General features: G+C 73.1%; 95 protein-coding genes, 6 tRNA genes and 7 pseudogenes (2 of these 108 cut by a window edge). 40 read left to right on the plus strand and 68 right to left on the minus strand.

What is annotated here, in order from left to right:
* Positions 1–137: the 5' end (the start) of a phosphatidylinositol mannoside acyltransferase gene (locus tag BS73_RS08655; protein ID WP_200886776.1), read on the minus strand. Its footprint begins 784 nt before the window's first position; 137 of the gene's 921 nt are visible here — the first part of the coding sequence; the start codon lies at positions 135–137; its stop codon lies beyond the left edge, outside the window.
* A gap of 323 nt (positions 138–460) precedes the next feature.
* Positions 461–1228: a phosphatidylinositol phosphate synthase gene (pgsA, locus tag BS73_RS08660; protein WP_084703908.1), complete on the minus strand. Its 768-nt coding sequence runs from the start codon at positions 1226–1228 to the stop codon at positions 461–463.
* 270 nt (positions 1229–1498) lie between these two features.
* Between pgsA and BS73_RS08665 the strand changes: the two genes are divergently transcribed.
* Both BS73_RS08665 and BS73_RS08670 read left to right on the plus strand, forming a co-directional pair.
* Positions 1499–3718 carry an elongation factor G-like protein EF-G2 gene (locus BS73_RS08665; RefSeq protein ID WP_037570857.1) on the plus strand — a complete coding sequence of 740 codons (2220 nt, stop codon included), beginning with the start codon at positions 1499–1501 and terminating at the stop codon, positions 3716–3718.
* Between the two features lie 223 nt (positions 3719–3941).
* Positions 3942–5603, plus strand: coding sequence for a hypothetical protein (locus BS73_RS08670; RefSeq protein WP_037570860.1), 1662 nt, complete (start codon positions 3942–3944; stop codon positions 5601–5603).
* 48 nt (positions 5604–5651) lie between these two features.
* Here the strand turns inward: BS73_RS08670 and BS73_RS08675 are convergent, their stop codons facing one another.
* The 9 genes from BS73_RS08675 to BS73_RS08715 all read right to left on the minus strand — a co-directional run bounded on the left by BS73_RS08675 (position 5652) and on the right by BS73_RS08715 (position 15134).
* Positions 5652–6824 carry a thiolase family protein gene (locus BS73_RS08675; RefSeq protein WP_037570864.1) on the minus strand — a complete coding sequence of 391 codons (1173 nt, stop codon included), beginning with the start codon at positions 6822–6824 and terminating at the stop codon, positions 5652–5654.
* 90 nt (positions 6825–6914) lie between these two features.
* Positions 6915–7682, minus strand: coding sequence for a crotonase/enoyl-CoA hydratase family protein (locus BS73_RS08680; protein WP_037570866.1), 768 nt, complete (start codon positions 7680–7682; stop codon positions 6915–6917).
* Positions 7683–7722: 40 nt separating this feature from the next.
* On the minus strand, positions 7723–8490 hold the full coding sequence (locus tag BS73_RS08685) for a 3-hydroxyacyl-CoA dehydrogenase (RefSeq protein ID WP_037570868.1): 768 nt from the start codon (positions 8488–8490) through the stop codon (positions 7723–7725).
* A gap of 36 nt (positions 8491–8526) precedes the next feature.
* Positions 8527–9693: an acyl-CoA dehydrogenase family protein gene (locus BS73_RS08690; protein WP_037570870.1), complete on the minus strand. Its 1167-nt coding sequence runs from the start codon at positions 9691–9693 to the stop codon at positions 8527–8529.
* 123 nt (positions 9694–9816) lie between these two features.
* On the minus strand, positions 9817–10404 hold the full coding sequence (locus BS73_RS08695; RefSeq protein ID WP_037570872.1) for a TetR/AcrR family transcriptional regulator: 588 nt from the start codon (positions 10402–10404) through the stop codon (positions 9817–9819).
* Positions 10405–10455: 51 nt separating this feature from the next.
* A complete protein-coding gene (locus BS73_RS08700; protein WP_037570874.1) occupies positions 10456–11019 on the minus strand; it encodes an HIT family protein in 564 nt (187 codons plus the stop codon).
* Between the two features lie 65 nt (positions 11020–11084).
* Complete coding sequence (gene thrS / locus BS73_RS08705) at positions 11085–13061, minus strand: threonine--tRNA ligase (RefSeq protein ID WP_037570877.1); 1977 nt, start codon at positions 13059–13061, stop codon at positions 11085–11087.
* A gap of 280 nt (positions 13062–13341) precedes the next feature.
* A complete protein-coding gene (locus BS73_RS08710; protein WP_051939713.1) occupies positions 13342–14538 on the minus strand; it encodes a hypothetical protein in 1197 nt (398 codons plus the stop codon).
* A 41-nt stretch (positions 14539–14579) separates the two neighbouring features.
* On the minus strand, positions 14580–15134 hold the full coding sequence (locus BS73_RS08715; protein ID WP_037570879.1) for a DUF4365 domain-containing protein: 555 nt from the start codon (positions 15132–15134) through the stop codon (positions 14580–14582).
* Between the two features lie 157 nt (positions 15135–15291).
* Between BS73_RS08715 and BS73_RS08720 the strand changes: the two genes are divergently transcribed.
* Positions 15292–16056: an exonuclease domain-containing protein gene (locus BS73_RS08720; RefSeq protein WP_051939714.1), complete on the plus strand. Its 765-nt coding sequence runs from the start codon at positions 15292–15294 to the stop codon at positions 16054–16056.
* A gap of 70 nt (positions 16057–16126) precedes the next feature.
* Here the strand turns inward: BS73_RS08720 and BS73_RS08725 are convergent.
* Both BS73_RS08725 and BS73_RS08730 read right to left on the minus strand, forming a co-directional pair.
* Positions 16127–16198 (minus strand) — tRNA-Val (locus BS73_RS08725).
* Between the two features lie 174 nt (positions 16199–16372).
* Entirely contained in the window at positions 16373–16786 is a 414-nt protein-coding gene (locus tag BS73_RS08730) for an SsgA family sporulation/cell division regulator (RefSeq protein WP_030459107.1), read from the minus strand.
* 331 nt (positions 16787–17117) lie between these two features.
* On the opposite strand from BS73_RS08730, the gene BS73_RS08735 reads away from it, so the two are divergent.
* Positions 17118–17189: transfer RNA gene (locus BS73_RS08735), tRNA-Val, on the plus strand.
* Positions 17190–17308: 119 nt separating this feature from the next.
* Positions 17309–17875, plus strand: coding sequence for a CGNR zinc finger domain-containing protein (locus tag BS73_RS08740; RefSeq protein WP_037570884.1), 567 nt, complete (start codon positions 17309–17311; stop codon positions 17873–17875).
* Positions 17876–17905: 30 nt separating this feature from the next.
* Here the strand turns inward: BS73_RS08740 and BS73_RS08745 are convergent, their stop codons facing one another.
* Positions 17906–18394: a hypothetical protein gene (locus BS73_RS08745; RefSeq protein WP_037570886.1), complete on the minus strand. Its 489-nt coding sequence runs from the start codon at positions 18392–18394 to the stop codon at positions 17906–17908.
* Between the two features lie 98 nt (positions 18395–18492).
* Here BS73_RS08745 and BS73_RS08750 point away from each other — a divergent pair, with 98 nt between their 5' ends.
* Positions 18493–18996, plus strand: coding sequence for a DsbA family protein (locus tag BS73_RS08750; protein ID WP_037570889.1), 504 nt, complete (start codon positions 18493–18495; stop codon positions 18994–18996).
* A 50-nt stretch (positions 18997–19046) separates the two neighbouring features.
* On the opposite strand, the gene BS73_RS08755 is transcribed toward BS73_RS08750, so the two are convergent.
* Genes BS73_RS08755 through BS73_RS08765 form a run of 3 tightly spaced genes read right to left on the minus strand, consistent with a single transcriptional unit; the run spans position 19047 to position 21833 of the window.
* The gene (locus BS73_RS08755; RefSeq protein ID WP_037570891.1) at positions 19047–19898 is read right to left on the minus strand and encodes a GNAT family N-acetyltransferase; all 852 of its coding nucleotides are present in this window, start codon (positions 19896–19898) and stop codon (positions 19047–19049) included.
* A 40-nt stretch (positions 19899–19938) separates the two neighbouring features.
* A complete protein-coding gene (locus BS73_RS08760) occupies positions 19939–20763 on the minus strand; it encodes an aminotransferase class IV (protein WP_037570893.1) in 825 nt (274 codons plus the stop codon).
* Positions 20764–20789: 26 nt separating this feature from the next.
* Positions 20790–21833 carry a chorismate-binding protein gene (locus BS73_RS08765; protein ID WP_037570895.1) on the minus strand — a complete coding sequence of 348 codons (1044 nt, stop codon included), beginning with the start codon at positions 21831–21833 and terminating at the stop codon, positions 20790–20792.
* Positions 21834–22002: 169 nt separating this feature from the next.
* On the opposite strand from BS73_RS08765, the gene BS73_RS08770 reads away from it, so the two are divergent.
* The 3 genes from BS73_RS08770 (at position 22003) to BS73_RS08780 (ending at position 22256) form a co-directional block, all read left to right on the plus strand.
* Positions 22003–22075: transfer RNA gene (locus BS73_RS08770), tRNA-Gly, on the plus strand.
* 1 nt (position 22076) lies between these two features.
* A tRNA-Cys gene (locus tag BS73_RS08775) sits at positions 22077–22147 on the plus strand.
* A 34-nt stretch (positions 22148–22181) separates the two neighbouring features.
* Positions 22182–22256, plus strand: a tRNA-Val gene (locus BS73_RS08780).
* Positions 22257–22335: 79 nt separating this feature from the next.
* On the opposite strand, the pseudogene BS73_RS08785 reads toward BS73_RS08780, so the two are convergent.
* Positions 22336–22640: pseudogene (locus BS73_RS08785) on the minus strand (tyrosine-type recombinase/integrase); the annotation flags it as partial.
* Positions 22641–22702: 62 nt separating this feature from the next.
* Between BS73_RS08785 and BS73_RS40915 the strand changes: the two are divergent.
* Together BS73_RS40915 and BS73_RS08795 are read left to right on the plus strand one after the other, a co-directional pair.
* A complete protein-coding gene (locus BS73_RS40915) occupies positions 22703–22897 on the plus strand; it encodes a VOC family protein (protein WP_051939717.1) in 195 nt (64 codons plus the stop codon).
* Between the two features lie 817 nt (positions 22898–23714).
* Positions 23715–23789 (plus strand) — tRNA-Val (locus BS73_RS08795).
* Positions 23790–24108: 319 nt separating this feature from the next.
* On the opposite strand, the gene BS73_RS38680 is transcribed toward BS73_RS08795, so the two are convergent.
* On the minus strand, positions 24109–24378 hold the full coding sequence (locus BS73_RS38680; RefSeq protein WP_051939718.1) for a hypothetical protein: 270 nt from the start codon (positions 24376–24378) through the stop codon (positions 24109–24111).
* Between the two features lie 364 nt (positions 24379–24742).
* Between BS73_RS38680 and BS73_RS39335 the strand changes: the two are divergent.
* The 4 genes and pseudogenes from BS73_RS39335 to BS73_RS08820 form a co-directional block, all read left to right on the plus strand.
* Positions 24743–25741 (plus strand): annotated as a pseudogene (locus tag BS73_RS39335) (serine/threonine-protein kinase); the annotation flags it as partial.
* 1625 nt (positions 25742–27366) lie between these two features.
* Entirely contained in the window at positions 27367–28446 is a 1080-nt protein-coding gene (locus BS73_RS08810) for a ScbA/BarX family gamma-butyrolactone biosynthesis protein (RefSeq protein ID WP_063836942.1), read from the plus strand.
* 5 nt (positions 28447–28451) lie between these two features.
* Positions 28452–29096 carry an HAD family hydrolase gene (locus BS73_RS08815; RefSeq protein ID WP_051941365.1) on the plus strand — a complete coding sequence of 215 codons (645 nt, stop codon included), beginning with the start codon at positions 28452–28454 and terminating at the stop codon, positions 29094–29096.
* Between the two features lie 50 nt (positions 29097–29146).
* The gene (locus tag BS73_RS08820) at positions 29147–30361 is read left to right on the plus strand and encodes a cytochrome P450 (protein ID WP_037570898.1); all 1215 of its coding nucleotides are present in this window, start codon (positions 29147–29149) and stop codon (positions 30359–30361) included.
* Positions 30362–30428: 67 nt separating this feature from the next.
* Here the strand turns inward: BS73_RS08820 and BS73_RS08825 are convergent, their stop codons facing one another.
* Together BS73_RS08825 and BS73_RS08830 are read right to left on the minus strand one after the other, a co-directional pair.
* Complete coding sequence (locus tag BS73_RS08825) at positions 30429–31925, minus strand: FAD-dependent monooxygenase (RefSeq protein ID WP_037570900.1); 1497 nt, start codon at positions 31923–31925, stop codon at positions 30429–30431.
* A 72-nt stretch (positions 31926–31997) separates the two neighbouring features.
* The gene (locus BS73_RS08830; RefSeq protein WP_051939719.1) at positions 31998–33602 is read right to left on the minus strand and encodes an MFS transporter; all 1605 of its coding nucleotides are present in this window, start codon (positions 33600–33602) and stop codon (positions 31998–32000) included.
* Between the two features lie 131 nt (positions 33603–33733).
* Between BS73_RS08830 and BS73_RS08835 the strand changes: the two genes are divergently transcribed.
* Entirely contained in the window at positions 33734–34057 is a 324-nt protein-coding gene (locus BS73_RS08835; protein ID WP_037570901.1) for an ArsR/SmtB family transcription factor, read from the plus strand.
* A gap of 285 nt (positions 34058–34342) precedes the next feature.
* On the opposite strand, the gene BS73_RS08840 is transcribed toward BS73_RS08835, so the two are convergent.
* The 3 genes and pseudogenes from BS73_RS08840 to cobT all read right to left on the minus strand — a co-directional run.
* Positions 34343–35197: a TrmH family RNA methyltransferase gene (locus tag BS73_RS08840; RefSeq protein ID WP_037570902.1), complete on the minus strand. Its 855-nt coding sequence runs from the start codon at positions 35195–35197 to the stop codon at positions 34343–34345.
* 10 nt (positions 35198–35207) lie between these two features.
* Positions 35208–36425 (minus strand): uroporphyrinogen-III C-methyltransferase, encoded by a 1218-nt coding sequence (gene cobA, locus BS73_RS08845; RefSeq protein ID WP_037570903.1) that lies wholly within the window; start codon positions 36423–36425, stop codon positions 35208–35210.
* 65 nt (positions 36426–36490) lie between these two features.
* A pseudogene (gene cobT / locus BS73_RS38685) lies at positions 36491–38215 on the minus strand (nicotinate-nucleotide--dimethylbenzimidazole phosphoribosyltransferase); the annotation flags it as partial.
* Here cobT and BS73_RS41095 point away from each other — a divergent pair.
* Complete coding sequence (locus BS73_RS41095) at positions 38198–39178, plus strand: hypothetical protein (RefSeq protein ID WP_063836944.1); 981 nt, start codon at positions 38198–38200, stop codon at positions 39176–39178. The pseudogene cobT and the gene BS73_RS41095 sit on opposite strands and share 18 nt — an antisense overlap.
* Before the next feature lie 507 nt (positions 39179–39685).
* Here the strand turns inward: BS73_RS41095 and BS73_RS39340 are convergent.
* From BS73_RS39340 to BS73_RS08880, 8 genes and pseudogenes are all read right to left on the minus strand, one after another.
* Complete coding sequence (locus tag BS73_RS39340) at positions 39686–40489, minus strand: hypothetical protein (RefSeq protein WP_051939720.1); 804 nt, start codon at positions 40487–40489, stop codon at positions 39686–39688.
* 306 nt (positions 40490–40795) lie between these two features.
* Positions 40796–42031, minus strand: coding sequence for a precorrin-6y C5,15-methyltransferase (decarboxylating) subunit CbiE (gene cbiE / locus BS73_RS08855; protein ID WP_051939721.1), 1236 nt, complete (start codon positions 42029–42031; stop codon positions 40796–40798).
* A 171-nt stretch (positions 42032–42202) separates the two neighbouring features.
* Positions 42203–42853 (minus strand): GNAT family N-acetyltransferase, encoded by a 651-nt coding sequence (locus BS73_RS08860; RefSeq protein WP_051939722.1) that lies wholly within the window; start codon positions 42851–42853, stop codon positions 42203–42205.
* 189 nt (positions 42854–43042) lie between these two features.
* Positions 43043–43867: a MetQ/NlpA family ABC transporter substrate-binding protein gene (locus tag BS73_RS39345; protein WP_037578792.1), complete on the minus strand. Its 825-nt coding sequence runs from the start codon at positions 43865–43867 to the stop codon at positions 43043–43045.
* Between the two features lie 105 nt (positions 43868–43972).
* Positions 43973–44626 (minus strand): annotated as a pseudogene (locus BS73_RS39350) (methionine ABC transporter permease); the annotation flags it as partial.
* Positions 44623–45693 carry a methionine ABC transporter ATP-binding protein gene (locus BS73_RS08870; RefSeq protein ID WP_037570904.1) on the minus strand — a complete coding sequence of 357 codons (1071 nt, stop codon included), beginning with the start codon at positions 45691–45693 and terminating at the stop codon, positions 44623–44625. The gene BS73_RS08870 and the pseudogene BS73_RS39350, both read right to left, overlap by 4 nt.
* Positions 45694–46171: 478 nt before the next feature.
* Positions 46172–46843 carry an HAD-IA family hydrolase gene (locus BS73_RS08875; RefSeq protein ID WP_037578794.1) on the minus strand — a complete coding sequence of 224 codons (672 nt, stop codon included), beginning with the start codon at positions 46841–46843 and terminating at the stop codon, positions 46172–46174.
* A 59-nt stretch (positions 46844–46902) separates the two neighbouring features.
* Positions 46903–47433 carry a GNAT family N-acetyltransferase gene (locus tag BS73_RS08880; protein ID WP_037570906.1) on the minus strand — a complete coding sequence of 177 codons (531 nt, stop codon included), beginning with the start codon at positions 47431–47433 and terminating at the stop codon, positions 46903–46905.
* A gap of 307 nt (positions 47434–47740) precedes the next feature.
* On the opposite strand from BS73_RS08880, the gene BS73_RS08885 reads away from it, so the two are divergent.
* Positions 47741–48484 (plus strand): lysophospholipid acyltransferase family protein, encoded by a 744-nt coding sequence (locus tag BS73_RS08885; protein ID WP_200886667.1) that lies wholly within the window; start codon positions 47741–47743, stop codon positions 48482–48484.
* 201 nt (positions 48485–48685) lie between these two features.
* Here the strand turns inward: BS73_RS08885 and argH are convergent, their stop codons facing one another.
* From argH to BS73_RS08910, 5 genes are all read right to left on the minus strand, one after another.
* Entirely contained in the window at positions 48686–50122 is a 1437-nt protein-coding gene (argH, locus tag BS73_RS08890) for an argininosuccinate lyase (RefSeq protein WP_037570909.1), read from the minus strand.
* Between the two features lie 97 nt (positions 50123–50219).
* Positions 50220–50957, minus strand: coding sequence for a respiratory nitrate reductase subunit gamma (narI, locus tag BS73_RS08895; protein ID WP_037570911.1), 738 nt, complete (start codon positions 50955–50957; stop codon positions 50220–50222).
* A complete protein-coding gene (gene narJ, locus BS73_RS34520; protein ID WP_051939723.1) occupies positions 50954–51775 on the minus strand; it encodes a nitrate reductase molybdenum cofactor assembly chaperone in 822 nt (273 codons plus the stop codon). The genes narI and narJ overlap by 4 nt, the downstream gene beginning before the upstream one ends.
* Entirely contained in the window at positions 51772–53532 is a 1761-nt protein-coding gene (gene narH, locus BS73_RS08905; RefSeq protein ID WP_084703911.1) for a nitrate reductase subunit beta, read from the minus strand. The genes narJ and narH overlap by 4 nt, the downstream gene beginning before the upstream one ends.
* 13 nt (positions 53533–53545) lie before the next feature.
* Complete coding sequence (locus BS73_RS08910) at positions 53546–57229, minus strand: nitrate reductase subunit alpha (RefSeq protein WP_037570912.1); 3684 nt, start codon at positions 57227–57229, stop codon at positions 53546–53548.
* A gap of 488 nt (positions 57230–57717) precedes the next feature.
* Between BS73_RS08910 and BS73_RS08915 the strand changes: the two genes are divergently transcribed.
* Positions 57718–58938, plus strand: coding sequence for an MFS transporter (locus BS73_RS08915; protein WP_037578800.1), 1221 nt, complete (start codon positions 57718–57720; stop codon positions 58936–58938).
* Positions 58939–59034: 96 nt separating this feature from the next.
* Here the strand turns inward: BS73_RS08915 and BS73_RS08920 are convergent, their stop codons facing one another.
* The 6 genes from BS73_RS08920 to BS73_RS08945 form a co-directional block, all read right to left on the minus strand.
* Complete coding sequence (locus BS73_RS08920; RefSeq protein WP_037570914.1) at positions 59035–59562, minus strand: arginine repressor; 528 nt, start codon at positions 59560–59562, stop codon at positions 59035–59037.
* 62 nt (positions 59563–59624) lie between these two features.
* Entirely contained in the window at positions 59625–60812 is a 1188-nt protein-coding gene (locus BS73_RS08925; RefSeq protein WP_037570915.1) for an acetylornithine transaminase, read from the minus strand.
* A 4-nt stretch (positions 60813–60816) separates the two neighbouring features.
* Positions 60817–61755 (minus strand): acetylglutamate kinase, encoded by a 939-nt coding sequence (argB, locus tag BS73_RS08930; protein ID WP_037570917.1) that lies wholly within the window; start codon positions 61753–61755, stop codon positions 60817–60819.
* 47 nt (positions 61756–61802) lie between these two features.
* Entirely contained in the window at positions 61803–63017 is a 1215-nt protein-coding gene (gene argJ, locus BS73_RS08935; RefSeq protein WP_084703913.1) for a bifunctional glutamate N-acetyltransferase/amino-acid acetyltransferase ArgJ, read from the minus strand.
* Positions 63014–64042 carry an N-acetyl-gamma-glutamyl-phosphate reductase gene (argC, locus tag BS73_RS08940; protein ID WP_037570918.1) on the minus strand — a complete coding sequence of 343 codons (1029 nt, stop codon included), beginning with the start codon at positions 64040–64042 and terminating at the stop codon, positions 63014–63016. The genes argJ and argC overlap by 4 nt, the downstream gene beginning before the upstream one ends.
* 118 nt (positions 64043–64160) lie before the next feature.
* On the minus strand, positions 64161–64757 hold the full coding sequence (locus BS73_RS08945; RefSeq protein ID WP_037570921.1) for a TetR/AcrR family transcriptional regulator: 597 nt from the start codon (positions 64755–64757) through the stop codon (positions 64161–64163).
* Between the two features lie 112 nt (positions 64758–64869).
* On the opposite strand from BS73_RS08945, the gene BS73_RS08950 reads away from it, so the two are divergent.
* Together BS73_RS08950 and BS73_RS08955 are read left to right on the plus strand one after the other, a co-directional pair.
* Entirely contained in the window at positions 64870–65676 is an 807-nt protein-coding gene (locus BS73_RS08950) for an SDR family oxidoreductase (RefSeq protein ID WP_037570924.1), read from the plus strand.
* Between the two features lie 74 nt (positions 65677–65750).
* Entirely contained in the window at positions 65751–66422 is a 672-nt protein-coding gene (locus BS73_RS08955; protein ID WP_037578804.1) for a maltokinase N-terminal cap-like domain-containing protein, read from the plus strand.
* Positions 66423–66452: 30 nt separating this feature from the next.
* Here BS73_RS08955 and BS73_RS08960 read toward each other — a convergent pair whose 3' ends face one another.
* Positions 66453–67043, minus strand: a complete 591-nt coding sequence (locus BS73_RS08960; RefSeq protein WP_037570925.1) for a CGNR zinc finger domain-containing protein — start codon at positions 67041–67043, stop codon at positions 66453–66455.
* A 77-nt stretch (positions 67044–67120) separates the two neighbouring features.
* On the opposite strand from BS73_RS08960, the gene BS73_RS08965 reads away from it, so the two are divergent.
* Positions 67121–68362, plus strand: a complete 1242-nt coding sequence (locus BS73_RS08965; protein WP_235215355.1) for an MFS transporter — start codon at positions 67121–67123, stop codon at positions 68360–68362.
* Between the two features lie 120 nt (positions 68363–68482).
* Here the strand turns inward: BS73_RS08965 and BS73_RS08970 are convergent, their stop codons facing one another.
* The gene (locus tag BS73_RS08970; protein WP_084703914.1) at positions 68483–69748 is read right to left on the minus strand and encodes a peptidoglycan recognition protein family protein; all 1266 of its coding nucleotides are present in this window, start codon (positions 69746–69748) and stop codon (positions 68483–68485) included.
* Between the two features lie 168 nt (positions 69749–69916).
* Between BS73_RS08970 and BS73_RS08975 the strand changes: the two genes are divergently transcribed.
* Both BS73_RS08975 and BS73_RS08980 read left to right on the plus strand, forming a co-directional pair.
* Entirely contained in the window at positions 69917–70777 is an 861-nt protein-coding gene (locus BS73_RS08975; protein WP_037578807.1) for a 3-hydroxybutyryl-CoA dehydrogenase, read from the plus strand.
* Between the two features lie 190 nt (positions 70778–70967).
* Complete coding sequence (locus BS73_RS08980; RefSeq protein WP_037570930.1) at positions 70968–71495, plus strand: hypothetical protein; 528 nt, start codon at positions 70968–70970, stop codon at positions 71493–71495.
* A gap of 42 nt (positions 71496–71537) precedes the next feature.
* On the opposite strand, the gene BS73_RS08985 is transcribed toward BS73_RS08980, so the two are convergent.
* Complete coding sequence (locus tag BS73_RS08985; protein WP_037570933.1) at positions 71538–72257, minus strand: DUF5336 domain-containing protein; 720 nt, start codon at positions 72255–72257, stop codon at positions 71538–71540.
* A gap of 580 nt (positions 72258–72837) precedes the next feature.
* On the opposite strand from BS73_RS08985, the gene BS73_RS08990 reads away from it, so the two are divergent.
* On the plus strand, positions 72838–73569 hold the full coding sequence (locus tag BS73_RS08990; RefSeq protein ID WP_037570934.1) for a hypothetical protein: 732 nt from the start codon (positions 72838–72840) through the stop codon (positions 73567–73569).
* Positions 73570–73599: 30 nt separating this feature from the next.
* Positions 73600–73866, plus strand: coding sequence for a hypothetical protein (locus BS73_RS37170; RefSeq protein WP_037570935.1), 267 nt, complete (start codon positions 73600–73602; stop codon positions 73864–73866).
* A gap of 133 nt (positions 73867–73999) precedes the next feature.
* Here BS73_RS37170 and BS73_RS09000 read toward each other — a convergent pair whose 3' ends face one another.
* Positions 74000–74203, minus strand: coding sequence for a DUF1918 domain-containing protein (locus BS73_RS09000; RefSeq protein ID WP_037570937.1), 204 nt, complete (start codon positions 74201–74203; stop codon positions 74000–74002).
* A gap of 138 nt (positions 74204–74341) precedes the next feature.
* Between BS73_RS09000 and BS73_RS09005 the strand changes: the two genes are divergently transcribed.
* Entirely contained in the window at positions 74342–75811 is a 1470-nt protein-coding gene (locus BS73_RS09005) for an MFS transporter (RefSeq protein WP_037570938.1), read from the plus strand.
* Positions 75812–75871: 60 nt separating this feature from the next.
* Here BS73_RS09005 and BS73_RS40920 read toward each other — a convergent pair whose 3' ends face one another.
* From BS73_RS40920 to infC, 9 genes and pseudogenes are all read right to left on the minus strand, one after another.
* Positions 75872–76171, minus strand: a complete 300-nt coding sequence (locus BS73_RS40920) for a hypothetical protein (protein WP_152617554.1) — start codon at positions 76169–76171, stop codon at positions 75872–75874.
* 124 nt (positions 76172–76295) lie between these two features.
* Positions 76296–77533: pseudogene (locus tag BS73_RS09015) on the minus strand (glycoside hydrolase family 10 protein).
* Positions 77534–77629: 96 nt separating this feature from the next.
* The gene (gene pheT, locus BS73_RS09020) at positions 77630–80155 is read right to left on the minus strand and encodes a phenylalanine--tRNA ligase subunit beta (protein ID WP_037570941.1); all 2526 of its coding nucleotides are present in this window, start codon (positions 80153–80155) and stop codon (positions 77630–77632) included.
* Entirely contained in the window at positions 80155–81264 is a 1110-nt protein-coding gene (pheS, locus tag BS73_RS09025) for a phenylalanine--tRNA ligase subunit alpha (protein WP_037570944.1), read from the minus strand. Before pheS ends, pheT begins: the two co-directional genes overlap by 1 nt.
* Positions 81265–81428: 164 nt before the next feature.
* Positions 81429–82514, minus strand: coding sequence for a sensor histidine kinase (locus tag BS73_RS09030; protein WP_051939725.1), 1086 nt, complete (start codon positions 82512–82514; stop codon positions 81429–81431).
* 45 nt (positions 82515–82559) lie between these two features.
* Complete coding sequence (locus BS73_RS09035; RefSeq protein WP_200886668.1) at positions 82560–83402, minus strand: TrmH family RNA methyltransferase; 843 nt, start codon at positions 83400–83402, stop codon at positions 82560–82562.
* A 249-nt stretch (positions 83403–83651) separates the two neighbouring features.
* Positions 83652–84035, minus strand: coding sequence for a 50S ribosomal protein L20 (gene rplT, locus BS73_RS09040; RefSeq protein WP_037570949.1), 384 nt, complete (start codon positions 84033–84035; stop codon positions 83652–83654).
* A 104-nt stretch (positions 84036–84139) separates the two neighbouring features.
* Positions 84140–84334, minus strand: a complete 195-nt coding sequence (gene rpmI, locus BS73_RS09045; protein WP_037570951.1) for a 50S ribosomal protein L35 — start codon at positions 84332–84334, stop codon at positions 84140–84142.
* A 128-nt stretch (positions 84335–84462) separates the two neighbouring features.
* Entirely contained in the window at positions 84463–85125 is a 663-nt protein-coding gene (gene infC / locus BS73_RS09050) for a translation initiation factor IF-3 (protein WP_084703916.1), read from the minus strand.
* Between the two features lie 385 nt (positions 85126–85510).
* Between infC and BS73_RS09055 the strand changes: the two genes are divergently transcribed.
* Positions 85511–85870 (plus strand): DUF1844 domain-containing protein, encoded by a 360-nt coding sequence (locus BS73_RS09055; protein WP_037570955.1) that lies wholly within the window; start codon positions 85511–85513, stop codon positions 85868–85870.
* 214 nt (positions 85871–86084) lie between these two features.
* Here BS73_RS09055 and BS73_RS09060 read toward each other — a convergent pair whose 3' ends face one another.
* On the minus strand, positions 86085–86867 hold the full coding sequence (locus tag BS73_RS09060) for an SseB family protein (RefSeq protein WP_037570956.1): 783 nt from the start codon (positions 86865–86867) through the stop codon (positions 86085–86087).
* 143 nt (positions 86868–87010) lie between these two features.
* Between BS73_RS09060 and BS73_RS09065 the strand changes: the two genes are divergently transcribed.
* The 3 genes from BS73_RS09065 (at position 87011) to BS73_RS09075 (ending at position 91434) form a co-directional block, all read left to right on the plus strand.
* Positions 87011–87712 carry a serine hydrolase gene (locus BS73_RS09065; RefSeq protein WP_051939726.1) on the plus strand — a complete coding sequence of 234 codons (702 nt, stop codon included), beginning with the start codon at positions 87011–87013 and terminating at the stop codon, positions 87710–87712.
* A 76-nt stretch (positions 87713–87788) separates the two neighbouring features.
* Entirely contained in the window at positions 87789–88991 is a 1203-nt protein-coding gene (locus BS73_RS09070; RefSeq protein ID WP_037578813.1) for an amino acid deaminase/aldolase, read from the plus strand.
* Between the two features lie 430 nt (positions 88992–89421).
* Positions 89422–91434 carry a VWA domain-containing protein gene (locus BS73_RS09075; protein ID WP_152617555.1) on the plus strand — a complete coding sequence of 671 codons (2013 nt, stop codon included), beginning with the start codon at positions 89422–89424 and terminating at the stop codon, positions 91432–91434.
* A gap of 146 nt (positions 91435–91580) precedes the next feature.
* Here the strand turns inward: BS73_RS09075 and BS73_RS09080 are convergent, their stop codons facing one another.
* The 5 genes from BS73_RS09080 to BS73_RS09100 form a co-directional block, all read right to left on the minus strand.
* Positions 91581–93152 carry an acyl-CoA synthetase gene (locus BS73_RS09080; RefSeq protein WP_037570958.1) on the minus strand — a complete coding sequence of 524 codons (1572 nt, stop codon included), beginning with the start codon at positions 93150–93152 and terminating at the stop codon, positions 91581–91583.
* A 103-nt stretch (positions 93153–93255) separates the two neighbouring features.
* Positions 93256–94746, minus strand: a complete 1491-nt coding sequence (locus BS73_RS35980; protein ID WP_084703919.1) for a DUF2510 domain-containing protein — start codon at positions 94744–94746, stop codon at positions 93256–93258.
* 63 nt (positions 94747–94809) lie between these two features.
* Entirely contained in the window at positions 94810–95634 is an 825-nt protein-coding gene (locus tag BS73_RS09090; RefSeq protein WP_037570960.1) for a 3-oxoacyl-ACP reductase, read from the minus strand.
* Between the two features lie 8 nt (positions 95635–95642).
* Positions 95643–97013 (minus strand): aldehyde dehydrogenase family protein, encoded by a 1371-nt coding sequence (locus tag BS73_RS09095; RefSeq protein WP_037570962.1) that lies wholly within the window; start codon positions 97011–97013, stop codon positions 95643–95645.
* 6 nt (positions 97014–97019) lie between these two features.
* Positions 97020–98402 carry a glutamine synthetase family protein gene (locus BS73_RS09100; RefSeq protein ID WP_037570973.1) on the minus strand — a complete coding sequence of 461 codons (1383 nt, stop codon included), beginning with the start codon at positions 98400–98402 and terminating at the stop codon, positions 97020–97022.
* 107 nt (positions 98403–98509) lie between these two features.
* Between BS73_RS09100 and BS73_RS09105 the strand changes: the two genes are divergently transcribed.
* Complete coding sequence (locus BS73_RS09105) at positions 98510–99289, plus strand: FadR/GntR family transcriptional regulator (protein WP_037570975.1); 780 nt, start codon at positions 98510–98512, stop codon at positions 99287–99289.
* Positions 99286–100098: a gamma-glutamyl-gamma-aminobutyrate hydrolase family protein gene (locus tag BS73_RS09110; RefSeq protein ID WP_322987248.1), complete on the plus strand. Its 813-nt coding sequence runs from the start codon at positions 99286–99288 to the stop codon at positions 100096–100098. Before BS73_RS09105 ends, BS73_RS09110 begins: the two co-directional genes overlap by 4 nt.
* Positions 100099–100263: 165 nt before the next feature.
* Here the strand turns inward: BS73_RS09110 and BS73_RS09115 are convergent, their stop codons facing one another.
* Positions 100264–102897, minus strand: coding sequence for an ABC transporter permease/substrate binding protein (locus tag BS73_RS09115; protein ID WP_037570977.1), 2634 nt, complete (start codon positions 102895–102897; stop codon positions 100264–100266).
* Entirely contained in the window at positions 102897–104027 is a 1131-nt protein-coding gene (locus BS73_RS09120; RefSeq protein ID WP_235215356.1) for a quaternary amine ABC transporter ATP-binding protein, read from the minus strand. Before BS73_RS09120 ends, BS73_RS09115 begins: the two co-directional genes overlap by 1 nt.
* Positions 104028–104429: 402 nt before the next feature.
* Here BS73_RS09120 and BS73_RS09125 point away from each other — a divergent pair, with 402 nt between their 5' ends.
* The 4 genes and pseudogenes from BS73_RS09125 (at position 104430) to BS73_RS37180 (ending at position 107887) form a co-directional block, all read left to right on the plus strand.
* On the plus strand, positions 104430–105371 hold the full coding sequence (locus tag BS73_RS09125; RefSeq protein ID WP_037578823.1) for a 5'-3' exonuclease: 942 nt from the start codon (positions 104430–104432) through the stop codon (positions 105369–105371).
* A gap of 198 nt (positions 105372–105569) precedes the next feature.
* Positions 105570–106670, plus strand: a pseudogene (locus tag BS73_RS41100) (IS630 family transposase).
* 142 nt (positions 106671–106812) lie between these two features.
* On the plus strand, positions 106813–107268 hold the full coding sequence (locus BS73_RS37175; protein ID WP_152617556.1) for a hypothetical protein: 456 nt from the start codon (positions 106813–106815) through the stop codon (positions 107266–107268).
* The gene (locus BS73_RS37180; protein ID WP_152617557.1) at positions 107246–107887 is read left to right on the plus strand and encodes a hypothetical protein; all 642 of its coding nucleotides are present in this window, start codon (positions 107246–107248) and stop codon (positions 107885–107887) included. The genes BS73_RS37175 and BS73_RS37180 overlap by 23 nt, the downstream gene beginning before the upstream one ends.
* A 799-nt stretch (positions 107888–108686) precedes the next feature.
* Here BS73_RS37180 and BS73_RS09140 read toward each other — a convergent pair.
* Both BS73_RS09140 and BS73_RS35985 read right to left on the minus strand, forming a co-directional pair.
* Positions 108687–108962 (minus strand): hypothetical protein, encoded by a 276-nt coding sequence (locus BS73_RS09140; protein ID WP_037570980.1) that lies wholly within the window; start codon positions 108960–108962, stop codon positions 108687–108689.
* A gap of 93 nt (positions 108963–109055) precedes the next feature.
* A complete protein-coding gene (locus tag BS73_RS35985) occupies positions 109056–109223 on the minus strand; it encodes an AAA family ATPase (protein WP_235215358.1) in 168 nt (55 codons plus the stop codon).
* 213 nt (positions 109224–109436) lie between these two features.
* Between BS73_RS35985 and BS73_RS09145 the strand changes: the two are divergent.
* From BS73_RS09145 to BS73_RS35990, 3 genes and pseudogenes are all read left to right on the plus strand, one after another.
* Positions 109437–110639, plus strand: a pseudogene (locus tag BS73_RS09145) (IS256 family transposase).
* Between the two features lie 143 nt (positions 110640–110782).
* Entirely contained in the window at positions 110783–111151 is a 369-nt protein-coding gene (locus BS73_RS09150; protein ID WP_037570982.1) for an effector-associated constant component EACC1, read from the plus strand.
* Positions 111148–112287 carry a caspase family protein gene (locus BS73_RS35990; RefSeq protein ID WP_084703922.1) on the plus strand — a complete coding sequence of 380 codons (1140 nt, stop codon included), beginning with the start codon at positions 111148–111150 and terminating at the stop codon, positions 112285–112287. The genes BS73_RS09150 and BS73_RS35990 overlap by 4 nt, the downstream gene beginning before the upstream one ends.
* Before the next feature lie 415 nt (positions 112288–112702).
* Here the strand turns inward: BS73_RS35990 and BS73_RS09160 are convergent, their stop codons facing one another.
* Together BS73_RS09160 and BS73_RS09165 are read right to left on the minus strand one after the other, a co-directional pair.
* Positions 112703–113095, minus strand: coding sequence for a type II toxin-antitoxin system VapC family toxin (locus BS73_RS09160; protein WP_037570988.1), 393 nt, complete (start codon positions 113093–113095; stop codon positions 112703–112705).
* Positions 113092–113357 carry the 3' portion of a hypothetical protein gene (locus tag BS73_RS09165; RefSeq protein WP_084703923.1) on the minus strand. The gene runs 7 nt beyond the window's last position, so only the last 266 of its 273 coding nucleotides appear in the window; its start codon lies beyond the right edge, outside the window — the gene reads right to left on this strand; its stop codon occupies positions 113092–113094. Before BS73_RS09165 ends, BS73_RS09160 begins: the two co-directional genes overlap by 4 nt.

The following is a 113357-nucleotide window of genomic DNA, read 5'->3' on the forward strand; positions in this document are numbered from 1 at the left end:
GGGCCGCGGCGGCGGGCGGCGTAGTCGCCGAGCCCGGCGAAGAGCCGCCGCGCGACCGGCTCGGGCAGCCGCTTCACCAGACCCCAACCGGCGGCGTACGCCAGGTAGTTGGCCTCGTCCGCAAGCCGGCTGGGCAGCGACGGCCGCTCCCCGCCCGCTCCGTCCGCGGCGCCCGCCCGGGCCCGGCCGGCGGCGGCCGCTTGCGGGCCGGCCTTGGCGGGCTCGGCGGGCTCGGCGGGCTCGGCCGAGGGAGTGCCGGCGGCGGCGGACTCGCCGACGGATCCGGCGGACGCCGGCCGCTCGGCCGGAGCCGCCTCGGCCGGTGCCCCCTCTGCGGCCGGCCCCTCGGTGGGAGACCCCTCAGCGGCCGCGGATTCCACCGGCGCCGGGCCGGCGGGCGCCGGGTCCGCGGACGCCGGGGCGGGTGAGGTGTCTTCGGGGTCTTCTGACCGGTCGGGCGTCATGCCCTGGCCCCCTTCTGGTGATCGGGCTGGTCGGCGTTCGGCTGCTGGGCGGCGGCGTCCTGGCCGGCGGCGGAGCCGCTCGCGGGCGGGGTGCCGGGAGCGGAGCCGGCCGCCACCGCCGCGCGCTCCGCCGCGTCCGCCTCAGCCGCCTCGCGACGGACGGTGAGCATCCGCTGGAGGACGGTGACGAGGCTGCCGACGGAGATCAGCCAGAGGCCGATCGGGAGGGCCCAGCCGAGGACCGGGACGCCGAAGTCGCGGTGGAGACCGGTGAATCCGATCGCGAAGAGGCCGATCACCAGCCGCTCGGCGCGCTCCACCACCCCGTTGACGTCGCACTTCAGGCCGACGCTCTCGGCCCGGGCCTTGGTGTAGGAGACGACCTGGCCGCTGGCCAGGCAGAAGATCGCCAGCGCGGCGTAGAGGTCGTCGTTCCCCTTGCCCGCGTACCACATGGCGATCCCGCCGAAGATCACCGCGTCCCCGACCCGGTCCAGCGTGGAGTCCAGAAAGGCCCCGAACTTGCTGGTGCGCCCGGACTGCCGGGCCATGTTCCCGTCGACCAGGTCGGAGAAGATGAACAGGGTGATGATGATCGTTCCCCAGAAGAACGAGCCCCGGGGATAGAAGCACAGCGCCCCCACCACCACGCCCGCCGTGCCGACCAGGGTGACTGCGTCCGGGCTGACGCCGAGCCGCAGCAGGAACGCCGCGAACGGGTTGAGCACCTTGGTGAAGAAAGCACGCGCGTATTTGTTGAGCATGGCCTTTCGGACCGCTCCGATCTCATCGCCGATGGGACGGCTCATGGTACTTGCGCGGGTGCTCACTACGGCGCGAGGGCGCACCGGGGGGCGTGCGGCGTGCCGGACAGCGGAATCCGTCCGCCCGCGGAGCTGACAGTTCTATGGACCTCGGGCGACGGCGGTGGAAAGCTCGCTGGTACCGCGGGTTTCGCGAGGGTCCTGCCCCACCCCGGCGGTCTCCCGTGGCGATCGGTCCATGCCTGCACGCGACGCGGTGAGGAGTCAATCATGGCCGACAGAGGAACCGCCCCCGCGCGAGCCGCCGGAGGCGCACCGGCGGCCGACCGGCCGTCCCGGATCCGGAACGTCGCGCTGGTCGGCCACAGCGGAGCCGGAAAGACCACCCTGGTGGAATCGCTCGCCCTGGCCACCGGTGCCCTCACCAGGGCCGGCCGGGTGCAGGACGGCACGACGGTCTCCGACCACGACGAGATCGAGCACCGGCAGCAGCGCTCGGTGCAGCTCTCCCTGGTCCCGGTCGAGCACGCCGGGATCAAGGTCAACCTCCTGGACACCCCCGGCTACGGGGATTTCACCGGAGAGCTCCGGGCCGGGCTGCGGGCCGCCGACGCCGCCCTCTTCGTCCTCTCCGCCACCGACTCCGCCGCCGGCATCGACGGGCCGACCCGGCTGCTGTGGGAGGAATGCGCGGCGGTCGGGATGCCCAGGGCCGTGGTGGTGACCAAACTGGACGGCCCGCAGGCCGACTTCGAGGCCATGGTCGAGCACATCCGGGAGGCGCTCGGCGGCGACGACCCGGAATCGGTGCTCCCGCTCTACCTCCCGCTCCGCTCCCCCGGCGCGCCCCCGCACGGCCTGGTCGGCCTGCTCGGCGGGCGGGCGTACGACTACAGCGGCGGCACCCGCACCGAGTCGGACCCCGACCCGGGTCTGGACGGCCGGATCGAGGAGGCCCGCAACCGGCTGATCGAGGGGATCATCGCGGAGAGCGAGGACGAGTCCCTGATGGACCGCTACCTCGCCGGCGAGGACCTGGACACCAAGACCCTGATCGACGACCTGGAGCAGGCGGTCGCCCGCGGGTCCTTCCACCCGGTGCTGTTCGCCCTGCCACCCGCCGAGGGCGCCAGGCAGGGGCTCGGCACCGCGGAGCTGCTCGAGGTCGTCACCTCGGCCTTCCCCTCCCCCGCCGAGCACCCGATGCCCGAACTCTCCAGCTGCGACGGCAGGTCGAGGCCCACCGCCGAGGTGGTCTGCGACCCGGGCGGGCCGCTGGTCGCCGAGGTGGTGAAGACCAGCGGCGACCCGTACGTGGGCCGCCTCAGCCTGGTCCGGGTGTTCTCCGGGACGCTCCGCCAGGACGCCCAGGTGCACGTCTCGGGGCACGGCCTGGCCGACCGCGGGCACGAGGACCACGACGTGGACGAGCGGATCGGCGCCCTCTCCTCCCCGTTCGGCAAGACGCTGCGGTCCGTCGAGTCCGGGGTGGCCGGGGACATCGTCTGCGTGGCCAAGCTGGCCCGGGCCGAGACCGGGGACACCCTCTCCGACCCGGACCGGCCGCTGCTGATGGCCGCCTGGGAGATGCCCGAGCCGCTGCTGCCGATCGCCGTCGAGGCGCACTCCAAGGCCGACGAGGACAAGCTCTCCCAGGGGCTGGGCCGGCTGGTCGCCGAGGACCCGACGCTGCGCCTGGAGCAGAACCAGGAGACCCGCCAGCTGGTCCTCTGGTGCCTGGGCGAGGCGCACGCCGACGTGCTGCTGGAGCGGCTGCGCACCCGCTACGGGGTGCAGGTGGACCCGGTGCCGTACCGGGTGCCGCTGCGGGAGACCTTCGCCGGGGCGGCGGCCGCCCGGGGCCGGCACGTCAAGCAGTCCGGCGGGCACGGCCAGTACGCCATCTGCGACATCGAGGTGGAGCCGCTGCCGGGCGGCGGCGGCTTCGAGTTCGTCGACCGGGTGGTCGGCGGAGCGGTGCCGCGGCAGTTCATCCCCTCGGTGGAGAAGGGCGTACGGGCCCAGCTGGAGAAGGGCGTCCGGGCCGGCTACCCGGTGGTCGACGTCCGGGTGACCCTGGTCGACGGCAAGGCGCACTCGGTGGACTCCTCGGACGCCGCCTTCCAGACCGCGGGCGCGCTCGCCCTGCGGGAGGCCGCGGCCAAGGCCGAGATCAGCCTGCTGGAGCCGGTCGCCGAGGTCCGGGTGCTGATGCCGGACGACTACGTGGGTGCGGTGATGAGCGACCTGTCCTCGCGCCGCGGCCGGGTGCTCGGCACCGAGCCGGTCGGCGACGGACTGCGCGGCGGCGGCGGCGGCCGCACCCTGGTCCGCGCCGAGGTGCCGGAGGTGGAGATCGTCCGGTACGCGGTCGACCTGCGCTCGTTGACCCACGGGACCGGCCGGTTCTCCCGCGCCTACGCCCGGCACGAGCCGATGCCGCCCGCCGTGGCGGCCCGGCTCACCGCCGAGGACGCGCAGGAGAAGTGACCCGGCGGCGCCCGTCCGGCCCCCCGGCAGGAGCGGGGCCGGGCGGGCGCCGGGCGGTCGGGAACGCGCCCCGGCGCATCGGCGTACCGGCGAATCTCCGCCGATCACGCCGTTTGATCGCCAACGGTAGGGTGGGCGTGGGATCGTGACAGCGACTCAGATTCGGGGTAACCCGATTCTGGGAACTGCGGGGATGCTCGGCGTCGGGGCGGGAGGGACGAGCGTGACGACAGGGTTCGACTTCAGCCCGGGGGCGCAGGTACCGCGCACCGACGTCCCGTCGCAGCTCGGCGTGACCAACGCGCTGGCCACCGGCGCGTACCGGGACGGTCCGGCGGACGACCTCACCGCGCTCCGCCCGGACGTGGAGCAGAAGCACCGCCCGCGGCGGGGGATCTTCGCCCCCAACTTCGGGGAGGCGTTCAGCCGGGCCGTGCTGGCCCGCACCCTCGGCAGCGGCCGGGCCCCGCTGGTGCCGTCCTTCGGCACCGACCCCCGGATAGTCGTCGAGCACTGCCTGGAGGCCGAGCAGCTGAGACGGGACCGGGACCGGAGGCTCACCGCGGTCACCGCGGTCGCCGGCCTGCTGTTCCTGCCCGGCACGCTGCTCTGGCTGCTCGCCTTCCAGCTGCGGGCGCTGGTCAGCCGCGGAGAGCGCGGCGCGGCCCGGGAGAACTTCTACGGCGGCCTGGCCTTCCTGATCATCGCGGTACTCGCCGCCTATCTCGCCTACAGCCCGCCGGCGAGCGGCTTCTGGGGGTTCTACCTGCGAATCGTCCTCCTGGTGCCGATAGCCGGCTGGTACTGGGCCAGGCGGATCTGCATCCGTTCCACGGACGAGCTCCGCGCCCGCTGGTCGGCCCTGCTGGAGGGCGGCGGCGCGGTGGTCGGACCCACCGTCCCCTCGGCGGTGCCGCGCGGGCCGGAGGACACCAAGCGCGAGCAGCTGCGCACCCAGCTCGCGGGGCTCCTCTCCGAGCAGGAGACCAACGTCCTCCACTACGCCGGGCGCAAGGGCGTGCTGGGCCTGGGGGCGCGCTGGGGCGTCTGGCAGCTGGCCGAGGAGCTGCGGCCGGCCGAGGGGCAGAGCGAGTTCCATCCGTTCCGGGCCTGGGACGTGGTGCGGCGGATCGAGGACCGGCTCAAGACCCTCAACCGGGGCGCGGTCACCGACGCCGGGATCCCCCACCCGCTCACCCACCACTGGGTGGTGCTGCCGGTGGACGAGGGCGCCGACTCGATCGGCCGGCCGGCCGGGCCGGAGATGGACGGGCCGCGGATGCGGCCGTTCAACATCGAGCAGACCTGCAACGCGCAGCGCTTCGGACTCGGTCCGCGGCACTATCTGAGTGTCCAGTTCGTGCTCTGGGAAGGGCAGTTGGTGGTCACCCTGATGATCACCGTGACGCTGCTCCACAACACCCTGCGGCTGGAGGTCACCGGGCACGCGCTCGGGCCGGTGGACAAGCAGTTCATGGGCAAGCCGAAGCCGCGCACCGAGACCGTCGCCAAGACCGGCAAGTTCTGGGAGCAGCGCACCCGGCAGCTGCCGCTGCTCACCAACGACGAGGTGGTGCGGCTGACCGTGCGGGCGCCGTTCACCTGGAGCCCGGGGCTGCTGGACTGGCTGGGCGGCCGGGTCACCCTGCCGGAGCCGTTCGGGCTGCGCTATGCGTGGGTGTCCCGGCCGTGGACCCACCGCTTCATGGCGGACGACGCGATCCGGGTGGCCACACCGGTGCTGCGGGCCGTCCACTCCGCCGCCATCGAGTACCTCGCCGAGCAGGGCGTGGACCTGACCCGCTTCGACGCGCGCTCGCTGATGCTGAGCAACGAGGTCCAGAGCGCGAAGCCGGGCCGGGCGGACGTCTACGACGCCGACTAGGCCACGACCCCTGGAGTCGGCGCGCGACTCCAGGGGTCACGCCGGGAGCTACAACAGTTCCAGCACCGTGGCGTTGGCCATGCCGCCGCCCTCGCACATGGACTGCAGGCCGAACTGGATGTCGTTGGCCTTCATGTGGTGGATGAGGGTGGTCATCAGCCGCGCACCGGACGCGCCCAGCGGGTGGCCCAGCGCCATCGCGCCGCCGTTGGGGTTGAGCTTCTCGTAGTCCGCGCCGAGTTCGCGCTGCCAGCCCAGCGACACCGGCGCGAAGGCCTCGTTGACCTCGTAGGCGCCGAAGTCGCCGATGCCCAGGCCGGAACGCTGGAGCAGCTTGCGGGTGGCCGGGATCGGGCCCTTCAGCATGGTGATCGGGTCGGCCCCGACCACCGTCCCGGTGTGGAAGCGGGCGATCGGCGTCCAGCCGTTGGCCCGCGCCACCTCGCCGGTGGTGATCAGCAGCGCCGCCGCACCGTCCGAGATCTGCGAGGAGTTGCCGGCCGAGATCACGCCGTCCTCCTTGAACGGCGTCTTCAGCGCGGCCAGCTTCTCCAGGCTGCCGCCCGGCCGAATGCCCTCGTCGGTGTCGACGACCCGGCTCCCGCCGTCCTCGGTCGGCACGGTGACCGGCGCGATCTGCGACTTGAACCGGCCCTCCGCCACCGCCCGCGCCGCCCGCGCGTGCGAGTCCAGCGCGTGCTGGTCGAGGTCGGCCCGGGTGAAGCCGAACTCCTCGGCGATCATCTCGGCGCCGATCCCCTGGTTGAAGCGGAAGTGGTCGTACCGCTCCCCCACCAGCGGGCCGAACGGCTTGCCCTGCGAGCTGTCACCGCGGGTGGAGCCCATCGGCACCCGGGACATCATCTCCACTCCGCCGGCCACCGCGATGTCGTACTGGCCGGCGATCACCCCGGCCGCGACCTGGTGGACGGCCTGCTGGGAGGAGCCGCACTGCCGGTCGATGGTCAGCCCCGGGACGTGCTCCGGCCAGCCGGCCGCCAGCACCGCGTACCGGCCGACGCAGCCGGCCTGCTCGCCGACCTGGGAGACGCAGCCCCAGACCACGTCGTCCACCGTGCCCGGGTCCAGCCCGTTCCGCTCGGCCAGGGCCTTGAGGATGTGCGCGGACAGGTCCACCGGGTGCACCCCGGACAGCGCGCCGCCCGGCTTGCCTCGGCCGACCGGGGTGCGGACGGCGTCCACGATCACCGCGTCACGCATGGCTGATCTCCTCCTGATTGACGGTCGATGGTTCGGCGGCGAGTTCGCGCAGCCGGGTCTCGGGCACCCTGCCCCCGCGGAGCCCGGCGCTCATCGCCCCTGCCAGCGCGGGGCGCGCTTCTCGGCGAAGGCGCGGGCGCCCTCCCTGGCGTCCTCGCTCTCCTGGTTGATGGCGACGGCCAGCGGCTTCTGCCGCTCCCAGGCCTCCTCCTCGGTCCAGTACTGCGACCGGGACATCAGCTCCTTGGAGGCCCGGACGGCCAGCGGGCCGTTGGCGGCGATCGCCGCCGCCAGCCGCTTGGCCTCGGCGAGCGCCCCGCCCGGCTCGGTGAGCCGGTTGACCAGACCGTAGTGGTGGGCCCGCGGGGCCTCCAGGAACTCGCCGGTCAGGGCCAGTTCGAGGGCCACCTGGTACGGCAGCCGCCGCTGCAGCCGGAGCAGCCCGCCGCCGGCGGCGAGCAGCCCGCGCTTCACCTCGGGGATGCCGAACTTCGCGTTCTCGGCGGCCACCACCAGGTCGCAGGCGAGCACCGCCTCGCAGCCGCCGGCCAGGGCGTACCCCTCGACGGCCGCGATCAGCGGCTTCTTCGGCGGGGCCTGGACCAGGCCGAGGAAGCCCCGCCCGGAGACCACCGGGCGCTCCCCGGCCAGAAAGGCCTTGAGGTCCATCCCGGAGCAGAACGTCCCCTCGGCCCCGGTGAGAACGCCCACGACCAGGTCGTCGCGCTTGTCCAGCTCCTCCATCGCGGCGGCCACGCCCTCGGACATCTCCAGGTTGGCCGCGTTGCGGGCCCGCGGCCGGTTGAGGGTGACGACGGCGACGCCGTCGGCGTACTCGGTCAGAACTGCGTCGGTCACTGTCTCTCTTCCTTCTTGGCGCTGCTCGGGAGGGCCCGGCCTACTTCGGGGCCATCCGGATGGCGCCGTCGAGGCGGATCACCTCTCCGTTGAGCATCCCGTTCTCGACGATGTGCGCGGCCAGCGCGGCGAACTCGGCGGGGTCGCCCAGCCGGCTCGGATGCGGGACCTGCCTGCCGAGCGAGGCCCGGACCTCCTCGGGGGCCTTGCCGAGCAGCGGGGTGTCGAAGGTGCCGGGGGCGATGGTGACCACCCGGACCGCCCGGCCGGCCAGATCGCGGGCGATCGGCAGGGTCATCCCGACGATGCCGCCCTTGGAGGCGGAGTACGCGCACTGGCCGATCTGGCCGTCGAAGGCGGCCACCGAGGCGGTGTTGACCACGACCCCGCGGTCCCCGTCCACCGGCTCGTTCTCCACCATCCGCGCGGCCGCCAGCCGGATCACGTTGAAGGTGCCGATCAGGTTGACCGTGACCACCTTGGCGAACCGGTCCAGCGGGTACGGCCCCTGCCTGCCGACCGTACGGGCCGGTCCGCTGCCGATGCCGGCGCAGTTGACGGTGATCCGCAGCGGGGCGCCCTCGGCCGCCAGGTCGACCGCGCGCTGGACGTCCTCCTCGCTGGTGACGTCGCCGGGCGCGAAGACCGCGCGCTCGCCCAGTTCCTTCGCCACCTGGGCGCCCTCCGAGGAGGGCAGGTCGAGCAGCACGACCCGGGCCGCGCCACCGGCCAGCAGCCTCCTGGCGGTGGCCAGGCCGAGCCCGGAGGCCCCGCCGGTGATCAGCGCGGAGGCGCCTTCGATACGCATGGAGAAACCTTTCGGAGTGGAGGGAACGGGCGGTGCTCAGCGGCCGGCGAGGCCGAGGGACTTGGCGATGATGGTCTTCATCACCTCGTTGGTGCCGCCGAAGATCCGGGAGACCCGGGTGTCGGCGTAGAGGCGGGCGATCGGGTACTCGCGCATGTAGCCGTAGCCGCCGTGCAGCTGGAGGCACCTGTCGATGACCCGGCCCGCGGTCTCCGTGCAGAACAGCTTCGCCCGGGCGGCGTCCGCGACCCCCAGCTCGCCCTGGTCGTGGAGTTCCAGCGCCCGGTCCGCCATCAGCCGGGCGGCGGTCGCCTCGGTGTCGCACTCGGCCAGCACGAACTTGGTGTTCTGGAAACCGGCCACCGGTCTGCCGAAGACCAGCCGCTGGTTGACGTAGTCGGTGGCGAAGCGGACGGCGGACTCGGCCGCGGCGGCGCCGCCCAGCGCGATGGACAGCCGCTCCTGCGGGAGGTTGTGGGTGAGGTAGGAGAAGCCCCTGCCCTCCTCGCCGAGGAGGTTCTCGGCCGGCACCCGGACGTCGGTGAAGGAGAGCTCGGCGGTGTCGTTGGCGAACAGCCCGATCTTCTCCAGCTTGCGGCCGACCGCGTAGCCCTCGCTCCTGGTGTCCACGACCAGGAGGGAGAGCCCGGCCCGCCGGTCCTCGGGGGTGGCCGGCGAGGTCCGGCAGACCACCAGCGCCAGATCGGCCAGCACGCCGCCGGTGATGAAGGTCTTCGCCCCGTTGAGGGTGTAGTAGGAGCCGTCCGCCGAGCGCTCCGCCCGGGTCTGGATGTTGGCGAGGTCGGAGCCGGTACCGGGCTCGGTCATCGCGATGCAGGTCATCAGCTCGCCGGAGGCCATCCCTGGCAGCCAGCGGGCCTTCTGCCCGGCGTCGGCGAACCTCAGGATGTACGGCAGGTTGACGGTGGAGTGCACCGACCAGGTACCGAAGGTGACGGCCGCCCGGCTGGTCTCCTCGATGGTGACGGCCGCGTAGCTGAACGAGGGCTCGCCGCCCCCGCCGTACTCCTCGGGGATCTGGAGTCCCAGCACGCCGAGCTCGCCCAGGCGCCGGTAGAACTCCTTCGGCGGATGTCCCAGCTGCTCCCACTCGGGGTAGACCGGTACGACCTCCTTCGCGATGAACTCGCGCAGCATGGCCCGGTAGGCCTCGTGTTCCTCGGTGAATATCGCTCGGCGCACGGGCGCGGCACCTCTCATCGGCGGCGATCACTACCACTCGAACGATCGTTAAGCTAACGCGCCGAAGCCCGCCTGTCCATGGTGACGCCGCCGGCCCCGCGCCCGCGGCGACCGCACCGGCCGCTACCGCCGGACCGGCCGCCACTCCACCAGCACCAGCGCCAACTCCACGTACCGGGAGGCCAGTTCGTCCACGGAGAGCTCTCCCTCCACGCGGTACCACTGGGCGATGGCATTGCACATCGCGATCACACTCCGGCGCGCGTCGTCCGGATACGGCGTACGGAAGACGCCCTGCGCCACCCCGTCCTCGATGATCTCCTGGAAGAGCGCGGTGCCGTCGTGCTGCCGCTTGCGGGCCGCCTCCCGGCGCTCCTCGGAGAGGTGCCGCCACTCCGCGATCAGCAGCTGGCTCTCCACCCGGCGCTCGGCCCGGTACCGGACGGTGGCCGCGACCATGGCGGACAGCCGCTCCCCCGGCTCCTCCCCGGCCTCGGCCAGGGCGCTGCGGCAGGCCGCGAAGAAGGCGTCCGAGCTCTCCTCGACCAGGGCGGCCAGCAGCTCGTCCTTGCCGGAGTAGTAGTGGTACATCGCGGACAGGCTCATCCCCGCCCGACGCGCGATGTCCCGCACGGACGTGCCGGTGAAGCCGCGCTCGGCGAACTCGGTGCGGGCGGCGTCGAGCAGGGCCTGGTGGCCGGTGGGTCGCATGGAGAACAGCTTAACGATCGTTCGGCCGCTTGGCCGGGCTACCTGACCGGACTAGTCCTCGGGCCAGGCCTCGGCCAGCGTCTTCCGGGTGTCCGCGAGGAGCTGCGGCAGCACCTTGGTGCGGCCCACCACCGGCATGAAGTTGGTGTCCCCGCCCCACCGCGGCACCACGTGCTGGTGGAGGTGGGCGGCGATGCCGGCACCGGCCACCGCTCCCTGGTTCATCCCGATATTGAAGCCGTGCGCCCCGGAGGCGGCCCGCAGCGCGGTCATCGCCTGCTTGGTCAGCTCGGCGACCTCCGCGGTCTCCACCGCGGTCAGCTCGGTGTAGTCGGCGACGTGCCGGTAGGGCACCGCCATCACATGGCCGCTGTTGTACGGGTACAGGTTGAGGACCACGAAGGCGTGCTCGCCGCGGCGGACGATCAGGCCGTCCTCGTCGCTCATCGAGGGGATGGTGCAGAACGGGCAGCCGTCCCCGGCCGCCGGCCCGGTGGGCTTGTTCTCGCCCTTGATGTAGGCCATGCGGTGAGGGGTCCACAGACGCCCGAAACCGTCCGGCTCTCCCGCGCCTTCCTGCAGCACCGACTCCTCGTTGGTCATGCTGATCAGCATAAGCGCAAGGGACGGGCCCCGTGGGCCCGCCCCTTGTTCAGGTTTCCGAACGACCTGACGGAGCGTCAGACCTGCGCACGCCGGGCGACCGCGTCGGCGATCTCGGCCAGCGCGTCCTCCTGCGCGACACCGTTCTTCTGCGAGCCGTCGCGGTAGCGGAAGGAGACGGTGCCGGCGCTCATGTCCTCGTCACCGACGATGACCATGAACGGCACCTTCTGCTTCTGCTGGGTGCGGATCTTCTTCTGCATCCGGTCCGAGGACGCGTCCACCTCGACCCGCAGCCCGCGCTCGCGCGCCTTCGCCGCGAACTCCTCCAGGTACGGGACGTGGGCGTCGCCGATCGGGATGCCGACCGCCTGCACCGGGGCCAGCCACGGCGGCATCGCGCCCGCGTAGTGCTCGATCAGCACGCCGAAGAAGCGCTCGATCGAGCCGAAGAGCGCCCGGTGGATCATCACCGGCTGCTGCCGCGAGCCGTCCGCCGCGGTGTACTCCAGGCCGAACCGGGCCGGCTGGTTGAAGTCCACCTGGATGGTCGACATCTGCCAGGACCGGCCGATCGCGTCCCTCGCCTGGACGGAGATCTTCGGGCCGTAGAAGGCCGCCCCGCCCGGGTCCGGCACCAGCGGCAGGCCCTGCTTCTCGGCCGCCTGGCGGAGCGCCTCGGTGGCCTCCTCCCAGGCCTCGTCCGAGCCGATGAACTTGTCCGACTCCGGGTCCCGGGTGGACAGCTCCAGCTCGAAGTCGTTCAGGCCGTAGTCCCGCAGCAGGTCCAGCACGAAGGTCAGCAGCGCGTCCAGCTCGTCCGGCATCTGCTCCTTGGTGCAGTAGATGTGCGAGTCGTCCTGGGTGAACCCGCGGGAGCGGGTCAGGCCGTGCACCACCCCGGACTTCTCGTACCGGTACACCGTGCCGAACTCGAAGAGCCGCAGCGGCAGTTCACGGTACGAACGGCCCCGGGCCTTGAAGATCAGGTTGTGCATCGGGCAGTTCATCGCCTTCAGGCGGTAGTTCTGCCCGTCGACCTCGATCGGCGGATAGTTCCCCTCCGCGTAGTGCGGGAGGTGCCCGGAGATCTCGAAGAGGTGCTCCTTGGTGATGTGCGGGGTGTTGACGAACTCGTACCCGCCCTCTTCGTGCCGCTTGCGGGAGTACTGCTCCATCTCCTTGCGGATGATCCCGCCCTTGGGGTGGAAGACCGCCAGGCCGGGGCCGAGCTCCTCCGGGAAGGAGAACAGGTCAAGCTCCGCGCCGAGCTTGCGGTGGTCGCGCTTCTCCGCCTCGGCGAGGAAGTCCAGGTACCCCTTGAGCTCGTCCTTGGTCGGCCAGGCGGTGCCGTAGATCCGCTGCAGCTGCGGGTTCTTCTCGCTGCCCCGCCAGTACGCGGCAGCCGAGCGCATCAGCCGGAAGGCCGGGATCCGGGTGGAAGGCAGGTGCGGACCCCGGCAGAGGTCCTTCCAGCACAGCTCGCCGGTCTTCGGGTCCAGGTTGTCGTAGATGGTCAGCTCGCCGGAGCCGACCTCGACGTCCGCGCCGTCGTCCGCGTTGGCGGCCGAGCCCTTGAGCCCGATCAGCTCCAGCTTGTACGGCTCGGCGGCGAGCTCGGCGCGGGCCTCCTCGTCGGTGACGACCCGGCGGGAGAACCGCTGGCCGCGCTTGACGATCTCGGTCATCTTCTTCTCGACGGCCTTGAGGTCCTCCGGGGTGAAGGGCTCGGCGACGTCGAAGTCGTAGTAGAAGCCGTCCTTGATCGGCGGGCCGATGCCGAGCTTGGCCTCCGGGAAGATCTCCTGGACGGCCTGGGCCATCACATGGGCGGTGGAGTGCCGCAGGATGTTGAGGCCGTCCTGGCTGGTGATCTCCACCGGCTCGACGACGTCGCCGTCCTTCGGCTGGTACGCGAGGTCCTTCAGCTCGCCGCCGACGCGGGCGGCGACGACCGACTTCTCCGGGAAGAGGTCGGCGGCCGTAGTGCCCGTGGTCACCACGCGCTCTTCCCGATCGGGTTCGCGACTGATGATCACACGGACGTCCGCCACCGGACTCTCCTGACTACTCGTACTTCCACGCTGGGCAGCGAACTCGCTGCGCGACCGATGGTACCGACCTCGCGGCGTCCCCCGCGCACGCATATCTCCCGCCTCAGCGGTTCCCGCTCCGATGCTGCTGCCGCCGCCCGGCACCCGGGGCCGCCGCCCCGGACCCCGCCGAGCGGCCGCGGGATCGCGCGCAGCGAATTCCGGGGCGCGCGGAACCGCGCGCCCGGCCAGGCAGTCCGCCGCTGCCGAGTGCGGCGCCGTAGCGCGCGGGCGGCGCCGGTCAGTCGGGGTCCGTGGCGGGGGGCGTGCGGCCCCCCGTGAGGGACTTCAGCAGGCGGTCCCGCTCCGCCGCGTCCAGGCGGACGATCGTCAGGTCTCTCGGCTGGCTCAGCCGGCGGAAGCCGCCCTTGCGTTCCAGCCGGCCCGCCAGCCGCACCGGCACGCCGTCGAGATGCGCGCGCACCGCCGCCAGATAGTCGTCCTCCTCCAACTGGACGCGGATCTCGTCGACGTCCACTCCGGCCAGCACCCGCAGCCGCACCGTCCCGGGGCCCCCGGTCGCCGGCCGCTTCAGCCGCACCACCGCGCCGGTGATCAGCACCTCCACCGCCGGCTCGCTGTGTTCGAGCCGCTGCCCGGCCTCCTCCAGCGCCGGCAGGTCCCCCGGCGAGAACTCCAGCCGCAGCGGCCGGTTCCCGAAGCCGCGCGGCACCCCCACCTCGGGTGACCAGGCCAGCGTCACCTCCGCTCCCTCCGCGCCCAGCACCAGCCGCCGCACCGACTCGACCAGCTCGCGGCTGACGCCGACCCGCACCGCGCTGTCGAAGGCGTCCAGCCTCCCGGTCGCCCGCCGGTAGTCCACCGCGTCCCGGACCGCCTCCAGCGCCCGCACCAGCGTGGTCGCGGCCGGCCTCGCCTCCGGCGCCGGGGTGTACGCGGTGAGCAGCCCCGCTCCGGTACCGGGCGCCACCACCAGCACATGCTCCAGGAACTCGCTCGCGTAGTCGTCCAGCCGGGAGCCGAAGTACGCGGCCCGGACCCGCCCGGCCTTGGCCGCCGCGGACAGCATCGCGCAGGCCGCCGAGCGCAGCCCGTCCTCCGCCGGCCAGCTCAGCGCCTCGCCGGTGCCGGGCAGTTCGCGCCTCCAGCGGATCTCGTCGCCCGGCACGGCCAGTGCCGCGAGGATCTGCGGGGCGGACGGATGCCCGGACCTGTGCAGTCCGGCCACCGCCTCCTCGACCAGTTCCACGGCGTCGTCGAAGGCGCGGTGCGCGGGGACCAGCAGGCTGGTGTCGGGCTCCTGGTCGTCCGGCGGGGTCCAGCGGGCGTAGCGGCCGGCGGCGCCGCCGCGGCGCACCCAGCCGTAGCGCGCGAGAAGCGTGCTGAGGACGGCCGGATCGATCCGCCCGGGGTCGGGCAGCGGGAGCCCCTGCCCGCCGAACCTGCCTGGGCCTCGCCGTCCGGGTTCGCTCCGCATGGGCCGTCACACCCTCCCTCGCCACGGACAGGGGCGGCCGCTCACGGTCGGCCCCCGGCCCCCACTCGCGCCATCATCGCGCAGAGCGCGCGGTCGTCGAAGACCTGGTCCGTAGGTATTCGGACATTCGTCCTGCGCTTTCCGGTCACCGGCACGCCGGCCAGGTTGACCCAGTAGCAGGAGTGCCGCAGCACGATCCGGTCCCCGTGGATCTCCACCCACGACCCGGTGTCCCGCGGCACCAGCATCACCACCAGGATCTTGTGGACGGCGACCCGCGGATGGGCCAGCTTGCGCAGCTGATCGTTGTCGATCGTGAACGGGAAGGACGGTCCCGGCGGTTCGGGCGGGGTCTGGTAGGTGCACTTGAGCTGGACCTTGATCGTGGCCTCGTCGTCCGCGCTGTGCAGCCGAGAGGCGTGGCTGATGTGCCAGTCGACGCCGTTGTCCGGGAAGGGCTGGGCGAGGGTGCAGCCGGCGGCGGCCGCGACCGCATGGAGGTATCCCACCTGGTAGGTCTCCATGCAGGTGGTGACCGCGAGCTCGCCCCTGACCGGCCGTCCCGAGGGGACTGGCTCGGGCTGTGTGAGCGCCATGGCTGCCGACTCCCCGCGACTGCGCCGCCCCTCGGGGTCGGGCGGGCCGTCACCTGCTTCATCTCCCGGACTCCCGGGCCCGAAACCGGGATTGGCGACGAAGAGTAGTGGGGTATCACCTCTCCGTGACGACCGGATCGGGCGAAGGAGAACCGGGATGGCCGAGGGGCCCCTGACGACGGAGATCCCCCACCAGTCCGCCGCGTGGTTCGACGGGCCGCTGGCGGCGTTCGACACCGAGACCACCGGCGTGGACGTGGAGCGGGACCGGGTGGTCTCGGCCGCGCTGGTCACCCAGTCCGCGCCGGACGCGCCCACCGCGGCCCGCTGCTGGCTGGTGGACCCGGGCGTCCCGATCCCCGCCCAGGCCACCGCGGTGCACGGGATCACCGACGCCCAGGTCCGCAGCCGCGGCCACGCCCCGGGTCTGGCCCTCCACGATCTCGCCCGGGCGCTGGCCGGCACGGCCCGCACCGGCACCCCGCTGGTGGTGATGAACGCCCCGTACGACCTGACGCTGATGGACCGCGAGCTGCGCAGGCACCGCGGCGTCCCGCTCTCCGCGTACACCGACGACGCGCCCCTGCTGGTGCTCGACCCCCGGGTGCTGGACAAGCATCTGGACCGCTACCGGCGCGGCCGCCGCACCCTCACCGACCTCTGCGCCCACTACGGGGTCAGCCTGGAGGGCGCCCACGACGCGGCGGCCGACGCCACCGCCTCGCTGCTGCTGGTCCGCGAGATAGGACGGCGATTCGCCGGGCGGATAGGCGAGTTGAACGCCGCCGAGCTGCATCTGCGGCAGGCCGTCTGGCATGCGGCGCAGGCTCGCGGGCTGGAGGCCTGGTTCTCCCGCAGCGGCAACCCGGAGCGGGTGGACCCGGCCTGGCCGCTGCGCACGGAGCTGCCCGAGGCGGCCTGAGCCGGCGTCAGCCCCCGCCCCCGGAACGGCGAAGGCCCCCTCCGGTGGACGGAGGGGGTCTTCCGCGGCGTGGGCGATACTGGGATCGAACCAGTGACCTCTTCGGTGTGAACGAAGCGCTCTCCCGCTGAGCTAATCGCCCGGGAACGGGCAAGACAGTACAGCATCCTTGTGACCAGCGGCAATTCGCTTCGCCCGCAGACAGCAACCGCCGCCGTGCGTGCGCACGGCGGCGGTCGAGGCCCCCTGACCCGGTCGTGGCGGTCAGCGGTGGGTAGGGATCGGGTCGTCCCCCCGAGTCGGACGACCCGCCGCGTCAGTTCTCGGCAAGGATGTGCGAGAGCTCGCGGTCCAGGTCGAAGTGACGGTGCTCGGTGCCGGGTGGTACCGCGGCATCAGTCCTCTTGAGGAAGGATTCCAGCGCCCGCGCCGGCGCCTCCAGCAGTGCCTCGCCCTCCGGGGAGCTCAGCGCGATGCAGACGACTCCCTGGCCGTGACTGCGGGACGGCCAGACCCGGACGTCGCCGGTTCCGGTCGGCCGGTGCAGTCCCTCGGCCAGGAGATCGCGGGCGAACACCCACTCGACGGTTTCGTCCGCACCGGTGTGGAAGGTCGCATGCACCGCATAGGGGTCGGCCGTGTCGTAGCGCAGGCCCGCGGGAACGGGCAGGGACGATTCGCTCGACACGATGAGGCGCAGGTGCAGCTCGCAGCTGACCGTGGTGTTCATAAGCGCCAGGGCCTTTCGCTCAGTGTGCGCTCGGGGAATCGCACGTCGGCGAACGGACCATCCCACCGGAGGGCCCGGTGTAAACCCGTCTGTCCGGATAAATCCCCTCCTGGTACCTCTTACGGCTCATCAGTCCCACCCGTCCCGAGCACATCGGCTAGCGACTCACGACCCGTCAGGTTTCGGCCACTCGAAGAGGGCCGAACGGGGTGGCCCGGGGCGCGAAACCCTCGGACGGCGAGGACCGGATGACGGTCGGGGGAACCGGACCCGGCACCGGGAAGGGTGTGCGGAGCACCGCCGGGAATGCGGTAGTGTTCTTTCTGCGCCCGGGCGATTAGCTCAGCGGGAGAGCGCTTCGTTCACACCGAAGAGGTCACTGGTTCGATCCCAGTATCGCCCACAGAACCGCGGGCCCGTTCCGAACCATCCGGACCGGGCCCGCGGGCGTTTTCCGGGGCGCGGCGACGAGTAGAGTCGCTCCCCGTACACGCCACGGACGGCGGGCCAGGGAGCCACCACGTGCTGATCACTCACGACACCCGATGCGCCCTCGGCATGCTCGTGGAGCTGCTGAACACCGCCCCGGACGCGCGGGGCGGGGCGGAGGGCCTGCCGGACCCCCCGGCGCTCCGGGAGTTCGTCGCCCGCCAGGAGATCAGCGAGGTGGGCCCGATACGGGAGTGCGACGTCACGGCGGTGCGCGAACTGCGCGAGCGCTTCCGGGCGATCTTCGCGGCGCCGACCACCCGGGAGGCCGCCGAGCTGCTCAACGCCCTGGTCGCCTCGGCCGGGACGACGCCCCGGCTGACCGATCACGACGGGCACGACTGGCATATGCACTACTTCGCCCCGGGGGCCGGCCTGGCCGAGCACCTGGCGGCGGACGGCGGGATGGCCCTGGGCTTCATCCTCGTGGCGGGCGAGCGGGAGCGGCTGCGGCAGTGCGCGGCGCCCGGCTGCGCGCGGGTCTTCGTCGACCTCTCGCGGAACCGCTCCCGGCGCTACTGCTCCAGCCGGACCTGCGGGAACCGGCTGCATGTGGCCGCCTACCGGGCACGGCGGCGGGAGGCCGCGCGGGTCTCCTGACGGCGGCCGCCGCGCCCTCCCTCCGGCGGCTCAGATGCCGCGGCGCTTGAGGATCTCCTCGATCTCCTTGAACTCGTCGTCGCCCGTGCCGCCGCCGCCCTTCCGCTTCTCCACGGCCTTCGCCGGGGCGGACTTCGGCTGGGCCGCAGAGGTGCCGGCGGTGGCGCCGGGGCGCGACGGCGGGGAGGTCACGGCCCTGCGGCCGTCCTCGCCGCCCCGGTCGCGGCCCCGGCCCCGGCGCAGGCCGGAGGCCAGCAGCACCAGGAGGCCGACCCCGAGGAGGATGACGCCGGCCCACACCCGGGGGTCGAAGACCACGTGCGCCGCCCAGTCGCCGATCGCCGTGCCGATCTTGCGCACCGCGGTGACCAGCCCGGCCAGCCAGACCCCCACCGGGAGGAGGCCGAGACCGAACCAGCGCATCGCCGCACGGGGGCGGCCCCGCCGGCCGGCGACCACGGCCGCCAGCAGGAAGACCACCGTCAGGGCCACACAGATCGTTCCGCTCAACCAGCTCATCGCCACTCGCCTCTCGCACCCCATCGCAGCGCTCGGCCTGGTCGGCCTGGTTCCATGGTGCGCCCGAAGGGTTCCTCTCCAATGGGAGACTTGCCCGCATGAGTGAGAGTTCCGAACCTTCCTCCCCCCGCGTCGAGTGGTGGTGCGAGCTGCAGTGCCCGGACTGCCGCGACTCGCTGGCCGACCTGCGCGCGCTGCGCGCCGAGGGCGTGGAGATCGTCCCGCGGCATTTCCCGCTGTCCAAGCACAAGCACGCCTTCGCGGCGGCGCAGGCCGTCGAGGAGGCCTTCGTCCAGGGGCACGGCTGGGCCTTCGTCGAGGCCGTCCTCGACCGGGTCGGCGAGCTGGACAGGCGGGGCGAGAAGCTGCTGCTGGAGGTGGCGGAGAAGCTCGGGATGGACGCCGAGGAGCTGGACACCGCGCTGATCGACGGGCGGCACATCCTGGTGGTCGACGCCGACCAGGCCGAGGGGCAGGCGATCGGTGTGAAGGGCACGCCGAGCTACGTGGTGGCCGGGAAGGTGCTGGACGGCAGCAAGGACCAGTCGGGGCTGCGGGAGCGGATCGAGGAGCTGCTGGGCTCCCGGGGCCGGAAGGGCTAGCCCGGGCCGGAACGGTCGCAGCGGCGGAGCGGCCGGAGCGGCTAGAGGGGCTAGAGCGGCTTACCCACCGAGATCGCGTAGTCGGCGTAGCCGAGGGTGCGGTAGAGGCCGCGGGCCGCGGCGTTCTCCTCGGCGACGTTGAGCCCCAGATCCCGGCCGCCGGCGGCGAGCACCTCGCGTTCGGCCTGGAGCAGCAGGGCGCGGCCCAGCCCCCGGCCGCGCAGCCCTTCGGCCACCTCGACGTAGGTGATCCAGGCGAGGCGGCGGCCGTCCGGGTGGCGGGTGTGGTCCAGGCGGATCCACAGCTCGCCGCCCGGTTCGCCGTCCACCGTCAGACGGGAGAGGACCGTGCCGGGGGTGTCCGCGCCCCCGGCGAAGTAGGCGGCCATCAGGGTCTCGGAGCGGCGCCGGGCCTCGTCCGCGCCGAGGCCGGAGCGCTGGAGCTCCTCCGCGTAGCGGCGGCTGCGGTCCGCGTACCAGTCGGGGAACTCGGCGGCGCCGATCGGGCGCAGCACGCAGCCCTCGGGCAGCGGGGTGGCTGCGGCTTCGGCTCCGCCGCCGGTCAGATGCTTCGCCATCCGGCGGGCGAGCGGCCAGTAGCCGAGTTCGGCGGCGAGCCGGAGGGCGTCCTCGGCCTCCGCGGGGATCACCGCCTCCGCCCGCCGGCAGCCCCAGGAGCGGAGGATCTCCTCGCCCGCGAGGAGGGCCGTGGTGCCCCGGCCGCGGCGGCGGGCGTCCGCCCGCACCTCCAGCTCCTCGATCCGGCCGGTCCGCTCCCCCGCCGGCAGGGTGAACCGGACCCCGCCCACGGGGGTGCCGTTGACGCAGATCGCGTAGTGCCGGGTGCGGCCGCCGCCGGTCAGCGGCCGCTCCGGTTCGGTGGGGCGCAGGGTGGTGGTCATGGCGCAGGGAGCGTACCGCGCCGGCTGACGGGCGGTCAGGTCAGACCGGGTCGCGGTCGGCGGAGCTGCGCTCGGCGAAGACCTCGACGGCCTTCACCGCCATCGCGCCCGCGGTGCCGGGCAGCCGCCGCTCGTCGAGCCGGTGGACCGGCTGGACGTCGCGCAGCGAGGAGGTCAGGAAGACCTCCTCGGCCTGGCCGAGGACGTCGAAGGGCAGGTCGGCCTCCTCCGCGCCGAGCCACTCCACGACCAGCCCGCGGGTGATGCCGGCCAGGCAGCCGGAGGCCAGCGCGGGGGTGAGCAGCCGGCCGCCGAGGACGACGAAGACGTTGGTGCCGGTGCCCTCGCAGAGCCGGCCCGCGGTGTTGGCGAAGAGCGCCTCGCTGGCGCCCTGCTCGTGGGCGCGGGCCAGGGCGACCACGTTCTCCGCGTAGGAGGTGGTCTTGAGCCCGGCGATGGCGCTGTGCTCGTTGCGGGTCCACGGGACGGTGATCACCGCGGTGCTGTCCGGACGGTGGGCGGCCTCGCCCAGGGCGACCACCAGGGTCGGGGCGGAGTCCCCGCGGTCCGAGCCGAGCGGGGAGAGGCCGCCGGTGTAGGTGATCCTGAGCCGGCCGAGGGGCAGCGGGTTGGCCTCCAGGACGGCCGCACAGGCCTCGCGCACCCGGTCCAGGTCGGGGGCCGGCAGGCCCAGGCCGCGGGCCGAGCGCTCCAGGCGGTGGAGGTGCCTGGTCAGGGCGAAGGGCCGGCCGTCCTCGGCCTTGACCGTCTCGAAGACGCCGTCGCCCACGGTCAGCCCGTGGTCGAGCGCGGAGACGGAGGCGGAGTCCTGTTCCCGCAGCTCACCGTTGATCCAGATCCGCATGGGCCGCTCCCTCTTCATTCGGTCGGTCACTGCGGGGCCGACGCTATCGCGAGCAGTCTGGAGGCCTTCAGCTCGGTCTCCCGCCACTCGCCTTCCGGGTCGGAACCCCAGGTGATGCCGGCTCCGGTGCCGAAGCGGAGCTCGCCGGCCGGCCGGTCGTACCAGAACGTCCGGATGCCGACGGCGAGTTCGGCGATCCCGCGGTCGGCGTCCACCCAGCCGACGGCCCCGCAGTACGGGCCGCGGGGGGCGGTCTCCAGCTCGCGGATGATCCGCAGGGCGCTGGCCTTGGGGGCGCCGGTGACCGAGCCGGGCGGGAAGGCGGCGGCGAGCAGCTCGGGCCAGCCGGCGCCGGGGCTGAGCTCGCCGGCGACCGTGGAGACCAGGTGCACCAGACCCGGGTGCTTCTCGACGACGCAGAGCTCGGGGACGGTGACCGTGCCGGTGCGGCAGACCCGGCCGAGGTCGTTGCGGACCAGGTCGACGATCATCACGTTCTCGGCATGGTCCTTCTCCAGCAGGTCCTGCTCGGTGCGACCGGTGCCCTTGATCGGGCCCGACTCCACCCGGCCGCCGTCCCGGCGGAGGAAGAGCTCGGGGGACGCGGTGGCCACCTCGACCCCGTGCGCGGGGAGGCGGACGGTGCCGGCGTAGGGGGCCGGGTTGCCTCGGGCCAGCAGCCCGGTCAGGGCGTCCACGTCCACCCGGCCGCCGCCGGCGCCCTCGTCCGGGAGCGGCGCGGAGAGCACCCGGCAGAGGTTCGCCTGGTAGACGGTGCCGGCCGCGATGTACTCGCGGATCCGGCGCACGCCCGCGGTGTACGCCCCCTGGTCCAGCGAGCTGCGCCAGGCGTCGCGGGCCGGGCCGCGCCAGGAGCGGCCGTCCGGCGGGGCGGCGCCCGCGGGGTCCTCCCGCACGTCCGCGAAGCGGGCGCAGACCAGGCGGCCCTCGAAGTCGGCGACCACCGCCCACCAGCCCTCGGAGTCCAGAACTGACGGGTCGTCGGTCACCTCGAGGAGGCCGGTGGCGGACCACCGGCCGAACCTCGCGAGGGGGGGTAGTTCTTCCACTGGCTTCGCTCGTTCGCAGGTCGGAAAGGGGAGTGCCGAAGTCTAGGCGCGGCGGCGCCGGGAGGCGCGCGCTGGATACGGAATTTGAGCTGGGCGGGGAATCCGCTAAAGTTCATGTCGTCGCCGGGACACGGACGCCGCAGCAGCGGGGGAAGTGATCCGGAAGCACGCGGACGTGGCTCAGCTGGTAGAGCATCACCTTGCCAAGGTGAGGGTCGCGGGTTCGAATCCCGTCGTCCGCTCGGTGGAGTGGCCGAGAGGCGAGGCAACGGCCTGCAAAGCCGTCTACACGGGTTCAAATCCCGTCTCCACCTCTGAGTCCCCGGACCTGTTCCGGGAACTCGGCCCGCGCGATTAGCTCAGCGGGAGAGCGCTTCCCTGACACGGAAGAGGTCACTGGTTCAATCCCAGTATCGCGCACCAGCTCAGAGGCTCGGTCCGGACATCGGATCGGGCCTCTTGCGTATCCGGGGAGCCACACAGGGAGCCACCGGGTTTCTGATCAACCCTGGCGCCCGTCCCCGCGAAAGATCACGTCCATGGCCTCGGCCCCCTCTGTGATCACCGGCCGGAGCTGCTTCCGGTAGACCCCTCGGTCGTGATCGTGCTGCTGTGGCCGACCACCCGAGCGATCAGCTCCGACGAGATCCCATGATCGGACATCAGAGACACGAAGCTGTGCCGCAGTTCGCGCGGAGTCCACTCCGTGTCCAGTCCAGCAGCCTTCACGATCGAGCGGAAACCCCGGCGGACGTTGGCCGTATCCAACGGACCTGCCCGAGGCGGAAACCTTCGTCCTCGCGCACTGAACCTCGGACATCCGGATCCTGCTCCAGCGCACCGACGATCAGAAGGTGTCCAAGGAGCGGATGCACCTCGACCTTGAGACTGACGATGTGGAAGCCGAAGTCCGGAGGCTCAAAGCGCTCGGAGCTACCCGCAGGGACCATCAGCACGAGCGCGGGTATGACTTCTGGGTCCTGCGCGGCCCGTGGGGTAACGAGTTCTGCGTCCTGCAAACCGAGTTCCCAGACCTTTTGGCGCGGCGTCCCCCCTGGTCATGAGGGCATCCCACCGGCACCCGGCTCTCGGCGCCCCCGCGCTCATGCCTTCGGCCCGCTCGGGGCGCCACCGCCGGTCGCGCGCCCGCTGAGGGTAGGCCCAAGGGGCATGAACGCGAAGCCTCCGGCGGGGATCTCCGGCTCCGGGATGGCGGCATCCGCGCCAGTGACCGTAACCATGGGGTAGGGGCTGGGGGTCCGCCCTCCCGTCTGCCGTCGACCCAGGCGAGGCCGTATCAGCCGTGGCCCTCCCGGTCCAGATCGTTCGGACAGTGGGGCGCTCCATCTGGACCGGGAGGGCTACGCCCGTAACCACTGCGTGTGGGTCGACGGCAGACGGGATGGCAGACGAGCCGACGTGCGGCATCCGCCGAAGGGCAAGCGAGGTGTGTCGAGCCTGCCGCAGCTTCTAGCTACGGATGTGGGAGCGGGAAGCTCACGATCAGTGCTATCGGGCCGAACATACAAACGATGCCTAGAGCCAAGAACAACCAGCCCAGGAGCCTTGGAGTGACGCCCCTTCGACCATGGCACAGCCCGAAGCCGGCGAAGCCAGCCAGCGCGGCACATGGAAGAACAACCAGAAGGAGAACCATCGTGTCCAAGAGTCTGGCCTCTCCCCGTCTCCCCTGCCGTCCGCCGGCACAGTACAGATCTGCCTGCCGAGGGGCGAACCGAGGGGAGCCACCGGGGGAGCCACTCGGGGGGCCACCCAGGGCAAACGCGTGCGGACGACCGTGGACGGTCAGGGTCGACGGAGGCGGATTGGCGCAGGTGGGCGGGGATGCGCTAATGTCTTCCATGTCGCCAGGGGCGACGAGGACGATTAGCTCAGCGGGAGAGCGCTTCCCTGACACGGAAGAGGTCACTGGTTCAATCCCAGTATCGTCCACCAGCAAGGATGTTGACAGGCCGTCACCGCGTCGTGGTGACGGCCTTCGTCGTGTTTCGCTGTGGGGCGGGGAGCGCGAAGCGGGACGGGAGAAGCGGGACGCGCGAGAAGGGCGCCGCGCCCGGAGAGCCCTCACCGACACTCCGGACCCGGCGCCCGGCCCGGCCGGAACGCCCGCGCGCATCGCCCGTCCGCGTGTCCCCTGCGCGCGGCTGGTCCCGGCCGACGCCTTCCGGTCAACCCCTTAACCGGTCGGCGTCCGTCTTTCTTTTTTCCGTGGTTCCCGTGGTCCCACGGGTTCCGGTATTTCCGTTCGTTTCGCTCAGCGGCCGAACATCCGGAGCACCGGCGAGACCTGGGCGAGGAACTCCGCCCAGCCGCCGAAGAGCACCATCAGCAGGGCCGCCACCGGCAGCGCCATGGCCAGCGCCACCAGCGGATGCCTCCGCTGCTCCGCGGGGCCCGGGGAGGGGGGCCGGCGCACCGGGCGCGTCGCCGCCCGGACGGCCTGCCCGACCTGCCCGATCTGCTCCGACCGAGCCGGACGCACCGTCCGCGCCGGCTGACTGACCTGCCCCGACAGCAGTGCCATCGCCCTCGCCCCCTCTCCCCTGCACCCTCTGCGATTCGGCTTACGCGGCGGGCGGTTTACCTCGGGGGACGAGCATGCCGCCCACCGCTGGTCACAACCGTATGCCGGGCCGCTTTCCCGGGCGTCATGCCCGCGTACCGTCTGCGGTGCCTCCGTGAGGATGAGCGGTCGGAGAGGCGGCTACTACCCCAGGTGGACCCCGAGGGGGCGCACCCCTCAGGGTCGCCCCGGAGTACCGGAAGGATGATCACATCGACTGCTTCGCGTTGCGTGCCAGCACACCGGTCCGCCCAGTCCGTAAGCTGTCCCGCGGAACCCGGTGACCCCGGAGGGGTTCTGACGGCACGACAGGACGGAACACGGTATGGCGATGATGCGGCTCCGACGTGAGGATCCGCGCGTCGTCGGCTCGTTCCGCCTCCACCGTCGGCTGGGCAGCGGCGGGATGGGCGTGGTGTATCTGGGCGCCGACCGCCGCGGGCAGAAGGTCGCCCTCAAGCTGATCCGTTCCGAGCTGGCCGAGGACCACGAGTTCCGCACCCGCTTCGCCCGGGAGGTCGCCGCGGCCCGGCGGATCCGGGGCGGCTGCATCGCCCGGCTGGTCGCCGCGGACATCGACGCCGACCGGCCGTGGCTGGCCACCGCGTACGTCCCCGGCCCCTCGCTGTACAAGCGGGTGATGGACGAGGGGCCGCTGCCGTGGACCGACATCGCCGGGATCGGGGCGGCGCTGTCCGACGGGCTGTACCACGTCCACGAGGCCGGGGTGGTGCACCGGGACCTCAAGCCCTCCAACATCCTCCTCTCCCCCAAGGGCCCGCGGATCATCGACTTCGGGATCGCCTGGGCGACCGGCGCGAGCACCCTGACCCATGTCGGTACGGCCGTGGGCTCGCCCGGCTTCCTCGCCCCCGAGCAGGTCCGCGGGGCCGCGGTGACCTCGGCGACGGACGTCTTCGCGCTGGGCTCGACGCTGGCCTACGCGGCGACCGGGGACTCCCCGTTCGGTTCGGGGACCTCCGAGGTGATGCTCTACCGGGTGGTCCACGAGGAGCCCGACCTGCGCGGGGTGCCCGGGCCCCTGGTGCCGGTGATCCGTGCCTGCCTGGCCAAGGAGCCGGTCGAACGGCCCGGGACCCGCGAACTCGCGGACCTGCTGCGCGAGTTGCCGAGGCGGATCGCCCCGGACGCGACGGCTGCGGGGCCGGCGGGCGCGGGCGCGGGCGCCGGGTCAGGCGCGGGTCCGGCCGGTCCGGACAGCGAGGGCCGCGGCGCCGGGCCGGGCGGCCCGGCCGGCTCCGGCTCGCGGACTCCGCACGGCGGGGACGCGCGGCGGGGCGCGGCGGGCCGTACCCCGCGCCCGGCGCGCGGTCCGCGGCCGCCCGGAGCGCCCGGCGCCCCGGGCGCGGGGCCGGGCGTGCCCAGCGGGCCCACCGCGGGGACCGCGGGGCCCGCGCGGATGCCCGGAGCCGCCCCGATGGGCCGTGCGGGCCAGGTCGGCGGGCCGCCGGAGGGATCGCCCGAGGGTTCGCCGAGCCGCGTTCCGGGGACGCCCGCCGGGCGCCGGCCGCGCGTCGCGCCGGGCGGTGCGGCCGGCGGTGCGGCCGGTGGCCTACCGGGTGGTCCGCGCGCCGGGGCGCCGGGGCTCCAGGCGCCGGGATCGCACGGGCCGCACGGGCCGCACGCCTCGCACCCCCCGCAGGCGCCCCGGGTCCCGCGCGGCCCGCGTGAGCTGCGCGCCGGGCAGGGCGGCGGAAGCCACGGTGGTCATGATCAGACCGTTCCCGGCCGGGAGGCCTCCTCCGCCGGCAACGGAACCGGGAAGGGTGCCGGGAGCAGCGCCGGGGGCGGTCACGGCGGTACGACGTCCAAGATCGGCGCCCAGCCGCCGGCCGAGGCGGGCGCGCCGGCGGCGCACGGCGCCTCGGGCCTGCGGGGCGCACCGCTGGCCGAGACCGCGCCGATGTCCCGTCCGGGGACCGGAGGCGCCCGGGCCTCCGGAGCGCAGCAGGGCAGTCGCGGCGGCCGCCCGGAGCGGCCGGGCCGCGGGCCGGCGGGAGGGCGGTCCTCGCGGCCCGCCTCCTCACGGCCCAACTCCTCGCGCCCCAGGCCCACCGGCCGCAACGGCAGGACCGGGAAGCCGGTGTACGTCGGGAAGGCGCGGTCCCGGCGGCTGCTGCGGCAGCGGCTGATCGTCTTCATCACGGTCACCATCGGCGTCGCGCTGGCGATCGCCGCCGCGCAGGGCTGGAGCCACTCCTCCCAGAAGGGCGGTCTGGGCCGGCCGGCCGACTCGACGAGCGGGAGCGCCACCCCCGGGTCGGGCGGCCCGGGCGGCGCCGACCAGGCGGTCCGGGTCGCGGCCAACGACCAGGCGCCGGGCAGCGACTCGGACGCCATCGCGGCGGCGGCCACCGCCGGGGCCGCTCCCGGCCTGTCCTCCGCGGTGACCGGGCCCCAGGTCGACTGGGCGAACCGGGTGTACCGCGACCCGTCGGGCGGCCCCGACATCAGGCTCAAGGCCGGACGGGCCTCGGACGGCCAGCCGACCGTGCTGACCACGGTGCTGGCCGCGCGCTACCGGAACGCCCCGGCGGCGGTGGTCGTGCTGACGCGCACGGCGGGCGGGGTGCCGCAGGACCTGATCGAGCTCTTCCGGTTCGCCGGCGGGCAGCCGGTGCTGGTCGCCTCGCACGCCTCCACCGGGGACGCGGGGGCGGTCGGCAGCTGGCGGATCTCCGGCGGGGCGGTGCTCCGGGAGGAGCGGGCGGGCGGCGCCCGCGGCCCCGTCGTCAGCCAGACCCGCTACGCGGCCCGCGGCGATGGGGAGTTGGACGAATCCTGGCCGGGACGCTGAGCGCAATCCAGCCTTAACGCAAGGTTTGCGATCTTCGTGATGCCGATCACGGCGAACAACTGTGCACTGTAGGTACGGTAGGGATCGAACCTAGTGACCGTATCCGGTTCACCGATTCCTCAGGAGCACCCATGCCCACAACGCTCGCCCCGGCCCTGGCCTACTCCGCCACGGTCCCGCGTGCGCTCGTCCACCGCGCAGCGATCTGCGAGGTGTTCCTCACCGACCACACCCGGGCCGGCGAGGACGAGTACCTGATCGCCGCCCAGCTCCCCCGGGTGCACAGCTTCTACAGCGACCACCTCACCAGTCCGGCCGCCTACGACCCGCTGCTGCTGATCGAGGTGCTGCGGCAGGCGTCCATCCTGGTCGCCCACGCGTACCTGGAGGCCTCCGCCGACAGCAAGTTCATCTTCGTCGACGGCGAGTTCGCGCTGTGCCCGGACGGCGGCGCCGAGGCACTGCGGATCGGCCCGCTGCCCGGCCGGGTGCTGATCCGCGCCCGGCAGGCCTCGGTCAAGCACCGGGAGGGCACTGTCGTCGGCAGCACCCTCGACCTGGAGCTGCTGATCGACGACCGCCCGGCCGCCACCATGCGGACCACCTGCCAGTGGATGCCGCCGGCCGCCTGGGACCGGATGCGGGCCCGCGGCCGGGACGCCCTCGCCCTCCACCCGGCCCGACCGCACCACACCGGCCGGCGGGTGCCGCCGGCCGCGGTCGGCCGGGGCAATCCGCAGAACGTGGTGCTGGCCGAGGCCGGACTCAGCGGGGACGGCGAGGGCGCGGTGCACACCCAGATCGTCGTGGACCAGGCGCACCCCGCCCTCTTCGACCACCCGCTGGACCACCTGCCGGGGGCACTGACCTTCGAGGCGCTGCGGCAGAGCGCGGTCTTCGCCGCGCAGGAGCTCTTCGGGCTCTCCCCGCGCTGCCTGCAGCTCTCCCTGTGCGCCGCGGAGTTCGTCCGCTTCGGCGAGTTCGAGCTGCCCACCGACTGCCGGGTCCGACCGGTCGCGGTGGAGGAGCCCGACACTGTCGGCTTCGAGGTCTCGCTCTTCCAGGAGGAGACCGAGATGGCCCGCTCGCGGGTGCACCTCTCCCGGACCAGCCCGATCGGCGTCCGCTTCACGCCGGTCGCCGCGCCCGCGAGCGTGCCCGCTGCCGAGCCCGAGAGCGCGCCGCAGGCCGCCGGGCAGGTGGGCGCGTGAGCCCGATGCTCTGGTTCGACTTCGGCGGAGTGCTGTCCCCGCCGATGTCCGAGCTCTTCGCCCGCTTCGAGGACCGCACTGGCATCACCCCGGCGCAGCTCGGCGGCGCACTGCACGCCGTCGCCGCCCCGCTGGGCCTCCCCGACCTGGCGCCGATCGAACTCGGGGTGCTCAGCGAGGCGGAGTGGGGGCGCGCCATGGCCCGCGAGCTGGCCGCCCGCCATCCGGGAATCGACCTCTCCAGGGCCCGGTTCGAGTCCTTCGGCGCCCAGTGGTTCGAAGGGGTGACCGTCAACCAGCAGATGGTCGCCACCGCCCGGCACGCCCGGGAGAACGGCTTCCGGATCGGCGTCCTCTCCAACAACGTCCCGGAGTGGGAGCCGTACTGGCACCGGATCATCGAGCCGCTGGGCGAGGTGGACTGCCTGATCGACTCCTGCCGGGTGCGGGTGCGCAAGCCGGACCTGGAGATCTTCCGGATCGCCGAGCGCGAGGCCGGGGTGGCCGCCGAGGACTGCGTGCTCATCGACGACCTGGCGGAGAACTGCTCGGGGGCCCGCGCGGCGGGCTGGCGAGCCGTCCACTTCCGCGGCAACGCCCAGGCCGTACGCGAACTCCAGGGGCTGACCGGGCTCGCGGCGCTGCTGTGAGCGCCGAGGTGAGCCTCTCCACCGACCCCCCTTCGACCATCGGAGCCGATATGACCACGCGAACCCCCGCCCCGCCGGCCTGGATACGGGTGGGCGAACTGCCCGGACTCGACCCCGTGCCCCCCTTCACCCCGCTCGCCGAGCGCAGCCCCGCCGGACTGCCGCAGATCCTGCTGCCCAGCGGCCACACCGCGGTGCACCTCACCCGCTACCGGGACGTCCTGGCGCTGCTGAGCGATCCGGGCAGCGGCCGCGCCGCGACCAATGTGGAGGGCGGTCCGAGCTTCCTGCCCACCACCATGCCGAAGGAGCTGCTGCTCAACCTGGACGCCCCGGACCACGCCCGGATCCGCGGCTTCGTCAGCGCCGACTACAGCGCGGCGGGAGTGGAGCGGCTGCGCCCGGTGCTGGACGAGGTGCTCGGGGAGCGGGTGGCGGCGCTGCGGAGCTCCTCCTCGCCGGACCTCTTCGCCGAGGTGGCCGACCGGGTGCCGATCGCCGTCAACTGCGCCTTCCTGGGCATCCCGGCGGAGGACGTGGCGTACTTCCGGCCGTCGGTGCGGATCGTCCAGATCGCCTCCCACCAGGACGTGCCGGGGCTGGTCGGCCACTTCAGCACGGTCTACCGGTACCTCACCGACCTGGTCACCGGTGCCCGGCCGCGGGTGGCCGGCGGGCTGATCGACCGCTTCGCCGAGGACCGCGACCGGGTCGAACCCCCGCTCTCCGACGCCGAGTTGACCGGCATCCTGTTCGGCTCGCTGCTCGGCGCCGACCAGAACATCGTGTCGGTGCTGACCAAGGCGCTGTATGTGCTGCTGGCCGCGCCCGGGCTCTGGGAGCGGCTGGCGGCCGATCCCGGAATCGCGCCGCGGCTGGCCGAGGAGCTGATCCGGCTGATCCCGCTGGGCGCGATCTCCGCGTTCCCGCGGATCGCCGGGCGGGATCTGGAGACCAGTGAGGGCACGGTGCCGGCGGGCAGCGTGGTCTATCCGGACGCCTTCGCGGCCAACCGCGATCCGGAGGTCTTCCCCGATCCCGAGCTGGTCGACCCGGACCGCCCCAACGTCCGCCGGCATCTGCAGTTCGGCTACGGGATGCACCACTGCATGGGCGCGGCGCTGGCCCGGATCGAGATCGTCGCCGTCCTCACCCGGCTGGCCCGGGAGCTCCCGGGCCTGCGCCTGGACGCGGACCCCGCCGGGCTCCCCTGGGACGAGGGGACTGTGCTGCGCCGGCCGACGGCGCTGCCGGTGCGCTGGTAGCCGGCCGGATCGGCTCGATCGGCCGGACCGGCCGGACCGGCCGGACCGGCCGGCCTGCGGCCCTGCGTCAGCTCGGTTCGGGCTCACCGAACCAGTGGCGCAGGGCCGCCCGCGCTCCGGCGCGGTCGCCGGGGGCCCAGGCGAGGTAGCCGTCCGGGCGCAGCAGCAGGGCGTCCCAGGGCAGGCGGACGCCGGCCGGCGGCTTGGCGCGTACCGCCCGCACCGAGCGGACCCAGCCCTCGGGGGCGTACCCGTCCGGGTCCGCGACCAGCTCCACGTCCAGCCGCGGCTCGGGGGACAGCACCAGCAGGAGGGCCCGCGGGTGGTCCAGCAGGCGGATCAGGTCGGTGGGCGAACCGTCCACCTCCAGCGGGAGGTTGGGCAGGAAGCGGCCGTTGTGGTCCTCCTGGGCGCTGATCATGTCCCCGAGGTGGTCGTTGACCTGACCGAGCGTCAGCAGCTCGGCCATCAGGCCGCGCAGCGGGTCGAGCGCGGGGTCGGGGCGCATCAGGGCGAGCTGCGCCCTGGTGTTCTCCACCACCCGCTCGGCGGCCGGGCGCCGGTCCTCGTCGTAGCTGTCCAGCAGGCCCTTGCCGGCCCGGCCGGTCAGGGTGAAGGCCAGCTTCCAGGAGAGGTCGACGGCGTCCTGGAGGCCGAGGTTGAGCCCCTGGCCGCCGACCGGGAAGTGCACATGGGCCGCGTCCCCGGCGAGCAGCACCCGGCCCTCGCGGTAGCGGCGGACCACCCGGGCGAAGTCGCTGAACCGGCTGAGGAAGACGGCGTCGTCCATCGGCACCGGCCGGCCGAGCACCCGGGCCGCCTCCGCGCGCAGCTCCTCCAGGGTCGGTTCGGCCCGGCGGTCCGGATGCGGACCGGAGAAGTCGATGGTGATCACCCGGCTGTGGCCGAAGGGGTTGATCCCGGAGATGATCCAGCCGTTCGGGGTGCGGTGCCAGCCCGGCGGGACGAGACCGGGCTCCACCAGGCGGACCAGGCCCAGGAGGGCGGCCACGGTGGCCGGGTGGGTGCGGCTGCCGATGCCGGCCGCCTCGCGGACGGTGCTGCGGGCGCCGTCCGCGCCGATCAGGTACTCAGCGGTGAAGACCTCCGGGCCGGCCGGCCCCTCGGCCGTGACCGCGACCCCGTCCGGGTCCTGCCGGAGGCCGGTGACCCGGTGGCCGCGGAGCACGCGTACCCCGCGCTCGCGCGCCCGGGCCTCGAAGTCCCGTTCCAGGTCGGCCTGGGCGCGCCCGAGGATGGGCGGCGGCTCGGTGCCGGGGGCGGTGATGGCGAGCCCCGGCACCCCGGCGAAGTGGAAGGCCTCGGTCCGCCGCTCCCGGAGGTCGTCCGGGCGGGCCTGACGGGTCCTCAGATACCCGCGCCTGGCCAGCGACTGGACGGACCGCGCGTGGAGGGTCCCGGCCTTGGGCTGGTCCACGGTGCGCGGGTTGCTCTCCAGGACCAGCGTGTCTACGCCGTAGCGGCCGAGTTCGGCGGCGGCGAGCATGCCGACGGGGCCCCCGCCCGCGACGAGGACCCGGGCGGATCGCTGCTGAGAGGTCATCGGGCTTCCTTCTGGGTCGGGCGGAGGGGGACCGGCGGGGCGCCCCGGCCTGCCCCGCCGGCACTGCACGGACTACGCGGACTGCGCCGACTGCCGGGCCTCGGCCGTCGCCCGCTCGGGGCGGAGGAGGAAGGCGATCAGTGCGGCGAGGGCGACACCGATCACCGCGAGCACCCACAGCACCGTATGGAAGGCCGAGTCGTACGCGGTCACCAGGAAGGAGTGGACGGCCTCGGGGGCGCGCGCCCCCGAGGTCCGCACGGCGGCGGCCAGGTCGCCGCCGGCGGCCTGGCCGGCCACCTCGGCGGAGTGTCCGGCGCCGGGGAAGCGGGCGAGCCCGCCTTCCACCTTGCCGCCGAGCAGCGTGGCCAGCAGCGAGCCGTACACCGCCACGGCGACGGCCTCACTGCCCAGCCGCAGGGTGTTGAGGAAGCCGGCGGCCATTCCGGCCTTGGCCGAGTCGATCCGGCCCAGTGCCTGGGCGTCCACCAGGCCCGCGGAGAGCCCCATCCCGGCGCCGGTGACCAGCATCGGCACGGCGACGACGGCGACCGCCACCCGGGGGCTGAAGAGGGTGAGCGCGGCGTCGCCGACCACCAGCAGGACCAGGCTGAGCCCGATCAGCAGCAGCGGCCTCACCCCGCGCTGCACCAGCTGCGCGGCCAGCATCGGGCAGACCAGCACCGGGACGGTGAGCAGCAGCATGGTCAGCCCGGTGGCGCCGCTGGAGCGGCCGGTGGCCGCGGTGAGGTAGCTCGGCAGGTAGGTCAGCATGGTGACGAAGCCGAAGGAGGCCGCCACCGGGACCAGGCACATGCCGAGGAAGTGCCGGTCGCGCAGCACGCTGAGATCGAGCATCGGGTGTTCGCGGCGCTTCTCCACGGCGGTGAAGACCACCAGCGCCACGACCGCGGCGGCGAACAGCGACAGTACTCCGGCACTGGCCCAGCCCCACTGCGAGCCCTCCACGATGGCGGTGGTGAGCAGCACCGTCGCCAGCACGAAGAGGCCGCTGCCGGGCAGGTCGAGGGTGGCCTCACCGCGCGGGGTGTGGGGGACCGAGCGGGCCACCCCGGGCAGCACGGCGAGCACCAGGCCGAGCGCGATGGCGTGCAGCGCGAAGACCCAGCGCCAGCCGATCGAGTCGGTGAGCAGTCCGCCCAGCGTCGGGCCGAGGGCGACCCCGACGCCGGCGATGGTCCCGAAGAGCGCGAAGGCCTTCCCCCGGGCCGGGCCCTCGTAGACGGTGGAGAGGATGGCCGCCCCGCAGGAGAAGATCGCCGCGCCGCCGAGGCCGGCCAGCGCCCGGGCGACGTCCAGCAGGACGATGTTCCCGGCCAGCGCGCTGGCCAGGGAGGCGACCGCGAAGAGCGCCGCGCCGGCGGCGAAGGCCCGGATCCGGCCGAGGATGTCCGCCAGCGATCCCCACACCAGGGTGAAGCAGGCGAAGGCCACGTTGAAGGCGTTCACCACCCACTGCAGGGGGGCGAGCGAGGCGTGGGTGGCGGCCCCGATCTCGGGCAGCGCCACGGCGGTTCCGGAGATGGACATCGGCACCACGAAGACCGCGAGGAGCACGGCGGCCAGGGTGAGCGGATGCGGGGCTGCCGCGGCTGCGCCCCCGGCCTGGGTCGGCGGGGCCCCCGCGTCGGCGGTGGGCGCGGTCTCGGTACTCATGCGGTGCTCCAGGGGGCGAGGGTCGCGAGGCGGATCGTAGGTACGGAATCTGTCGTACCTAAAGCTGTCATAGCCCGCAGGTAGGATGCAACTGGTACCTGGACGATCGACGACGGAGAGGCGCCACCGCCATGCCCGACCCGGAAGGACACCCCGCCCCCGAGGAGATGGACCTGCGCACGGTCCTCCACGCGCTGGCCGATCCGCTGCGCTACCAGGTCATCGCCGCCCTCGCCGCCGCGCCCGAGAACACCGAGCGGACCTGCGCCTCCTTCGCCCTCCCCGTCTCCAAGTCGACCCTCACCCACCACTTCCGGGTGCTGCGCGAGTCCGGCCTGGTCCAGCAGGTGGACCGGGGGAACAGCCGGATGGCAGCCCTGCGCCGGGCGGAACTGGACGCCCGCTTCCCGGGGTTGCTCGACCTGGTCGCGGCGAACCAGCCCCTCGACCACTGAGCTTCGCGGCGTCATGTCGCTGCGGGCCCCTGGGGCGTCGCGGCGCAGCCGCAAACCCAGGGGCGCGGGGAACTGCGCGGCCAGCGACTCACGGCGCCGCGGCCGGGTACGGAGTCCGGGTTGCAACCCAGGCGCCGTGGCCGGGTGCGGCGCCGTGATCGGCTGGGCGCGCAGTTCCCCGCGCCCCTTGCTTGCGCCTTCGGCGCTGCGCTCGGGGCGCGTGAGCTGGGCGCGCCCGCGCGGCGGAGCCGCACGATGTCACAGCCCCGCACCCCTTATTGGCGCCTACGGCGCGGCGCCGGGGGCGGTGCCCGTTCGCGGGCGGGTCGCGTAGAAGGCGACGGCGGAGGCCGCGGCCACGTTCAGGGAGTCGACCCCGGCGTCCATCGGGATCCGGACGTGCTCGTCGGCCGCGGCCAGCGCCTCCGGGGTGAGGCCGGAGCCCTCCGTGCCGAAGACCAGGGCGAGCCGCTCCTCGTCCCGCGCGGCCAGCTCGTCCAGGCTGATCGCCTTGTGGCTGAGGCAGAGCGCGGCCACCGTGAAGCCCGCGGAGCGCAGGATCTCGACGTCCTTCGGCCAGTTCTCCAGCCGGGTCCACGGGACCTGGAAGACCGCGCCCATCGAGACCTTGACGGACCGCCGGTAGAGCGGATCGGCGCAGCGCGGGGTGAGGATGACGGCGTCCACGCCCAGCGCCGCCGCGTTCCGGAAGGCCGCGCCCAGGTTGGCGTGGTCGACCATGTCCTCGAAGACCGCGATCCGGCGGGGCGGAGCGGAGCGGCCGGGCTCCGCGGAGAGCAGCTCCTCGGGGGCGGGCAGCGGCTTGCGGGCCATCGAGGCCAGGGCGCCGCGGTGGACGTGGTAGCCGGTGACCCGCTCGGCCAGCTCCGGGGTGACCGCGTACACCGGGGCCGGGACCTCGTCGATGACGTCCCGCATCACGTCCAGCCACTTGGCGGAGAGCAGCATGGAGCGCATCCGGTAGCCGGCCTGTCTGGCGCGGCGGATGACCTTCTCGCCCTCGGCGATGAAGAGTCCCTCGGCGGGCTCGCGGCGGCGGCGGAGGTCGACGTCGGTGAGTCCGGTGTAGTCGTGGAGGCGCGGGTCCTCCGGGTCCTCGATGCTGATGAGCTCGCCCACGGGACGGATCTTACCTGCCGGTAAGGGAGTCGAGGAGGGATACGACCTCGCCGACCACGATGATGGACGGCGGCCGAATGCCCTCGGCCGCCACCACCTCGGCGGCGGTGGCCAGGGTGGCGTCCACCCGCCGCTGGCCGGAGCGGGTGCCCTCCTGGACGACCGCGACCGGGGTCTCCGGGGCCTTCCCGTGCCGGATCAGGGTCTCGGCGATCGCGCCGATCCGCTCGACCGCCATCAGCAGCACCAGGGTGCCGCGCATCCCCGCCAGCGCCTCCCAGTTGACCAGGGAGCGCGGGTCGTCGGGGGCGGTGTGCCCGGAGACCACGGTGAACTCGTGGGTGACCCCGCGGTGGGTGACCGGCACCCCGGCCACCGCCGGGACGCTGATCGCGCTGGTGATGCCGGGCACCACGGTGACCGGGACACCCGCCTCCGTGCAGGCCACCACCTCCTCCAGGCCGCGGCCGAAGACGTACGGGTCGCCGCCCTTGAGGCGGACCACGAACTTCCCCTGCTTGGCCCGGTCGATCAGGGTCTCGTTGATGGTCTGCTGGGCCATCGCCCGGCCGTACGGCAGCTTGGAGGCGTCCACGACCTCGACCTGCGGGCCGAGCTCCTCCAGGAGTTCCAGGGGGGCGAGGTGGTCGGAGACCACCACGTCCGCCTCGGCGAGGAGGCGGCGGCCGCGGACCGTGATCAGGTCGGGGTCGCCGGGGCCGCCGCCGACCAGCGCCACCCCGGCCCGGTGCTCGCGCTGGTGAGGGGCGGTCAGGGTGCCGGTGCGGAGCCCGTCCAGGGCAGCGTCGCGGAGCGCGGCCGAGCGGCGGGGGTCACCCGAGAGGACGGCGATGGTGAAGTCGTCCGCCCGGCCGGTGGCCGGGGTCCAGGCGGTGGCCCGGGAGGCGTCGTCGGCGCGGGCGCAGAAGATCCGCCGCTCCTCCGCCGCCTCGGCGACGGCGGTGTTGACCGCCTGGTCGTCGGTGGCGACCAGGGCGTACCAGGCGCCGTCCAGGTCGCCGTCCGCGTAGCCGCGGCGGTGCCAGGTCAGCTCCCCTGCCTCGGCCATGGCCTGGACGGCCGGGGTGGTCTCCGGGGCGACCAGCTCGACGGCCGCGCCGGCGGCGAGAAGGGCGGGCAGCCGCCGGGCGGCGACGGTCCCGCCACCCACGACGAGGACGCGGCGTCCGGCGAGGCGGAGGCCGGCGGGATAGGCGGGAGTCGTCACGGTCGCTCCGGAGTCCTTCTCTGAACCTTGCGTTGCGGTAAGGGTGTTGACGGAGGGTGGGAGGGTCAGTTCTTGTCGCCGATGCCGGTCGAGTCGAACGTCGCCACCTCGTGGATGGCCCGGGCGGCGGCCTGGACCACCGGGAGCGCGAGGAGGGCTCCGGTGCCCTCGCCGAGCCGGAGGTCCAGGTCGATCAGCGGGCGCAGGCCGAGCTTGGCCAGCGCGGCCTTGTGCCCCGGCTCCGCCGAGCGGTGCCCGGCGATGCAGGCGGCCAGCACCTCGGGGGCGATCGCCTTGGCGGCCAGCGCGGCGGCACCGCCGATCACCCCGTCCAGGATGACAGGGGTGCGCAGGCTGGCGGCGCCGAGGAGGAAGCCCACCGTGGCGGCGTGCTCCAGGCCGCCGACGGCGGCCAGCACCCCGATCGGGTCGGAGGGGTCCGGCTGGTGGAGGGCCAGCGCCTGCTGGATCACCGCGATCTTGTGGGCGTGGGTCTCGTCGTCGATACCGGTCCCGCGGCCGGTGATGACGGACGGCTCCTCACCCGTGAAGACGGAGATCAGCGCGGCGGCCGGGGTGGTGTTGGCGATTCCCATGTCGCCGGTGAGCAGCACCTTGTTGCCGGCCGTGACCAGGTCGCGGGCGGTCTCGATACCGACCTCGATGGCCTGCACCACCTCGTCCCTGGTCATCGCCGGGCCCTGGGTCATGTCGGCGGTGCCGGCCCGGACCTTGCGCGGCAGCAGGCCGGTGGCCTTGCCGTGGTTCAGCGGCTCGGGCAGCGGCGAGGCGACGCCCACGTCCACCACGCAGACCTCGGCACCGGTCTGGTTGGCGAAGGCGTTGACCACCGCTCCCCCGCCCAGGAAGTTCGCCACCATCTGGGCGGTGACCTCCTGCGGCCAGTGGGTGACGCCCTGGGCGTGGACGCCGTGGTCGCCGGCGAAGATCGCCACCGCGGCGGGCTCCGGGACCGGCGGGGGGCACTGCCGGGAGAGCCCGCAGAGCTGCGCGGAGATTATCTCCAGCATGCCGAGGGCGCCGGCCGGCTTGGTCATCCGCTTCTGCCGGTCCCAGGCCTCGCCGAGCGCCTTGGCGTCCAGCGGGCGGATGCCGCGCAGGGTCTCCTGGAGGACGCTGTGCGGCTCCTCGCCGGGGAGGACCCGGCGGCCGTAGGTCTCCTCGTGCACCACCCAGGAGAGCGGACGCTTCTTGGCCCAGCCGGCCTGCGCCAGCTCGGGCTCCTCGGGGAACTCGTCTACGTAGCCCAGGCAGAGGTAGGCGACGACCTCCAGATGCTCGGGCAGGCCGAGCTGCTCGACCATCTCGCGCTCGTCGAAGAAGCTGACCCAGCCGACGCCGAGGCCCTCGGCGCGGGCGGCGAGCCAGAGGTTCTCCACCGCGAGGGCGGCCGAGTACGGGGCCATCTGCGGCTGGGTGTGGCGGCCGAGGGTGTGCCGGCCGCCGCGGGTGCGGTCCGCGGTGACCACGATGTTCACCGGGGTGTCGAGGATGGCCTCGATCTTCAGCTCGCGGAACTGCTTGGCGCGGCCCTTGGGCAGCGAGTCGGCGAACTCCTGGCGCTGGCGCATCGCCAGCTCGTGCATCCGCCTGCGCTTCTTCGCGGAGCGGATCACCACGAAGTCCCAGGGCTGGGAGTAGCCCACGGAGGGCGCGGTGTGCGCCGACTCCAGGACCCGGAGCAGCACGTCGTGCGGGATCGGGTCGGGACGGAAGCCGTTGCGGATGTCGCGGCGCTCGCGCATCACGCGGTGGACGGCGTCCCGCAGGGGGGCGTCGAAGCCGGGGGCGGCGGCGCCGTCCTCACCCTCCTCCACCCCGCTGACGGCGGCGATCGCCTCGGCCGCGCCGATGCCCTCGGCGGCGGCCAGCGCCTCGACCTCGTGGACGGCGGAGTCGAGGGGGGTCTCGGCGGCGGGCGCGGGGGCGGGCTCGGCGGCCGGGGCGGGGGCTTCGGCGGCGGTTTCGGCAGGTGCTTCGGCGGCGGTGGCTTCGGGCGCCGCCGGCTCGGCGGGGCCTCGGCCGGGCCGGCGTGCCGGCCACGGGCGGGGGCCGGGGCCGGGGTCTCCGCCGGGGCCTGCGCCTGGGCCGGGATCGGCGCCGGCTCGGCGGCGGTGGGGGCGGAGGCGGCGGCCTCGGGCACGGCGGGGGTCGCCACAGACGTACCTTCCGGGGGTGTTGCGAGGTCAGCGGGGGCGACGGACTCGGCCACGGCCGGGGCGGGCTCGGGCTCGTCCGCCGCGGGTCGATCGAGGGGCGACGCCGCCTCGGCGGCCTCGGGCGCGAGCGGCGTACCGGCGGCCGGGGTCGCCTCCTGGGCGGCCGGGGCCTCAGCGGCGGGCACCGCGATCGGCGTGCCGTGCGCCGGGGTCGAGGCCTGGCCGGTGACGGTGGCGTCCGACGGGACCGGCACCTCGGCTGCGGGCTCCTCCGCTGCGGGGGCTCCGGCAGCCGCCTCCTCGGCCGGGGCGGTCGCGGTGGCGGTGGCCGTGCCGCTGGAGTCGACGACGATCGGACCGGCCGAAGGCGCGGGCGCCTCCTCGGCATCGGCCTTCGCGGTCTCGGCCTCGGCGGACTCGGCCTCCGCCGCAGCCGCCGGAGGGGCCTCCGGGACGGACTGCTGCGCGGGCGCCGGGGTCTCCTGCGCCGGCGCCTCCTCGGCAGTCGGCGGCTGCTCGGCGGTCGGCGGCTGCCCCTCGGGGGCGATCCGGAGGCTGGCCGTCGTGTCGTGACCGGCCGGGGCGGCGGCATCCTGCGCCGGAGGGTTCGTCAGAGCCCCCGTACCGGCGGCGGTCTGCAACGACTGGGCGGCCACCGCCTGCTGGAACTCGGGGGCCGGAGAGGCCAGGAACGCGGAGATCCGCGAGGGCGGGCCCTCAGGCGACTCGGCCGGCGCCGGCACCACCGGCTGGGCGGTCTGCGCGGGCTCCTCGGGCTCCGCAGGTCGCTCGGCCTGGTCGGCGTGCTCCGTCTGACCGGCCCGGTCCGCTGGTTGGACAACCGATTCGTCAGCCGGAGCCAGGTACTCCGGACCGGCCCCGGTGGCATTGTTCGGGTCGCTCTCGGTCCGCACGGTCTGCGTCCGGACGCTCGACGACTCGGCGGCCTGCTGCGGCTCGGCCTCCGCGGGCTGCGGACGGGCGGCGGCGGCCGCCCCGGTCGGCACGCCGTGCGGCGGGGTGGCGGGGCCGCGGTGGGGCCGCGGTCGGCCAGCGAGCGGACGGGCACCTGACCGGTCATCAGGGACGGGTCCGGGATGGGCGGACCGGCGTGCAGCGGACGGCGGGGGCCGCGGACGGTCGGCGAGGGCGACGCCCCGCGGGGCCCTGCGGGGGCGGAACCGGCGGCCAGGAGGGCGCGATCGGCTCATGGACGGTCTGCCCGGCGCTGTCCTCGGGCGCGACCTCCTCAGCCGTGACTTCCTCGGGCGTGACCTCCTCGGCCGTTCCGGCCTCCTCGGCTACGGCCTCGGCCGGGGCGCCCTCGGAGGCCCCCTCCGGAGCCTCGGGGACGCCGGGGGCGCCGGGGGGTGCGACGGGCGCCTCCGGAGCGGCGGCTGCGGCGACCGCGGCGCCGGACGCGTCGAATGCCGGGGAAGGAGAAGAAACGCCCGCGGCGTCCGCTTCGCCAGGAGTCGGAGTGCCCGGCTGCTCGGCGCCCGCCGGCGACCGCTCAGCGGACGCCTCCTCAGCAGGGGCCTCGGCCTCGGGAGTTGACGAGGGCCCGGCAGGCTCCGCCGGCGGCGGGACCAGAACCGGAGCCACCGGCTCCGCCGGGGCGGGCGCCTGCACCGGCGCCGGGTTCGACTGCAGCGCGGCCGCCGCGTCCGCCCAGGAGCTCTGCGGCCCCGGCATCAGCAGCTCGTCCTCGTCGCCGTCCTCGTCGTCCAGGAAGATAAACCCCGGGGCCTGCGCAGGAGCGGCCGGCTGTGCACCCTCCGCGGCGAGCGGGCCCGGGTGCACGCCGGGCTGCGCCGCCCGGTCGGCGAGCGGCTGCTCCGGCACTCCCCCGTTCCCGTTCGCTACGTGGCCGGTATCGCTCATGTCTCCAAGCTCCTTCCAGGGCCGCGTGAGCATCCCTGTAATTCGCAGCGGCGCGTGCTCAGGCACCGACGCCCTGCTCGCCACCGCGGTCTACTGGGCGTCGGCCTGCTTCTGTGAAAAACAACGACGCACCCGGGGCGTTCGGCACGATCGCCCCGGACGTACCGGCATTCTTCCGGCTAGGCAGGGCCGGTGGCCAACCCGCGGGGGCATCGGCGGTGTGGCCTCCGCCACCCCGTGCGCCCCACCTCTCCCCGTGGGCGAACCGAGACGTCACCCTACCCGGCGGGTACGACAAAGAGCGCGTCAGGGGCGCTCTCCCCAGAGGAGGAAGGCAGGTTGGGAGCCTGTCAGCAGACTGCCCGCGCGGCCGGGCGCGTCGCCCTGCACGAGCCCCGAGGACTGCAGCAGGACGCCGTCCATCCGGTAGCCGACTTCCCCGAACGCCCGGCGGGCCTCCTCGACTTCGGGTACCGTCCGCGGGACCACCACGACGCGTTCCGGCCGGCGCCCGAGGCAGGCCGGCAGGGCACGGGTGTCCCCGCGCAGCAGGACCACGTCCGGTTCGGGCAGTTCGCCCAGTACGCCCGGAAGTTGACCGGTCACCACCTCGGCCTCGACGCCGCCGCCCCGGGCCTCGGCGGTCAGTCGGGCGCAGGCCTCGGGATCCTCGTCGACCGCCACCACAGCGGCACCGAACCTCCCCAGTTCCACCGCAAGCGACTCGTCCGCCGGGCCGATGTCCCAGACCAGGTCGCCCAGCCGGGGTCCGAGCCGGGCCAGCGCGACCGCCCGCGCCTCCGCCGACAGGCCCTCGGCCCGGCCGTCCCCGGCGGCGGCCGGCGGCTGCGCCCAGCCCCGCCGGCCGGAGGGGAAGTCGACCGGCCGCCCGGCGAGCCAGCCGGAGACGGCGGTCGAGCCGCCCGCGGCCGCGGTCCGGCCGCCGCCGATCACCAGCACCACGTTGGGCTCCCGCCACAGGTGGTCGGCGACCCGGTCCGAGGTGAGGACGGTGACCTCCTCCTCGGGGGTGCCGAGGGCCTCGCAGACCACGAACGTGCGGTGGACGTCCCGCAGCATCAGCGCGAGCTCGGTGGGGCCGGCGCCGGGCGCCGTGAGCACGGCGACCTTGGAGTGGGAGCGGCAGACGTTGACGCAGCGGCGCAGGCCCCGCCCGTGCGCGCTGACCACCTGGGCGTCGTCCCAGGGCATCCCCACCCGGGCGAAGGCGGCGGCCACCGAGGAGACCGCCGGCAGCACCTCGAGTTCGAGCCCGTACTCGGGCCGGCGGAGGGTGCGGACCACGCCGAAGAACCCCGGGTCGCCCTCGGCCACCACCACGGCCGCGCCCCGGTGTTCGGCGATCCGCCGGGCGGCGAGCTCGGTGCTGCCGAGGGCGAACCGCTCGGCGCCCGCGGGCAGCGGGAGCTGCTGGAGGAGGTACTGGCCGGCCGCGACGAGGGTGGCCCCGTCCAGCGCGGCCCGCCCCGCCGTGGAGAGCGGCGAGCCGTCCCATCCGATCACCGTGACCCGGTCCGCCATGCGGTAGCTCTCCTCCGTCTTCGGCCGCGGGGTGCAGGCATGGACATTCGTACGGACCGTGGGGCCCGCGCGAGGACGAAGGCTACCGGCTGAGATCGAAGAGGCGAACGGGGGATCCGCGGACGGGGCGGCGGGCGGCTCCGCGGCAGGCTGGGCCGCCGGCCCCGGGGCTCACTCCCAGTGGGCGTACTCGCCCCGCTGCAGGCCGTCCCTGGGGTGGAGGCCGGAGGCGTCGGCCGGGTCCGCGGCGGCGAGGTCGTCGAGGTCCTCCGGGAGGAGGCTCCAGACGATCAGGTCGGTGCGCGAGGGGGCGCCGTCCGCGCGCACTATCCAGGCGCTGCGCAGCACGCCCTCGCTGATGCAGCCGAGTTTCTGCGCGACCTGCTGGGCGGCGGTGTCGCCGGCCGCCGTGCGGAACTCCAGGCGCTCGAACCCCTGGTCCTCGAAGAGCCACTGGGCGGTGCCGGCCAGCGCCTCGGCGGCGTAGCCCTCGCCGCGCGCCCAGGGGGCGGTCACCACCGATCCCTGGGCGGAGTGCAGCCGCCAGTCGGTGGCGAACACCCGCACCATGCCGACCAGCCGCTGGGTGAGGTGCTCGGTGACGGCGAGGACGATACCGCGGCCGGAGCGCCGCTCGGCGGGCGCTCCGTCGAGCACCCAGGCCCTGGCCTCCTCCTCGGTGTACGGCTGGGGGAGATCCGTCCAGGCGGCCACCGCCTCGTCGTTGAGCATGGCGGCCAGCGACGGGACGTCCTCTTCCTCGAAGTGACGCAGCAGCAGCCGGTCGGTGCTGATGGAGATCTCGGGGAAGGTGGAAGTCATACCGTCTCTCCTCGCCGGTCCGCTGAGGGAACGATCATGCGTCAACGGGCGTCGACTCGTCACCCCGGGGCCACCCCGTTCCGTCCCTCGGACCAATGCATCAGACCAGCATGCAGTATTCCCGGTGGGAAGACGCCACCGACCGGCGGCCCCGCTGGACGCGGGCCCGCCGGTCGGGGTGACGAATCGTCAGGCGGCCGGTACGACGGCGCCCTTGAAGGTCCGCCGGATGTACTCCTGGACCTGCTCGGACTGGAGGAGCTTGAGCAGCTTCCGCACCCGCGGGTCGTTCTGGTGCCCGTCCTTCACCGACAGGACGTTGGCGTACGGATTGCCCTTCGCGCTCTCCAGCAGGATCGAGTCCCGGTCCGGGTCGAGCCCGGCGTCCAGCGCGTAGTTGCCGTTGATGATCGCCGCGTCCACGTCGTCCAGCGAGCGCGGCAGCTGGGCCGCGTCCAGCTCCTTGAACTGGAGGCGCTTGGGGTTGCCGGTGATGTCCTGGACGGTGGCGCCGGTGCCGGCGCCGCTCTTCAGGGTGATCAGGCCGTCGTCGGCGAGCAGCTTGAGGGCGCGGCCCTCGTCGGTGGCGTCGTCGGGCACCGCGATGGTGGCTCCGGCGCCCAGCTGAGCGGTCTTCTTCACCTTGTGCGAGTAGAGGCCGAGCGGCTCCAGGTGCACCGGCCCGACCGAGACGATGTGGGTGCCGTGCGTCTTGTCGAAGTCGTCCATATAGGGCACGTGCTGGAAGTAGTTGGCGTCGGCCGAGCCGTCCTCGACGGCGGTGTCCGGCGTGACGTAGTCGTCCACCACCTCGATCCGCAGCTTGAGGCCGGCCTTGGCGGCCAGGTTCTTCCGCACGTACTCCAGGATCTGGGCGTGCGGCACCGGGCTCGCCACCACGGTCAGCGGGGCGTCGGCGGCGGCCGCGGAACCGCCGGAGGAGGCCGGGCCGCCGACCCCCCAGGCGACCCCGCCGGCCACGACCGCGGCCGCGGCCACCGCAGCGGTGGCCACCCTTACCGGGCGCCGGGCGAAGAGCGGCCCGAAGGCGCGTCCCAGCGCCCGGCCCAGCCGGCGGCCGAGGGCGCTGCGGTGCTCGGCGCCGCCGCGGTGGTCGAGTGCCCTCGCCAGCCCGTCGCCGACCAGCTGGACGAGGGTGACCAGCACGACCAGCTCGACCACGATGACGACCATGAAGCGGGTGTCGAACCGCATGTAGCCGTTGGTGATCGCCAGCGAGCCGAGCCCGCCGCCGCCCACCGTGCCGGCCATCGCCGAGTAGCCGATCAGCGCGATCACCGTGGTGGTGAGCCCCGCGACAAGCGAGGGGAGGGACTCCGGCAGCAGGGCCTTGCGGACCACCGTCCAGGTGCCGCCGCCCATCGCGTGGACGGCCTCCACCAGCCCGCCGTCCACCTCGCGGACGGCACTCTCCACCAGCCGGGCGAAGAACGGGATGCCGCCGATCGCCAGGGGCACCGCGGCCGCCTGCCAGCCCAGCGAGGTGCCCACCACCCAGCGGGTGAACGGGATCAGAGCCACCATCAGGATCACGAAGGGCAGCGACCGGCCGATGTTGACCAGCGCCGACAGCGCCTTGTTGAGCACTGCCGCCGACGGGCCGCCGCGCAGCAGGCCACCGCGGTCGGTGAGCACCAGCAGCACCCCGGCCGGGAGCCCGACCGCCACGGTGACCAGTGCGGCTATGCCGACCATCCCCAGCGTCTGCCAGGTCCCGTAGGGCAGTTGGGACCAGATATCCGACCAGCTCATGCCGCGCTCCCCCGGTTCTCTCCGGCGCCGGACCCGTCGCCCGGAGCGACGACGTCGACCTGCAGTCCGCGCTCGCGCAGGTAGCCGAGCGGGACGACGTTGTCCTGGTAGCCGCCGGGCAGCCGCACCCGCATCCGGCCCACCTGGCGGCCGCCGATGGTCTCCACCGCGGCGCCGAGGATGTTGATGTCCACGTGGTAGGTGCGGGCGAGCTGGGAGATGAACGGCTGGGCGCTGCTGTCCCCCTGGAAGGTGATCTCGACGACGGTTCCGTCAGCCCCGGCGTCCGCCCCGGCGCCCGGCCCGGACCCGTCGGCGCCGTCCGCCTCGCCGAGCGGGAAGAGCTCGCGGGCGAGCGCCGAGCCGGGCGAGGCCAGGAGGTCGTCCAGGCGGCCGGACTCCGCGATCCGCCCGCCGGTCATCAGCGCGGCCGAGTCGCAGACCGTGCGGATGACCTCCATCTCGTGGGTGATCAGCAGCACGGTGAGGCCCAGCTGCCGGTTGAGGTCGCGGAGCAGTCGCAGTACCGAGCGGGTGGTCTCCGGGTCGAGAGCCGAGGTGGCCTCGTCGGAGAGCAGTACCTTGGGGTCGCCGGCCAGCGCGCGGGCGATGCCCACCCGCTGCTTCTGGCCTCCGGAGAGCTGCGCCGGGTAGGCGGCGCCCTTGGCGTCCAGGCCGACCAGGTCGAGCAGCTCCTCGGCCCTGCGGCGGCGGTCCCGGCGGTCCAACCCGATGATCTCCAGCGGGAGTTCGACGTTCTCCCGGACGGTCCGGTTGGCCAGCAGGTTGAAGTGCTGGAAGACCATGCCGATGGAGCGGCGGGCCTCGCGCAGCTCCCGGCCGCCCGGGGGCAGCGCGGTGAGCTCCCGCCCGTCGACGGTGACCGTGCCGGAGGTGGGCCGCTCCAGGAGGTTGACGGCGCGGATGAGGGTGGACTTGCCGGCGCCGCTGGTACCGACGACGCCGTACACCTCGCCCTCGCGGACATGGAGGTCGACACCGTCGAGGGCGACCGTCTCGCGGCCGCCGGAGCGGTAGACCTTTCTCAGCTCTGTGGTGGTGATCACGGGATTTCCAGGGTTCGGCCGCGGGTCGGCGACAGGCCGGCGGCGCGGTCAGCGGATTTCGCGGAAGGGACAGCGGGCACAAGGCTGCTGACGATTCGTCAGCGGCCGGTGGGCACGTGTCGGGGGCGCTTCGCTGTCCGGGACAGCGCGCGGGCTGCGAGCGCAGCGGGGATCGCGGTGGAACGCGATCGGAGATCTCGCTTCGGGGGCGCGAGGTGCCGGAGGCCGGGGGCCCTCAGCAGGCACACATTCGCGCGCGGGGTGCCGTGCGGCACATGCCACGACCACCGCCCGGCAGAGCGCCGGTCAGCTGGGAGGTCGTGGTCGCAGTCATGGGCCCCAGTAAACCAGAGCGTCCCCGGTGATCCCAAAACGCGCCCGAAGTCCGTTCCGTCCCTCGGCGATCAGCCGGGGTCACCCGGCGGTCATCCGGGGTCACCCGGCGGTCAGCGGCGCATCCCCGGCGATCAGCCGGCGCTCACTCGGCGATGTGGACCAGCAGGGCGCCGGAGGGCTGGGGGACGACGCGCAGCCAGGCGAGGCTGTCGAGGATCGCCTCCGGCCCGTGCTCGGCGAGCTCCGCCGCGCGGTGGGTGGTGGTGAGCGCCACACTGCGCATCCCGGCGGCCCGGGCGGCGGCGAGGCCCGCCGGGGCGTCCTCCAGGACCAGGCAGCGGGCCGGGTCCGCGCCGAGCTTCTCGGCTCCGCGCAGGAAGGGCTCCGGGTCCGGCTTGCCCCGGGTGATGTCGTCCGCGCTGATCAGCAGGGACGGGCGGATGCCGGTGACCTCCAGACGGGCGGCGGCGAGCCGGCCGGTGGCCGAGGTCACCACCGCCCAGCGGTCGGCGGGCAGCGAGGTGAGGAGTTCGAGGCTGCCGGGCAGCGGGACCGTGCCGGCGGTGTCCGCGCACTCCAGGTCCTCGATGCGGCGCAGCGCGCGCTCGGCCCCGCCGTCGGCCAGCCGCTCGGCGGGGAGGGCGTCCGCGATGATCTCGGCGGCCGGGCGGCCGTGCTGGAGGATCCCGGCGGCCGCCTCCTCGCCGAGTCCGTACTCGGCCGCCCAGGTCCGCCAGCAGCGGCGGACCGAGGGCGTCGAGTCGATCAGGGTGCCGTCCATGTCGAAGAGCAGCGCATCGGCCGATATGTCCATGATCATGGAGCCTATCGGCCGGGAGCTCACCGACGCGAACGAGTGGGCCGGGCCACGGGTCAGGCGACCACCGCCGTGGCCGGGGCGGCGGCCGGCTTCTCCAGCACCACGAAGGTGATCTTCGGGGTGGCCTCCGCCGTCTCCACCCCGGTCTGGGCGTAGCCGAGCTTGCGGTAGAGCCGGATGTTCCCGAGGCTCCGCTCGCCGGTGAACAGCCGGAACGCGCGCGGCGAGGGGTTGCCCGGGGTCGGGGTCGCCAGCTGCTCCTCGATCGCCCGCAGCAGCCGGCCGCCGAGGCCGTGCCGGCGCAGGCGGGGGTGGACCACCAGGCGCTCGATGTGCGCCACCCCGTCCGCGTCGGTCCAGCCGCACACGGCGCCGACGACCTCCTCGCCGAGCCGGGCCACCACGGTCCGCCGGTTGGCGAGCCGGGCGCGGAGCGCGCCGAGGGTCTCGGTGAGCGGGTCGATCGACCAGTCCGCGTAGGTCTCGGCCTCGCTCTGGTAGCAGAGGTACTGCAGTTTGAGGAGCTGCTCGGCATCCGTGTCGGTGAGGGCGCCGGGGGTGCTGAGGGTCACGCTCATGCCCATCTGCGCATGCCTCCCTGGGTGTGCGCGCGGCGCGCGGAGCGCGACGGCGGCTGAGGGTTGAGGGTGATTCACCCTTTACCCGTACTTTCCGCGGTCGCAACCTCGTAGGGGTCGAACGTGCTCGGAGTCACGCCCCGAACGGCCCTCGCGCGGGCCGTTCGGCCGGGCGGCACAATGGAGATGACGGGGTGTCATCCGTTTGCGCGACAGCTCTGTGACGAAGGACGGCGGACCGTAACGAATCCCACGTCCTTCGCAGGGTTCCGGTGTCACACCCCGCCGCTAGTATCCGAGTCCCCGGGGCGACATGGCGAAGCCGGATCGGAGGCACCCCGTGTTCTACTGGCTGCTCAAACGCATCCTCATCGGCCCACCGGTGCGCCTGCTCTACCGGCCCCGGGTGAGCGGACGGGAGAACGTGCCGAGCGTGGGCCCGGTGATCCTGGCGCCCAACCACCTCTCCTTCTGCGACTCCATCTTCGTCCCGCTGCTGTCGCCGCGTAAGGCGCACTTCATGGCGAAGGACGAGTACTTCACGGGCAAGGGCGTCAAGGGCCGGCTGATGCGGGCGTTCTTCTCCGGCGTCGGCGCCGTCCCGGTGGACCGCAGCGGCGGGCGGGCGGCGCAGGCCGCGATCGACACCGGGCTGGGCGTGCTGCGGCGGGGCGAGGTCTTCTCGCTCTACCCGGAGGGCACGCGTTCGCCGGACGGGCGGCTGTACCGCGGGCGGACCGGGGTGGCCCGGCTGGCGCTGCTGAGCGGAGCCCCCGTGATACCGGTCGGCGTGATCGGCACGACCGAGGTGCAGGCGGCGGACGAGATGCGGTGGCATCTGGGGGCGCGGCCGGAGATCAGGTTCGGCGAGCCGCTGGACTTCTCCCGCTACGAGGGGATGGAGAACGACCGGTACGTCCTGCGGGCGATCACGGACGAGGTCGTCGCGGCGATCCTGGCCCTCTCGGGCCAGGAGTACGTCGACATGTACGCCACCAAGGCGAAGGCGCTGGCGGCCTCCGGCGGAGAACCGCGCGAGCTGCGGGACGCCGCGTAGCGGCGGTCCCGCCGCCCAGGAGGCAGCGCCGCAGGCGCACCTCAGGGGCGCGGGGAACTGCACGGCCGGGCGGCTACGGCGCCGCACCCGGCAACGGAGTTCGGGTCGCAAGCCGGTCGCCGTTGCCGACTGCGGCGCCATAGCCGCCCGGCCGCGCAGTTCCCCGCGCCCCTTGATCCGCTACGCGAATCGCGGGGTGGCCTACGCCGCGAGCCACTCGCGCTGGCGGGCGAGATCGGCGGCGACCTCGGTCAGCTGGCGGGCCACCGCCGCCGGCGCCGTGCCGCCCCGCCCGTCGCGGGACGCGATCGCGCCCTCCACGGTGAGGACGGACCGCACCTCCGGCGTCAGCAGCGGCGAGATCTCGGCGAACTGAGCGTCCGTCAGGTCGGACAGCTCAAGCCCCCGGGGCTCGCAGAACTTCACGCACGCCCCCGCGACCTCGTGCGCCACCCGGAACGGCGTCCCCTGCCTCACCAGCCACTCGGCGATGTCGGTGGCCAGCGAGAAGCCCGCCGGCGCGAGCTCGGCCATCCGCTCCTCGTGCACCGTCAGCGTCGCCATCATCCCGATGAAGGCCGGCAGCAGCACCTCAAGGGTGTCGACGGAGTCGAAGACCGGCTCCTTGTCCTCCTGGAGGTCACGGTTGTACGCCAGCGGCAGCGCCTTCAGCGTGGCCAGCAGCCCGGTCAGATTGCCGATCAGCCGTCCCGACTTGCCGCGCGCCAGCTCCGCGATGTCCGGGTTCTTCTTCTGCGGCATGATCGACGAGCCCGTGGAGAACGCGTCGTGCAGCGTGATGAAGCCGAACTCCTTGGTGTTCCAGAGGATGATCTCCTCCGCGATCCGGGAGAGGTCGATCCCGATCATCGCGGTGACGAAGGCGAACTCGGCCACGTAGTCCCGGGCCGCCGTCCCGTCGATCGAGTTGCCGGAGGAGCCGCGCTCGAAGCCCAGCTCGGCCGCGACCGCCTCCGGGTCCAGCCCCAGCGAGGAACCGGCCAGCGCGCCCGAGCCGTACGGCGAGACGGCCGTCCGCTCGTCCCACTGGCGCAGCCGCTCCGCGTCCCGCCCCAGCGCGGCCACGTGCGCCAGCATGTGGTGGGCGAAGAGCACCGGCTGCGCGTGCTGGAGGTGGGTGCGTCCCGGCATGGCCGCCTTCGGGTGCGCCTCGGCCAGGCCGACCAGCGCCTCCTGGAGCTCCAGCAGCAGCCGGCCGACGGTCCGCCCGTGGTCGCGCAGGTACATCCGGCCCAGGGTGGCGATCTGGTCGTTCCGCGAACGCCCGGCGCGCAGCTTTCCGCCGAGCTCCGGGCCGAGCCGCTCCAGCAGCCCGCGCTCCAGCGCGGTGTGGACGTCCTCGTCGGCGACCGTGCCCACGAAGTCGCCGGACTCCACGTCGGCCAGCAGCCGGTCGAGACCGGCCAGCATCCGCTCCAGCTCCTCGTCGGTGAGCAGCCCGGCCTTGTGGAGCACCCTGGCGTGGGCGCGGGAGCCCGCGATGTCGTAGGGCGCCAGCCGCCAGTCGAAGTGCACCGAGGCCGAGAGGGCGGCGAGCGCCTCCGACGGCCCGTCGGCGAAGCGGCCGCCCCAGAGGCGGACGTCACCGGCGGCATGGGACTTCTGCGGGGTGCTCACCTTGCTGCTCCTCACGGTGCACGGGTACGGCGGGAACCGATGAGGCATAAGTATGCAGCATGCCGTATTAATTTCAAACCCGGTTCCCGCCGGCCGCTCAGCGGGCCGGGCCGACCGGCTCCCACCCCCGGCGCGGCGGCCGCTCCTCCTCCCCCAGCGGCCTCCGGCTCCGGTACACCAGGTAGGGGCGGAAGAGGTACTGCACCGGCACCGCGAAGGCGTGGACGAGGCGGGTGTACGGGAAGACGCCGATCAGCAGCAGGCCGATGCCGACGTGCCAGCGGTAGATCGCCGGGGCGCTGCCCATCAGCCCCAGCTTGGGCTGGAGGTAGAAGAGCGAGCGGAACCACGGCGAGACCACCACCCGGTAGTCGTAGCCGCCCACCGCCCAGTTCCACAGCGTGGCGCTCAGTCCCAGCGCCAGCGAGCCGGCCAGCACCACGTACATCGCCTTGTCGTTCCTGGTGGTGGCCAGGAAGACCGGGCCGGTGGTCCGGCGCCGGTAGAGCAGCAGCGCGAGACCGCCGAGCGCGGCGAGCCCGGCGGGCACGCCGAGGGCGATCGCCAGCACGTGGTAGCCGAACTCGGTCAGCCCGCACCACCGGGTCCAGGACTCCGGAACGAGCAGCCCGAGGAGGTGCCCGGCGATCACGCCGAGGAAGCCGTAGTGGAAGATCGGGCTGGCGTAGCGCAGCAGCCGCCGCTCGTAGAGCTCCGAGGAGCGGGTGGTCCAGCCGAACTTGTCGTACTTATGCCGCCAGGCGGTCCCGGCGATCAGCGAGATCAGCGCCAGATACGGCAGCACGGCCCAGAGGAGGATGTTGGGAAAGGTCACGGCCTCGGCCCTCCGAGGGGAGCGGCGGTCACAGGGGTCTGGCGAGCCTCCGCCGGCACCGTCGCCAGCAGGGCGTCCAGCAGCCGGGCGTACGGTGTACGGGCCCGGTGGAGCGCGGCGGTGAGCTCGCGCAGGGCGCGGTGGTGCTCGGCGAGGAGGCGCACCCCTGCCTCGGGGTGGGCGGCGGCGAACTCCAGGACCACGGGCAGGAAGTCCGGCAGTTCCCCGTCCTCCCGCTGGACGAGGCCGTAGGCGCGGTAGAGCTGCCGGAAGCGGACCAGCCCCGCCCCGCGCCGGCGGGTGTCGCCGTCGGTCCACCAGCTGAGGTGGAGCGAGTGGCGGTTGCGGCGGTCGAAGACGGCCACGTAGTGCTCGGCCAGGGCATAGTCGTCCTCCCCGGCCAGGTGGTCGAGGAACTCCGCCAGTGCGACGGCGACCCCGGGCGGCCCGGCGGCCAGGCCGTCGACCAATGCGCGGGCGGCGGGGATCCGCTCCCGGAGCGACTCGTCCGGGTAGCGCAGCGCCCAGCCGATCACGCACCAGGCGAGCCGGGTCGCCTCGCTCGGCGGTGCCTCGCCCCGGGCCCGCAGCAGCAGCCGGCGCAGTCCGCGGGCTGGGGCGACGAGGCGCGCCCCACGGGCGCCGGTCGGCGGGCCGCCCGACGGGTCTCCTGCCACCGGAACACCCGCCTCCGGTTCCCCCGCCAGCGGTCCCGCCGCCGCCCGCTCCATCGCCTCCGGCTCGCCGTCGCCGCCGAGGGCGCCGTAGCCGCTCAGCGCCGTTCCCCAGTCGCCGCCGCCCCGCTGACGATCCGTCATCGAGACGCCCCCGTTCCCGAGCCGCCGGCCCCTGCCGCAGGCCCGGTCCCGTCGTCGGTTCGGGTGGCACCGTCGGGGCCGGCCGCCCCCCGCTGGCCGGGCGCGGGGGCGCGTTCCGGGAAGAGCCCCGGCGGGCGCCCGTTCCCGTCCCAGTTCAGCAGGTTGACCCGGCGGCCGGCGCCGGCCGGCGCGTCCGCCGTCTGCCGGTCCTTGAGGACGTGGAAGTTCTCCACCGCGGCCGGCGTCGGCGTGCCGGAGGCCTCGCCGAAGGGGCCGCCGGCCATTCCGGGGCCGCCCTCGTAGTCCAGGCTGCAGCCGCCGATCGCGGACTCCTCCAGCGAGGCGGCCTCCTGCGCGGCCGCCGTCGGGATCACGTACCGGTCCTCGTACTTGGCGACGGCGAGCAGCCGGAACATCGCCTCGATCTCCTCCGGCTCCATCCCCACCGAGTCGGCGATCGAGGGGTCCGGCTCCTGGCCGAGGTTGATCGCCCGCATGAAGGACCGCATGGCCGCGAGCCGCTCCAGCACCCCGCGCACCGGCTCCGGGTCCCCCGCGGTGAACAGCTCGGCCAGGTACTCGACGGGGATCCGCAGCGCGTCGATGGCACGGAAGAGGTTCCGGTGGTCCTCGCCGTCGTGCCCGGTCCTGGCCAGCGCCTCGACGACCGGCGAGAGCGGCGGGATGTACCAGACCATCGGCATGGTCCGGTACTCCGGATGCAGCGGCAGGGCGACCCGGTGCCGGAGGATCAGGTCCTTGACCGGGGAGCGCCGGGCGGCCTCGATCCACTCGTGGGCGATCCCGGCCCGCTCCGCCTCCCTCCGCACCCGCGGGTCCTCCGGGTCGAGGAAGACCTCCAACTGCGCCTGGTAGAGCCGCTTCTCGTCCTGGACACTGGCCGCCCGGGCGACCGCCTCCTCGTCGTAGAGCATCACGCCGAGGTAGCGCAGCCGCCCGACGCAGGTCTCCGAGCAGACCGTGGGCAGCCCGACCTCGACCCGCGGGTAGCACATGGTGCACTTCTCCGCCTTGCCGGTGCGGTGGTTGAAGTACACCTTCTTGTACGGGCAGCCGGTGACGCACATCCGCCAGCCGCGGCAGTGGTCCTGGTCCACCAGGACGATGCCGTCCTCGGCCCGCTTGTACATCGCCCCGGACGGGCAGCTGGCCACGCAGGACGGGTTGAGGCAGTGCTCGCAGATCCTCGGCAGGTAGAACATGAAGGTCTGCTCGAACCGGCCGGCGATCTCCTTGCCGAGCTCGTCCCTCAACTTCGCGGCCAGCACGTCCTTCTGGGCGTGCTCGGGCATCCCGCCGAGGTTGTCGTCCCAGTTGGCGCTCCAGGTGATCTCGGTCGGCTTGCCGGTGATCAGCGACCGCGGCCGGGCGGTCGGGAAGTCGTCCCCGGCCGGGGCCTCGGTGAGGTCGGAGTAGTCGTAGGTCCAGGGCTCGTAGTAGTCCTGGATGGTGGGGAGGACGGGGTTGGAGAAGATGGTGGAGAGCTTGCGGATCCGGCCGCCGGCCTTGAGCCTGAGCCGGCCGCGCCTGTTCAGCTCCCAGCCGCCGCGCCACTGCTCCTGGTCCTCGTAGCGGCGCGGATAGCCCTGGCCGGGGCGGGTCTCGACGTTGTTGAACCAGGCGTACTCGACCCCGGCGCGGTTGGTCCAGGTCTGCTTGCAGGTGACCGAGCAGGTGTGGCAGCCGATGCACTTGTCCAGGTTCATCACCATGGCGATCTGCGCCATGACCTTCATTCGTCGCCCTCCATCAGTAGCGGACCGCCTGCGTGCGGCGGCGGATCACGGTGACCTCGTCGCGCTGGTTGCCGGTCGGGCCGAGGTAGTTGAAGGCCCAGCTCAACTGCCCGTAGCCGCCGATCAGATGGCTCGGCTTGAGCAGCAGCCGGGTGAGCGAGTTGTGGATCCCCCCGCGCTTCCCGGTGGTCTCCGACTTGGGCACGCCGACCGTCCGGTCCTGGGCGTGGTGCATGTAGACGGTGCCGGCCGGCATCCGCTGCGAGACCACCGCCCGGGCGGAGACCGCGCCGTTCCGGTTGACCGCCTCCACCCAGTCGTTGTCGGCGACCCCGATCGCCTCGGCGTCCTGCGGGGACATCCAGATGGTCTGGCCGCCGCGGGAGAGCGAGAGCATGAAGAGGTTGTCCTGGTACTCGGAGTGGATCGACCACTTGTTGTGCGGGGTGAGGTAGCGGACCGTCACCTCCCGCTGGCCGTCCGGGCCGAGCCTGGGCTCGCCGAAGAGCCGGTGGATGTCCAGCGGCGGCCGGTAGACCGGCAGCGCCTCGCCCAGCTCGTGCATCCAGTCGTGGTCCACGAAGAAGTGCTGACGGCCCGTCAGGGTGTGCCAGGGCTTGAGGTGTTCGGTGTTCTGGGTGAACGCGGTGTAGCGGCGGCCGCCGGCCTCGCTGCCGGACCACTCCGGACTGGTGATCACCGGCACCGGCCGGGCCACCGTGTCCGCGTACGAGACCCGCTTGCCCTCGTGCTCGGCGGCCAGGTGCACCATGTCCACCCCGGTCCGCTCGCGCTGGGTCTCGAAGCCCTGCACGGCGAGCCGGCCGTTGGTGGTCCCGGCCAGCGCCAGGATGGTGTCGCACCACTTCACCGCGGTGTCCAGGGCCGGCCGCCCCTGCGCCGGACCGGCGGTCACCGTCCCGTTCTTCTTGCGCAGATAGCCGACCTCCTCGTCGGGCCGCAGCGCGATGCCCTTGGCGGGCAGTCCGAGCTTCTCCACCAGCGGGCCGAGGGCCGCCATCTTGGCCGCCACCGCCGGGTAGTCGCGCTCGACGACGGTCAGCGCCGGCATCGTCTTCCCGGGCACGGGCGGGCACTGGCCGAGCTTCCAGTCCAGCGCCCTCCCGCCCGGCTGGGCGGTCTCGGCGGGGGTGTCGTGCTGCAGCGGCGAGGCCACCAGGTCCTGCCGGACGCCGAGGTGGGTGCGGGCGAACTCGCTGAACCGGCGGGCCAGTCCGTGGAAGTAGTCGAAGTCCGAACGGGCCTGCCAGGGCGGGTCGACCGCCGGGGAGAAGGCGTGGACGTACGGGTGCATGTCGGTGCTGGAGAGGTCGTTCTTCTCGTACCAGGTGGCGGCCGGGAAGACGACGTCCGACATCAGGGTGGTGGAGGTCATCCGGAAGTCCACCGAGACCAGCAGGTCGAGCTTGCCCTCGGGGGCCTCCGGCCGCCAGCGGACGTCCCTCGGCCGCAGCTCCTCCGGGGTCTCCCGGGCCGTCACCGCGCTCTCGGTGCCCAGCAGATGGCGCTGGAAGTACTCGGCGCCCTTGGCGGAGGAGCCCAGCAGATTGGCCCGCCAGCAGGTGAGCACCCGCGGCCAGTTCTCCGACGCGTCCGGGTCCTCGCCGGCGAACCCCAGCCGTCCAGCGGCGAGTTCGCCGACCACATGGCCGCCCGGGTTCTCCCTGGAGGCGGCCAGCGCCTCGTCGGCGAGGTCCAGCGGGTTGCGGTCGAAGGTCGGGTAGGAGGGCATCCAGCCCATCCGGGTGGCCTGGGCCAGCACGTCCGCGGCGGCCATCCCGGACCAGCGGCCGCTGCCGAGCGCCCCGGCCAGGGCGTCCGCGGAGAACTGGTCGTAGCGCCACTGGTCGGTGTGGAGGAACCAGTAGCCGGTGCCGATCGCCTGGCGCGGCGGGCGGGACCAGTCCAGGGCGGCGGCCAGGGTGGCCCAGCCGGTCACCGGACGGCACTTCTCCTGGCCGACGTAGTGCGCCCAGCCGCCCCCGTTGCGGCCCTGGCAGCCGGTGAGCTGGAGGAGGGCGAGGAAGGTGCGGTAGATGGTCTCGGAGTGGAACCAGTGGTTGGTGCCGGCGCCCATCAGGATCATGCAGCGGCCCCGCGACTTCTCCGCGGTCTCCGCGAACTCCTGGGCCACCCGCACCACCTGGGCCGCCGGCACCGAGGTGATGGCCTCCTGCCAGGCGGGCGTTCCGGGCTGCCGCGGATCGAGGTAGCCGGTCGGCCATTCGCCCGGCAGGCCCTCCCGGCCCACCCCGTACTGGGCGAGCAGCAGGTCGAAGACGGTGGTCACCAGCGGTCCGCCAGGGGTCACCCGGCGGGCCGGCACCCCCCGGCGGAGGACCGCGCCGGAGCCGTCCGCCGAGTCGAAGCGGTTGAGCAGCACCTCGGCGGGTTCCGCGCCGGGAGCGCCGTGGAGGCTCAACCTCGGTGCCACATCGCCGAGTTCGAGGTTCCAGTTGCCCTTGCCCGTCTCCGTCCAGCGGAAGCCGAGTGAGCCGTTGGGCACCACCGGGCGGCCGGTCCGCTCGTCCAGCAGCACGGTCTTCCAGTCCGCGCCCTCCGCCGAGGCGTCGGGTCCGCCGAGGTCGGTGGCCCGCAGGAATTTCCCGGCGGTGAAGCCGCCGCCCTCCCGCGGTTCCAGGGTGACCAGGAAGGGCAGGTCGGTGTAGCGCTTCACATAGTCCTGGAAGAAGGGGACCTGGCGCTCCGTGAAGAACTCCCGCAGGATGACGTGGCCCATCGCCATGGCCAGCGCCGCGTCCGTGCCGGGGTGGGGGTGCATCCACTCGTCGGCGAACTTGGTGTTGTCCGCGTAGTCCGGGGAGACCGCCACCACCTTCTGGCCGCGGTAGCGCGCCTCGGCCATCCAGTGGGCGTCCGGGGTCCGGGTGACCGGGACGTTGGACCCCCACATCATCAGGTAGGCCGCGTCCCACCAGTCCCCCGACTCGGGGACGTCCGTCTGGTCGCCGAAGACCTGCGGGGAGGCCACCGGCAGGTCGGCGTACCAGTCGTAGAAGGACAGCATGGAGCCGCCGATCAGCGACATGAACCGGGCCCCGGCCGCGTGCGAGACCATCGACATCGCGGGGATCGGCGAGAAGCCGGCGATCCGGTCCGGGCCCCAGCGCTTGATGGTGTGGACGTGCGCGGCCGCCGCGATGTCCAGCGCCTCGTCCCAACTCGCCCGCACCAGGCCGCCCTTGCCGCGGGTCCGCTGGTAGGAGCGGCGGCGCTGCGGATCCTCCTGGATCTCCGCCCAGGCCTCCACGGCGTCCCCGCCGTGGCGCCGCCGGGCCTCCCGGAACATCCGCAGCAGCTCGCCGCGGACGTACGGGTAGCGGACCCGGGTCGGCGAGTAGGTGTACCAGGAGAAGGCGGCCCCGCGCGGGCAGCCGCGCGGCTCGTACTCGGGCCGGTCCGGGCCGACCGAGGGGTAGTCGGTCTCCTGGGTCTCCCAGGTGATGATCCCGTCCTTGACGTAGACCTTCCAGCGGCAGGAGCCGGTGCAGTTCACCCCGTGGGTGGAGTTCACGACCTTGTCGTGGCTCCACCGGTCCCGGTAGAAGACGTCGCCCTCGCGGCCGCCCTGCCGGAACAGCGCCCGGAGGTCGGGCGCGGTCCGCGTCCCCGACCGGCGGAAGGCCGAGCCCAGCTTCAGCAGGGCGTCCTCCACCGGGCCGTCTGTGGCCGGGCCTGGCGCTCCGCCCGCCGCCGCTCCGCCCGCCGCCGCTTCCCCCACCGCCGATGCGCCCGCTCCGGACCCTTCCGCTGGCACCCGCTGCTCCACAGCACCTCCTCGTCCGGCCGGCCGTTCCGCGAGCCGCCCCACCGGGTCCGGCCGGGCCCCGCCCACCGGGCTGACAACCAGTCATCCAGGATCGTTCCGATCCCTCCGCCCGTCAGGATCCCGGGCCGAACCGATCAGCGAAGCGGCCCGTTCAGCCCAACCACATGAGCCGAATGGCCCCAGCTGCACAGCAGGCCGAGACGGTGCACTCATAGCGTCATGGGGATACCAAGCAGCCCTGGAAACGGAGGTCCCAGGTGTCGACCGAGTCTCCGGAACACCGCACGGACACCCCCGCCGGCCGGCCGACCGCCCCACCGGTCACTCCCACCAGCGAGAACGCCCCGGCCTCGGTCACCGCCCGCGGAGGGGCCATGTCCGGCGGGCGGCACCGGCCGGGCGAGCGGGTGCCGGCCGCGGCCTACATCAACCTGGTGGTGGCCACCGTCGGCTTCGCGCTCACCTTCTGGGCCTGGAACCTGATCGCGCCGCTGGCCGGCGACTTCCAGAGCAGGCTGGGCTTCAGCTCCTTCGCCCAGTCGGTGCTGGTGGCCATTCCGGTGCTGGTCGGCTCGCTGGGCCGGGTCCCGGTCGGCGCGCTCACCGACAAGCTGGGTGCCCGGGTGATGTTCCCGCTGGTCAGCGCGCTGACCATCATTCCGGTGCTGCTGCTGATCCCGGCCGCCCACTCCTACTGGGCGCTCTGCCTGGTCGGCTTCGTCCTCGGCCTGGGCGGCACCACCTTCGCCATCGGCATCCCTCTGGTCAACTCCTGGTTCCCGCCGGCGAAGCGCGGCTTCGCGCTGGGCGTCTTCGGGATGGGCATGGGCGGTACGGCCCTCTCCGGCTACTTCAGCCCCCGGCTGTACAAGGACGGCGTCAACCTCCCCTACATCGTGGTGGCCTGCGCCATCGCGGCGTTCTGCGTCCTCGCCGTGCTGCTGATCCGGGACAACCCGGACCGGGTGATGCCGACCAAGCCGCTGGGCGCCCGGCTGGCCGCGGCCGGCCGGATCCGGGTCACCTGGGAACTGTCCGCGCTGTACGCGATCGGTTTCGGCGGCGTGGTCGCCTTCGGCGTCTACCTGCCGACGTACCTCAAGACCTGGTACCACCTCAGCCCCACCGACGCGGGCACCAAGGCCGCCGGGTTCGCGCTGGTCACAGTGATCTTCCGGCCCTTCGGCGGCTGGCTCTCGGACCGCGTCCACCCGGCCGTGGTGAGCTGCGCGGCGCTGGCGTTCGCCGGGACCATGGCGGTGCTGCAGTCCTTCGACCCGCACCTCTACCCCGGCGGCACGGTCTTCCTGCTGTGCATGGCGGCCGGCCTGGGCTGCACCTCCGGCTCGGTCTTCGCGCTGGTCTCCCGGGTGACGCCGGTCCAGCAGGTGGGCTCGGTGACCGGCATCGTCGGCGCCGTCGGCGGCCTCGGCGGCTTCGTGCCGCCGCTGGTGATGGGCGCCATCTACAGCGCCAAGAGCTCGTACGCGATCGGCTTCATGCTCCTCTCCGACCTGGCGCTGGCCGGTGCGGTCTACTCGATCGCCCGGATGCGGACCGACGGCGACCCCGCCAAGCGGCCCGCGGCGGACTGACCGCTCCCCGATCGCGCCGGCGCCGCAGGCGGAGTGCGGAGTGCGGCGCCGGCCGCGCGGTTCCCGGGGCCCCTGGCGGGCGCGGCGGCCGCGGCGCTACAAGCGCTTCGTCTGGGCCAGCAGCATGAGATGGGCGGCCAGCGCGTCGCCGCCGTCCGGGTCGCGGGAGATGAGGAGGACGGTGTCGTCTCCGGCGATGGTGCCGATGATCTCCTCCACCTCCGCCGCGTCGATCGCCGAGGCCAGGAACTGCGCGGCCCCCGGCGGCGTCCGCAGCACGACCAGGTTCGCCGACGGCGTCGCGGAGACCAGCAGCTCGCCCGCCAGCCGCGCCATCCGCGCCTCCGTCGCCGACTCCCCCAGCGGCGCCCGCGGCGTCCGGTCGCCGCCCTCGCCGGGGACGGCGTAGATCAGCGCGCCGTCGTTGTCCCGGATCTTGACCGCGCCCAGCTCGTCCAGGTCCCGGGAGAGGGTGGCCTGGGTGACCGTCAGCCCGTCGTCCGCCAGCAGCTTCGCCAACTGGCTCTGCGAGCGGACGGGCTGACGGGTCAGCAGCTCCACGATCCGGCGGTGGCGCGCGGTACGCGTCTGCGGGACCTGGGCGTGCGGGTGGGGCTCGGTCATCGGGCTCCTCTGGAGGGATCGGCGGGCGGGCGGTGCGACGGCGGGCCCGGCGGGCGGCCGGCTCAGGCCCCCGCTTCCCGCACCGAGCGGAGGATTCCCGGCAGCACCGCGAGGAACGCGTCCGCGTCCACCTCGGGGAGGGTCAGCGGCGGCACCAGCCGGACCAGATCCGGCCCGGTGGCGTTGACCAGGAAGCCGGCCCGCTGGGCGGCGGCCTGCACCTGGGGCGCGAGGGGTTCGGTGAGAACGATACCCAGCAGCAGCCCCGTCCCGCGCACCCGGGCGACCAGCGGATCCCCGATCGACTCGATCCCGGAGCGCAGCCGCTCGCCGACCCGCTTGACGTGGTCCAGCAGCCCGTCCTGGGCGATGGTGTCGAGGACCGCGAGCCCGGCCGCGCAGCAGACCGGGTTTCCCCCGAAGGTGGTGCCGTGCTGCCCCGGCTGGAGCAGTTCGGCGGCGGCCCCGAAGGCGACCGTGGCGCCGATCGGCAGCCCGCCGCCGAGGCCCTTGGCCAGGGTGACCACATCCGGCTCGATGCCCGCCGCCTGGTGGGCGAACCAGTGGCCGGTCCGGCCGATCCCGGTCTGCACCTCGTCGACGACCAGCAGGGCGCCCTTGGCCCGGGTGATCTCCCGGGCCGCCTCCAGATAGCCGTCCGGGGCGGGGACCGCCCCGTTCTCGCCCTGCACCGGCTCGACGATGAAGAACGCGGTCTCCTCGGTCACCGCCGCCCGCAGCGCCTCCACGTCCCCGTACGGGACGAACTCGACGTCCCCGGGCAGCGGGGCGAAGCCGTCCTGCTTGCCGGGCTGGCCGGTCAGCGACAGGGCGCCCATGGTCCGGCCGTGGAAGCCGCCGGTGGTGGCGACCATGTGCCGGCGCCCGGTCAGCCGGCCGATCTTGAACGCCCCCTCGTTGGCCTCGGCACCGGAGTTGCAGAAGAAGACCCGGCCCGGGCGGCCGAACAGCTCCAGCAGCCGCTCGGAGAGCCGCACCGGCGGCTCGGCGATGAACAGGTTGGAGACGTGGCCGAGGGTGTTGATCTGCTCGGTGACCGCCCCCACCACCGCCGGGTGGCCGTGGCCCAGCGCGTTGACCGCGATCCCGGCGACCAGGTCGGTGTACCGCTTGCCGTCGGCGTCCCAGACGTGCGCGCCCTCGCCCCTGGCCAGCGGGATCCGCGGGGTGCCGTAGTTGTTCATCAGCGACTGCTGCCAGCGCTGCGTGAGTTCCTGATTGCCCGTCATCGTCCTACTCCCCCAGCAGCTTCTTCGATTCCAGCGGCTCTTCGTCCGGGACGACCATGGTGCCGATGCCCTCGTCCGTGAAGACCTCCAGCAGCAGCGCGTGCGGCACCCGGCCGTCCAGCACGTGCGCGGTGCGGACGCCCTCGCGGACGGCGCGGAGGCAGCCCTCCATCTTCGGGACCATCCCGCTGGCCAGCCCGGGCAGCAGCTCCTCCAGCTCGCTCGCGCTGAGCCGGCTGATCACGTCGTCGCTGGCCGGCCAGTCCGCGTAGAGGCCCTCCACGTCGGTGAGGACGACCAGCTTCTCGGCGCCGAGGGCGACCGCCAGCGCGGCGGCCGCGGTGTCCGCGTTGATGTTGTAGACGTGCCCGTCGTCGGCCCGCGCGATCGAGGAGATCACCGGGATCCGGCCGTCCTCCAGCAGGGCGTTGACCGCCCCCGGGTCGACCTTGTCCACCTCGCCGACCAGGCCGATGTCCACCCGCTCGCCGTCCACCGTGGCGAAGTGCTTGACCGCGGTCATGGTGTGGGCGTCCTCGCCGGTCATCCCGACGGCGAACGGGCCGTGCGCGTTGAGCAGCCCGACCAGCTCACGCTGGACCTGGCCGGCCAGCACCATCCGGACCACGTCCATGGTCTCCGGGGTGGTGACCCGCAGGCCGGCGACCCGGCTGGTCTCCAGGCCGAGCCTCTCCAGGTGGGCGTTGATCTGCGGGCCCCCGCCGTGCACCACGACCGGGCGCAGCCCGGCGTACCGCAGGAAGACCACGTCCTGGGCGAACGCGGCCTGCAGGGCCTCGTCCACCATGGCGTTGCCGCCGAACTTGATCACCACGGTCTTGCCGTGGAAGCGCTCCAGCCAGGGCAGCGCCTCGATCAGCGTGCGCGCCTTGGGCAGGGCGGTATGGTTCCGGGCGCCGGCTCCGGCCGGCTCGGTGTTCACGTTCTCCGACGCTCCCTCAAACCCTCAAAACGTGTGTGCCGGCGGCCTCAGGACGAGTACGCGCTGTTCTCGTGGACGTAGTCGGCCGTCAGGTCGTTGGTCCAGACGGTGGCCCCGGCGGTGCCGGCGTGGAGGTCGGCGGTGATCACGACCTCCCGGCCGGACATGTCGACCAGCTCCCGGTCCTCGCCGACCGAGCCGCCCTTGCAGACCCAGACCCCGTTGATCGCCACGTCCAGCGCGTCCGGGTCGAAGGCGGCGTCCGTGGTGCCGATCGCCGAGAGCACCCGGCCCCAGTTGGGGTCCTCGCCGTGGATGGCGCACTTCAGCAGGTTGTTGCGGGCGATCGAACGGGCGACGGTGACCGCCTCGTCCTCGGTGGCCGCGTTCACGATGTCGATCCGGATGTCCTTGGACGCGCCCTCGGCGTCGCCGATCAGCTGGCGGGCCAGGTCGGCGCAGACAGCGGTGACGGCGTCGGCGAAAGAGCCGGTGTCCGGGACCACCCCGGAGGCGCCGGAGGCCATCAGCAGCACGGTGTCGTTGGTCGACATGCAGCCGTCCGAGTCCACCCGGTCGAAGGTGGTGCGGGTGGCGGCGCGGAGGAAGCCGTCCAGCTCGGGGCCCTCGACGCAGGCGTCCGTGGTGAGCACCACCAGCATGGTGGCCAGGCCCGGGGCGAGCATCCCGGCGCCCTTGGCCATCCCGCCGACGGTCCAGCCCTCACCGCGCACCACGGCGGTCTTCTGCACGGTGTCGGTGGTCTTGATGGCGATCGCCGCCGCGTCGCCCCCGTCCTCGGACAGCTCGGCGACCGCCGCGTCGACGCCGGGCTGCAGCCTGTCCATCGGCAGCCGGACGCCGATCAACCCGGTGGAGCAGACGGCCACCTCGGCCGCGCCGACGCCGAGCGCCTCGGCGGTCTTCTCGGCGGTGGCGTGGGTGTCCTGGAAGCCCGGCGCGCCCGTACAGGCGTTGGCGCCACCGGAGTTGAGCACCACGGCCGCCAACTCGCCGGTCTTCAGCACCTGCTGGGACCACTTCACCGGGGCGGCCTGCACCCGGTTGGAGGTGAAGACCCCGGCCGCGGCGTGCAGCGGGCCGTCGTTGACCACCAGGGCGAGGTCCGGGGCCCCGGACTCCTTGAGCCCGGCGGCCACTCCGGCGGCGCGGAACCCGCGAGCGGCGGTGACGCCGACCCCGGCGGCCTGCTCTGCTGCGCTGCTGTCCGCGCTCTGGGTATCGGCGCTGGGCTCGCTCACGGTGCGACTCCGATCTTCGGGAGGCCGAGGCCCTCGGGCAGCCCCAGGGCCAGGTTCATGCTCTGCACCGCCCCGCCGGCGGTGCCCTTGGTCAGGTTGTCGATGGCGCTGATCACGATGATCCGGCCGACCGACTCGTCCAGGGCGACCTGCACCTGGACGGTGTTGGCGCCGTAGACGGCGGCGGTCGCCGGCCACTGCCCCTCGGGCAGCAGGCTGACGAACTCCTCGTCCCCGTAGACCTTCTGGTACGCGGCGCGGAGGCTTTCCGCGGTGGTGCCGGGGCGCGCCTGGGCCGAACAGGTGGCGAGGATGCCGCGCGGCATCGGCGCCAGGGTGGGGGTGAAGGAGACCGCGACCGGCTCCCCGGCCACGGCGGAGAGGTTCTGCTGCATCTCCGGGGTGTGCCGGTGCACCCCGCCGACGCCGTACGGGCTCATCGACCCCATCACCTCGCTGCCCAGCAGGTGCGGCTTGGCCGACTTGCCGGCGCCGGAGGTGCCGGAGGCGGCCACCACGACGGCCTGCGGCTCGGCGAGCCCGGCCGCGTAGGCCGGGAAGAGGGCCAGGCTGACGGCCGTCGGGTAGCAGCCGGGCACGGCGATCCGCCTGCTGCCGGCCAGCCGCTCGCGCGCCCCGGGCAGCTCGGGCAGCCCGTACGGCCAGGTGCCGGCGTGGGCGGAGCCGTAGAACCGCTCCCAGGCGGCCGGGTCCTCCAGGCGGAAGTCCGCCCCGCAGTCCACCACCAGCACATCCGGGCCGAGTTGTTCGGCGACGGCGGCGGACTGCCCGTGCGGCAGCGCCAGGAAGACCACGTCGTGGCCGGCCAGCGTCTCGGCGGTGGTCTCGCCGAGGATCCGGTCGGCGAGCGGCGCCAGATGCGGCTGGAGCGCGCCCAGGCGGGACCCGGCGTTCGATCCCGCGGTCACCGCTCCGATCTCGATCTCCGGATGCTGGAGCAGCAGCCGCAGCACCTCGCCGCCCGCGTACCCGCTCGCCCCGGCCACTGCCGCCCGATAAGCCATGCCCTGATCTCCTCCTCCGTACCAGCATGACTATACGGAGCAAAGAAAATTCATGCAACAACGATAAGGGCGGTCAGCGGAAGCCGAAGCGGGCAGGGCAGTGCCGGGAAGGGAAGGATCAGGCCGCGCCGGCGGCGAGGGCGCGGGCAGTACGGATCACCGTCTCGCGGCGGCGGGCCAGCGCCGCCCGCTCGGTCTCCTCGTCCAGCATCATCCGGCACATGCCGGGCACCGCGAAGTTCCAGGCGATCAGGCCCATCAGGGTGAAGAGGAGATCCTGCCCCGCGCGGACCCGCCGCTCCTCCGGGAGGCCTTCGCCCACCCCGCCGTCCACCAGGTGCCGGACCTTCTCGCGGAAGGCGCCGCGGCGCTCCTCCTCGCCCTCGCCGAGGCCGCCGCCGGCCTCGAGCGCCTCCCAGAGCAGCAGCCTGATCAGCTCCGGGTGCTCCTGATACCAGTCGAAGAGCTGGCCGACCGACTCGGCCACGGCGTCCGGGTCGACCGAGACGGAGACCTGGACCTCCGCCATCTTCGCCCGGAGGACGGCCGCGAAGAGCTGCTCCTTGCCGCCGAAGTAGAGGTAGATCGCCTGCTTGTTGGCCCGGGCGGCGGTCGCGATCCGCTCCACCCGGGCGCCCGCCAGGCCGTGCTCGGCGAACTCGGCGGCGGCGGCCTCGAAGATCCGCCGCCGGGTGTCCTCCGCGTCATAGGCCATGAGTGAATTAAACCATCCGGTTGACTCCGGGAAGGGAAACGGGCACCCTCGGAGGCGCGAGTAAAACAACCAGCTGGTTTATTTCGGCTCCGCATCCCCCGAGAGGCCCGCCATGAGCACCCCCGCCGCCGTTCCCGACGCCGTTCCCACCACCCTCCCCCTGCCCAGCGCCCTCGCCGGCAGCACCGCCCTCCTGGTCGGCGGCAGCTCCGGGATCGGCCTGGCGGCGGGGCTGCTGCTGCGCTCGGTCGGCGCCCGGGTCGTGCTGGTCGGCCGCGACCCCGAGCGGCTGAAGGCGGCCGCGGCCCGGGTTCGGGACGCCGGCCCGGCCAAGGCCGCGGACGACGCCGTACTGACCGTGGCCGGAGACGGCCAGGACGAGTCCGTCCTCGACGAGGCCTTCGAGCGCGCGGGCCGGATCGACCACATCTACCTCACCGCGGGCAGTCCCAGCGGCGGCGGCCCGGTGGCCGAACTGTCCCCCGAGAGCGTCGGCGCCACCCTCGGCGACCGCCTGCAGGCCGCCTTCGCCGCGGCCCGGGCGGCGGCGACCCGGCTCCCCGCGAGCGGCTCGCTCACCTTCAGCTCGGGAATCCTGGTCGCCAGGCCGTACCCCGGGATGACGGCACCGCTGGCGGCCGCCGGCGCCGTGGAGACCCTCACCCGGGCCCTCGCCGTCGAGCTCGCCCCCACCAGGCGCCGGGTCAACGCCATCCGCTACGGACGGATCGACACCCCGCTCCTCCGCTCGCTCCCCGGCCACGGCTCGGACGAGGCGATCGCCGCCGCCGGCTCCTCCGCCCCCCTCGGCCGCTTCGGCACCGCCGAGGAGGCCGCCGCCGCGGCGCTGTTCCTGATGGCCGACAACTATCTGACCGGCCAGATCATCACCGTCGACGGCGGCGAGACGCTGGCCTGAGCGAAGCCGCCGGCCGGCTCCGGGCGGTGCGGCAGAATGCGATCGACGAGACCAGCGCGCGGGAGGGACCCCTGATGGCCGTGATCCACAGCAACACCACTGTGACGCCGGGCAAGTTGGAGCTGCTCACCGCCTGGCTCCCCTCCCGGGACTGGTACCTGGGCGGCCCCGGGGAACCTGAGCTGGTGAAGGCGGGCGGCTTCCGGCTGGACGACCCCCAGGGCGAGGTCGGGATCGAGTTCATGGTGGCCCGCGACTCCTCCGGCGCGGAGCCGACCGACTACCTGGTGCCGCTGACCTATCGCGGTGCGCCGCTGGCCGGGGCCGAGGAGGCGCTCGTCGGCACCATGGAGCACGGTGTGCTGGGCCCGCGGTGGGCCTACGACGGATGCCACGACCCGGTGCTGGTCGCCGAGTTGGCGGCGCTGATCGAGGGCCGGGCGGCGGCCCAGGCCCAGGGGGTCAGCCACACCCTGGACCACGAGGTGGTCCGCTCGTACTCCGGACGGGGACTCGCCGCCGCGGACCCGGCGACGGCGGCGGCGAAGGCGACGGACAGCCGCGAGGCGACCGAGGTGCCGCTCGCGCCGGGCGTCACCCTTCGGCTGCCGCGGGTCCTGCGACCCGTCGCGGACGGCGAGCCGGTCCCGCCGGCGGGGGCGGCCGGCCATGTGGCGGGCGCCTGGCGGGCGCCGGACGGCGGCCGGGTGCGGGGGATCTTCGCCGTCCTGACGAGCGGTTCCTAGCGGCCGGATTCACGCCTCCTGCGGCCGGGTTCACGCCTTCTGGCGGCCGCGGCCGCCGGCCCGGCGGGCGCGGAAGGCGGCGGCCTTCACCCGGCTCTGGCAGGCGGTGGAGCAGAACTGCCGGGCCGCGTTGCGCGAGGTGTCGACGTAGACCCGGTCGCAGCCCGGCGCCCGGCACACCCCGAGCCGGGCGGCCAGCTCGCTGCCCACGGCCAGCGCGAGGGCGGTGGCGCAGCCGGCGCTCCACCCCACGCCGACCGAGTCCTCGGCGCCGTGGAAGTGGACCTGCCACGGTTCGCCGGGCGCCCGGTCCAGCTGCGGCCGGGCGCCGGTCCCGCGCAGCATGCCGTTCAGCGCCTCGGCCGCGTCGTCGTAGCGCTCCTCGTCCACGGCCTCGAAGACGGCGCGCATCCGCAGTGCCTCGCGGGCCAGGTAGTCGGCGTCCGCGCGGGCGATCGGCCCGGCCGGCCGGCTGGGTTCGGGCAGCGCGGCGGCGACCGCGGCCGGCAGGTCCGCGCCGCGCGGCGCGCGATAGGGGCGGCCGTGACTGCCGCCGTCGGTCAGCGCGTTGACGAGCGCGGCGGCCGCGTCCAGCAGCAGCGCCATGTGACTGTCGAACATCACTTGACCGGTCACCCCTTCCGGTTCAGACTGGCGTCACCGACGATATCCGATTCGCCGGTGACGAAGGGGGTCTCGTGCAACGCCTGCCGCGCACGGTGTGGCTGCTGGTCCTGGCCCGGGCGGTGAACCGGCTGGGCGCGTTCTCCTTCTCCTTCCTCACCGTGCTGGCCACCACCGGCTTCGGGGCCAGTGCGGCGACCGCAGGCTGCGTCTCGGCCGGGTTCGGACTGGCCACCATTCCCTCCCGGCTGGCCGGCGGGCGCCTCGCGGACCGGCTCGGCAGGCGCCGGACGATCGTGCTGGGCCTGGTCGGCTGCGCCCTCGCCCAGCTCGGCATCGCCGCGGCCGGCGGACTGGCCTGGCTGGCCGTCTTCGCGGTCCTCCTCGGCCTGGCCTTCGAGCTGTACGAGCCGCCCAGTCAAGCGATGATCGCCGACGCGGTGCCGCCCGCCCAGCGCCCCCGCGCCTTCAGCCTGCTGAGCGCGGCACTGGCCGCGGCCGGCATGGCCGCCGGCCTGATCGCCGCTGCACTGGGCCGCTGGGACCTCCGCCTGCTGTTCGTGGTCGACGCCGCCACCTGCCTCCTCTGCGCCCTGGTGGTACGCCTGGTGCTGCCCGCCGATACGCCGCGGACGCCGGATTCCGGCCGCCTTCGGCCGGGGCCGGGGCCGGACCGGCCGCCGTCCGCCGTTCCGGTGGCCGCCTGGCGGGACCGTGCCCTGCTGGCCGTGCTCGCCTCCGGCACCGGCTTCGCCGTGCTCTACACCCTGGTGCTGACCGTCCTCCCACTGGTCGTGGCGGACCGCGGGATGCCCCCGGCCGACGCCGGGCTCCTCTTCACCGTCTCGGCGCTGACCACCGTCGCCGGCCAGCCGCTGCTGCGCCGCGGGCCGCTGCCCGCGCTGTCCGGGCCGCGCGCCCTCGCCCTGGGCTTCACCCTCTTCGCCCTCGGCCTGGCCGGCTGCGCCCCGGCGCACTCCCCGGCGGCCTTCATCGCACCGACCGTCGCCTGGAGCCTGGGCGACCTCCTGCTGATGGGGCGGCTGTACGCGGCGGCGGCCGATCTCGCCCCGCCCGGCGCGACCGGCCGCTACCTGGCCGTCTTCGGCACCAGCTGGGGAGTGGCCGCCGTGGTCGCTCCGCTGGCCGGCACCCAGCTGCTCCAGCACCTCGGCGCCGCCGCGCTGTGGACCGTGGCGGCCACCGCCGCCCTCCTCCTGGCCGCACTGCAACCACTGCTGGCCCGGGCCACCGCCCGGCAGCGGCCACCACGGCCGGTCCCGTCCCCGGAGGCCGACGCGGTACCGAACTCCTGAGCCCGCGTCAGGTCACCGCGCGGCGGCCGTCCGACCGGCCTCGGGCTTGACCGCGCAGCGGAGGCTGGTGGCGAGCCACGGCCCGCCGTACCGGTAACCCCGGCCCGCCGCCGGAGAGGGTCACTGCCCGGTTCGCCCCTGGAGTCTCGCGGCCGCCGCGCGGATCTGCGGGAGGTCCGCGTACAGGCCACCGCCGGGGCAGAAGGTCCAGCCGCCGTCCCGGTGTCCGGAGACGGTGTTGAAGACCTTGCTCTGCCCCTTGGGGACCCGCGCCCCGTCGTCCGAGGAGGTGAGGCGGACGGTGCCGCGCGGGTCGATGCCGGCCAGGCCGAGCTTCCAGGCGATCAGCCTTTCGATGGCCTCCAGCATCGGCTTGGGCACGCTCACGCCCTCAGGGAAGCTGCCGATCGCGGCGATCCCGGCGGTGCCGATGTTGAAGCCCAGGGTGTGGGCGCCGATCACCGGCCGGGCGACCCCGCCGGGCCGCCCCTCGTAGACGGTGCCGCAGCGGTCCACCAGGAAGTTGTAGCCGATGTCGTCATAGGCCCGGTCCTTGACGTGGTACTCCTCGATCGACCTGATCACCTCGGGGGTCTGCCGGCAGTCGTAGCCGTTGCCGCTGTCGGTGTGATGGATGAAGATCGCGCGCACCACGTCCGCGTACTGGATCGGGGTGTCCGGCGGCGGGCTGTCCGGCTGCCAGACCGAGCGCGGCACGATCTGCGGCTCGACCGCCCGGTACGGGCCCGCGTACGGCCGGCCGCTCGCGCCCGCCGAACCGGCGGTGAGGGTCCCGCTGCCGTCGCCGCCCTGGCCGCCGTCGACCAGCTCAAGACGCAGTCCGGCGGGCAGCGGCTGCACCGAGGAGGGCAGCGAGGCGGCCAGCGGCGTGCCGTCCTTCACCGGCTGGCGGGCCTGGGAGAGCCGGTCGGGTTCGACGTCCACCTGCACCCCGTCGGAGGGCCCGACCCACAGCGGCGGGGTGCCGCCGAGCGCGGCGCGCCCGCCGTTGGCGGCGGGGCTCGGGGTGTCCGCGTCGGTGGTGTCCAGGGTGAGCCAGCCGGACCAGGCGCCGGCCCGGTGGTGGGTGCGCACCCGGACGGTGGCGCCCAGCGGCTCGGTCGCGTCGTTCCAGACCACGCCGACCATGGAGAACGGCTTGGTGGTCCGCGGCGCCCCGACCCCCGGGGAGGCCGCGCCGCCCCCTCCGCCGCCGCTGCCCCCTCCCCCGCCGCCGGTCTGCACGTCCGCGGTCAGCGGCAGGCTGAAGGAACTGCTCGGGTGCGGTACCGCGGAATCGGTCGGCGCGGCGCAGGAGCCGAGCAGGGCCGTGGCGCACAGTGCGGCTCCGGCCGGCAGGACCACAAGGGCGGGCGTTTTGCGCATGATGTCATGATCTGATGACCGGTCCCAGAACCCGGCTGACACGCCGATGCCGCTCGTCCTCGCAGCCCACCTGGGGAAACACCCCCCAGGCGGAGTAACGTCGGGGCGTCCCCCGACCGGGGCGACGCGAAGTTCGGACGGCCCATGGACGACGTGAAAGGCGAAAGCGTGAGCGATATCGCACGGGTAGGGGTGGTCGGCTGCGGCCTGATGGGGTCCGGCATCGCCGAGGTGTTCGCCCGGTCCGGTCTGGACGTCCGGATCTCCGAGGCCGACGGCGAGGCGCTGGAGCTGGGCCGCACCCGGATCACCTCCTCGCTGGACACGGCGCTCCGCCGGGGCAAGATCTCCGAGGCGGAGCGGGACTCCGCGCTGGAGCGGATGACCTTCACCACCGACCTCGGCGAGTTCGCCGACCGCGACCTGGTGGTCGAGGCGGTCGCGGAGCGCGAGGACATCAAGACCCAGATCTTCCAGACCCTGGACCAGGTGGTCGAGCGGCGGGACGCGGTCCTCGCCTCCAACACCTCCTCGATCCCGATCGTGAAGCTGGCCTCCGCGACGGTGCGCCCGGAGCAGGTACTGGGGCTGCACTTCTTCAATCCGGCGCCGGTCCAGTCGCTGGTCGAGATCGTGCCCACGCTGACCACCTCGGCCGAGACCCTGGCCCGCACCGAGGCCTTCGCCCGGGACGCCCTGGGCAAGGACCCGATCCGGGCCCGGGACCGGGCGGGCTTCGTGGTGAACGCCCTGCTGGTGCCGTACCTGCTGTCGGCGGTGCGGATGTTCGAGTCCGGCGTCGCCACGGCGGAGGACATCGACAAGGGGATGGAGGCCGGCTGCGCCCACCCGATGGGCCCGCTCCGCCTCTGCGACCTGATCGGTCTGGACACCCTGGTCTCGATCGCCGAGTCGATGTACCACGAGTACAAGGAGCCGCTGTACGCCGCTCCCCCGCTGCTCCAGCGGATGGTCGACGCGGGGCTGCTGGGCCGGAAGTCCAGCCGGGGGTTCTACCAGTACTCCTGACGCTCCGTGAGCGCGGCCGGGCCCGATCGGGTCCGGCCGCGCTCGTCTGTCGCGGGTCGGTCCCCCGGGCTGTCATGTCTCAGAAATGACAAGTTCATGACTGCGGTCTACCCGCGTAGCGTGGACTCCGGTTCCATGGCCTGGCCACGTCAAGGGATGCCCCCCTTGCCGGGCCGACCAAGGAGCCCCGATGCGTATCGCCCACCGTGCCCTCGCGTCCGCCGGAACCCTCGCCCTCACCCTGGGCTGTCTCGTCGTCGGTGCCGCCGGCGGCACCGCCCACGCCGCCACCTGCTCGCAGTCCTACCTGCCGCTGCCCGACCCGGTCTGCACGCCGGGCTCGTACAACCCGGACGTCACGCAGGCGACCATAGGGTCGACGATATGCGTGTCGGGCTGGACGACCACCGTGCGTCCGCCGACCACCTACACCAACCCCCTCAAGGAGCAGGGGATCACCGACTACGGCTACTCCGACACCAGCATGTCGGACTACGAGGAGGACCACCTCGTGCCGCTTGAGCTCGGCGGTTCGCCGCGCGATCCGGGGAACCTGTGGCCGGAGCCGCACTACGGCACGCAGACCTCGTACACCAAGGACGGCGTGGAGACGAAGCTGAAGAACGCGGTGTGCGCCGGGACCATCACGCTGTCGGCGGCGCGGTCCGCGATACGCACCGACTGGACGACCGCGCTCCAGGTCACCGGGGTCGGCTGAGCCGGCCGGCCGGCCGGCCGACCGGCCGGCGGGCCGGAGCCGTCAGCCGCGGCCCGGCGGCTCCCCGGGGCCGCCCGGGCGCCGGGGAGCGTGCGGGCGGGGCGGCGGGGGCGGCGGGACCGGTTGGCCCGCGCCCCACCGGAAGCCCGAGCCGGGGTTCCGGCGGCGGAGATCGGTCACCGTGCGGAGGTAGAGGGCGGCGGCGGCGAAGACCAGTTGGAGGAGGCCGAAGACCAGCATCAGGGTCTCGCCGGTCTGCAGCCCGTAGCCGCCGTGGTCGGTGGCCAGCACCCCGAAGGCGAACGGGATGATTCCGGCCGCCGTGGCGATCAGCGGCAGCGAGCCGTCCGCCCGCGCGCCCCGGCTGGGCAGCACTGGGCGGATCGCCGCCAGCCCACCGAGGAAGAGCAGCGCCGGCACCCAGCCGAGGAGGCCGTGGGCGTTGAAGAAGCTGAGATCGGTGTAGCCGTCAGAGGTGATCGTGGTGAAACCGAGGAAGAGGCAGGCGATCCCCAGCAGCGCGGTGAGCAGATAGCAGACGTCGGCCAGGCTGACGGTGAGCGGCCCGGCGCCGGGCGTCGAGCCGCCCCAGGGCGACTCCGGCGGCGACTCGGGCGGCGGGCCCTGCGGAGGCCCGGACGGCGACTCGGACGCCGGGCCGGGCGGCGGGCCGGGCGGCGGGCCCGAGCTTCCGGTAGCGCCGGTGTGACCGGAGGCCCCGGAGGGCTCCTGCGGCTGCGGCGATTCGTCGGGTGACGACATGGCGTACCTCCCGGGAGCGAGTCGACCACGCGAGCAAGGGGCCCGCCACCGGGCGCCGTCAGCGGGGCGGGCGTGAGCGGGGGCGCGGGTCGGCGCGCGGGGAAGCCGGCCCTCGGCGGAGGCGCGCGTCAGCGCGGCGCCATCAGCCAGACGGCCCTCAGCGGGCCGGGCGTCGGCGGAGGCGCGCGTCAGCGCGGCGCCGTCAGTGAGACGGCCCTCAGCGGGGCGGGCGTCGGCGCGGCGCCATCAGCGAGACGGCCCTCAGCGGGCCGGGCGTCGGCGGGGGCGGGCGTCGGCGGGGGCCGCCCTCGACAGGGGCGGGCCTCGGCGGGGCGCCATCAGCGAGACGGCCCTCGGCGGGGCGGGCCTCGGCGGGGGCGCGCGTCAGCGCGGCGCCGTCAGCAGAGCGGCCCCCGGCGGGGGCGCGCCTCAGCGGGCGTGGCCGTCGGTGGCGCGCTGGCCTGCGCCACCCGATCGGGCCCGGTCGTACCGCCTCCGCCGGGACGGCCGTGGTGGGCTGGGAGCGACCGCGGGGCGCCCGCCTCGGCGGTCGAACCCGACACCGGAGAAGAAGACCCAGATGCCCGGCCACACGCCCCCCGCCGTATGCCGCGCCGCCGCCGTCGTGGCCGCCGCCCTGCTGCCGGTGGTGCTCGCCGGCTGCGGTGGGGGTTCCTCGAAGCAGTCCCAGCCGCTGGCCGCCGCGATGCTGAACCGGGCCGCGCTTGCGGTCGGTGACATGCCCTCAGGTTTCGTCCCGGACCCCACCGGCGGCGCCGCCGGGATGCCCGCCACCACCGACCCGACCTGCGGCAGGCTGCTGGCCGCCGTGGAGCGGCCCGGCACCGGCGGCGACGTCCACGCCCACAGCGGCACCAGCGCCTTCCGCCGCTCACCGCTCGGCCCCTGGGTCCGCAACTTCGCCCAGTCCGCCACCGGCGACGGCGCGAAGAGCGCGCTGAGCAGCCTCGGCGACCTGACCGGCAAGTGCGGCGGGTTCACCGGCACGCTGGCCGGCCGCCGGATCTCGTTCAAGGTCGGGGACCTCCCGCTGGCCTCGATGGGCGACGAGAGCAAGGCGGTCAGGATGACCGGCACCCTGTCCGGGCAGCCGGTGGAGGCGGACTTCGTCGCGATCCGGGTCGGCTCGAATCTCACCGTGGTCGGCCACAGCGACATCGGGTGGAACGCCGCCGACACTACGATCACCAAGCAGGCCGCACAGCGGGCCGCGGAGAAACTGAAGCAGGCGGCGGGCGGGACCACGCCCACCCCGTCGCCGCCCGCGCCCGCCGCGGCCACGGGTTCCTGAGCCGGCGTCAAGTCAAGGGAGGGCCGGTCGATGTCGATGCTTCTCTCGCTCGTCGCCGCCGTGCTCCTGCTGGTCCCGACCGCCGCGGTGCTGGTCGGCGTGGCGGTGAGCGGGCGGCGGGACCGTGCGTGGGCCCGGTCCGTCGCCGAGGTGCTGGCGGAGTTCCGGGCGCACGCCGCGGCCCGCGCGGCGGGGCCGCCGGAGGACGGCCCCGGCGGGGCCCGGGCGGCCCGGACGGTCCGGGCACGCCGGCCGCGCCGGCGCCGGAACCGCCGCCGGCCCGGCTGGCACAGGTGATCGCCTTCCCCGGCGCGGCCCGCGCCGGGAGTGGGGACGGCAGCGCAGGCGGCCCCGGCAGCCGCCGCGCGGCCTGAGCGAACCCGAGGCCCGGCGGCCTGCGCGAACCCGAGGCCCGAGGGCGCCGGCGCTCCTACAGCTGGCCGGAGGCCCTGCGGCAGCTCTCCACCACGCAGTCCGCCCCCGGGAAGACCAGCGTCTGATGCCCGTCCTCGAAGCGGACCAGGTAGGGGGGCCCGCCGTGCCGGCCGTGGACCTCGACGATCTCGGCCACCCGCTCGGCGATGCCGACCGCCCGGCTCTTGAAGTGCACCTTGTCTCCGACCGTCGCCTGCATGATGCCACCTCCCGAGACGCCTCCAGTCTGCCACCGTCGGCCCGGGGGTCCGCGACTCCCGGCGCTGCAAGATTTATTGACGACCCGTCAGATTCCGCTTAGCCTGCCACCTGCCGACCAGGCACGGAGGAGGGGCCGATGCGCGAACCGGCAGCGGTCGACGCGAGGACGCAGCGCCCGACGGCACGTCAGCTGACGGTGATCGGCGCGGTCCTGCTGCTCTCACTGATCATTCCGCTGGAGCTGACCCTGGTCTATCCGGCGGTGCGCTTCATGGCACCGGTCTTCCACACCCCCAGCATCAGTTGGGTCCTCACCATCGTCAGCCTCACCGGGGTGGTGCTGGAGTCCCCCGTCGGCAAGCTGGCCGATCTCCACGGCAAGAAGCGGGTCGCGCTGGTCATCAGCGCGCTCTTCGCGATCGGCTCACTGCTCTGCGCCCTCGCCCCGAACTTTCCGCTGCTGCTGATGGGACGGGTGCTGCAGGGGGTCGCCCTCGGCATGATCGCGGTGCTCTACGGGCTGCTGCGGGACATCCTCCCGGCCCCGCTGGTGCCCTTCGGCTTCGGGGTGATCTCGGTCGGGCTCGGCGTCTCGGCGATCCTCGGGCCGTTCGTCGGCGGGGCGCTGATCGACCACTACGGCTTCCGCGCGGTCTTCTGGTTCAGCGTGATCGCGGTGACCGTGCTGGGCGTCCTCTTCGCGGCCGTCGTCCCCGAGTCCCCGGTACGGCTCCCCCAGCGTCTGGACCTGCTGGGGAGCGCGCTGCTGGGCGGCGGGGTCGGACTGCTGCTGCTGGCCACCACCGAGGGCGCGGTCTGGGGCTGGACCTCGGCCGGCACCCTCGGCTGCTACCTCGGCGGAGCGGCCGCGGTCGCCCTCTTCGTCCCGCACACCCTGCGCAACGACCACCCCCTGGTCGACGTCCGCACCGTCGCCGGACCGCAGATGCGGCTTCCGGTGCTGGCCACCCTGCTCTGCGCCTTCGCGGTCTCCGGCTTCGCCTTCCTCACCCCGGAACTGCTGGAGATGCGGCACCACATGGACGCCATGGGCGCCGCCCGCTACCAACTGCCGTACGGGATCACGGCGATCGTGGCGGGCCTCCTCGGCGGCGCGCTGACCCGCCGACGCGGCTCGCGGATCACCCTGCTGGCCGCCACCGTGCCGCTCTGCGTCTCGCTGCTCCTCCTCGCCCTCGCCCACGGCTCGACCTGGATGATCCTGATCTGGTGCGGCCTGTACGGGATCGCCTTCGCCCTCTACCCGCTGGCCACCATGGTGCAGGTGGCGGAGGCGGTGCCGGCCGACCGGACCGCGGTCAGCGAGGGCGTCAACGGGATCGCCCGGGACCTCGGCTCGGCGGTGGCCATCGCGGTGCTGACCGCCGTGCTCAACCGGCACATCGAGGCCGCCCCCGGAGGCGGCGGGGCGGCCGCACTCACCTACACCGACGGCGGTTTCACGATCGCCTTCCTGGTCGCGGCCGGCTCCGGCCTGCTGGCCGCCGTGGCGGCGGCGGTGATGCGGCACCGCCGCCTGGACGGCGCGGACGCGACGGGTGGAGCGTCGGCGTCCGCGCCGGACGGCGCCGTCAGCGCGGCTTGACGGGCCGTCAGCACCGTTGGCGGTACGGCTCCCGGCACCGCTGTCGGCACCGCGTCGCCGTCAGTACCGCATCAGGCGGCGCACCAGGCGGCAGGTGGCGTCGGACGGCCACCGCACGCCTATCCGTGCGGCGGTCTCCCGTATCCGCCAGTCGTAGGCCTGCTCGGGGCGGTAGACCCCGTCGTCGAGGAGGGCGATGGCCAGGCGCATCGCCTTCAGCCGGCGGTTGTGGGTCTCGTACCACTCGCGCTGGCGGCCCGGCGGGAGCGGCTTCTTGGGCAGGGTCCGGAACAGCACGACATCGGGGGCGTCGAACAGGGTGCCGGGAGTGGCGGTCGTGGCGGTTGCGGCTGGGGCCATCAGCATCCTCCTGAACCGGTCCGGGAACTCTCCGGACTGCTTCCAGAGTACTGCCCGCCACTGACATTCGAACGCTCTCGAACGGACGGAAACGCGCCTGCTGGGAACGGGTTCTGACGCCCCCTCAGCGCGCCCGGTAACCGGACCGCGCCAGCCGGCTGACCACCCCCAGCGGGTCGGCCCGCAGGGCGCTCGCGTTGTACCAGATGTTCCCCGCCACCTCCGGATGCCGGGCGTCCACCGCCAGATGCCGGCCCAGCTCCGCCGGGTCCCGCCAGGCCGCCGGGCCCCGGCCGTGCCGACCTTGTAGGCGGCCTCGCCGACGTAGAGCCGGGTGGCGGTGCCGCGCACCTGCCGCGACCACCAGTCGACCAGCACCGCGTAGTCGGCCGGCGCGAAGCCGATCGGCCAGTACAGCTGCGGGGCGACGTAGTCCAGCAGCCCCCGGCGCACCCAGCCGCGGACGTCGGCGTAGAGGTCGTCGTAGCACTGCACCCCGGCCGAGGTGCGCGAACCCGCCGGATCCACCGAGGAGTTGCGCCACACCCCGAAGGGGCTCACGCCGAAGGCGGCACGCGGGCGCGCGGCCCGCACCCGCGCGCGGACCTCGCGCACCAGCGCCTCCGTGTTGGCCCGCCGCCAGTCGCCGAGCGCGAGCGGACGGTCCGGGGCGGAGTCGAGGTACCCCTGGTACGAGGCCTGGTCCGGGAAGTCCCGCCCGCCGGACGGATAGGGGTAGAAGTAGTCGTCGAAGTGCAGGCCGTCCAGCGGGTAGGCGGCCAGCGGCTCGGTGACCGCGGCCGCGACATGCGCGCGCACCTCGGGGTTGCCGGGATCGAAGTACAGCGACCCGGCGTACGGCAGCACCCAGTCGGGGTGCAGCAGGGCCGGATGCGAGGGCGCGAGGCCGCTCGGGTCGGTGCTGCCCTTGAGCACCCGGTACGGGTTGCACCAGGCGTGCAGCTGCAGCCCGCGGGCGTGCGCCTCGCGGACGGCCGTGCCGAGCGGGTCCCAGCCGGGGTTCTGGCCCTGACGTCCGGTCAGATAGCGCGACCAGGGGGCGTACCGGGACGGCCAGAAGGCGTCCGCGGCCGGTCGCACCTGGAGGAAGACGGCCTTCAGTCGCAGCCGGGCGGCGAGATCCAGCCACTGGGTCAGCTCGCGGTGCTGCTCGGCCGCGGAGAGCCCCGGTCTGGACGGCCAGTCGGTGTTGGCGACGGTGGTCAGCCAGACGCCTTGCAGCTTCGGGCCGGCCGCGCGCGGTGCCGGCGCCGAGTCCGGGCCGGCCGCGCCGGCGAGGGTTCCCGCGGCGGCCAGTGCGGCGGCCCCGCTGAGCAGGTGACGACGGGTCAGTTTGGTCACCTGTCGGAGGCTAGCCGCGAAGACCGCGGGTTCCCAAAGCGGCGCGCCCCTGGGCCCGGCCGCGAAGGGCCGGGACCAGGGGCGCGGTGGCGCGTCCTAGGCCCGCATCTCGGCACCGACCCGCTCACGGGCCGCCGAGACGGCCGCGTCCCGCGCGGCGGTGGTCTCCTCGACCGTCAGCGTCCGGTCCGGGGCGCGGAACCGCAGCGAGTACGCCAGCGACTTCCGTCCGGCGCCGAGCTGCTCGCCCTGGTAGACGTCGAACAGCCGGATGGCCTCCAGCAGGGGACCGGCCCCGGCCCGCAGCGCCGCCTCGACCTCGGCCGCCGGGACGGCGTCCTCGACGATCAGCGCCACGTCCTGGGTGGCCACCGGGAAGGTGGAGACGTGCCGGCCCTCGACGTGCCGGGTGCCGTCGGCCACCAGCTCGTCCAGGTCCAGCTCCATCGCGCAGGTGCGCTCGGGCAGGTGCATCGCCTTGACCACCCGCGGGTGGAGCTCGCCGGCGTGGCCGACCAGCCGCTCCCCCGCGTACAGCGCGGCGCAGCGGCCCGGGTGCCAGGGCAGGTGCTGGTCCTGCCGGACGGTCAGCTCGACGCCGGCCGCCTCGGCGACGACCCGCGCCGACTCGATCACGTCGGCCCAGCTCGCCTGGCGGCCCTTGCCCCACCAGCCGTCCCGCTCGCGGGCGCCCGCCAGGACGGTGGCCACCCGCCGCGGCTGCCGCGGCAGGGCCGCGTTCAGCTGGGCGACCTCCTCGTCGCTGGGCCGACGGTCGACCGGCAGCCGCGGCGACTTGAGGAACGCCTCGGCGTTCGCGCCGTCCTTGCGGAAGACCAGGCCGATCTCGAAGAGCCCGAGGTCGGAGCTGCCCCGTCCGACGTTCCGGCGCAGCGCGGTGAGCAGCCCCGGCAGCAGGGTGGTGCGAAGCCCGGGCTCCTCGTCGGAGAGCGGGTTGGCCAGCAGGATCAGGTCGCGGCGCGGGTCGTCCGGCTCCAGGCCGAAGTCGTCCAGCGCGGACTCGCCGAGGAACGGGTAGTTCTGCGCCTCGACGTAGCCGGCGCCGGCCAGCCCGCGGCCGACCCGGCGGACCCGGCGCTGGGACTCGGTGAGCCCGGTCCCGGCCGGCGGGGTCGGCAGGGTGGAGGGCAGCCGGTCGTAGCCCTCAAGCCGGATGACCTCCTCCGCGAGGTCGTTGGGGTCGGTGAGGTCCGGACGCCAGGTCGGCGGGGTCACCGTCAGGTAGTCGGTGCCGGTGACCGAGCAGCCGACCTCCTGGAGCCGGCGGACCACGCTCTCCCGCCCGTACTCCATCCCGGCCACCTTGTCCGGGTGGTCGGCGGGGATGGTGATCGCCCAGGGCTGGCGCGGCGAGTGGACGTCGGTCACGCCGGCCTCGGCGGTGCCGCCGGCCAGCAGCGCCAGCAGGTCGACCGCGCGCTGGGCGGCGGCCGGGGCGGCCTCCGGGTCCACCGCGCGCTCGAAGCGCTTGGCGGCCTCGGAGGGCAGCTTGTGCCGGCGGGCGGTACGGGCGATCGGCACCGGGTGGAAGTGCGCGGCCTCGATGATCACCTCGGTGGTGCCCTGGCCGAGGCCGGACTCCGGGTCGATCACCGGGTCGGCGATCTCGGTACCGGCCCCGCCCATTACTCCGGCCAGGCCGATCGGCCCCGACTCGTCGCAGATCAGCAGGTCCTCGGGGTCGAGGGTGCGCTCCACGTCGTCCAGGGTGCGCAGCTTCTCGCCGGGCTGGGCGCGGCGGACGGTGATCTGCCCGTCGATCCGGGCCCGGTCGAAGGCGTGCAGCGGCTGGCCGAGCTCCAGCATCACGTAGTTGGTGACGTCGACGGCCAGCGAGACCGGGCGCATCCCGGCCTTCTGGATCCGGCGCTGCAGCCAGATCGGCGAGGTCGCGGACGGCTCGAGGCCGGTCACCATCCGGGCCACGTACCGGTCGCAGGCCAGGCTGTCCTGGACCTGGACGACCGGGCCGAAGCCGTTCGGCGCCGGGACGTCGATCAGCGCCGGGTCGCGCAGCGGCAGCCCGTACGCGGTCGCGGTCTCCCGGGCGACCCCGCGCATCGAGAGGCAGTAGCCGCGGTCCGGGGTGATGGCGATGTCCAGCACCTCGTCGACCAGCTCCAGGAGCTCGATCGCGTCCTGGCCGACCTCGCCGGCGCCGCGCGGCAGCACGATGATGCCGTCGTGGTCGTCGCCCATGCCCAGCTCGCGGGCGGAGCAGATCATGCCCTCGGAGACCTTGCCGTAGGTCTTCCGGGCGGCGATCGGGAACGGGCCGGGGAGGACGGCGCCGGGCAGCACCACGACGACCTTGTCGCCGACCTTGAAGTTCCGGGCACCGCAGACGATGTTCTGCGGCTCACCACTGCCGTTGGCCTGGCCGACGTCCACCTGGCAGTAGCGGATCGGCTTCTTGAAGCCCTCCAGCTCCTCGATGGCCAGCACCTGGCCGACGACGAGGGGGCCCTTGAGGTCGGCGCCGAGCTGCTCGACGGTCTCGACCTCGAGGCCGGCCCGGACGAGCTTCGCGGCGACGTCGCGCCCCGTCTCGCCGGACGGCAGGTCGACGTACTCCCGCAGCCACGAAAGCGGGACGCGCATCAGATCTCCATCCCGAACGGGAGGGTGAAGCGCACGTCACCCTCGAAAATGTCTCGCATGTCCTCGACGTTGTGCCGGAACATCAGCATCCGGTCGATGCCGAAGCCGAACGCGAAGCCGCTGTACCTCTCCGGGTCCACCCCGGCCGCGCGGAGCACCCGCGGGTTGACCATCCCGCAGCCGCCGAGCTCGATCCAGCCCTCGGAGGAGCAGGTGCGGCAGGGCCGGTCCGGGTTGCCCACGGACTCGCCGCGGCAGGCGAAGCAGACCATGTCCATCTCGGCGGACGGCTCGGTGAACGGGAAGTACGAGGGCCGCAGCCGGGTCGCCAGGCCCTCCCCGAACAGGGCGCGGACCATGTGGTCCAGGGTGCCCTTGAGGTCGGCCATGGTCAGGCCCTCGTCCACGGCCAACAGCTCGACCTGGTTGAAGACCGGGGAGTGGGTGGCGTCCAGCTCGTCGGTCCGGAAGACCCGACCCGGGCAGACCACGTAGACCGGCGGCTCGCTCGTCGCCAGCATCGAGCGGATCTGCACCGGCGAGGTGTGGGTGCGCAGCACCACCGAGTCGGTGTCCTTCAGGAAGAAGGTGTCCTGCATGGTCCGGGCGGGGTGGTCCGGGCCCATGTTGAGGGCGTCGAAGTTCAGCCACTCGGCCTCGACCTCGGGCCCCTCGGCGACGCTGTACCCCATGGCGGTGAAGACGTCGGCGATCCGGTCGGCCAGCGAGGTGAGCGGGTGCCGGGCTCCGCGCGGGTAGCGGTCGGTCGGCAGCGTCACGTCCACGGCCTCGTCGACGAGGACGCGGGCGTCGCGCTCCGCCTCGAGCGCCTCGCGGCGGGCGGCCAGCGCCTTGTTGACGGCGCCGCGGGCCTGGCCGACGCGCTTGCCCGCGTCCGCCTTGGCGTGCGGCGGCAGGGCGCCGATCTCGCGGTTGGCCAGGGCGAGGGGGGAGCGGTCGCCGGCGTGCGCGACCTTCACCTGCTGCAGCTCGTCGAGGGTGGAGGCGGCGGCGATGGCGGCCAGCGCCTCGTCGCGCATGCGCTCGACCTCGGCCGGCTTCAACGCCTCGACCTCCACAGGGTCGTAGGACTTGTTGGGTGCGGACATCTCTCTCTTCCCGTGCGGGGGTCCCTCCGGGCGTGCTGCGGGGGGCCTGATGAGGCGTGCGGACGCCGAGGGACGAGTCTAGTAGGTGTAAAGGTCTCCCTTTACGGGGTGGTCACGGCCAGTGCCCCGACCTGCCGTGCCGGTGGGGAGCCCGCGGCCGTGCGCTAAGCGAGATGCTCCGGCGCGCCCGCGGGCAGGATAAATCGGAACCTCGCCCCACCGCCCGGAGCCCTTCCCACGGCGACCGTGCCGCCGTGGGCCTCGACGATGCCCTTGACGATGTACAGGCCGAGGCCGGTGCCGCCGCGCTTGGAGCCGCGCCAGAAGCGGGTGAAGACGCGGCCCATCGACTCCTCGGGGATTCCCGCCCCCTCGTCGCTGACCGTCACCGCCGTACCCTCTCGCACCCGGCCGACCGCGTCCTCCGCGCTCGCGGAGAGCTTCACCGGCTCCGCTTCGATGGTGACGGTTCCCTCGCCGTGCCGCACCGAGTTTTCCAGCAGGTTGCCCAGCACCTGGTCCAGCTTGTCCGGGTCGGCCCACAGCTCGGGGAGGGGGCCGCGAAGCGCGAGGCGGAAGCGGTCCGGGGCCTGCCCGGCCGCCACCTTCCCCTCGACGTGCCGGCGCAGGGCCGCGGCGACGTCCACCGGCTGCCGGCGGACCTCGAGACGGCCGGCGTCGATCCGGGAGATGTCCAGCAGCTCGGCGATCAGCCGGGTGACCCGGTTGGCGTCCGAGTCCACCGTCTCCAGCATCAGCTTCTTCTGCTCGTCGGTGAACCGCTCCCACTTCTGCAGCAGGGTCGCGGTGAAGCCCTTCACCGAGGTCAGCGGGGAGCGCAGCTCATGGGCGACGGTGGCGATCAGCTCGGCGTGGCTGCGCTCGATCCGCTTGCGCGCCTCGGTCCCGCGCAGGGATATGACGACTCGGCGGACCGGCCCGGTGCGTTCCTCGGCGCGGTCCCCGCGCACGTAGCGGGCCGACACCAGCACCTCGCGGCCGCCCGGCAGCAGCAGGCTCCGCTCCGGCTGGCCGGTCCGGGTGGCGAGGCCGCCGTAGGGGTCGGTCAGCTGCCACCAGGGGCGGCCTTCCAGGTCCTCCAGCGGCAGCGCGTCGGCCAGCCGGCGGCCCAGGGCGGCGTCCGGGGCCAGCCCGGTTATCCGGGTGGCGGCGCGGTTGAAGCAGACCACACGGCCCTGCTCGTCGGCGATCACCAGTCCGTCGGGGAGGTCGTCAGGCGTCAGCTCCATCCTCGCTGCCCCTCCCCTCCGCGGTCGGGGACCACCCTAGCGGCTTCACCCCGCGGAACGGCATCCTCCGGACGAGCGCTGGGCGCGCGCGGAGGCGTACAGGCAGACGGCGGCCGCGGTGGCCAGGTTGAGGCTCTCGGCCCGGCCGTGGATCGGCACTCGCACGACGGCGTCGGCCAGCGCGCGGGTCTCCTCCGGAAGCCCCCAGGCCTCGTTGCCGAAGACCCAGGCGGTGGGGCCGGTCATGGTGCCCTGGTCCAGCTCGGCGTCCAGGTCTCGGTCGCCGGCCCCGTCCGCGGCCACCACCCGGAGGCCCTGCGCGCGCAGCGCCCCGACCGCCTTCTCCACCGGGACGCCGATGGCCACCGGGAGATGGAAGAGGCTGCCGACGGAGGCACGGACCGCCTTGGGGTTGTACGGGTCCACGGACGCGTCGGTGAGCACCACGGCGTCCGCGCCGGCGGCGTCGGCGGTCCGCAGCACAGTGCCGGCGTTGCCTGGGTCGCGGACGTTGGCCAGCACCGCCACCAGCTTCGGCCGGGCGGCGACCAGCTCCTCGAAGGGGGTGTCCACGAAGCCGCAGAGGGCGGCGACGCCCTGCGGGGTGACGGTCTCGCAGATCTCGGCGAGCACCTGGTCGGTGGCGGAGAGCACCGGGATGCGGGCGGCGCGGGCGGCGTCCACCAGCTCGGCGTGCCGCTCGGACGCCTCCGGGGTGACGTAGATCTCGACGACGGCGCCGGGGGTGTGGGCGACCGCCTCGCGCACCGCCTGCGGGCCGTCGGCGATGAACCGCCGCTCCTTGCTCCGCTGGTTGCGGCGGGCGAGCCGACGCGCGAGCTTCACGCGCGGCGAGTTCGTCGAGGTGAGCTCGGTATCCAATGTCATGGTCCTTTTTCTGCCCCGCCCGCGGCCGGGCCCGGTGAGCCCGAAGGGCGAGAAGGGACGCGGGGCAGGGCGTGCCCGAGCACCAACGGCGCCGCACTCGGCAACGGAGTCCGGCTTGCCACCGGGTAGCCGTTGCCGAGTGCGGCGCCGTTCGCGGAGGGCCGCGCGGTTCCCCGCGTTCCCGCGGTCGCCGCGCGACTCGCGGGGGCCGGGGGCTGTGCCCCGGACCCCTTCGCTGCTAGCGGGGTGTCACGCCGCCTTGGGGGCGTTGACGTCGGCCGGCAGGGCCTTCTGCGCGACCTCGACCAGCGCGGCGAACGCGTTGGGGTCGGTCACCGCGAGGTCGGCCAGCATCTTGCGGTCGACCTCGACGTTCGCGGCCTTGAGGCCCTGGATGAAGCGGTTGTAGGTCATGCCGTTCGCACGCGCCGCGGCGTTGATCCGCTGGATCCACAGCTGGCGGAAGTCGCCCTTGCGCTTCTTCCGGTCGTTGTAGTTGTAGACGAACGAGTGGGTGACCTGCTCCTTCGCCTTGCGGTACAGGCGCGAGCGCTGCCCGCGGTAACCGCTGGCGCGCTCGAGAACGACCCGGCGCTTCTTGTGGGCATTGACTGCCCGCTTGACGCGTGCCACTGCATTACTCCTTGATTTGGGCCGTACCGCGACTGGAGGTCGTCACGCGGCCCGCTAGCGAATAGGTCGATGGGATCGGCTGGGCCCCGGTCGGGGGCCTGCGATCACTTGCCGAGAAGCTTCTTGATCTTCTTGGCGTCGGCCGGGGCCATCTCGACCGTGCCGGCGAGGCGGCGGGTCAGCGTCGAGGACTTGTGCTCGAGCAGGTGACGGCGGCCGGCGCGCTGGCGCAGCACCTTGCCGGAGCCGGTGAGCTTGAAGCGCTTGCTGGCACCGCTGTGCGTCTTGTTCTTCGGCATGTCGCCGTATCTCCTCGTCGGTCCGCTCCCGCCCGGCACCGGGCGCGGGCGGGAGCGCTGCTGTCGTCTTACTGGGAACCGAGGCGGCTCCAGGCCGGGACCGAGGCGGATGCCTCGGCTCGGTACGCCTACTCGCCTTCGGGCGCCTGCTCGGCGTCCGGAGTCTCGTCGGCGTCGGTCGCGACGTCGGCATCGACGTCGGCGTCGATGTCCTGGCGTCCCTGGCGCTCCGCCTTACGGGCGGCGGCCGCCTCGCGGGCTTCGGCCATTGCCTCGGTCTTCTTCTTGTGCGGACCGAGAACCATGATCATGTTCCGGCCGTCCTGCTTGGGATTGGACTCGACGAAGCCGAGGTCCTGGACGTCCTCCGCGAGCCGCTGCAGCAGCCGGTAGCCCAACTCGGGGCGCGACTGCTCACGACCGCGGAACATGATCGTGATCTTGACCTTGTCGCCCTGCTTGAGGAACCGAACGACGTGACCCTTCTTGGTGTCATAGTCGTGCGGGTCGATCTTCGGCCGGAGCTTCATCTCCTTGATGACCGTGTGCGCCTGGTTCTTGCGCGCTTCACGGGCCTTCATGGCGGACTCGTACTTGAACTTGCCGTAGTCCATGAGCTTGCACACCGGCGGCCTGGCGGTCGCCGCGACCTCGACCAGGTCGAGGTCGTACTCCTGGGCAAGTTCCAGGGCCTTGGCAAGCGGCACGATGCCGACCTGCTCGCCGCTGGGACCGACGAGTCGCACCTCGGGGACGCGAATCCGGTCGTTGATGCGGGGCTCGGTGCTGATGGGGCCTCCTCGGTTGCACCGCGCGGCCGCTCTCGGCGGTCGCGGCTGGCGGAATACTGATTCCTACCGGCCTGCCGCGCGCTGCTCATACACGAAAAAAGAGCCTCGCGCTGCACGCAAGCGAGGCTCCACATCATCATCCGAACCCGGGGACGCCGGGATTCCCACCCGGCCCGGGTTCGGAAGCGGTCACCGCCGCCCCGATGAAGGACGCGGTTCCGCTTGACCTGACCCGTCGGCCCGGAGGTCGATCGGGTGGGAGACTGATCATGTGGAGCCTCCACTTGCGGACCGGGCACAGAAGTGTCCGGTCGGTCAGTCCGAAAGCATACCAGCGCCGACCGGGTGCCATGTATTCCTGCAGGCCCCCGTACCCTCGTGCTTCATGAGCAACGACCCTGAGAACGCCAGCCCGACCCCGGACGACCTCGCCCGGGACATCGCCGATGTGCCGGCGGTGGAGGTCATCACCACCGTGGCGGTGCATCTGATGAGCGCGGCGGCGGTGAACCTGGGGCTCGCGGAGGGCGGCGAGGAGCAGAAGGACCTCGACGAGGCGCGCAAGCTGATCACCGCGCTGGCCGGGCTGGTGACCGCGGGCGCGCCGGAGATCAGCAACTTCCACGCGGCGCCGCTGCGGGACGGCCTGAAGTCCCTGCAGCTGGCCTTCCGCGAGGCCTCCCTGGTCCCGGACGCGCCGGGCTCGGGTCCGGGCGAGAAGTACACCGGCCCCGTCTACGCGTAAGCGACGCCCCGAGCGCAGCGCGCCCAAGCGCAGCGCCGCAGGCGCCGGCCAGGGGCGCGGGGAACTGCGCGCCCAGCCAATTACGGTTCGCAGTCGGCAGCGGCCTCTGGGGTGCAACCCAAGCGCCGTTGCCGGGTGCGGCGCCGTAGGCGGCTGGTTGCGCAGTTCCCCGCGCCCCTCACTTGCGTCTGCGGCGCTGCGCGCGGGGCGGGCTCTACCGGCTTGCGGCCTCTGCGGAGAAGAACGGGGTCTCCGGTTCGCGGGTGGCCGGGGGGACCACCGCGAGGTCGAGGCCTCGGAGCAGGAGCGCGCGCAGGCGCTCGTCCTCCGCGAGCGCGGCGGCCACCGCCTGCGGCACCTCCGGCCCGGCCCCCGGCGCCAGCACCAGCGCCAGCAGCGCGTCGGCCTGCTGGGAGGGCAGCAGATGCGCGCGCGCCACCCCCGCCTGCCCCGCGAGGAGCTCCCGCAGCGCGGCCGCCACCTGCGGGTCGGTCAGGATGTCCCCCGGCGTCCGCCCCTGCGCCAGCACCCGCATCGCGGGTCCGCTGAGCTCGAAGAAGTGCGGGCCGGCCAGGTCGATCAGCAGCGCCTCGGCCCGCTCGGACCAGGCCGCCTCGATCGCCTGCCGGGTCGGCACGGGCGCCGGACGGGCGTCCGCCCGCCAGGCCTGGAGCGAGGCCAGCGAGGTGAACGCCGGGAGTCCGCGGCGGCCGTCCGGGGCCTCGATGGTGGGCACCGCCATGTCGCTGGACTTCTCGCGCTTGTGGCCGTGCTCGTCGATCTCCGCCTCGCCCAGCACGGCGACGATCGGGACCAGCAGCCGGGCGCCGGCCAGCGCGGTCAGCACCTCCCGCTCCGCCTCGGCCGCACCGCCCCCGGCGGCACCGCCCTCGGCCGCATGTCGGGCCAGGGCCGCGGCCAGCCGCGGGTCGGCGGAACCGTCGTCCCCGGCGAAGCCGGAGTCGGGGATGTTCTTGGCGTTCGTCGTCCCGTGCACCGGACGAGCCTATCCGGCCGCTCCTGCCGGTTCCCATCCGCGCCTCGTCCCTGGGTGCGGAGTGCGAGGTGCGGGGTGCGGAGTGCGGAGTAGCGTCGGCTCGGCGGTGGCGGGCAGCGGAGGAGAGGAGTGGTGGGAGCGACGTGGCGGACGAGCGGGTCTCGGTCTCGACGGCGGTGCTCGATCCGGTGAGCGGAGCGACCGGCCTCCACGAGAGCCGCCCCGGACACCTCTTCGTCACCGCGAGCATCGTCAAGGCGGACGTCCTCGCCACCCTGCTGCTCCAGACGCAGGACGCCGGAACCGCGCTGACGGGGACTCAGTCGGCGCTGGCCACCGCGATGATCGCGGAGAGCGACAACGCCGCCACCGGCCGGCTGTGGACGGAGATCGGCGGCGACGAGGGGCTGAACGCCGCCAACAAGCGCTTCGGCCTCACCTCGACCACCGGCGGCGAGAACGGCTACTGGGGCCTGACCACCACGATCGCCGCCGACCAGTCGGTCCTCCTCCGGCAGCTCCTCGGCCCCGCCTCCGACTCGCTGCTGGACTCCGGTCGGCGGGCGTACGTCAGAGGGCTGATGGAGTCGGTCGTCCCCGGCCAGCGGTGGGGGGTGAGCTCCGCGGCGGATCCCGGGACGAGGACCGCGCTGAAGAACGGCTGGCTGCCGCGCGGCAGCAGCGGGCTGTGGGTGGTCAACAGCATCGGCGCGGTCCGCCGGGGCGGGCGCACGCTGCTGCTGGCGGCCCTCTCGGACGGCCACGCGACCCAGGCGGACGGGATCGCCCGGGTCGAGGCGGCGGCCCGGGCCACGGCCGAGGCGCTCCGCGGATCGGCTGATTGATCGCGTACATCTGTTCAGGCGGGCCGGCCTGTGGCACGCTGCGCGCATGTCGGTGCTGGGATCACGCAAGCCGGAGCTGCGGCAGCGCGCGGCCGATCGCGCGCGCCTGGAACGCGCGACCGCGCATCTGGAGGCCCCCCTCGCGGTGGTCGACCTGGACGCCTTCGACGCCAACGCGGACGATCTCGTGCGCCGGGCCGGCGGCAAGCCGATCCGGGTGGCCAGCAAGTCCGTACGCTGCCGGGCGCTGCTGGAACGGGTGCTGGCACGGCCCGGCTTCCGCGGGGTGATGAGCTTCACCCTGCCCGAGTCGCTCTGGCTGGCCCGCGAGGGCTACCAGGACGTGCTGCTGGCCTACCCGTCGATGGACCGCCGGGCGTACGCGGAACTGGCCTCGGACGCCAAGCTGGCGCGGGCGGTCGCGGTGATGGTGGACGACGCCTCCCAGCTCGCGGAGATCGACGCGGCCCGGGCCGGCGGGCGCGAGGAGATCCGGGTCTGCCTGGAGATGGACACCGCCCTGCGGATGCTCGGCGGGCGGGTGCGGATCGGCGCCCGCCGCTCCCCCGCGCGAACCCCCGAACAGCTGGCCGGACTGGCCAAGTTCATCGCCCGGCGCCCGGGCTACCGGGTGGTCGGGCTGATGGCCTACGAGGGGCATATCGCCGGGGTCGGCGACCGGGTCGCCGGACATCCGGTGCGCTCCGCGGCGGTCCGGATGATGCAGGCGAAGGCCCGCGAGGAGCTGGCCAGGCGCCGGGCGGACGTGGTGCGGGCGGTCCAGGACGCGGTCGGCGAGCTGGAGTTCGTCAACGGCGGCGGGACCGGCAGCGTCCAGCACACGGCGGCCGAGGCGGCGGTCACCGAGATCGCGGCCGGGTCGGGGCTGTACGTGCCGCGGCTCTTCGACAACTACACCTCCTTCGCCGGGCGTCCGGCGGCGTACTTCGCCCAGCCGGTGGTGCGGCGCTCGGGTCCGGGGACGGTGACCGTGCTGGGCGGCGGGTATCCGGCCTCCGGGGCGGCGGGGCCGGACAGGTCCCCGGTGCCGTGGCTGCCGGCCGGGCTGCGGTACGACGGGCAGGAGGGCGCCGGCGAGGTGCAGACGCCGCTGCTGGGCGCGGCGGCGGACCGGCTGGCGCTGGGCGACCGGGTGTGGTTCCGGCACGCCAAGGCCGGTGAGCTCTGCGAGCGCTTCGCCGAGCTGCACCTGGTCTCGGGCGACCGGGTGGTGGAGACGGTGCCGACCTATCGCGGCGAGGGCAAGACCTTCCTCTGATCCTCCGCACCTCCGCTCCGCCGGTCCGGCGCGGTCCGCCGGACCGGTGATGTTGCGCGCGTCGAACGTGTGGTCCCACGAGGGGAGGCGGGGCCGCCTAGCGTGGTGATCACATCGACGTCCGACGAGCGCGCAGGGAAGGCCCATGAGGCAGAGGACTTTCGGCCGCGGGCTGGCGGCGCTGACATCCGCTGTGGCGGCGCTGGGGCTGCTGGGCAGCGCGCAGTGGCTGGGGCCGGCGGCCGCTGATGGGCGGCCGGGGGCGTCGGCCTCCGTCTCCGCCTCCGCCTCCACTTCCGCTTCGGCGTCGACTTCGCCTTCGGCTTCGGCTTCGGGGGCTGCCGCGCCCCGGGCGGCGGGGCTCGGGCGGGCTGGGCGCGCCGGGCGGGCCGTCCGCGCGGTGCCTGCCCCGGCGGCCGGTGGCGCGGTGGTGACCGTGCGGACCGGCGGCGACCGCACGGCGCCGTCCACCGTGGGTCCGCTCGCGGGCGTGCGGCTCGGCCTGTACGCCGACTCCTCGGACGCCTCTCCGGTCAACGCCACCTGGGCGGTGTGCACCTCGGACGCCGAGGGCGACTGCAGTTTCGAGGTCCCGGCGGCCGGCGTCGGCACCCAGTACTGGGTCAAGCAGCTACCGGACGGCGCGCCCTCCGGCTGGTACACCAACCCCCTGCTGCGTACGGGGAACTCCTCCGGGAGCGGCTCGCTGGCCACGCCGTACACGTTTCAGACGCCGGTGCTCGCGGCCGACCGGACCTACTCCTCGACCGGCGACTTCATGCACAGCACGGACTACCGCACCTCGCCCTACAAAGGCTCGTTCGGGATCTGGCAGCAGTCCCGCAGCAATCCCCCACTGCCGGAGAAGTGCGGCCTGGACGTGGCAGTGCTCCTCGACCTGTCGTCCTCGCTCGGCTCCTCGGGACTCGCCTCGCTCAAGGCGGCCACCGGCACCTTCATCGACTCGCTGGTGGGCACCCCGTCCCGGGTGGCGCTCTTCTCCTTCGACGGCAGCTCACCGAGCACCAGTGTCGGCACCAACTACCCCGATCTGATGCCGGTCTCCACCCAGGGCAACGCCGACAAGGTGAAGTCGATCTACCAGAACTGGACGCTGGGCTCCGGCACCAACTGGGACCAGGCGCTGTACTCGGTCGCCCGGGCGCCGCAGACGTACGAGCTGGCCGTGGTCATCACCGACGGCAACCCGTCCTACTTCGACGACCCGGCCGCCGGGTCCGGCACCTACACCAACCTGGCCAGCACCGAGGGCGGCGTCTACTCGGCCAACGCGGTGAAGGCCAAGGGCACCCGGGTGGTGGCGCTCGGCGTCGGCTCCGGGGTCGAGGGCGACTCCGGGCTCAACCTGCGGGCCGTCTCCGGCGAGACGCCGTTCGACGGGTCCAACTACGAGACCGCGGACTACTACCAGGCCGCCGACTTCTCGGGGGCCGCCGAGGCGCTGCACAACCTGGTGGTCGGGCAGTGCGCCAACGCGGTGACGGTGATCAAGCAGATCGCGCCCCCGGAGACCAGCGGCGAGGACGTCACCGGCGCCGAACCGGCCGGTGCCGGCTGGACGTTCACCGCGGACTCGGCCTCGCCCGGGGTCACCGGCGTGCCGGTCGCCGACACCACCACCGGCGACGGCACCGGCTCGGTGTCCTTCGAACCCGGCTACGAGGGCTCGGAGTCCAGCATCGACCTGGCCGTCAGCGAGACCCAGCACCCCGGCTACGAGCTGGTCACCCAGGGCGGCAGGAACGCGGTCTGCACCGACCTGGACACCGACTCCCCGGTGGCGGTCACCAACGGCGGCCCGGCCTCCGGCAGCACCCCCGGCTTCTCCGTCGAAGCCCCGCGCGGGGACGCCGTCACCTGCACCGTCTACGACCGGCTGCGGAGCGTCCCCCGGCCGGCCACGGTGGAGCTCCACAAGCGCTGGGTGGTGGACGGCACGGCGTACGCCAACGGTCGGCAGCCGGCCGGACTGAGCGCCCGGGCCGAGCTCACCGACCCTGCCGGCTACCAGGCGGCGGCCCCCTGGGACGACACCCGCACCGGCTACACCGTCGGCGACGAGGTGACCGTGGACGAACGGACCTCGGTGACGGCCGAGGGCTGCCGGCTGACCGGCAGCCGGATCACCGACGCCGACGGGGACTCCGTCGATCTGCCCGTGCCGCACCGGATGACGCTGGCTCAGCGGGAGAACGACTACACCCTCACCAACACCGTGGAGTGCGCCTCGGCGCCGGGCGGCGGGGCCGGTCCCTCCGCCTCGGCCGGGCCCGGCGCCTCCGCCTCGGCGGGCTCCGCCGGGCCGCTGGCGGCCACCGGGCTCTCCGGCCCGGGCCCCCTCTCCCTGGTGGCGGGCGCTGCGGGGCTGCTGCTGCTCGGCGGCGGACTGGCTCTCGCCGCCCGGCGGCGCGGGCGGCACTGAGCGGACCCGGCGTCCGGGACGGCCGGCGGGCCGGGGGCTTCGGCCTCCGGCCCGCTTCGGCCTCCGGCCCGCTTCGGCTCAGCCGGGCGGGAAGCGGCGCTCGACCCGGGCGGGACCCCGGTGGCTCCGATGACCCTGATGGCCAGTCAACTCGCCTCTGCGTAACGCTGTTTGAGGATGCGCTTGACCAGCTTCCCGGTGGGGGTGCGGGGCAGCTCGTCGGTGAAGTCGATCCGGCGGGGCACCTTGTAGTGGGCGATCCGCTCGCGGAGATACCGCCCCAGCTCCTCCTCGAGGCCGGACTTGCGGGCCTCCTCGGCGCCGCCCTCCGGCTGGATCACGGCCAGTACCGACTCGCCCATCTCCGGGTCCGGCACCCCGATCACCGCGGCGTCCAGCACGGCGGGGTGGAGGGCGAGGGCGTCCTCGATCTCCTGCGGGTAGATGTTCACCCCGCCCGAAATGATCATGAAGGACCTGCGGTCGGTGAGGTAGAGGAAGCCCTCCTCGTCCACCCGGCCGATGTCGCCGTTGGTCGCCCAGTTGGGGTGCGCGGGATGCGTCGCCTCCCGGGTCTTGGCCTCGTCGCCGAGGTAGGCGAAGCCGGCGTCCTCCCGGCCCGGGTTCTCGAAGTACACCACCCCGGTCTCGCCGACCGGCAGCTCCTCGCCGTCCTCCCCGCAGACCCGCAGCACGCCCTTGATCGCCTGGCCGACGGAACCGCGGTGCCGAAGCCAGGTGGGCGAGTCGATCCAGGTCATGCCAATGCTCTCGGTCGAGGAGTAGTACTCCGTCAGGATCGGGCCCCACCAGTCGATCATCGCCTGCTTGACCTCCACCGGGCAGGGGGCGGCGGCGTGCACCGCCATCCGGTGGCTGCTCAGGTCGTAGCGCTCGCGGACCTCCTTCGGCAGCTTCAGCATTCGCACGAACATCGTCGGCACCCACTGGCTGGCGGTGACCCGGTGGCGCTCGATGGCCCGCAGCGCCGCCTCCGCGTCGAACCGCTCCATCAGCACCACCGTTCCGCCCAGTGCCTGGACGCTGGCGGCGAAGCGGAGGGGGGCCGCGTGGTAGATGGGCGCGGGCGAGAGGTAGACCGTGTCCTCGGTGAACCCGTAGAAGCCGCGGAGGAGTTCGACCAGGGTGTCGCCGGGCTCGTGGACCTGGCGGTCCGGCAGCTCGATCCGGATTCCCTTGGGGCGGCCGGTGGTTCCGGAGGAGTAGAGGAGGTCGGCGCCGAGCGGCTGCTCGGCGGGCGGCACGGGCGAGGCGGCGGCCAGGAGCCGCTCGTAGTCCTCGCAGCCCGGGACCGACGGGCCGGAGCCGGCGGGGAGAGCCACGCACAGGGCCGGGCGGTCCGCCCCCAGCTCGGCGAGCACCCGAACGGGCAGCTCGCCGAGCGCCGGGGAGAGGAACAGCGCCCTGGCCTCGCAGTCGCGGACGATGTACGCGGCCTCGGAGGCGGCCAGGTGGTTGTTCACCGGGGTGACGTAGAGCCCCGAACGGCGGGCGGCCCAGTAGATCTCGTACGCCCTGAGGGTGTTCTCGGTCAGCATCGCGAGGGTGTCGCCCGGTCGCAGGCCGGCCGAGCGCAGGGCGTCCGCCAGGCGGGCGGAGCGGTCCTCCAGGGCGGCGTAGGTCAGCGTCTCACCGCTGCCCGCCATGATCGCGGCGGGGCGGTCGGGGTGGGCGGCGGCGTGGATACCCGGGTACATCCAGTTCCTCCTCGAACCGGCGGCACGGTCGCCTTGAGGCTCTCCCCGGAGGTGATCAGCAGTCAATAACCGTGCGGGGCACGCCGGGTATCCACGTCGGCCGTCAGGACACCGAGCCTCCGCTGCCCGCCCCCGCCCCCGAGCCGGGGCCGGATCCGGAGACGTCGGCGTACTTGATGCCGGAGACGATGGTGTCCATCACGGACGGGCCGGGGGCCTTGGACGCGATGTCGAAGCCGAAGTGCACCGAGGCCAGGCCGCCGCCGTTCTTCAGCGGGAAGACGACGGTCTCGACGTAGCCGTTGTTGCCCTGGGTGGGCTCGACCTTCCAGCGGATCAGGTAACCGGTGCTGCCGGCGACCGTGACCTGCTTGGCCTCCTCCTGGCTGTGCGACTTCAGCTTGCCGTAGGCGTCCTTGGCGGCGCCGGCGATGTCCGCCTCGGCGGCGGCCCGCGGGTCGGTGGAGCCGTTGATCTTGTCGGTGTTGACGCCGCCGAGCGAGCAGCCGTACTTCGACCAGGAGCAGGAGTAGGAGCCGAAGGTCATCCCGGCGTGGCCGGAGGTGGTGTCGGTGCCGCCCTGCCAGCCGGAGGGGATGGGCAGCGAGATGCCGTCGACGTAGTCGAGGGCGGTGTTCGAGTCCCCGCCGCTGCCACCGCCGGGGAGACCGCCGGAGCCGCCGCTGCCACCGCTGCCACCGCTGCCGCCTTCGCCGGGGAGACCGCCGGAGTCGCCGCCGCCGCCGTTCTGGCCGCCGCCGTTCTGGCCGCCGCCGCCGAAGTTGGGGATCTGCGGGGAGGAGGACGCGGACGAGGAGCCGGACCCGCTGGTGGCGGCGTAGGTGATGCCTGCCCCGAGGCCGCCGCCGACGAGCAGCGCGACGACGCCGGTGGCCACCAGGTTGGCGTTCCGCTGGAACCAGTTGGGCCGCTTGGGGTAGGGCTCGCCGTAGAAGCCCGGGCCGGGGACGCCGGGCGCTCCCGGGACGCCGGGCGCTCCCGGGACGCCGGGTGCTCCCGGCGCACCGGGCGGAGGCGGCGGGACGTAGCCGCCGGCGCCCGCGCCGCCGCCGGGCGGAGGCGGTGCGAAGGGGTTGCCGGACTCACCGGCGTGGGACGACCCCGCTGCCGGGGCGGCGGGCGCAGCGGCCGGGCGGGCGGCGCCTGCGGCGGACCCGCCGGGTGGAGGCGGCGCGAACGGGTCGCCCGACTCACCGGCGGGCCCGGCCGGCCCGGCCGACGCGGCGGCCGGCTCGGCCGACGGGGAGTCGGCGGCGGGGCCGCCCGCGGCAGGCCCACCCGCCTCGGGCTCGCCCGCGGCCCGGCCGTCCGCCGCGGCCTCGTCGGGCGCGGCCTCGTCGGGCGCGGCGGCACCCTCCGGCGCGCCCGTGGTCGGCAGCACCGCCGTCGGCCGTTCGTCGGCGCGGGCGGCGGCGTCGCCGGAGGCGGTCGCTTCCGCGCCGGTCGCGGCGGGGCCCAACGCGTCGCGGGTGTGAGCGGTCCACGCGGTGCCGTTCCACCATCGCTCACGTCGGGCGACCTGGCCTGATTCGCTGGGGTCCGGGTACCAACCGGAAGGTATCTTCTCGCTCACGGGCGCAGCGTATCGCGAGGGGGCCTAAGCCCTTTGTGAACGCAGGATGAGAATGCGAATCCGCTACTCAGGGGTCACATAGGCGCCCGAGATCCCGCCGTCCACCAGGAACTGCGCGGCGGTGACGAAGGACGCGTCGTCGCTGGCCAGGAATGCCACCGCGGCCGCGATCTCGTCCGCCCGCGCGAACCGGCCCACCGGCACGTGGACCAGCCGCCGCCGCGCCCGCTCCGGGTCCTTGGCGAAGAGCTCCCGCAGCAGCGGGGTGTCCACCGGACCAGGGCACAGCGCGTTCACCCGGATCCCCTCCCGAGCGAACTGCACCCCCAGCTCGCGGGAGAGCGCCAGCACCCCGCCCTTGGAGGCGGTGTACGAGATCTGCGAGGTGGCCGCGCCCATCACGGCCACGAAGGAGGCGGTGTTGATGATGGACCCCCGCCCCTGCTCGCGCATGTACGGCAGCGCCGCCTTGCAGCACAGGTACACCGAGGTGAGGTTGACCTCCTGGACCCGGCGCCAGGCGTCGATCCCGGTGGTCAGGATGGAGTCGTCCTCCGGCGGGGAGATCCCGGCGTTGTTGAAGGCCACGTCGACCGATCCGTACGCCTCCTTCGCCGCCGCGAAGAGCGCCTCCACCTGCTCGGCGTCGGTGACGTCGGTGCGCATGAAGAGCCCGCCGACCTCGTCGGCCGCGGCCCGCCCGGCCTTCTCGTCGACGTCGGCGACGACCACCCGCGCGCCCTCTGCGGCCAGTCGCCGCGCGGTGGCCAGCCCGATCCCGCCGCCCCCGCCGGTGATCACGGCGCTCCGCCCGACCAGCCGCCGGCAGACCGGCTGGGCGGAACCGGCCGCGTCCGCCGTATCGGGCGTCTCCTGAGCCTGCGTCATGTCTGCTGTCACTCCTCGGAGATGAAGACGTTCTTGGTCTGGGTGAAGGCCCGCAGCGCGTCGGGGCCCAGTTCGCGGCCGATTCCGGACTCGCGGTAGCCGCCGAACGGGGTCCAGTAGCGCACGGAGGAGTGGGAGTTGACCGAGAGCGCCCCGGCCGCCACCCCCCGGGCCAGCCGCAGCGCCCGGCCGACGTCCCGGGTCCAGAGCGAGCCGGAGAGCCCGTAGCGGGTCGCGTTGGCCAGCCGCAGTCCCTCCTCCTCGTCCCGGAAGGGCAGTACGACGGCGACCGGGCCGAAGATCTCCTCGGTGCAGACCGGGGCGCCGGGGTCGGCCGGTGCGAGGACGGTCGGCGGATACCAGTAGCCCGGTCCTTCGGGAACGCTGCCGCGGGCCGCCACCCTCGGGTCCGGGCCGACGAGGGCGCGGACGCGGTCGCGCTGGGCCGCCGAGATCAGCGGGCCCATCTCGGCCCTCTCGTCCCGGCCGGGGTCGGCCACCCTGACCTGGGCCACCCGCGCCGAGAGCCGCTCCAGGAACTCGTCGTGGACCTCTCGCTGGACCAGGATCCTGGTCCGGGCGCAGCAGTCCTGGCCGGCGTTGTCCAGAAAGGACATCGGGTCGGCGGCCCGGTCGAGGTCGGCGTCGGCGAAGACCAGGTTGGGGCTCTTGCCGCCGAGCTCCAGGGTGAGCGGCTTGACCAGCTCCCCGCAGCGGGCGCCGAGCTCGCGTCCGACCCGGGTCGAGCCGGTGAAGACCAGCTTGCGCACCTCCGGGTGGTCGACCAGGGCCCGGCCGGTCACCGGCCCCTCCCCCGGCAGCACCTGGAAGAGCCCCTCCGGCAGCCCGGCCGCCAGGCCCAGCTCGGCCAGCCGCAGGGCGGTGAGCGGGGTGGTCTCGGCGGGCTTGAGGAGCACCGCGTTGCCGGCGGCCAGCGCGGGCGCCGAGCCCCAGCCGGCGATCGGCATCGGGAAGTTCCACGGGGCGATCACCCCGACCACCCCGTACGGCTCCTGGAAGGTGAGGTCGACGCCGCCGGCCACCGGGATCTGACTGCCGGTCAGCCGCTCTGCCCCGCCCGCCGCGTAGAGCAGCAGGTCGCGGAAGTTGCCGGCCTCCCAGCGGGCGTTGCCGCGGGTGTGCCCGGCCTCCCGGACCTCCAGTTCCGCCAGCTCCTCGACGGCCGCGTCCACCCGCTCGGCGAAGGCCCGCAGCAGGCCGGCGCGCTCGCCGGGCGCGAGCGCCGCCCAGCCGCGCTGGGCCGCCGAGGCGCGCGCGACCGCCGCGTCCACCTCCTTCGGGGAGGTGCCGGACACCTCGGCGATCACCTCCTCGGTGGCCGGGTTGCGGACCAGCAGCGGGCGGTTCTCTCCGGTCACGTCCCCTCACATCCGCTCGAAGGAGCGGTACCGCTCCCAGTCGGTGACCGCGGTGTCGAAGGCCTCCTGCTCGACCCGGGCCATGGTCCGGTAGTGCTCGACGACCTCCTCGCCGAAGGCGGACTTGGCGAGGTCGCTGGCCGACCACAGCTCGGCGGCCTCCCGCAGGGTGCTCGGCACATGCTCGAACTCCCTTCCCCGGTAGGCGTTTCCGAGGCAGGGCTCGGGCAGCGGCAGCCGCTGCTGGATGCCGTGGATCCCGGCCGCGACCAGCCCGGCCACCGCCAGGTACGGGTTGACGTCCCCGCCCGGCACCCGGTTCTCGAAGCGGAGCGAGGGCCCGTGGCCCACCACCCGCAGCGCACAGGTCCGGTTGTCCGGGCCCCAGGCCACCGCGGTGGGAGCGAAGGAACCCGGGCGGAACCTCTTGTACGAGTTGATGTTGGGGGCGTAGAGCAGGGTGAACTCGCGCAGCGCGGCCAGCTGGCCGGCCAGGAAGTGCTGCATCACCGGGGACATCCGGCGCTCGTCGTCCGGGTCCGCGCAGGCCGGGCGGCCGGTCTCGGCGTCGCGGAGGGAGAGGTGGACATGGCAGGAGTTGCCCTCGCGCTCGTTGAACTTCGCCATGAAGCTGAGCGCCATCCCCTCCTGCGCGGCGATCTCCTTGGCCCCGGTCTTGTAGACGGAGTGCTGGTCGCAGGTGGTGAGCGCGTCGTCGTAGCGGAAGGCGATCTCGTGCTGGCCGAGGTTGCACTCCCCCTTGGCCGACTCCACGGTCATCCCGGCGCCGGCCATGCCGTTGCGGATGCGGGCGAGCAGCGGCTCGATCCGGCCGGTGCCGAGCAGCGAGTAGTCCGCGTTGTACTGGTTGGCCGGGGTGAGCTCGCGGTAGCCGCTGTTCCACGCCTCCTCGTAGCTGTTCCGGAAGACGAGGAACTCCAGCTCGGTGCCGGCCCAGGCGGTGAGGCCGAACTCGTCCCGCAGCCGGTCGAGTTGGCGGCGGAGGATCTGCCGGGGCGAGGCGGCCACCGGGCTGCCGTCCGGCCAGCGGAGGTCGGCGGTGAGGAGGGCGGTGCCGGGCTGCCAGGGGATCCGGCGCAGCGTGCCGACGTCCGGCACCAGCTCGAAGTCGCCGTAGCCGGTGTCCCAGGAGGCCATCGCGTAGCCGTCCACGGTGTTCAACTCGACGTCCACGGCGAGGAGGTAGGCGCAGCCCTCGGAGCCGTGGTCCAGCACCTCGTCGAGGAAGTGGCCGGCCGCGAACCGCTTGCCCTGGAGCCGGCCCTGCATGTCGGTGAAGGCGAGGAGGACGGTGTGCACCTCTCCGGCGGCGACCAGGCCGCGCAGGGCCTCGACGGAGAGCGATGGGGTCCTCGTGCTGCGGGTCATGCGGCGTCGCCTCCTGGCTGCCGGCCCTCTGCCGGCCGTCTGCCGGTCCGTCAGTCAGTGCCCAAAGGTATGGTATTGAGCCATTGAAGCGGAAGGGGGCGACACGGATGGAGTCGCAGCTGGGCTCCGCCCTGCGGCCGGTGCGCTCGGGGAACACCTTCGAGGAGGCGGTGCAGCGGATACTCCAGGTGGTCCGGCTCGGCCTGGTCCCGGTCGGCGGCAAGCTGCCGCCCGAGCGCGAGCTGGCGGAGCGCCTCGGGATAAGCCGGGTGACCCTCCGCGAGGCGCTGCGCGTCCTCCAGGAGAACGGCGTCCTGGAGATACGCCGGGGCAGGTACGGCGGGGCCTTCGTCCTGGACGCGGCGCCGGGGCCGGGGCCGGGCGGGGCGGACGGCGCCGGCGGGCCCGGGCCGGCCGGCGGCACGGCCGAGGAGATCGACGGCGTGCTGCGGTTCCGCGAGGTGCTGGAGACCGGCGCCGCCGAGCTGGCCGCCGAGCGGATGGCCGGGCGGATACCGGTGGCGGTGGCCGGCACGGAAGCCGCCTCGGCGCTGCGGACCCGCCTCGCCGAGTGCGCGGCCGCGCCGCTGGACGGCTACCGCCCCGCGGACACCCTGCTGCACCTGGCGATCGTCGCCCTGGCCGGTTCGCCCCAGCTCTCCGCGCAGTACGCGGAGGTACGGGCGGCGGTCAACCGGCTGCTGGACCGCATCCCCCTGCTCGCCCCCAATCTGGCGCACTCGGAGGAGCAGCACGCGCACCTGGTCGAGGCGATCCTGGCCGGGGACGCGCCCGCCGCGCGCGCGGTCGCCCGCGACCATGCCCGCGGCTCGGCGGCCCTGCTGCGCGGGTTCCTCGGCGAGGCCCAAGGACAGGAGGACAGTTGACCATTCCCACCACCGTCACCACCGCCACCTTCACCACCACCGCCGCCACCGCCTCGTCGCCCCCGCCCTCCCGGCGCCGGCCGCTGATCGGGCTCAGCACCTATCTGGAGACCGCCGCCTGGGGCATCTGGCACGACCAGCACGCGGCCCTGCTCCCGCAGGCGTACTCCACCCTGGTGGCCCGCTCCGGCGGGAACCCGGTGCTGCTGCCGCCGCTCCCGCCGGACGAGGCGGGCGGCGGGCAGGCCGCCCGCGCGGCGGAGACCGTCGCCCGGCTGGACGGCGTGGTGCTCACCGGCGGCCCGGACGTCGACCCGGCCCGCTACGGCGCCGCACCGCACCCGGCGACCGGCCGGCCGTCCCGGCCGCGCGACTCCTGGGAGGCCGCGCTGGCGGAGGCCGCGCTGGCCGCCGGGACCCCGCTGCTGGGCGTCTGCCGCGGGATGCAGGTGCTCAACGTGGTGCTCGGGGGCGATCTGACCCAGCATCTGCCGGACGCGGTCGGCCACAGCGGGCACAATCCGGTCCCCGGGGAGTTCTCCGTCCACCCCGTCAGTGTTCTTCCGGGCACCGCGCTGGCCGCGATCCTGCCGCCCGGGGACGGCCCGCTGGACGTGCCCATCCATCACCACCAGGGGGTGAACCGGCTCGGCCGCGGCCTGGCGGTCTCCGCCCGAGCCGAGGACGGCGTCCCCGAGGCGCTCGAACTCCCGCCCGCGGTACACCCGTTCGCCCTCGCCGTGCAGTGGCACCCGGAGCAGGCGGACGACCTGCGGCTGACCGAGGCGCTGGTCCGAGCGGCGTCCTGAACCCGGGGCGGGGCGCAGGCCCGTCGAAAGCGCGGGCCCGTCGAAAGCGCGGGGCCGCTCGGCAGCGCAGGCCGGAAACGCCGGCCGGAGACGCGAGGGGCGCGGGGAAACGCGAGAGGCGCGGGGAACCGGAGTTCCCCGCGCCCCTGCCGGCGTTCGGCGGCGTCAGCCGGTGGGAGCCAGCTGGTCGACGATGGCCGGGTTCTCGGACATCCACTTCGAGACGCCCTTGTCCGGCTCGTCCTTGCCCTGCGCCTGGATCTCGTTCTCCAGCGTCGAGAGCTGCGACTCGGACAGGTGGAACTTCTTCAGCCACCCGGCGATCTGCGGGAACTTCTGCGGGAAGTCCTTGTACGCCAGGGTGTCGATCTGGTCACCGGCGCCGAAGGCCTTCTGCGGGTCGGCGAGCTTGGTCAGGCTGTACTTGGCGTACGCCCAGTGCGGCGACCAGAGCACGACCGCGATCGGCTTCTTCTGCGCGTAGGCCCGCTCCAGTTCGGCGAGCATCGCCGGCGAGGAGCCCGGGACCAGCTGGAACTTCTTGTCCAGGCCGTACTTCGGCATCACCGAGGTCTTGATGATGTTCATCTCACCGGTGCCCGGCTCGATGCCGATGATCTTCCCGCCGAACTCGTCCGCGTGCGCGGCCAGGTCGGAGAGCGAGTGGACGTCCTTGACGTAGGACGGCACCGTGATCTCCAGTGAGGTCGGCGAGTACCAGGAGCCCAGATTGACCAGGTTCTGCTTGTACTTGGCCCAGTACTGCGACTGCGCGTGCGGCAGCCAGCCGTCGGTCTCGAAGTCGACCTGGCCGTCGGCCATCGCGGTGAACATCGAGCCCACGTCGAACTGCTGGAGCTTGACCTTGTACCCGCGGCGGGTCAGGACGTCCCTCCACAGGTAGCTGGTGGCGACGTCCTCGTCCCAGGGGAAGTAGCCCAGGGTGACGGTCTTGCCGCCGCCGGCCGAGCCGGCCGGGGCCGAGGTGCCGCCGGGAACCGGGGCGATCTTGTCCAGGAAGCCGGGGTTCTGGGCCATCCACTTCTTGGCCGCGGCCTGCTGCGCGGAGGCCTGGTCACCGGAGGAGTGGACCATGTTCTCCAGCGAGCTGAGCTGCGCCTCGGAGAGGTGGAACTTCTTCAGCCAGTCGGAGACCACGCTGTTCTTCTGCGCCCAGCCCTTGTTGGCCAGGGTGTGGATGCCGTCACCGGAGCCGAAGGCCCCCTTGGGGTCGGTCAGCTTGGTCAGCTTGTACTTGGCGTACGCCCAGTGCGGGGTCCAGAGGACGGCCGCGATCGGCTTCTTCTGGCTGTACGCGCGGTCCAGCTGGGTGAGCATCGTCGCGGTGGACGAGGCCTGCAGGGTCATCTTGCCGTTGAGCCCGTAGGCCGGCATGACCTTGGACTGCAGCAGCTTCATCTCGCCCGCGCCCGGCTCGATGCCGGTGATCTTCCCGCCGAACTCGCTCGCGTGCGCGGCCAGGTCGGAGAGCGAGTGGACGTCCTTGACGTAGGACGGCACCGCGATCTCCAGCGAGGTCTTCGGGTACCAGGTGCCCAGGTCGGTCAGCTTCGACTTGTACTGCTTCCAGTACGAGGCGTGGGTGGTGGGCAGCCAGCCGTCCGTCATGAAGTCGTTGGAGCCGGTGGCGATGGAGGTGAACACGGCGCCGACGTCCATCTGCTGGGTGTGCGGCTGGAATCCGCGCTCCTTGAGCGCCTCCGCCCACAGCGCGGTGGTCGCCACGTCCTCGTCCCAGTTGATGTAACCGATGTTGACCGACTGCCCCTTGCCGACATCACTGCCGGAGGCCACCGTCGAGCTCGTCCCGCCGTGCGACTGCGAGTAGTTGAGCCCGCCCGCGACCAGTGCCAGCACGACCACGCCGACCACGGCGAAGGCGCCGGCCGGGCGGTAGCGGAGTACGGCCCAGCCCCGGAAGGAGTTGGCCTTGGCCAGCGCCCGGCGGCCGATCGGGGAGACCCGCTGGCCCAGCGAACCGGTCATCCGGTCCAGGTACATGGCGAGGATGACGACGGCGACGCCGCCCTCGACGCCCTGGCCGACGTCGACCGAGGAGATCGCGGTGTAGATGGACTGGCCCAGGCCGGGCGCGCCGACCATGGCGGAGATGACCACCATGGAGAGCGAGAGCATGATCACCTGGTTGACGCCGGCCATGATGGTCGGCAGCGCCAGCGGCAGCTGCACCCGGAAGAGGGTGCGGCGCGGAGTGGTGCCGAACGCCTCGGCCGCCTCCACCAGGTCGCCGTCCACCTGCCGGATGCCGAGGTCGGTCATCCGCACGCCGGGCGGCATGGAGAAGACGATGGTGGCGATGGACGCCGGGACGACGCCGCTGCCGAAGAAGAGGATGCCGGGGATCAGGTAGACGAAGGCCGGCATGGTCTGCATCAGGTCGAGCACCGGCCGGAGGATCGCGTTCCCGGTCTTCGTCCGGGCCGCCCAGATGCCCAGCGGTACGGCGAAGACGAGGGTGATCACACTCGCCACGATCACCTGCGACATGGTCTGCATCGCCGGCTGCCACAGTTCGAGCGAGTCGATGACGGCGAGGCCGACGAAGGCCAGCACACCGGCGAGCGGCCCGCGCAGCCAGAGGGCGATCACCGCGAAGATGCCGGCGAGCAGCAGCGGCTGCGGCTTGTCCAGCACCCAGTTGACGCCGTTGAACATGTCGTTGATCACGGTGGTGACCGCGTCGAAGAACGGCTGCACGTTGTTCGTCAGCCAGGTGACGACGTGTTCGGCCCAGTTGCCCAGCGGAAGGCGGTACATCAGCGGCCCCCTTCCTGCTTCTTGACCTCGTCGGACTCGACGTGGAGGTCGGCGTTGACGGTCTCACCGGCGCGGGTGCTCACGGCGGAGGCCGCGGTGAGCGAGGTCCTGGCGCCGTCCACGGCGGGCGCCGGCGGCGCGGCGGGCGCGGAGGGCGTCGGCGGCGCGGAGGGCGTCGGCGCGGTCGCGGTGCCGGCCTTGGCGGCTGCCTTGGCGGCCGGGGCCGCCGGAGCCGCGGCGGTCGTGGCGGTCGCGGTCGCGGCCGGCTTCGCCGCCGTCTGCGCCGGGGCGGCCTTCTTGCCCGCCCGGCCCAGCACCTTGTCCGGGTCGACGTCCTCGACGAAGGTGGCGACGTAGTCGTCCGCCGGGTCGAGGAGGATCTCGCGCGGGGTGCCGATCTGCACGATCCGGCCGTCCCGCATCATCGCGATGCGGTCGCCCAGCTTCATCGCCTCGTTGAGGTCGTGGGTGATGAAGACGATGGACTTGCGCAGGGTCTGCTGGAGCTCCAGCAGCTGGTCCTGCATCTCCCGCCGGATCAGCGGGTCGAGCGCGCTGAAGGACTCGTCCATCAGCAGCAGCTCGGCGTCGGTGGCGAGCGCCCGGGCGAGGCCCACGCGCTGCTGCATACCGCCGGAGAGCTCGTCGGGGAAGGAGTCCGCCCAGCCCTCGAGGCCGACCATCCGCAGCGCCTCCTCGGCGCGCTGGGTGCGCTCGGCCTTCGACAGCTGCTGCACCTCGAGGCCGTAGGCCGCGTTCTCCAGCACGCTGCGGTGCGGGAAGAGCGCGAAATGCTGGAAGACCATACTGATCCGGCGCGCCCGCACGGCCCGTAGATCCTTGTCCGACAGCTGGGACACGTCCTGGCCGTCGAAGAGGACCCGGCCCGAGGTGGGTCGGTTGAGCCCGTTCAGCATCCGCAGAAGTGTGGACTTGCCGGAGCCGGAAAGGCCCATCACGACGAAGATCTCACCCGGCTCGACGGTGAAGGAGGCGTCGACCACGGCGGCCGTGGTGCCCTCCTCCCGAAGCCGCTCGCGGTCGGTGGAGCCGGAGCGCAGCCGCTCGACGGCCTGCTCGGGCTTCCTCCCGAAGACTTTGAAGAGTTGGTCGGCTTCCAGCGTCGACACATCGACCTCTCGGTTCGGCGGTAAACAGCAAAGCGCGGCTCGCCGGCCCACGACGGTGGCTGGCCGGCGGTCCGCCTCAGCTGTGGAGCGATCGCCTTCCGGACGAACACCCGGGGTAGCCGGCATTCCGCGTGGAAACGCGCAAGACCGCATCGGGCTGCTCCGCAATTTCGGCTACCCAGGGCAATCACTTAGGGAAACCAAACGTGATGTTCACCGACGGTTAATCCGATTTGCCCGTCGCTCGATGTCCGATTCGTGCGCATAAAAGGCGTTTTCGCCGATGCCGTTTCGTCACCTCGCCGTGATCAACCCTGCCGGGCCCTCACGAGCTCCGGCGGATTGTCGGTGGTGTACGGCATCATGCCCGGTGTGAGCACTTCGAGCACCGCCCCCCGCCTGATGCTGCTGGACTCGGCCAGCCTCTACTTCCGCGCGCACTTCGGCGTGCCGGAGACGCTTCGCTCCCCCGACGGCCGGCCGGTCAACGCCGTGCGCGGCCTGCTCGACTTCATCGCCCGGCTGGTCGCCGACCACACCCCGGACCAGCTGGTCGCCTGCATGGACGCGGACTGGCGGCCGCGGTGGCGGGTGGAGCTCATCCCCTCCTACAAGGCGCACCGGGTCGCCGAGGAGCCGGAGCCCGGCGCGGCGGAGGGCGAGACCGAGGAGATCCCGGACACCCTCTCCCCCCAGGTCCCGATCATCGAGGCGGTGCTGGACGCCCTCGGCATCGCGCGGGTCGGCGTCCCCGACTACGAGGCGGACGACGTCATCGGCACGCTGGCGACCAGGCATCGCGGCCCGGTGGACGTGGTCACCGGGGACCGCGACCTCTTCCAGCTGGTCGACGACGCGCGCGGGGTCCGGGTGCTCTACCCGGTCAAGGGGATGGGCAATCTGCAGCTCACCGACGAAGCCCTGCTGGTCGAGAAGTACGCGGTCAGCGGCGCCCAGTACGCCGACCTCGCCGCCCTGCGCGGCGACCCCAGCGACGGCCTCCCCGGCGTCCCCGGCGTCGGCGAGAAGACCGCGGCCAAGCTGATCGCCCAGTACGGCGACCTCCCCGCGATCCGCGCCGCGGCCGCCGACCCCGCCAGCAAGCTCACCCCCACCCAGCGCAAACGCCTCACCGACGCCGCCGACTACCTCGACGTCGCCCCCCAGGTCGTCCGCGTCGCCACCGACATCCCCCTCCCCGCCTTCGACCCCACCCTCCCCCGCGAACCCCTCGACCCGATGACCCTGGAAGACCTCTCCACCCGCTGGGGCCTCGGCACCTCCCTCACCCGCCTGCTGGACACCCTCGCCACCCACGGCCATAAAAGTGAGCCAGCCCCCTGAGACCAGGGCCCTAGGTTGTAGTGCCGCACCCCTGAGCGCCGGGCACGGAAAATCTCACGGCCCCATACCCGGCGCGATGGTGCCGCTGCGCAGCTTCCCAGCTATCGCAGTCGAGCTCACAAGGTGTTGGTACTCAGATTAGATCCGTGATGTCCGAGGGGGCGTGACGCGGGGTGATCCCTGCGCTATGTCCTGGTCATGCGGTATGCGCAGGGCGGCGGGTTGACGCCTGTCAGCAGGAGAAGCGGGAGGCCGTGCGGCTAGAGGCGGCCAGGCGGTTCGAGGCCGGGGCGGGCACCGCGCAGGTCGCGGCCGAGTTGCGGGTGACGGATCGGTCGGTGCGCCGATGGCGGCGGCCTGGCGGCGCGGGGGCGTGGCGGCGTTGGCCTCGGCCGGGCCGATGTCGGTGGAGCGGCTCTCGCCGGCTCAGTGGCGGCGGCTGGAGGCGGAGTTGAGGCCGGGGCCGCTGGCGCACGGCTTCGACGATGAGCATCAGGGCTGGACGCTGAAGCGGGTCAAGCTGCTGATCGGGCGGCTGTTCCACACCGGCTACACGCTGCAGGGGGTGTGGCGGCTGCTGCGGCGGCACGGCTGGAGCTGCCAGGTGCCCGTGCGCCGCGCGCTGGAGCGGGACGAGGCGGCGATCGAGGTGGGAAAGGCCGAGGTGTGGCCGCGGGTAAAAGTACCGCGCACGACCTGGGCGCCCATGTCTGCTTCGCAGACGAGAGCGGGCAATCGCTGATTCCGCCCAGGGGCCGGACCTGGGCACCGCGCGGGCAGCGGCCGGTGGTGCGGGTGGCAGGCCGGCGCGCGGGCCGGGTGAACATCGCCGGGGCGGTGTGCTTCAAGCCCGGGGTGCGGCCGCGGATGTTCTTCTAGCTGCACGTCCATCACGGGCGGCGCGGCGAGGCGAAGGCGTTCACCTGGGGTGATTACCGGGACTTCACCCGGGTGGTGCACGAGCAGCCGGGCACCCCGGTGGTGTGGTGCTGGGACAATTTGAACGTGCACCTGCAGCAGGAGCTGTTCGACTTCGAGGCGGAGCACAGGGACTGGCTGGTCATCTTCCAACTGCCGCCGTACGCGCCCGAGATCAATCCCCAGGAGGGGATCTGGAGCCTGCTCAAGCGGGCCCTGGCCGACTTCGCCGCCGCCGACCTGGCGCACCTGACCCGGGTGATCGAGCGCAAGCTGAAGAACATCCAGTACCGGCCCCACCTGATCGAGGACTGCCTACCGCCCACCGGACTCGACCTCGCCGGCCTGATCAAGGCACCGGACATCGCGGATTCAACCTGAGTACCAGCCGCCCCAGGGACAAGCAGTGTGATGTGATACACATCCAGGCGAGGCGCTGCCAATGAAGGCTGCGGGGACTGCGCGCTCGCGGTAGATTTCAGCCTCATCACTTCGAGCGTGCCACGGGGGAGGAGACTGGGACATGGTCGATCCCAACTTAGTCGCGTTAGCAACTGGCGCTGGAGGTAACGTCGTTGCCTCCATGATCACGGGGAGTGCCCTCGTCATCCGCGCACGGCTCACACAGTATTTTCGAGCAGGCACCCCCGACGAGCTGGCCTCGGCCCTTGCTGCCTATGACAATGATGCTCGGGCCTTTGAGGAATGGGTACGCGCAACCAGGTCTAACCCGGAGCTGGCTTCTGAACTCGCCAGCACCAAGGCGCAGCTCTCCCAAGAGTGGACTCGACGCCTAGTCGAGTTCATAATCACCCATCCCGCCGCCAAGGCCGACCTCGAAGCCTTAGCCACAGTGACAGATCCTCCGAAATACGGAAATCAGCTCAACGCCGGATCCGGAACGTTTGTCAATGGAACCGTCTTCGGGGGATTCACAACTCGTACGGGGAATCTTCATGAAGCAGAACATCGGCAATGAACCCCCGCACGAGCAACATAATACCGGCCCGGGAACGTTTGTCAATGGAAATGTCGAAGGCGGAATCCGAAACCTCTTCTTCCTTGCCCCGGGGCGTACGCGAGATCCAGGCCGCAGCCAGCCTAGCGGATCGAATCACCCAAAAGAACCCAACGAGGAGCAGGATAGTCCCGGTGCCTGCCTAGGCGAAGCGCTGTTTATCGGCATGTTCCCTGCCTCTCTGATCGCTTACGCTTTTGATTTATTTCCGATACAAGGATTCTCCGAGCATCCTTCAATCGTAGAGCGGGTAGCCTGCGGATCCCTTGGATCCTTCTTGCTATTGATGTGCTCGGCATGCGCTTTCGCGAGAATGACACAGATCTTCGCCATGTGGGCACGCAGAGCTGCGGATTCGGCCAAATCCAACGCCCCGAACTATCGACTAGTTGCTACAGCGAATGCCAAAACTTCCGATGTAGCGGCATCACTGGCTCACATTTCAGCAGCCATAGCCTCTTTTATCGCGATTCTGTTCGGGTGGTTTTCGCTAGGAGGAACCGTGTCTGCCCGGGCACATAAGGCCAGCGCACAGGCGACAGCCAGCGCAGCAGAAGCCTGGTCTCAGGTCCGCAAATAAAAAGCAGGAAGTACCGAACCTCAGCAACCGGCCGGCAGTCTTGCCACTGCCCAGGCGAGAAGGCGTTCGCCAAACTCACAGTCACATCCGCCTGCCGGGGTTGGGTCAAGGGCAGCCCATGACCGCAGGATCACCTCGTCGCACTCACCCCGCTTCCGTCTCCCCGAAACGTTTGGGGCCAGAGCAGCGCAGCAGCGAATACCATTTGACGTAGAATGCCAAAGGATTTCCGGCGCTAGCGATCTCCTTCAAGGCGCCGCCGACGATGGCAATCCCATCCCCTTTTGGGCTCGGCTAACACTCGACTGTCCAAGGAAGTGCCTCACCAGTCCGCATAGCAGCGCAGCACGCAGACATCTGAGACCCAGGCGAGTTCCTGGCCGGAATCCCGCGGTCCGCCTGACCAGTTCTCCGGGGCTCGGTGGCCGCGATCAAGAGGGGTTCACTACTGCCAGGCCGACTACCCATTCCTCTGAGTAGCCATGGTGAGATTCCCTTCAGCGAAGTGCCCAGTGATGATCCGCGAGCGGACGGCGTACGCCTCCATCGAGCCACAACCGCCGGATGATGGATGATCATCACAGTGCACTCCCAGCTTGCGACCGGAAAGCGGCGGGCGCGGGGGAAGGTGCAACCGACCGGCCGAGCCCACCCGCTGGCCGCCGCGCTTGTCTGACCCGACGTGGTTTCCGGCCGTTTCTAATGGCTCTTGGACGGTGTCGCGGAGCCAGATGACGATCGCTGCGACGCGCGGAATTGCTCCCGCTTGCTGACGCAGGGTTCAGCCGCCGACAGGCGGTCATTCTCTACATGGAGGGACGTCCTCGGCGATGAACGTGAACGTGTCGGTGGCCGGGTCGGCCGCGACGCGGAGGGCGAGACGAGTCTCCATAGCATTGAACACGCCGTCTGCCGTGCAGGCGTTGCCGAAGCCGGTGGGCTCAGCGCGGCGGCGTCGGTCGATCCATTGTGCGGCCTGGTCCGCAGCCTCCGGCGTAAGGATGTAGCCGTCCGCCGCACCTCTCCGGCGCAGGATCTCGACGATCTCCGAGGTGCTGTACGGCGGAAACCACACGCTCCGTGAAGCGGGAGGCCAGGTCGCTGTTGCTGCGCAAAAACGCGCCTTATCACGCGGGTAGCCAATGCCAATCACCAGGAGTCGGTCGTTTCAGTGGTCCAGCTCCCTGACCAAGGCGTCGACGGCCTCAGTGTTCAGGGCGTATACCTCATCGATGACGAGCACCCCATCAAGGGCCTCATGCACGACTGCGCGGACCTTGGGCGCGCTCTGGCCGACGCCCTTGGCATCCAATTCAGCGCACGTGACCTCCAACATGTGGCCCTTGCGTAGCAGCCCTAGGTCGTGGAGCCATTCGCCGAAATTCCGTGCCACGGTGGTTGCCGGGGAATGTAAATCTAACGGCGGGTCCGACGATCACGGGAGAGACGTCAAGTGACTGACACCGCCGTGGAGTTGGAGACCGTGGAGCCTGTGGAGAACGCTGAGCCCGGCCGGCCCGCGCCCGTCTCCGACGAGGAGCTGGTCGCGATGCTGGTGGAGCGGGCCCGCTCCGGGGGCTGCAGCTGAGCGGGGAGGGTAGGCTGCTGCAGCAGCTGACCAAGCGGGTGCTGGAGTCCGCCCTGGAGGGCGAGATCACCGACCACCTCGGCTATGACAAGCACGATGCGGCCGGCCGGGGCAGCGGCAACTCCCGCAACGGGGGCCGGACCAAGACCGTGCTGACCGACGTCGGACCGGTCGAGGTCAAGGTCCCGCGCGACACCTCCGGCACGTTCGAACCGCAGATCGTCAAGAAGCGGCAGCGGCGGCTGACCGGGGTGGACGAGATGGTCTTGTCGCTGTCCGCGAAGGGCCTCACACACGGCGAGATCGCCGCGCACCTGGCCGAGGTCTACGGGGCGGAGGTCTCCAAGCAGACCATCTCCACCATCACCGACCAGGCCATGGAGGGCATGGCCGCCTGGCAGAGCCGTCCGCTGCACCGCGTCTACCCGGTCCTGTTCATGGACGCCATCAACGTGAAGATCCGTGACCAGCAGGTCGCGAACCGGCCGATCTACCTGGTCATGCCGGTGACTGCGGACGGCGAACGCGACATCCTCGGGATCGGGGCGGGCTAGGGCGGTGAGGGCGCGAAGTACTGGCTGCAGGTGTTCACCGAGCTGAAGAACCGCGGCCTTCAGGACGTGCTGATGCTCATCTGCGACGGCCTCAAGGGGATGCCGGACGCGGTAGAGGCCACCTGGCCTCGAACAATTGTCCAGACCTGCATGGTCACCTGCTACGGAACAGGTTCCGCTACGCGGCCCGGCAGGACTGGGACAAGCTCGCCAAGGCCCTCAAGCCCATCTACACGGCGCCGAGTGCGGAGGCGGCCGAGGAGCGGTTCTTGGCGTTCACCGAGGCCTGGGGCAAGAGGTATCCAGCGATCGTGAAGCTGTGGTCCGATGCCTGGGCCGAGGTCGTTCCCTTCCTCGCCTACGACGTGGAGATCCGCAAGGTCATCTGCTCCACGAACGCGATCGAGTCGGTCAACGACGCATCCGCACGGCGGTGCGGGCCCGCGGCCACTTTCCTACGGAGGCCGCCGCGTTGAAGTGCGTCTACCTGGCGCTGATGAGCCTGGATCCGACCGGGAAGGGCCGCCGCCGGTGGACGATGCGCTGGAAGGCGCCGCTGAATGCCTACCAGATCGCCTTCGACGGCCGACTCACCACCAACGACCGCTGACCGCCTCAACGACCAAGCTCAGCCGTTAAGTTGACACACCCCAACGATGCAGTGCGCGTGCAAGCCGAGCGGTGAACGGGCAGTATGCGTGCGTAGGGCGGGCGACCGCCGCAGACTCAGCAACTGTCGGGGAGGGGCCGGGGATGCAGGTACTCGTGCGCTTGAAAGGCGATCATCCCGAGGGCGAACTCCGCAGTCTTCACAACTGGCTGCGCGACGATCGAGAGACGCGCCGCACGGCCACGATCTCGCTGGTGGAGAAGCCGCTCGAACCAGGCGCGATGGGCGGCGAACTGGACGCCATCAAGCTCGTTACCGAGAACGTCTGGAGCGCGGCAGCATTCCTCATGACCGTGGTCACCTGGCGGCGCACTCGTCCAAAGCCCGCGCAGATCACCATTCGTCGCGGCGACCTCGAAGTGACTCTCGAGAAGGGCACCGACGATGAGATCGAACGGGTGATCGCCGCCTTGGGTTCCTCGTCCGATCTCCGTCGCGAGAGCGACGAATGAAGGGTTTGCCTGAGGCCGCAGCTTCGCGTGCGGTGCTGATCGGCGTAAGCCGATACAAGACTTTGCCGGCTCTACCCGCCGTCGCGAACAACCTGCCAGCTTTTGCCGAGGTACTGACGAGTCCGGATTCCTGGGGCTTGCCCGAGGAGCACTGCGTACTCGTTCCAGAGCCGAGCACCGCAGACGAGATGCTCGACCCGATCGAGGTCGCAGCCTCTCGTGCTCGCGACACCCTTCTCGTCTACTTTGCCGGCCACGGCCTGACCGTCGGTAGTCGAGGGGATCTTCTCTTGGGACTGCCCGGCTCTCGGCCGGGGCGTTCACACACCGGCGTCCGCTACGAGGAGTTGCGTGAGCTCATTCTGGGTGGGCGAGCGGAGCGCCAAGTCGTCCTGCTGGACTGCTGCTTCAGCGGGCGAGCGTTGGGCATGATGGGTGACTCGTCCGGTCTGATCGCGGATCAGGCTCAGATCGAGGGGAGCTATCTGCTCGCGGCGGCCGCCGAGAACGAGAACGCGCTGGCGGAGCCCGGGGAGGCGCACACCGCCTTCACCGGGGCCCTCCTGGATGTACTGCGCAGAGGTATCCCGGACGCCGGTCCATGGCTCGCCCTGGATGATCTCTACCACTCGTTGGCCGACTCACTTAGAGCCAAGGGCCGCCCCGAGCCGCAGAAGCGTGACCGCAACACCGCTGGGCGACTGCTCTTCGTGCGCAACCGCGCCTACCATCCGCCGTCTCGGCCTCCGCTGCTCTCCGGAGATGAACCGCCCTGGCCCGACCCCTCCGGCCTATGCACTCCCGAGGAGTTCCTCCACGCCCTTGCAGTTGTCCGGTCGCTAAGCCGATTGAGTCTTCAGGAGGTCGGGGAGCGGGCGCGGCCTCCAATGGCAGCCACGACCGTCAGCAACCTGCTCCGGCGCACCGAACTCCCCGCACGCTGGAACACGACCGCCAGATATCTTGCGGCCTGCGGACTCAGCACAGGTGAGATCGCCCGGTGGCACGAGTCCTGGACCTCCCTGCGGAGTGCTGCACCTCGACCGCCCAGCCCCCTCACCCCCAAGTCGACTGAAGATTCCGGGCAACGACGCCGCTGGCAACTCCCGCTACGTCGGCACCCCAAAACCCGGTGAACGACCAGCACTCCAACGTCGCTTCACTAATGCTGCTGGCCCGCAGTGGGGGATCCACTGACGGACGGGCTCTGGTTGGCTGCGCCCTGCCCACTTTGTGAGCTGGGCGCGAACAGACCCAACCACGAGGCCAAGAGCGCAAGGCCGATGACGATGAGCCACACCAGCGGGTTCACCTTCCGCGGCGCGGTCTGGGTCGGGCGGTTCACCCAATGCCCCGCACGGTAGTAACGGCCCGCCATCTCAACACCCCCGAAAGCCAGCGACAGTTGACCACTGCGTGATTACAGAGTGCTGCACCAACCGGGCCCTCGAGTGCCTTCACCACAAGTTGGCCGGTTTCCAGCGCGCCATGGGCCCCGGAGTCGATTCATGCCGCCAACTCGTCCTCCGACTGGCCACAGGTGGTCCAGGGTCAGACCTTGATGACAGCGACGCGAGGATCGCAGAGCATCCGAAGGTCCTCCGGATCCGACGTGAGGATGGTGGTGGGAGCGGGGGCCGCGAGGGCCGTGGCGGCGACGAGGGCATCCAGCGCGTACTTGTGACCGTGCAGGCCGGCTGCCACGAGCAGCTTGCTCGCCTGCCGGGCGATCGCCTCCGTCGGCGGCACGATGTTCACGCGCGAGACGGCGTAGTCGAAACGGGCCTGGTTCACCCGGGGATCACGCGCCTCCACCAGCGTGACCGAACTGATCACCACGCGGATGTCCTCGGCCTCGGCCGCCACCAGCCATTCGATGAGCTCGGGACTACGTCGCACGAGCTTGGACAGGCCCTCGCAGTCCAGCACCAGCGTCCCGCTCACGCCGCGTCCACGGATCCGGAAGCCTCACCGCGCAGGATCGCGCGCTTCGCCTCCACGGCCGCGTTGTCCACCGGACCGCTCGCTTCCTCAGCATCCTCGATCAGTTCGCGGAGCCGCTCGCGCTCGAGCTGGCGCTGAATAAGGGCCTCGACATACGCGGACATGCCGCGCTTGCCGATCCGCTGCCGCAAGGCCGCGATCGTCCCCTCATGCAGAGAGACGGACACCGGCCGGGTCGGACCTTCTCCGGGGGCGGGGTGCT

Origin of the sequence: Phaeacidiphilus oryzae TH49 (assembly GCF_000744815.1) — a bacterium.
Classification (GTDB): Bacteria; Actinomycetota; Actinomycetes; order Streptomycetales; family Streptomycetaceae; genus Phaeacidiphilus; species Phaeacidiphilus oryzae.

What these genes read in the sequence shown, in the direction of transcription:
- BS73_RS08925 (WP_037570915.1), bottom strand. Translation starts at nt 60,812, where the DNA reads ATGACGGGCAATCAGGAACTCACGCAGCGCTGGCAGCAGTCGCTGATG.
- BS73_RS08955 (WP_037578804.1), top strand. Translation starts at nt 65,751, where the DNA reads ATGGCCGTGATCCACAGCAACACCACTGTGACGCCGGGCAAGTTGGAG.
- BS73_RS35985 (WP_235215358.1), bottom strand. Translation starts at nt 109,223, where the DNA reads ATGTTGGAGGTCACGTGCGCTGAATTGGATGCCAAGGGCGTCGGCCAG.
- narJ (WP_051939723.1), bottom strand. Translation starts at nt 51,775, where the DNA reads ATGACGGATCGTCAGCGGGGCGGCGGCGACTGGGGAACGGCGCTGAGC.
- BS73_RS08990 (WP_037570934.1), top strand. Translation starts at nt 72,838, where the DNA reads ATGCCCGGCCACACGCCCCCCGCCGTATGCCGCGCCGCCGCCGTCGTG.
- pheT (WP_037570941.1), bottom strand. Translation starts at nt 80,155, where the DNA reads ATGCGCGTCCCGCTTTCGTGGCTGCGGGAGTACGTCGACCTGCCGTCC.
- BS73_RS08915 (WP_037578800.1), top strand. Translation starts at nt 57,718, where the DNA reads ATGTCCGGCGGGCGGCACCGGCCGGGCGAGCGGGTGCCGGCCGCGGCC.
- BS73_RS08815 (WP_051941365.1), top strand. Translation starts at nt 28,452, where the DNA reads ATGCTCTGGTTCGACTTCGGCGGAGTGCTGTCCCCGCCGATGTCCGAG.
- BS73_RS09005 (WP_037570938.1), top strand. Translation starts at nt 74,342, where the DNA reads ATGCGCGAACCGGCAGCGGTCGACGCGAGGACGCAGCGCCCGACGGCA.
- BS73_RS08665 (WP_037570857.1), top strand. Translation starts at nt 1,499, where the DNA reads ATGGCCGACAGAGGAACCGCCCCCGCGCGAGCCGCCGGAGGCGCACCG.
- BS73_RS09035 (WP_200886668.1), bottom strand. Translation starts at nt 83,402, where the DNA reads ATGACATTGGATACCGAGCTCACCTCGACGAACTCGCCGCGCGTGAAG.
- BS73_RS08820 (WP_037570898.1), top strand. Translation starts at nt 29,147, where the DNA reads ATGACCACGCGAACCCCCGCCCCGCCGGCCTGGATACGGGTGGGCGAA.
- BS73_RS08710 (WP_051939713.1), bottom strand. Translation starts at nt 14,538, where the DNA reads ATGCGGAGCGAACCCGGACGGCGAGGCCCAGGCAGGTTCGGCGGGCAG.
- BS73_RS08695 (WP_037570872.1), bottom strand. Translation starts at nt 10,404, where the DNA reads ATGCGACCCACCGGCCACCAGGCCCTGCTCGACGCCGCCCGCACCGAG.
- BS73_RS08715 (WP_037570879.1), bottom strand. Translation starts at nt 15,134, where the DNA reads ATGGCGCTCACACAGCCCGAGCCAGTCCCCTCGGGACGGCCGGTCAGG.
- BS73_RS08685 (WP_037570868.1), bottom strand. Translation starts at nt 8,490, where the DNA reads ATGCGTATCGAAGGCGCCTCCGCGCTGATCACCGGCGGGGCCTCCGGG.
- BS73_RS39340 (WP_051939720.1), bottom strand. Translation starts at nt 40,489, where the DNA reads ATGAGCGATACCGGCCACGTAGCGAACGGGAACGGGGGAGTGCCGGAG.
- BS73_RS08720 (WP_051939714.1), top strand. Translation starts at nt 15,292, where the DNA reads ATGGCCGAGGGGCCCCTGACGACGGAGATCCCCCACCAGTCCGCCGCG.
- BS73_RS08675 (WP_037570864.1), bottom strand. Translation starts at nt 6,824, where the DNA reads ATGCGTGACGCGGTGATCGTGGACGCCGTCCGCACCCCGGTCGGCCGA.
- BS73_RS08730 (WP_030459107.1), bottom strand. Translation starts at nt 16,786, where the DNA reads ATGAACACCACGGTCAGCTGCGAGCTGCACCTGCGCCTCATCGTGTCG.
- BS73_RS08980 (WP_037570930.1), top strand. Translation starts at nt 70,968, where the DNA reads ATGCGTATCGCCCACCGTGCCCTCGCGTCCGCCGGAACCCTCGCCCTC.
- BS73_RS08885 (WP_200886667.1), top strand. Translation starts at nt 47,741, where the DNA reads ATGGCGAAGCCGGATCGGAGGCACCCCGTGTTCTACTGGCTGCTCAAA.
- BS73_RS08750 (WP_037570889.1), top strand. Translation starts at nt 18,493, where the DNA reads ATGAGTGAGAGTTCCGAACCTTCCTCCCCCCGCGTCGAGTGGTGGTGC.
- BS73_RS09030 (WP_051939725.1), bottom strand. Translation starts at nt 82,514, where the DNA reads ATGGAGCTGACGCCTGACGACCTCCCCGACGGACTGGTGATCGCCGAC.
- BS73_RS09000 (WP_037570937.1), bottom strand. Translation starts at nt 74,203, where the DNA reads ATGCAGGCGACGGTCGGAGACAAGGTGCACTTCAAGAGCCGGGCGGTC.
- BS73_RS40915 (WP_051939717.1), top strand. Translation starts at nt 22,703, where the DNA reads ATGCACCTCGACCTTGAGACTGACGATGTGGAAGCCGAAGTCCGGAGG.
- BS73_RS09055 (WP_037570955.1), top strand. Translation starts at nt 85,511, where the DNA reads ATGAGCAACGACCCTGAGAACGCCAGCCCGACCCCGGACGACCTCGCC.
- BS73_RS08700 (WP_037570874.1), bottom strand. Translation starts at nt 11,019, where the DNA reads ATGCTGATCAGCATGACCAACGAGGAGTCGGTGCTGCAGGAAGGCGCG.
- BS73_RS08745 (WP_037570886.1), bottom strand. Translation starts at nt 18,394, where the DNA reads ATGAGCTGGTTGAGCGGAACGATCTGTGTGGCCCTGACGGTGGTCTTC.
- BS73_RS37180 (WP_152617557.1), top strand. Translation starts at nt 107,246, where the DNA reads ATGAAGCAGAACATCGGCAATGAACCCCCGCACGAGCAACATAATACC.
- BS73_RS09100 (WP_037570973.1), bottom strand. Translation starts at nt 98,402, where the DNA reads ATGACCCGCAGCACGAGGACCCCATCGCTCTCCGTCGAGGCCCTGCGC.
- BS73_RS08860 (WP_051939722.1), bottom strand. Translation starts at nt 42,853, where the DNA reads ATGACTTCCACCTTCCCCGAGATCTCCATCAGCACCGACCGGCTGCTG.
- BS73_RS09125 (WP_037578823.1), top strand. Translation starts at nt 104,430, where the DNA reads ATGCTGCTGGACTCGGCCAGCCTCTACTTCCGCGCGCACTTCGGCGTG.
- BS73_RS09115 (WP_037570977.1), bottom strand. Translation starts at nt 102,897, where the DNA reads ATGTACCGCCTTCCGCTGGGCAACTGGGCCGAACACGTCGTCACCTGG.
- BS73_RS08950 (WP_037570924.1), top strand. Translation starts at nt 64,870, where the DNA reads ATGAGCACCCCCGCCGCCGTTCCCGACGCCGTTCCCACCACCCTCCCC.
- BS73_RS38680 (WP_051939718.1), bottom strand. Translation starts at nt 24,378, where the DNA reads ATGGCACTGCTGTCGGGGCAGGTCAGTCAGCCGGCGCGGACGGTGCGT.
- BS73_RS08960 (WP_037570925.1), bottom strand. Translation starts at nt 67,043, where the DNA reads ATGTTCGACAGTCACATGGCGCTGCTGCTGGACGCGGCCGCCGCGCTC.
- BS73_RS37175 (WP_152617556.1), top strand. Translation starts at nt 106,813, where the DNA reads ATGGTCGATCCCAACTTAGTCGCGTTAGCAACTGGCGCTGGAGGTAAC.
- BS73_RS08825 (WP_037570900.1), bottom strand. Translation starts at nt 31,925, where the DNA reads ATGACCTCTCAGCAGCGATCCGCCCGGGTCCTCGTCGCGGGCGGGGGC.
- BS73_RS08945 (WP_037570921.1), bottom strand. Translation starts at nt 64,757, where the DNA reads ATGGCCTATGACGCGGAGGACACCCGGCGGCGGATCTTCGAGGCCGCC.
- cbiE (WP_051939721.1), bottom strand. Translation starts at nt 42,031, where the DNA reads ATGGCGGACCGGGTCACGGTGATCGGATGGGACGGCTCGCCGCTCTCC.
- BS73_RS08920 (WP_037570914.1), bottom strand. Translation starts at nt 59,562, where the DNA reads ATGACCGAGCCCCACCCGCACGCCCAGGTCCCGCAGACGCGTACCGCG.
- BS73_RS08810 (WP_063836942.1), top strand. Translation starts at nt 27,367, where the DNA reads ATGCCCACAACGCTCGCCCCGGCCCTGGCCTACTCCGCCACGGTCCCG.
- BS73_RS40920 (WP_152617554.1), bottom strand. Translation starts at nt 76,171, where the DNA reads ATGGCCCCAGCCGCAACCGCCACGACCGCCACTCCCGGCACCCTGTTC.
- BS73_RS08760 (WP_037570893.1), bottom strand. Translation starts at nt 20,763, where the DNA reads ATGCGGATCTGGATCAACGGTGAGCTGCGGGAACAGGACTCCGCCTCC.
- BS73_RS08835 (WP_037570901.1), top strand. Translation starts at nt 33,734, where the DNA reads ATGCCCGACCCGGAAGGACACCCCGCCCCCGAGGAGATGGACCTGCGC.
- BS73_RS08985 (WP_037570933.1), bottom strand. Translation starts at nt 72,257, where the DNA reads ATGTCGTCACCCGACGAATCGCCGCAGCCGCAGGAGCCCTCCGGGGCC.
- BS73_RS08755 (WP_037570891.1), bottom strand. Translation starts at nt 19,898, where the DNA reads ATGACCACCACCCTGCGCCCCACCGAACCGGAGCGGCCGCTGACCGGC.
- BS73_RS09090 (WP_037570960.1), bottom strand. Translation starts at nt 95,634, where the DNA reads ATGACGCAGGCTCAGGAGACGCCCGATACGGCGGACGCGGCCGGTTCC.
- rpmI (WP_037570951.1), bottom strand. Translation starts at nt 84,334, where the DNA reads ATGCCGAAGAACAAGACGCACAGCGGTGCCAGCAAGCGCTTCAAGCTC.
- BS73_RS09105 (WP_037570975.1), top strand. Translation starts at nt 98,510, where the DNA reads ATGGAGTCGCAGCTGGGCTCCGCCCTGCGGCCGGTGCGCTCGGGGAAC.
- BS73_RS08970 (WP_084703914.1), bottom strand. Translation starts at nt 69,748, where the DNA reads ATGCGCAAAACGCCCGCCCTTGTGGTCCTGCCGGCCGGAGCCGCACTG.
- BS73_RS08830 (WP_051939719.1), bottom strand. Translation starts at nt 33,602, where the DNA reads ATGAGTACCGAGACCGCGCCCACCGCCGACGCGGGGGCCCCGCCGACC.
- BS73_RS08880 (WP_037570906.1), bottom strand. Translation starts at nt 47,433, where the DNA reads ATGGGCATGAGCGTGACCCTCAGCACCCCCGGCGCCCTCACCGACACG.
- BS73_RS08875 (WP_037578794.1), bottom strand. Translation starts at nt 46,843, where the DNA reads ATGGACATATCGGCCGATGCGCTGCTCTTCGACATGGACGGCACCCTG.
- BS73_RS09150 (WP_037570982.1), top strand. Translation starts at nt 110,783, where the DNA reads ATGCAGGTACTCGTGCGCTTGAAAGGCGATCATCCCGAGGGCGAACTC.
- BS73_RS35990 (WP_084703922.1), top strand. Translation starts at nt 111,148, where the DNA reads ATGAAGGGTTTGCCTGAGGCCGCAGCTTCGCGTGCGGTGCTGATCGGC.
- pheS (WP_037570944.1), bottom strand. Translation starts at nt 81,264, where the DNA reads ATGTCCGCACCCAACAAGTCCTACGACCCTGTGGAGGTCGAGGCGTTG.
- BS73_RS09080 (WP_037570958.1), bottom strand. Translation starts at nt 93,152, where the DNA reads ATGTACCCGGGTATCCACGCCGCCGCCCACCCCGACCGCCCCGCCGCG.
- narH (WP_084703911.1), bottom strand. Translation starts at nt 53,532, where the DNA reads ATGAAGGTCATGGCGCAGATCGCCATGGTGATGAACCTGGACAAGTGC.
- argC (WP_037570918.1), bottom strand. Translation starts at nt 64,042, where the DNA reads ATGGCTTATCGGGCGGCAGTGGCCGGGGCGAGCGGGTACGCGGGCGGC.
- BS73_RS37170 (WP_037570935.1), top strand. Translation starts at nt 73,600, where the DNA reads ATGTCGATGCTTCTCTCGCTCGTCGCCGCCGTGCTCCTGCTGGTCCCG.
- pgsA (WP_084703908.1), bottom strand. Translation starts at nt 1,228, where the DNA reads ATGCTCAACAAATACGCGCGTGCTTTCTTCACCAAGGTGCTCAACCCG.